Genomic DNA, 115,343 nt, shown 5'->3' on the forward strand with positions numbered 1-115,343 from the left:
TTAGCGATTTTTACGTGGATAATATGGCGTTCATTTTCTCTCAGCGCTTTAATTGTCCCTTCCATCTCAGCTTTCATTAAATTTGAAAGACTAAAAGTTGAGAGTTTTGAAAGGTTATTACTGCTTAAAACTGAGTGAAGAGGGAAGTCGTGAGCAAACTTTTCAACTTCAACGATGATAAAAGCTTTATCGTTTGGCCCTTCCATGAAAAGTTGAACTTGTGAATGCTGGTCAGTCGCCCCGTATCCTACGATAGGAGTGAAACCAACATTAATCATTTCGCCTTTTCTATTTTTCTTTTTCCCTAAACTCTCTGCCCACAATTGTGTAAACCAGAAAGAAAGTGATCTAAGTTTTGATGAATAAGGCATAAACACAGTTTGTGAAATCCCTTTTTTCTCTTTTAAGTGATAAAGAAATTCAGCGGCAGCAAGAAGTTCATTTGTACTTCCATCAGTTGATAGAAGATCTGCCTGAGCGTCTTTAGCTCCTTTAATGAATAGATCTAAATCCATTCCAGCAAATAGAGCAGGTAAGAATCCAACAGGTGTAAGTGCCGTAAAACGTCCACCAACATCACTTGGTACTTCAAGAGTCGTGATATCCCATTCGCGGGCAAGAGTTAGTAATTCACTCTTAACCGGATCAGTAGCGAAGACGAAGTAGTTTTTATATTCAGAAGGGCGCACACCGCGAGCTTCAAGAAGTTGAGTGATGATAGCAAGAGCTGCCAGAGTTTCAGCAGTTCCACCTGACTTTGATACGAAATAAAATAAACAGTCTTTTAATTCAACGTTCTTTAAGAAATTCATTTGCGAGTGGATTTCTTCAGGATCGATGTTGTTTATGAAGATAAACTTCGTATCGTTTTTTTGAAGAGCACTCACCATCATTTCCGGGCCAAGGCTCGATCCACCGATACCAACGTGAACAAAAACTTTTCTATCAGAAAACTTTTGGTACACAGTCTTCGTTGTTGTTTCTAGTTCTGTACGATTGAACGTGTAGAAGAACTGCGTGCGAGCGTTGTTGATGATCCCTTTAAAGATATCAATCTTAGTTGCAGCAAGGTCATTCGAAACATTTGGACGCTCTGGAAAAAACTTAAACGATAAAGACATATAAATTCCTAGTGTGTTTGGTATTCTTTCTTTAATTGACGAGCGATAACCACTCGTTGAACTTGATTCGTTCCTTCTACAATTTGCAGAACTTTTGCATCTCTCATGAAGCGCTCAAGAGGGTATTCGCGAGTGTAACCCACGCCTCCTAAAATCTGAACAGCATCAGTTGTCACTTTCATTGCTGTATCAGTCGCTTTTAATTTTGCAAACGAAGCGATCTTTTGATTTGGTTTTCCAGAATCATAAAGTCTTGCGGCCTCTTGAACTAGTAGTCTTGAAGCTTCAATTTCACAGGCCATATCGGCCATCATGAATTGCAGACCCTGGAATTCAAAAATAGCATGATTGAATTGGTGACGAGTAAGAGAGTACTTCACTGATTCATCCAGTGCTCTTTGAGATAACCCAACAGCAACTGCACCAATTGTGATTCTTCCTTTATCTAAAGCGGCCATCGCTACTTTAAATCCTTGTCCTTCACCGATTAAAATATTTTCTTCCGGAACAAAGCAGTTCTCGAAAATCACTTCGCGAGTAGGGCTTGCTCTCCATCCCATTTTCTTTTCTTTTTTACCGAATGATAAACCAGGAGTTCCATCTCTTACGATGAATGCTGTGATCCCTTTAGATCCTGCTTCTCCCGTGCGTGCCATAACGATATATGTTTTTGCGATACCACCAGAAGTGATCCACATTTTTGTACCGTTAAGAATGTATCCACCTTCAGTTTTTTTAGCAGTCGTTTTTAAAGCGCCAGCGTCTGATCCTGCACTTGATTCACTTAAACAGAAAGCTCCGATCTCTTGGCCTGCTGTTAAAGCGGGAAGGAAAGTTGTTTTTTGTTTTTCTGTACCGAAGTCATTAATGATTGCTTGAACCATTGTCGAAACTGAAACGGTAACTGAGTAAGACACAGAGTATTTTGCAATCTCTTCAAGAGCGACTGCGCAGTCTTGGTATGATAATCCTGCTCCACCGTAGGTTTCTGGAATAGTCATTCCACAGAATCCCAGGTTTCCAAGATCAGTGAAAATGTCCATGCGGAACTCTTCAACTTCATCATCGTGCTCCATATGAGGCTCGATCTTAGCAAGACAGAATTTTTCTAATTGTGATTTAAGTTCGACTTGTAATTCATTCATGGTTTTGAACCTTGATTAATTTGTTGAAGAAAAAGGCCGATGAAAAAACACCGGCCATTAAATATTTCTAATGCTTCATATCTTTTAATAAGTGTTTCGCGATGATCGTAATCATGATCTCGTTAGTCCCAGCACCAATTTCGTTAAGCTTGTTATCTCTCATCATACGCTCAAGAGGGAACTCGCGAGAGTATCCGTATCCACCGTGAACTTGAATAGCGTCCAGTGCAATTTTCGTCGTCATTTTTGGAATAGCAAGTTTAACCATGGCTGCTTGAGCAGGTCCTCTGTCGCCTTCGTCATATGCTTTTGCGATTTGGTATAAAAAAGCTCTCATCATTTCAGTTTCAGTCGCCATCTCAGCAATCATTTTTTGGATTAACTGGAAGCTTCCGATATTTTTTCCGAATTGCTTTCTTTCCATTGAGTACTTAATACATTGATCAACACACGCTTGAGCGATCCCAAGTGAGATACCAGCGATAGTGATGCGTTCGATATCAAGGTTTTTCATCATGTGGTAAATAGACTCTCCCTCTTTACCAACAAGAGCAGACGCGGGAACTTTAGCGTTATCAAAAACTAGTTCACCTGTAGGACTTGATCTCATACCCATTTTGTGAATTGGTTTACCAGCGTGGAAGCCTGGAGTTCCTTTTTCAACGATGAATGTAGAAAGATTTTTTCTATCTTCACCTGTGCGCGTGTAAACGTAAGCTACGTCCGCATAGTGAGCGTTCGTGATCCACATTTTTGTTCCGTTGATGATGTAACCATCACCGTCTTTTTTTGCTTTTGTCTGAATACCAACAGCGTCTGAACCATATTCAGGTTCACTCATTCCCATACAACCAATCCATTCACCTGTAATAAGTTTTGGAAGGTATTTTTCTTTTTGTTCTTCTGAAGCATTATTTTGAATGTTGTTTACACATAAAATTGCGTGAGCAAGATACGAAAGAGTTGATCCAGCACAAGCTTTACCAAATTCTTCCATTACAATTGTCGCTGCTACTGCTCCAAGTCCGGCACCGCCGTACTTAGGATCTGCAGTGATTCCTAATAAACCAAGCTCTCCCATTTTTTTGAAAGCGTTGATATTGAAAGTTTCATCGTGATCATGTTTTTCTGCGAAAGGGGCTAGCTCTTTCTGAGCAAAATCTCTACATACCTTCTGGAGTTCTTTTTCTTCAGCACTGAAAAACCACATTGCACAACCACCTTTTTGTTGAGTATAATTTTAAAAATATAAGTGAAGAGATTTATAACAAATTTCTCTGAACACTGTAAGACATGAGGTGTTAGTAGTGAGTCTCACGACCCCAGTTCCACGCGACCAAGATACAGTTTTTCCCGGAGAAAATTGGTTTTTCTATTGGAAGACCTCTGCCTCTTTGTGGAAAACAAAATTACAGGAGTTTCCTGGAACAAAAATTATTATTCCTCTCAACTGGTCTTTTCACAGCGAAACAGGTGATCAATTTGATTTTGATAACCACAGACCTGAGACAAATCTAAAAAAGTTAGTTGAAATCGCGACTGAAGTCGGGAAAAACGTCGTATTTTTCCTTCCTCTCACTCCCGCACCATTTCTTCCTAATGGAGGATTGCCACACTTACTCGCGAGAAGTGTTGCGTTAAATAATGAGCAAATGGCCTACGGGATCATTGACGCTGACGACCATCTGGTCAAAATTTATTCTTTTTTTGATCCAAGAGTTTTCGAAGCATTCGATCGTTTCGTAAAAAAACTTGGACAATATTTTTCAGTAAATAAAATTAGTGCAGATGTTTGGGGTATTCGCTCAGGATATTTCAAAGACGGACAGTATAGAAGTTTTATTGAAGACACTTCAAAAACCTTCGAATCAGCTTTTTCTCGTTTTTTACAGACGAAAAAATCTCCTGACGAAGTGATTTCTCCTATTGAAGAACGTCAGTATGCTTTTGAATTTAACAAAACAATTCAAAATCTTTATGAAACAAATGCCCGTGAATCTATCAGAGACAACTTTGAAGGGACACTCGATGTCGCGTTTTTAGGAGCGGGGACAGAGAACTTTTTAAAACGTCTTTATGGAACAATTTCGACGGCCGATTACTCAGCTGAGCTTTATGAATCTCTAGCTAAAGATATTATTCCTTCATCAGTTCTTCTTTCTCACCGCCTGAAAAAAGGTGTGTTGACGAGAGAGTTAAATGACCTGGTAGCGAATTCTTATCTGCCATCACGATTAGCAAGCACAGCTTACGAGCACGAAGATATTTCAACTTTCCAACCACTATCATTCTTCAAAGTTTTTGAAAGAATTGATGGAGTGAGCTCACTTTTCCAAAACTGGTCAGACTTAAATCTGTGGCAGTATTTAAAAGCGAATTTTGGATGGAGTTACAAAGTTATTCACAGTGATACGTTAAAGCTTCACGAAAATAAAACTCCTTATCAGGAAAACATCCTGCTATTTCATGGCCATGATGTTGACCGCACGATTTTTAATTTCATTTTAAAAACGTTTATGAACGGAGGCCGTGTAATTTTAAACCGCTCAGGTTTATCAGATGAATTTAACCAACGATTTGAAACATTCTTTTTAGAGAATAATTTAAACGTTGAAAAAGTTCATTTCCAGACTCAAATTCAAAACATCGCTCTTGGTGAAGGACGCCTGGTTCTGATCGAAGGTGAGGGATTTAAAGACCTTTCAAAACAAGAGTACTTCGACTTTTGGAAAACTTTAGTTGAAACTTTCTCTCTGATTCACGTGCCAATTCAAAACGTGGACGGGCTTGATTTCTATTGGAGAACAAGACCATCTTCGACGAATGAATTGAAGTTTGAAGAGGTGAGACGTTTGAGTCTTTACAACCCGACAAGCTACCGCAAAAAAATTAAAATGAATCTTACGAAGAACTTTGTCGTTTACAAAGTTTTAGATGAGATCAACGTTATCGTTCAAACATATCCTAACGAAATTGAAATTGAACTTTCTCCGGAAGGATCAGTCATTGTCGATTTTGGAGTTTTCTCATGAAAGAAATAGAGTACATCGTAGGCGTTTATAACTTCTATAATCCATTTCCAGAAGACGGGCAGGAGTCTTATTACTATCTGCTTTATTTATTGGATGAAAAAGGGATATTAGAGCGCGAAGCGGCCTTGATTATCTTTAATGAACGTTTCACTTCTGAAGAATTAGTGGGATTCAAGACTCCGCATAATACTATCGGGCCTTTTATTTCATTGGAAAAAGTAAACCAGTATGCGTTTGCTCTTTGTGAAGAATTGAATGCGGCTAAGATCAGTTTATTATCGGTTCAAGAGTACAATGCTCTTTTGGAAACGAGCCAACTGGCCTCTGATTTTCATCGCGATCTCTTGGAAAAGGGGAATGTAATGGAAAATATCGAAAGAAAACAAAAAGGCTTTTTAAGTCGATTCTTTAGCTAAATTAAGCAAAAAAAAACCGGCGATTGCCGGTTTTTTTTGGTTCGTTCTACAAAGTTTGAATTTCTTCATCAATGTCCGGAGCAATTTCTTGTTCGTGCGGCACAGAGATGTTGTTAATTAAATCAATTTCAGTTTCTTTCGGAGCTTGAACTGTCTTCTCAACAGCTTTTGCAATGTTGTCTCTCTTAGTCGCTGAAAGCGTCTGAATCGCTTCATCTACTTGAGTTTCATCATTTGCAGTTAACGTTTGTGTATCTGTAATTGTCTGCTGAGTAGGGATGGCAGCTTCTTTAGGAGCAATCGCTTCTTCAACTAAAACTTCCTCAACGATTCCTTCTCTCGAAGCAGCACCGCGGGCCAGTTCGCGGGCCACGATTTCTTTTTTCGGTTGAGCAGCTTTTGGCTGAACGTAGTTGGCCATTCCTCCATTCGTATAATACAGAGTGAATCCAGCGTAAATCACGTTAGGGTTTTTAATTAACGGCTTGTTGTTTTCCCAAATTGTTTTCCATTTTTTAGGAGTCGCGTACACAGCGTTTGAAATTGTTCCCAGAGTTTCACCAGTCTTAATCATGTATGGTGTTCCAGCTGGATTCCAAACAAATGGAGAAGCAGGAGCGCGGTACTTAAGTTCTGTATTTGCTTTAAGAGAAGAGTTGTTTGTTAGTTTATCCGAGTTCATGTTTTTGATGTCTTTCCACTTAGAAATATCACCGTAAAGCTTGAACGCGATTTGCATAAGAGTTTCACCTCTTTGCACTTTATAAGATTTAATTTGTCCTGCCTCAGAGTAAGTAGCAGGTTCAACTTCAGTTTTAATTTCAGGAAGAGCTTCTTCAACTAAAACCGGAGCTTCTTGAGAGTGATCATTCGTGCTTGGATCAACTGCAATTTGTGATTCTTTAATTTGAGTGTCATTCGGCCCTGACGGAGAGAACTCATCTTGAAGAGATTTTAATTCAGAATCATCAACTGTTGTAATGTTACTTGGGCTATCTGTCGCAGCTGGACTACTTGTTTCATCCATTGTTTTAGAAAATAAATCATCAGTTGAATCTGCTTCGTGAGATGAAGTTTCTGCAACTGCAGCATCTTTTGAATCTGTAGGTTGTTCAGGAGTTTTAAATCTTTCAATTAGTCCACATGATGAAAGGACTAAAGACAGAAATACAACTTTGAGCATTGTTTTATTTTTCAAGCGAGACTCTCCCTGGATACATACCTATTAAATAAACTATAACATGATTTATTTTACGGGATTTACTGATCTTATGAGAGTGCTGGAAAATGTTGCCCAATTTTTAGAGGAGTTTAAAGTGAAACAGCGAGAGATTCTGTATCATTTTGATCTGGCATTTCTTCAATCGGAGTTTCATCTTCTTTTGAACGAAGATATTCAACCTCTACCGCCAGAGGTTTGTGGTCTGAGCCTTTATAAATAGAGTCGACACGTGCTTTTTTGATTTTTATATCGCTCGTGTAAAGAAAGTGATCGAGAAAGTTACCATTAAAAGTGATGCGATTATCAGGAACGAAACCAGCTTCCTTCAATTTTAATTTCCTAGCGTATTCGTCAAGAATAGCAATGCGGTCTTCATTCCATGTATTAAAATCTCCCGCAAAAACTAATGGGCTAGGGATATTTTTAATTTCCTGATAGATTCGCTCCATCTCTTTTCTAAAACCGGCCGTCGATACGAAATTGATTCCATGAATATTTACGACAGTTAGTTTTTTCTTTGAAAAGCGGATTGGGTAGCTTGTTACTAAAGTCATTTTAGGTGACTTTAAAATCGGCTCGCGGGTGTCAGTTCTGATGAACTGAGTGAACTCAGCATCAACTGTACTAATGTTCGCTACACCTGTGCGGATTTTTTCTTTGCCATAAAAAAATGATGTGGCCGTTTCAATCTTAAAAGAAAATAGAAATTTAAAAACATCTTTCATGTTTTTATCCAGGTAAATTTCCTGGTTCATAATGATGTCTCGGCCTAAAGAGAGGGCCAGGAATTCAGGTTTAAATGTCTCATCTTCGCCTTTGTGGAGATTCCAAACAAGGAAACTCCAGTTCTTTGGAGGTAACTGCTTTTTGCTCGCTTTCCCAAGAGGCACAAGCACTTCACTATCATTCGGGACAGGTGAGGCAAGCTGTTCTATGCCCTCAACATTTAGACTTTGGTCTTCCAACTCGAATGACTGGGCATGCAAAGGCACAGAAGTCAGAGTTAACAGCGCGGTAAGTGCTAAGAATGATAGATTTAATGTTTTCATAAACAAAGCGTATAGCTCGGTTTTTGTTTTGTAAAAAGGTAATTGTAAAAATTACTTTCTATCGCCAAAAGGGCCGAACTTTGATATAAGCCCCTTACTATGAGTATTAATTTAAAACTAGAAAAGCCTTCTTTATACGCCCTTTCGTTAAACGAATTGCGTGACTACTTATCATCACAAGGTCTGGCCAAATTTGCGGCCGATCAAGTGTATCAGTGGATGTATAAAATCCAGGAAAGAGATCTTTCTAAGTGGACTAATATCTCTAAAAAAATCCGTGAAGATTTCGAAGCTAACTTTGATTTAAGTCTTCCAACAGTTATCTGGAATGGTCTTTCAAAAGACGGAACGAGAAAGTTCTTAGTAAAGATGCGCGATGGCCAGACAGTTGAGACGGTAGCGATCCCGGCAAAGGATCGTCTGACTCTTTGTATTTCATCTCAGGTTGGATGTGCGATTGGATGTACGTTCTGTCACACGGGAACAATGGGATTAAAAAGAAACTTATTAGCTGACGAAATCGTAGGCCAGTTTATGGCTATTTCTCACTGGCTAAAAGACAATACAACTGACAGTGAAAGACTATCGAACATCGTCTATATGGGGCAAGGGGAACCACTTCATAACTACGATAACGTTAGATCAGCGACAATCATTTTCATGGAAGATAAAGGTCTTGGACTTTCTCAAAGAAAGATCACTTTATCGACTTCAGGACTAGTTCCTCAGATTGAAAAAATGTGGGATTTCCCACCGGTGAATATTGCCATTTCTCTGCACGCTGCTCACAACGATATCAGAACTGAGCTTATGCCGATTAACAAGGCCTATGACCTTGAGAGACTTTTCAATGCAATTAAAAAAGTTCCATTGAAAGCTTATAGAAGAATCACGTATGAATATATTTTGATTGCCGATCTTAACGATCGTCAGGAAGATATCGACGGACTTACTGATCTTTTAGAAAAGAGTAAATCGAAAATTAATATCATTCCATACAATGATTTTCCGGACTCGAAGTTTAAACGCCCGAGCAACTCGAAAATCATCTGGTTCCAGGAGTCACTCCTTAAGCGTGGTTTTGTCTGTACGACAAGAACAACAAAAGGTGGCGACATCCTGGCAGCATGCGGTCAGCTAAAAAGTGAATATGAAAAACTGAATCTCTGGGACATCGATAAATCGAAGGCCTTCGAGATGCAGTTTTCAAAACAATAATTAGTTTCTGCTGTTTTCGTTTGTTCGATACATCCAAGGTTTTGGCCCTTCAACGGCTTCATCCTTAACTTCCGGCGCAGGTTCTTCGAATTTCTTCTTATCCTTTGCCTTAATAGATGACGGCTCACGATCAGACTCTTCTTCCGAAGCGATCTGACGAGTCGTTTCGATTCCAGTTTCCACCTTATAGTGATCACCAAAATCTGCAGTCTTCATCTCTTTTGAAGGTGCTGCGTACTTCTTAAAACCAACTTCTGGGTTTTTGTATTCTGTTGCCACGGCAAGAGAACAAATTCCTAGAGTCAGAAGAGAAAGCGTAACAATTTTTTTCTTCATACATACTCCCTTGACCCAGCTTATCGGATCTTTCTGTTCATCGGATGAATCGTGACAAAACTTGAGCTCAATTGTCGGGCTTTTGGAAAGTTTGTTTACGTGGGCCTTTGTTTTTGAGAGTATAGAGGTGAATAATTTAATGGGTTTGATCAAAAAATGGAGTTTTTGTGACGTCTTCTAAAAATACTAAGGCCTTGTTCGGCATATTTGCGATGGTTTTCGTTTTCTTCGTCATTCTAGTCGTTTTCGCATACTTCACTATGAATGCTTTCAATGAAACTTCATTGGTTCAAAAAAAATCTAATAAAGCACACATCGGAGTTATTACCGTTGAAGGTGTAATTATGGATTCTAAAGACACAATTGAAATGCTTCAAAATGCAGAAGAAGACAAACAACTTCAGGCCATCATTTTAAGAATTGATTCTCCCGGTGGAGCTGTTGGCCCTACTCAGGAAATTTACGAAGAAATTCAACGTATCGATAAAAAGAAACCAATCTATGCTTCATTCGGATCGATTGCAGCGAGTGGTGGATACTATATTGGTGCAGCAACAAGAAAAATTTGGGCAAACCCTGGAACACTGACTGGATCGATCGGGGTTATCATGGAGTTTATGGATTTATCTAAACTCTACGAGTTCGCTAAGGTTTCTCCTCAAACAGTTAAAGCAGGTAGATACAAAGATGCAGGAAATCCTGCCCGCGCGCTAACTCCTGAAGAAAAAGATATGATGGATAAGTTGATTGCTGGTGTTCATAAACAATTTATCGGTGACATCATGAAGAGACGTGCCGGAAAAATTAAAGGTGACATCACTGAGCTTGCTCAAGGACAAATCTTTTCTGGAGAGTCAGCAATGGAAGCAGGTCTGGTTGATTCAATGGGAAGCCTTTGGACAGCAGGAAGAGCAATTCACACTGACTTAAAAATCAAAGATGAATTTGCACTGAAGTTTATTGATAAGAAAAAGAAAATGGGATTCTTGGATCTAATGGGGTCTTTAGAAGAAAGTGTTAGCAAATTAAATTTTAATTCACTGGCGGAAATGGCAAATACTAAGCCTCGCTTGATGTTTAAATAATTGAGAGATTAATGGAATCAGTTCTCCCTTGGATGCAGGAACATTTACTAGCAGTTGTCGCGATCTTAATTACGATCGTGCTTGTGTATCATTATCTGATTGAAAAAGAGACTGGTGCCAAATTATCGAAGCGCTACAGAAATTCTATTTTTGAAGCACAGTCGAAAATTTTCCTGAATGCGACTCAGTACCTGATTTCCGGAAATAAAGATTTAGCGATTAAAGAATTCCTAAGTGCAGTGGATATTAACCGTGAAACGATTGAAACTTACTTTGCATTAGGTGGGCTATTTAGAAGTAACGGTGAAATTGAAAAGGCCATCAGTATCCACAGATCACTGATAGCTAGAGAAAGCATTTCTGAATCACATCGTCTGCGCGCTCTAAAAGAGCTGGCAGTGGATTTTGATAAAGGTGGATTCGTTGATAAAGCGATTGAAACTTACCGCGACGTTTTAAAAATCAACCGCGATCAAACTGAAGTTATCCAGGCCCTATGTCGAATTTACGAAGATACAGAAGACTGGGATCAAGCTTATAACTGTCGCATCATGCTTTCAAAAGTTGGGCAGCAGAATCAAGCAGAAACGATTTCACACATCCTGGTTCAAAAAGCAAAACAACACTTTGAAAAAGGCGACTTTAAAAAGTGCGAAGAAGATTTAGAAGATGCATTTAGATTTGCTCCTTCTGTATCAGCTAAAATTTTAAGACTGAAATTGTTTTTAGTTAGTGGTGATTTAGAGCAAGGAAAATTCCTTTTGCTTGAGATCTTAAAAGAGCATCCAATGTATGCGTCTTTTATTTTCGTATCGATCGCTGAAGACTTTAAAACAAACAATGAAGAACTAAAGAAGAGTTACCAGGCCCGTCTTGAAGTGCTAAGAAAATACTTCCTGGAAATGGATGACAAAGATCTTATCTCTTCAGCTTCAGTTGTTCTTTCCAAAGTGCGTCTGTTAAAAGAGCAGGGAATGAGTGGCGAGGCTTTCGATATTTTAAAAGGCTGGATGGATAACAATAAAAATTCATCTGAAGTCATGAAAGTTGAATACATTAAATTATTAATTGAATTACAAAAGAAAGATGAAGCGCTGGAGCAGACAAAAGGTCTTCTTCAAAACCTTCATCAGACACTGGCAAAACACTATTGCCGCCAATGCGGATATAACTCGGATAGTTTATTCTGGCGTTGTCCACAATGTCATGAATGGGAGACCATTCAGTTTAGATGGAAGGTATAATGTCTAAAATAATTTTAAGCATGATGCTTATTTTTAGTTTTAATCTTTTTGCTCAAACCACACCTCCTGCCACGACGGCAGCGAGCAGTACAGCGATGAAAAAAACGCTGGTCAGTGTGAAATACTTCAACCAGATGATGGGGAACGTTCACCAGAATGCTTCTCGTTTTTCACAAGTAATGACGACGATTAGTTGCAATCATCCCGTTAAGGTGTTGAAAGAGACTTCTGCAGACGGAAAAGAATTTCTTCTTTACGGCGACAATAACTGGAACTTTGTGACGGTCGGGCCTTATGACGGCTTTATCATGTCGGCCTATTTATCAGACAAAAAAAATGAATGTTTCGAAGAAGAGTACTCAAAATTTTTTGATGGACTTGAACTCGATATCACTGACCTTTACTACTGGGCAAGGCTGTACGACCAATACACGCAAGGTAAGTCGAAGGTGAACCAATGAAAAAATTAGTTTATTCAACATTGATGGCACTGACTTTATCAACTGGCCTTGTGGCGCAAGAGCATAAAGCAGAAGTAAAAGCAGAAACACCTGCTGCTGATGGGAAAGAGTTGATTGATTTCTCATCAATTAAAGACCTGATTAAAAAAGATGGCCTTGAAGGTGAGTTACAGAAGAAACAAACAGAAAAAAGAGTTCTTTTAGATAAAAAGAAACTCCTGGATATGAAACGCTATAATGTTCCGCCTGCTGATGTATTCTGGAATATGTTTTCAGAGTTATGGCTGGTGAAGAATGCTACGACATTAAAGTGGGACTTTCATAAGCCTGACTTTGATATTGAAAAAGCATTTATCAGTTTATTAGAAGCACAGGGAATTTACGAAAAGAAGATCAAGATCTTGCTTCTGGATACACCCGATGTGATTCACGCTGCTCTACCAAGTAATGATAAAGAATATATCTTTATTTTATCCCTGCCTTTTATCAGAACGCTGGATTTATCAAAAGTAGAAATCTCATTGATTCTCTTTGAAGACTTCCTTCGTGCGAGAAAAGGGTATTTCAAAAATTACGTAACTTCTAAAGAGCTTGAAACCTATATGGGATCAAACTTTGCTGGAAAACCTTTTGATAAAAAATTAATCGCTGATCATTTAAAGAAGTATTCAAATGTTTTACTGGTGAAAGGGTTTAGTTTTCAAGAGCAGTTTGAAGTGACTACAGAGATGGATACACTTCTAAAGAATGATATGAAGATGTGGAACACTTATCTGACTCTTCTTGATAAAATAGATAACTTAACGAAGACCAATGCGCTTTATAAGAAGTACAATCAGATTTATCCGTCGCCAGAGCTACAGATGAACTGGTTAAAACCTAAGCCAACTCGCTTTTAATGAAAGCTAACATCATCGGTTACTACAATACAGTCCGCGATTTTCTCCAGTCTAATCTGGGAAAGCAGATGATTTTGTATTTTGCCTTTTATGTCATTCTTTGGGGTTTTCACCTTATTCTTATTTCCCTGATCTCTTTTTTCCATCTCCTGCTTGAGCACAACATCAGAACCATTGGTGACTGGATTAGCGATAGAGGGTGGGGACTTATTATTATCTCCAAAGTGGCCGTATTCTACTTAGCGACACTGTTTGTGAATCTTAAAACTAAAAAGATCTTTTCTTTAAAGAGCTATTTTCGAAATAGTATTCAGGCCCCGAGAATTGAAGTTATCGTAACGTTATTATTTTTAGTGATCGCTTTACTTGGATTAGGTGAAATAAAGTTCAACAGAACGATGATTGTTGAAATTGACCGCTTACTGCTTTCAATTATCGGCTCATTCGTCTTTTTTGCTGTCGATTATGTTCTCTTAGTTATCCTGGATGTGTTTTATCCCGTGCGTGAAGATAGTCTGCGTTTAAAGCGTATGATCTTACTTCCACTTTTCTTTTATTTTTTTACTGCTGCTACTTTTGTTTATGAGCAGACGATTACACTTAAGTTATACGCCTTTTTCGTTCTGCTTGTTTATTCAGGAGAGTGGAGAAGAAAAAATTGGACTCTACCTGCGGTATTCTTGATAGCTTTTATTGTGCCAGCATTCTCATTATTAGGTTTAGACCCAGTGTGGGGAGAGATTTATTCTCCAATGGCAGCGTCGAAAAAAATTAGTACGGCCTCAGTTTTCATTTTAGTCTTTTTTGCCATCGGATATCTGCAATACACTCTGAGAAAGAAACCAGAGTATATCTATCGGGATTGATTTCACTTAAAATTTCATCAAAAGTTGTCTATGATAAGTAGGCATAAAAAAAATTGTCAATATTTCATCAGGAGTAACTGTGGAAGGCGCAAAATTAGATATTCTCAACATCATTTGGCATTCAGGATTTGTAGTTAAATTTGTCTTAGGACTTTTAATTGCTTCGTCTGTTTACTCTTGGGCCATCATCTTAAAGAAGAAAAAACTTTTTGCTGAAGTTGAAGAAAATAATAAGAAATTCTTTGAAGTTTACTCAACAACTGAAAACCTAAAAGAAATAATGCTTAAAGCAGAGATGATGCCTTTTTCTCCATACAAAGCTTTATACACAAATGGGTATAAAGAATTAGTGAAGATGAAAGAAGCTTATACTGGTCAACACCAAAAGAGCGGCCTTGCTTTCCACTTTCAAAATTTTGGAATGGGAGTTTTAGAGCGCGGTCTTAAAAAAGGTGCAAACGAAACTAATGATGAGCTAAGTAAACTACTTCCTACTTTAGCTTCAATCGGATCTGTTTCTCCATTCGTAGGATTATTCGGAACAGTTTGGGGGATCATTGATGCCTTCTCTGGTCTTGCTGGCGGTGGTGGATCAATCGACGCTGTTGCTCCTGGTATTGCTGAAGCACTTGTTGCAACTGCAGTAGGTCTGGCAGCTGCTATTCCTGCGGTTTGGTTTTATAACCATTTCAACTCTGTGAACGATAAAATGAATTCTGAGATGGAAAGTTTTGGACAGGACTTTATTAACGTTGTGGAAAGATCAATCGTTGAATAGTCGGTCCACAAAGTACTAAGTTTTTTTAAGGAATTATTTTATGGGATTCAGTACAGGTAAGAAAAAAGGCGCTATTTCCGACATCAACGTCACACCACTTGTCGACGTCATGTTAGTTCTCCTGGTTATCTTCATGGTAACGGCCCCTATGATGTTAAACGGAATCAAGCTTGATCTTCCAAAGACCAAAGAAGTAAATCCAATTAACTTAAATGCCACTCAGGTGATCCTATCTCTATCTAAGTCTGAAGATTACTATCTTGGAAAAGATAAGATGTTAATCGGTGAGCTTATTCCAGAAATCCAAAAACAATTTAAAGAAAATAAAACAGACACTGTGTTCTTACGTGCTGACTTTGGTTTAGCTTACGGAAAAGTAGCAAAGCTAATGTCATTTCTAAAACGCGGTGGAATTACCAAGATTGCTTTAGTCACAGTGACAGAAGATAAAAAATAATGAGAGTTTTTGAAATACCAAAATTCAATCATCCTGTTTTCAACTTCTATCTTAGACGTTCGGGATACATTCACGTTGCTTTAGTGGCCTGTACACTAATCAGCGGTAAGGTGGCCTTCGATCTTCAAAGAGAAGAGCGTGAAAAGAACCTGGAGCTGATTCATGCTTCTGTTCGTGTTGATATGGTGGCAATGCCGACTCAAACCCTGAATGAATTAAAAAATCTTTCAAGCGGAGTAGAGGAAGCACAAAAAGAAGAAAAAACTGAGATTGTTAAAGAAGCTGAAAAAGTTGTAACAAAAGAAGAACCTAAAGAAGAACCGAAAGTCGTGGATAAAACTCCTGACGATACGGAAGCTTTCCAGGAAGCTCAGGCCGCTAAAAAACGTCAGAACTTCTTAAGTAAATTAAAAACAATTGGTAATAAGAAAGTCGAATCTACTGGAACCCAAAAGGCTGATAAAGGTCTGTATGGTGAGAAAGAGTCGGCATTAAAGAACTTAGTTCTTTCAGGAAATAAGTTGAGTAAAGGTTCTGCTATGTACGGTGATGGATCGGCAGCAGAACTAACGGCCTACCAGGCCTATAAATCACGCCTTCCGGATTTCGTACGCCCACACTGGAAACTTCCAAGTTTCCTGGCCGATAGAAATTTAAAATGTAGGGTTCGTGTATGGCTTAATAAAAATGGTGACGTCACTCGCACATCTATTTATCAGTCGAGTGGTGAGCCAGAATTTGATGAAAGAGCTATTGAGGCCGTTAAGGCCGCTGCTCCATTCCCAGCTGTTTCGGATTCTTTCGGAACGGGTGCTATGAACGGTGATATTGTATTAGGTTTTCCTTTATAGAGGTTTATATGAAAAGTTTAATGTTGATGTTTGCTTTATTTTTTCAATTCTCAGTCTTCGCTCAAGACGACACTCTTTCTGTGATTGCCGTTGGTGAGGCCACAATTGAAAAAGATAAAATGGTTATCCAGGACGCTTACACAAGTGGTGGATTATCAGCTGCTCAAAAAAATGCGGCATCAGAATTAGTAAAACTTTTAAGAAATGACTTCTCTTTCTACCAAAAGAAATTCTTCCTGGTTGAAGCAGCTCCTAACAATACAACTTTCCGCCAGACAACAAACTATGATTACTGGAACCAAAAAGGTGTGCGCTTCTTAGGGACAGCTACAGTTGATAAAGCTGCTGGCGATAACATGAAGGTGACAGTTGTTTTCGAAGATATCAAAACTAAAAAACAAATTTATAACAACTCTGCGACGACTTCTATCTCAGGAATCAGACGCATCGGTCACGAGATGGCCAATGGAGTTTATAAGCAGGTCGTAGGGAAGAACTCAATCTTCACTTCTAAAATTGTTTTCGTTTCAGACAGAAACACTAGAGGAAGAAGAACGGTAAAAGAAATCTACATGATGGATTTCGACGGTAAAAACGTAAGTCAAATCACAAGCCACGGCGGGATTGTTATGTCGCCATCAATGTCTGCTGATGGAAGATACTTAGTTTACTCACTGATCACAAATGCCAAAGGAAAGAGAAACAACGATCTTTATTTGATGGACATGAGAACTAAGAGCGCTTCAATCTTATCTAATAAGGAAGGGGTGAACTCAGGTGCCGTCTTCTTAACAGGTGGAAAGAAAATCGCCCTTACGTTAACAGTTTCAGGAAATGCTGAAATTTATGAAATGGATATCGACTCTAAAGAGCTAAGAAAAATCACTAACCACTTCGCAGCTGACGTTGACCCTTCAATCAGTGCTGATGGAACATTAATGACGTTTCTTTCTGATAGACCTGGCAAAGCGATGATCTACACGATGGACCCACGTGGGACCGAATCTAATGTAAAGAGAATCAGCTTTGTTGGTCAGTTCAATGCCACTCCACGATTTTCACCAGACGGGAAAGAGATCGTCTTTTCTTCATGGCTGGATAACTCTTTTGACCTCTTTAGAATTTCGGCCGATGGCCAGGGATTGTCTCGCTTAACGAAGGATTTTGGATCTAATGAAGACCCAACGTACTCCAACGATGGGGAGTTTATCGCCTTTACTAGCCAGCGAGTTTTATCACGTGTGAAGATCGACCAAAATATCTACATAATGGACCGTGACGGCGGGATTTTAGGGGCCATTACCTCAGGATTCGGAAATTGTATAAGTCCTAGATGGTATAACTTCTAGAAATCACATGGAATAGGTAATATTTTTAGACACCCGAGTGTTTTAGTCTTGTAAAAAATTCAGACGCAGTGTATTATTTACTGAGTAACGCAACGAAGTAATTAACACTTAATTGTCCAGGAGTTTTACAATGACTAACTCAATGATCAATAACAAGGCAAACCTAGAAACTCTATCTTCAACTCTATTTTTAAGCCTTGATGAATCACACTTCTTCTCATCAATTGGTGCATTCTTCAAAGCTCATATGAACGTACATACAGTACAAGTTTTCAAAATTCACGATAACGGATCATCGGTACTTATGTCAGAAAATGGGCGCGTTGCTTTAAACGGTCTTTCTCTTGAGAAAGGAATCGGAGCTCCAGGGTATATCGCAAGAACAAAAAGAGGATACTTTTCAAATACAGTAGAAAGAGACCCGGTTTTCACAAGAGAAGCAGGATTAGGAATTAAGGCAGAAATCTGTCTTCCAATCTCAGCAGACGGTGTTGTTATCGGATCAATTCACTGTCAAATGCTAGATAACTCTCGTGAGTTCTCTAGAGAAGACATGACTTTTGGAATGGCGATTTTAGCTGACCTTAAAGCTCCAATCCAAAACATGAAAATGTACCTTGCAGCTAAAAACTTAAACGAAACATTGTTAAGAACAATTGAACTAAAAGAAAAAGAACTTCAAGAGTCACGCTCTGGAGTAAAGATTCAAGACTCATTTAAGATTCTTGAAAAAGAGATCATCGGTAGATCTCAAGCTATGAAAGACCTTCTTGCTCTAGTTGACCGTATCGCTGATAAAGAGATCAACTCTTTCATCATGGGTGAAGCAGCAACTGGTAAAGAAATGATCGCTCGTCGTATTCACTGCAGATCACACCGTCGTGATAGAGCATTCGTAACAATCGACTGTTCTACAATGAACGAAGCTGCTCTTGACCGTGAAATGTTCGGAACTGAATCGCAAATGGGAATGCTAGAAGTTGCAAACTTCGGATCACTTTTCATCAACTCTGTTGAGAAAATGACTCCAGCGATCCAAAACAAACTTATGCATTTTGTAACAAACAAAATGGGAATTAAAGCAGAAGGAAACGGATTCTTTAAGTCAGACGTAAGACTAATCTCTGCTTCAACAAAAGATCTTATGGATCTGGTACGTGAAGGAAAATTCAGAGAAGAACTATACTTCGCACTAAGTACTGTAGTTCTTAAAGCACCAGCTTTAAGAGATAGAAAAGAAGACATCGAAGTTATGGCGAACTTCTTCCTTAACCAGAACAAGTCAAAAGAACTTCAAAAGTCTTTCTCTCAAGGAGCTATCAAGGCCCTTACAGAGTTCAACTGGTCAGGAAACGTACGTGAACTTCAAAACGTAGTAGAAAGAGCATTTATTCTGGCAGAAGGGACAATTATTGAAAAACTTCACCTGGACCAAAACATCCAGAACGCTGAAGAGATCAAAGTTGTAGTAGCTCCAGTAGCAGTAAAAGCAGCAGATTTCCAACACGTAACGCTAGAAGAATTAGAAAAAGGTCACATCATGGGAACACTTGAGAACCTAGGTGGAAACAAGACTAAGACTGCTAAAGTTCTTGGAATTACAGTTAAGACTCTATACAACAAACTTCACTCTTACGGAGTAGAGTTTGATAAGGAAGCTTAAGCACTTAATTGGTTGTAATTGCAGTACTAAAAAAGTAATATTGGAAATGTCGGAGGATACTATATGTCTACACTAAATACAGAAACAGAAGCAGTTGTTGAAGGCCCAAAAACGCCTAGAAACTTTAGAACTGCAATTGATATTGAGAACTTTTATCGCTTCGTAAATGATAACGATCTAAGAAGAGAAGCGAAGATCATGCTTGAGTTGATTCAACAAAAAGTAATGATCACTGTTAAGAAGAAGAAAAAAGAAACGAAAGCTCTTAACAAAAAGAACCTACACTAATTAATTAATCGAAGGCCTGCACATTGATGTGCGGGCCTTTTTTTTTCTAGAAGAGAAGTTGAAACATGGAAGTCCCAACTCAAGCAAGCCCACCAGCTCAAAAAAATCACGTCATTTATGACCCTATCTATGGATTTATTAAACTCAATCCAATTGAATGGGAAATCATCTCTTCACCTTTTTATCAGCGTCTAAGATGGATCAAGCAACTTGGTTTTTCTTGTTACGTTTTTCCAGGTGCAGAGCACTCGCGTTTTCATCACTCGATTGGAGTTATGTTTAACGCTCATAAAATTTTAGAGTCTGTCGGGCGTGCGGTTTCTGAAAAAGAATTAATGGATGCTTCGTGCTTAACTTCTGAGGCCATCTTTCACAAGAGCTTACGTTTAGGCGCTCTTATGCATGACCTTGGAACATTCATGTTCTCTCACACGACTGAAGGTGCTTATATCGAGTATGGTGAGACGACGAATGCAAAGAACGGAAAAAAACTTCCGGACGATCATGAGAATCTTGGTTCATACATTATTAAAAATACCGACTACCCAGGTGGGATTACTTATATTTTAAAAAAATATGGAATTTCTCCTCAGAAGATTTCAGATCTTGTTAAAGGGGTAGATGAGTCGATTCTAGCGAATCAGATTCTGCACTCTGAAGTTGATTGTGACCGTATGGACTATCTGCTTCGTGATGCCCATTACACAGGTTTAAGTTACGGTTCATACGACCGCGACTATCTTCTTCATCACTTCCAAATTAAACGTGTTGATAACCACGATATTTTAACGATCAGACATAATGCTCTTTACTGTGTTGAAGATTTTTTGACGTCGAGATTTTCATGGTACTCGCAAGTTGTGCGCTCTCCTCGTGGGGCCAAGTATGATTCAATCGCTGAGAGAATCTGTGCTTACATGCTGGAGAAAGGCTGGCTTTATAAATACAGCGAACTCCTGGATATGATCGCAAAAGATCCGATGGGATTCTACAGTTTCAATGATGCTTATTTCATGACTGCCATTCACACGCATTTCCAAAACGGTGACTTTGATAAAAACCCGAAGATGAAAGATATGGCGAAAGTTATTCTTTTAGGAACGGGCGGAAAAGCGATTCGTTGTGAAGAATTTAAATCGCGTCTGCTTTCTCAGGATGATCCTGGGGCCGTAGAAAAGTATTATAAAAAGGCCCATGCTAAAGCTGCTGAGATCAAAGAATTCTTAGAAAAGAAAGGTGGACCGGCAGACTGGGTTATCACTGATATTCCGAAAAAATCAATTATGTTTGTTAAGTCGCCTAAAAACGTCGCGAAGAATTCTTCGGCCCAATTATCAAACGTACTCCTGGATCGTGACCCGGTTAAGATTTCAATGGAAAATGGGGAGATTAAACTCCTGGCAGAAGTCGAAAATTCGCTTATTTCCAAGCTTTTTAACAGTAACAACTTCATTCCCAATGTTTATTGCTCTAGTTCGGCCTATGAATTATTGCTTTCGGCAGGGATGATTGATGGGTCGTACAGCTAGTCGTATAAATAATATCCGACCAGTTTGGGCGACTTTGCAATTTTCTATCTAAAAATCCAAATATAAGATAAAATTAAAGCAGGGAACCTAGTATGGGTTTCCTCTGAGAATCAGGACGATTCTTGGGGTTAGACTTGGAGTATGGTCGATATGCTTAATCAATCTAAAAACCTGAACCAAAAAAATATGAAAGCTCCACAAGGACAGAAAGGTCCAATTTTTTATTGTGAAGATGTCTCGGTTCAATTCGATGAAATTCTCGCACTTAAAAATGTTCAATTAACAATTGAGCGTGGTGAAATTATTTTTCTTACTGGGGCGAGCGGAGCAGGGAAGACGACACTTCTAAAAGTGCTTTCAGGATTACAAAATCCTACTTCAGGAAAAGTTATTAGACCTGATTTTTTCTCAGGGAAAAAGAATCTTTTTATTTCAAATGTTTTTCAAGACCTTCGCCTTATGGGTAAATATACTTGTGAAGAGAATTTGCAATTTGCTTACGACTCGTCAATATACGCTTCAAAAGCAGAATTCAACCAGGATATGAACGAGCTTTCTCGGATCCTGGGAATCAAGGACCGTCTTCATTTAAAAATTAATGATGCCAACGGTGGTCTGAAACAAAAAGTAGCTATCATCAGAGCGCTACTAACTCGTCCCGACGTTTTAATTGCAGATGAGCCAACAAGCTCACTGGATATCGATAATACAAGAAGACTATTCGACGTTCTAAATCTTTACAACGTAAAGAGAGGATTGACGGTTGTCTGGGCAACTCACAATAAGGATCTTATTAAGAGTTTCACAGGACGAATCATCCACTTGGACAACGGACGCTTAGTGTATTCGGGGAATGCATGTTTTATCTAATACAGTTTTTTAAAATTCTATTTAAGTCACCTGTTCGTGGTTTCTTCTTATTTTTCTTCTCGATTGCTTTAGTGTTTTCGATTGGCCAGAAAAATTATTTAGAAGAGCAATTCACGAAAATGATTCCTGAGAACAAAGCAGGGGATTACTTTTACGCGCTTGTTGCTTCAAGTGAGTCCTACCAAAATGTCGCAAGACAGATGAGTCAGCTACCTGGTGTGTATAAAGTTGAGATTTTATCTGAAACTCAAATTAAAGAAGAAGTGAAAAACGTTTTAGGTTCAATGCAAGTTGATGTAACGGACTCAAGCCTGGATTTAAACTATGCTGGTTTAAAAGTTATTTACACAAAAGAATTAAAGCCTCGTGCTCAAGAGCTGGTTCGCGATTATCTTACTCACTTAGTGGGAGAAGGGAATATCACTCTTGGTGCGATCAAAACTAATGATCAGATTACAGATAAACGTGCTCAGTTTATCGCTGTGATTAAGACATGGGGATATTCATTATATCTATTCATCGTCTTTATTTTCTGGGTGATCTCACTTTTATCTGTAAGAGTGAAAATCGCTGAAGCTTCATATCTTCTGGAAAATTACCAAAGAAAGAGAAAAGTTGGATTGAAGATGGCCTTAAACGGTCTGACTCTTATTTTTATCCTATCAGTTGCAGTGACATTCGTTTTAGGGATGCCGCAATTTATAAATTTATTAGTTGCCCTGGGGATTTTTGTAGTTGGAATTTTTCTGCACGCAAAAAGCTACTATTGGGAGAGCCACTAATCATGACCTTCAAAAGAATGATTATCATTCCTCTATTCATTCTTACAAGTGCTGTTGCTGCGCAATCTGCTGTTGAAGTTCCTAATGCCAGAGCTGAGAGCGATGATAAAATCAACGTTTTCCAGATGAAGCGCAAGCTCCAGGATCAAACTAAAGACATTCAAAGACTCACAAAAGAAGTGGCCAATGTTGAAGTGACTTTGGGGATGAATAATAAAAAGTATCTTCAACTTGCTGAAGAACGTGCAAAAATCGAAGAGAGATTAGCTTCTGCCAGAAGAAATGCGGACTTTGACAGCGAAACATTAAAGAAGAGTTACGCTCAGACAAAATCTCTTTTAATGGGTGTGCTTTTAAATAAATTAGAAAATACGGAAAGATCATCGGACATGCTTGCCAGAAAGATCATGATTGAGGGACTTCAAAAGAAACTCGTTGATTTAAACGGGATGATGAGCTCCAACAAAGACCTTCAGGGAAATGTTGATTCTCTCTACGCTAAACTTCAAGAATCGATGGATACAGAAAAAGAACTTTTATCTGTTATGGGTGAGCTTGAAGAAAGAAAGAGAACTCTAAGAGAATCATTAAATTCTCAAACGAAGAGTTCTGAAGACGCTAGAATCCGCCTTGATGAAGAAAAAAATAAATTAGCAATGAATCAGAAATCAGTTCAACGTGAGAAGGCCCGTGAAAAGCTTGCTCCTGTGCAGATTACTGAAGAAATAAAGATTCCGTCACAGCCACTTTCTGAAGACCAGTTCCGAGCTCCTATTGCGAGTTACCAGAACATGGAATACCAGAAAAAAGGTGTGACTTATAATTTCCATGGAAAAAATGAAATCCGCGCTCCTAGAGGCGGAAAAGTTGTTTATACGGGAGCTCTCGCTAATTACGGTAACGTATTAATGATTGATCACGGAAATGATACGAGAACGGTTCTACTGGGGCAGTTTGATTATGCTGTTAAAAACGGCGACGCAGTCAAAGAATTCCAGGTGGTGGGTCACACTAATCCAAGATCAAACAATGGTCTGGGTGAAGGAAGAATCTATTTTGAAGTTAGAAAAAATAATTTAGCGCAAAATACATATTTGCTACTAGACAAGAAGTCGAGAGCGGCGTCGTCTAATTAAGCAAATCTATCCTAAGGAAGGAGTAGAATATGAAGAGAGTACTTGTAGGTCTCTTGCTTGGTACGTTGTCTGTTTCAGCTGTGGTTATTGCAGCTGCCCCGCAAACGCCGGCCCAAACTGAAGAAGCACAAAAAAAATCACGTTATGAAAAACTAGAATTATTCAATAAGGTTCTCTATCTTATCGAATCACAATATTACCGTGAAGTGAGCACTGATAAACTTATCGAAGGTGCCATTAATGGAATGATGAACACACTGGATCCCCATTCAGCTTACCTTGATAGTGAAGTCTTCTCGAAAATGCAGGAAGAAACATCTGGAGAGTTTGGCGGTCTTGGGATTGAAGTCACTCAAAAAGACGGTGTTCTCGTGATCATCACTCCGATTGAAGATTCTCCAGCTTTCAAAGCAGGGATCAAAGCGGGTGATAAAGTTGTAGAAATCAACCATGAATCAATGGTGGGATCAACTCTTCAGCAAGCAATCGATAAACTTCGTGGAAAAATGAAATCAAAGATCATTCTTGGAGTTGTAAGAGAAGGAGTTGATGGAATTAAGAACTTCGAACTAACTCGCGAAATCGTTTATCTTAAACCAGTTAAGTATGAACTACTAAAAGATGGTTTTGCTTATGTTCGTTTAACTCAGTTCCAGAAAAAATCTGCTGAGTACATTATTGATGCTCTTAAAAAAATGAGAGAGTCTTCAAAGAAGACTGGTCTAAAAGGAGTGATCTTGGATTTAAGATCAAATCCAGGTGGACTACTTGATGAAGCAGTAGATGTTTCTTCAATCTTCTTAAAAGATGGAATCGTTGTTTCAACTGAAGGCCGCGATCCAAAAAATAAAGAAATTCGTTATGTGAAAAAGACAGGATATAAAGAACTAGATATTCCTCTAGTAGTACTAATCAACGGCTCATCAGCTTCAGCAAGTGAGATTGTTTCTGGTGCTCTACAAGACTCAAAACGCGCGATCATCATGGGGACTCAGTCATTCGGAAAAGGCTCTGTTCAGTCAGTTGCTAAAATCGATGATACGTCTGGAGTGAAGTTAACAATCGCTCAGTACATGACTCCGGCAAACAGAAAGATCCAGGCCGTAGGAATCATTCCTGATGTCACAATCGGGGAAGCTGAAGGCGAGTGGTACGATAACAATAAAAAAGAGTCGAGCTTCATTAGAGAAAAAGACTTAAAGAATCACTTAACTGCCACAATTGAAACAGCTGAAGAAAAGAAAGCTCGTGAAGAGTCTGAGTTAAAAGAGCGCATTGAGCGCACAGAAAGATTCAGAGCGACGAGAGAAAAGAAAAGAGTTGCCGGAAAAAATCCTGTAAAAGAAAAAGTTGCTGTGGTAGAAGAAGATGACGATGGTGCGACAAAGATTGCTCCAGGTGAAGACTGGCAGGTGACTCAGGCGATTAATTACTTAAAGAACATCGGCCTGATCAAGAATTTAAAGTTCTAAGGATTTAACAAGATACTATGAAGACCGTTTTATTACTTATTTCATTATCATCGAGCAGCGTATACGCTCAAATTGCTAAACCGAACGTATGCGCTGAAGATGTCCGTAAATTATGTTCTGAAAAACTCACACAGGAAGAAGTCGCAAGTTGTGTGAGAATCAATAAAGAAAAATTAACAGGTGAGTGCCGAAAGCTTATTTTTGGAGCTGAAGACAATGCCCGCGCTTTCCACAATAACTGTAAAGGTGATGTGAAGAAGCTTTGTACAAAGGCCATGACTGGTCAGGCCGCTTTATTTGAGTGCCTTTTAGCTAACAGAAAAAATCTTAGTTTAAATTGTAAGAATTCAGTGGATAAAGTCGTTAATCCATAAGTCTTAAAAGTTCACTGTGCAAGGTCGCATTAAACTTACGACTTTGGGTTATGTAGACGTGATCAATATAATACTCATCTTCAAGAAATTCGTTATCAACGCCATCAACTTTACTTCCGTGAATTTCCATTACATTGGCCAGCGTTTTATTCTTAGACGTCTGATAAAAGTTAAATGACTTGCCAATATTTTCTTTATTTTTAATTTGAAAAACTGATTCAGTAGACATGATTTTATTTTTGATGAATGTATGTGCTTTCGGTACTGGGTCCAGAGTGATGAGTGAATCAATAAAAAGATTGGATTTTCCAGTGAAGAAATTTGTAAAGTTGATAGCATCAACTCCTCCATTGCTATATCCAGAAACTAATGTTTTTGGCATTCTCAAATCAGGATAAGCTTCATTGACAGCTTTTAAGTCTTTTTGGATTTGAGTGTAACAGGCCTTTGCATTATCTATACCTGTATACCCATCTGTCCCACTTCCACTATAATAATAGAATTCAATATCTCTCTTCCAGCTATATACCTTTTCAGCTTTTCTAATACTTTTTCCATTTTCGTCATCTAGACGATAGTTGGCGGCATTATCATTGAGATAATCTCTGGCCCATTCAAGAACATTTATACCTGTAGGAACTAAACCTGACGGTTCATTACCAATAACGTTGACTGCATTCAGTTTATTTTTTGCCTTTTCTGGTACATAGTTTCCATAGCCATCAAAATAAAAATAAACGACTTTCGGAAGATTGATTTTAATATTCTGGCCTTTACATAAATTTTCATAGAGAGCAGTCTTCCAGCTTAAATCAAGGCAACCAAAAAGATACTTCTTGTTGTCCCCACTGGATTGAATCATTTCTTTATTAACTCGGTCGTAAACCATATCGACCCAGCCGTACTTTTTAACTTTCTCAATTCTTTTTTGATCAGCGACATAATCCTTACAGAAGTCCTGATTTGTGGACTGTGCATAGCTCTGGAAGGCCATAATCGATAAAGCTGTAAAAATGAAAGTTTTCATATGCAACATGAAGCAATATAAAGGCCAGCTTCCAATACCTGAAATTAACTAATTTCCCTCTAAAAAAGGGGTTTTAAATGCGTTTAAACTTTAGACACATGCTTAAAAACTGGCGATAATCATTCCCAATGAGCTTAGAAGTTAAAAATGTCACCCAAATCGTGGGACAAATCAAAAATTTACTGGAATCAGAATTCACCAATGTTTCAATTGAAGGGGAGATTAGTAACCTGTCTCTTTCATCAGCAGGCCACTGGTATTTTACTCTTTCAGATAAAGACTCATCTTTAAGTGCTGCCCTTTTTAAAATGGACGCTCTTAGAAACCCTTTAATGAAAACCATTAAAGATGGATCGAAAGTTATCGTCGTCGGAGACATTAGTGTTTATCCAAAACGCGGAACTTTCCAGGTCATCGTTAAAAGAATCGTTCCAGTTGGTGTGGGTGATTTAAAAGAGCAGTTTGAAAAATTAAAAAGAAAACTAGCGAGCGAAGGTCTTTTTGATATTGATAGAAAAAAGCCAATTCCCGCTATGCCTAAACGTGTAGCGATCATTACAGCTCAAAGAGGGGCCGCTCTTCAGGATTTCATTAATATTTATAAGCGCCGTTCAATTTGGATGGACCTGCTTGTGATCCCTGCCGTTGTTCAAGGGGCAGATGCTCCAAGATCAATCAGATCAGCACTTCACAATGTTATTAAATACTCTCTAGAAGCTGAACCAGCACAGAAGATTGACCTGATCGTTATCGCCCGTGGTGGTGGAAGTTTAGAAGATCTATGGGCCTTCAATGATGAAGGACTTGCTTACGATATTTTCAACTGTCCAATTCCTACTATCAGCGCCATTGGACATGAAGTGGATTTTTCTATCTCAGACTTTGTGGCCGACCTGCGTGCAGAAACTCCTTCAGCAGCAGCTGAGCTGGTGACGAGTTCTCAAACGATGATTAAAGAGAAGATGGTGACGCTTAAAGGTCGTTTAAAGAATGTTATGACGATCAGGATGAGCCGTTTTGAGAATAGATTAAAAAATGCCCACCCTCATACTATTTTAAATATTATTTTAAAGAACCTGGCATCACTTCAGAGAAGACTTTCTCGTTGTGACATTCAAAGACGATTGCATGAATTAACTAACATTCACCAGTTTTACTTAGAGCTCGATGAAAACCTTTTACGCATGCAACAGATCATAAAAGAGAAAATCAAAGACTGGCGCCATCAGATTGAAAAGTCTCATGACGTTTTAAAAGCACTTAATCCAAAAAATGTACTGGAGAGAGGCTATGGGTATCTGGAAACAGATAAGGGCCATGTTGTAGGCTCTACTGCCGATTTCGATAAACTTCCTAAGTCGGCTTCACTTAACATCCATTTTCATGATGGTAAGAGAAAAGTAAAATCAGATGAAGTCTAAGTCAAAAACCAAAATTCAATTCGTGGTTGATCCTAACTTAATTGCAAAGGATCAATCTGAGCTTTTGGTCCGCGTCCTTCAAGAAGAAAAAATTAAATTCTCAAGCAATGCTCAAGATATCGATGATTTTACACCGGTACTTTTTTTCATGGAAAAAAGGAACCTTCGAAAAGTCAGCCGTTTCAAAAATAAGATGATTGTTCTTCCTTCTCTTGAAAGTGGAGACAACCTTGCTTCTTCGGCCATTAACTTTAGTTCATACGAAGAGATTGCTCATTTTATTGATAAGTTCTTCTGGGCAGAAAAACATCTGCAGATTCAAGAGCGCTTAAAAGAAAGTGAAAGATTTTATGAAGTCATTAAAAGCTATCTGGAAGAGTTAAGTCTTAAGGCCAATGAAGTAGAGTCAAAAAAAGTTTTTGAATCATTATTAGAGTTAGAGATGCTTCTTTTGCAAGAAGAGTCAGCTGATAACTGGAATACTCATTTTAAAAGTTTTTTAAAAAAGAACTCTGAGATCCAAAACGTCATGTTACTTAAGTCTGAGAATTTATCAGATGACGATTATCCGGTAGATGAAAACGTTTTAATTTTTAAGCTTCCATTGGAAGATTATTATTTATATCTAAAGTTTAAAAATTTTGACGTGAAAAAAGACGCTGAGTTTGTCGATTTACTTCTGACTACTTGCCTGCGCACCCTTCAAATTCTTGATCAGAAGCTAGTTAAGAGTGACGGTGAAATTGATTTCTGGAAAAAGATCTTTTCTAAAATCCCGTACCCAATGTCGATTATTTCAAGTCTGGGAGATTTGTTAATCTACAATGAATCTTTTGCTAAAATTGGAATTCTTCCAAAAGAATGTCTGCGTTTTAAAGATCATGATAGCGCTGAGATTTATCAGAACTATTACAAAATCAGACGAATAGATTTTCCTATCAATCTGATCCAGGTTTCTTATTTCGTTTTTTATACTTCCGAAAAAGATCAAATCCAAAAAACAGGAGAGAAGGTTTCGAAGAAATCTTCAGGTGTAGATGACCTGGGAATTATTTCAAGCTCAATCGCTCACGAGTTAAATAACCCTCTTGCAGGTATCTTGGCGGCACTATCACTTTTATCATTGGAAGATGACTGGTCTCCAGATGCTCTTTCAGATTTAGAAGATATGAAAAGTGGAGCAAAAAGATGTAAGGAACTGGTTGAGATTTTCTTAGGATTCTCCAAGTTTTCTCCGACGGCCAACTCTCGAGTTTCAATTAAGGGCTCACTTGATCAGGCCATTAATCTTCTGCGCTTTAGAATGATTGAATCGAATTTAAGATTAGAGATGAAGTATTCACCGACTTTGGAGAATTTTTCTCATCAGATTAATGCTTCCATTATGTCGATGATTCTCTACCTTCTTTGTAGTGAATTGATGACGGCCTTTGCTCACCATCGTCTTGTGACAATGAGCCAGCATGGGGTTTTATCAGGAGAAGTTTTAGAATTTTCAAATCAGATCATTTTAAAGCTTGATGATGAATTCGAATATGAAGATAAGATCGCTCAATCAAAACTGATTCAACACTTACTTATCTTCGAAAAACTCGAAATCAATTTCTTGAAACAAGAAATCCGCTTAATTTATCGTTCTTAATTAAAGATATAAATGAGGGAAGTCGTAGGCATTTGGATTTTCTGCCATAAACGTCTCGATAGGATCTTTTAAATCCGGATTCGCAATCTTAGCTGCCTGACGATCAATCATCAGGAAGTCTCTCTTGGTCTTTAAGTACTGAACCAGAAAATTGTTAATCATTGGGTTAAGGTGATCTTTTTTCATCTTCCCTTGGCCCATACGAGCACTTTTAGAGTTGATGTATTGAACCAGCTTATTTTGGTGAGTAGGGTAGCGAAATACCAGCTCAAGCTTCTGGTGAAGTGACTTTAAAGGGAAGATTACATACTGCTCAGGAATCAAGTGATTTAAAACGATGAAGTCCGAAGGCATTTCATCCATATTGTGATGGTCGATGAGCGTTTCATCCATTCCATTGAACTCACATAACTTTTTAATCGTTTCAATTTCAAGAGGAGCACTGATCTTTGAGAAGTACGAAGACATCTCAATCAGACCTTGAAAATAAGGGCCAACCAGTTTCAGTGTTAAAATCTCATAAGGGATCGATCTGATTTTTTCAGCGATATACTTCATTTCTTCGGCCGTTCCATGAGAAGGCATTGAAAAAAGCACCACTCCTTCAAGACCTTTTAGAGTGACTAAAAAAGGTGAAGTTAAAGTCGTGATCTGCTCGATAATCGCATCGAGAGGCATATCTTTTTTGAAGTTGATTCTATCTAATTCAAACTTATTTTTTGGATAATAAAGGCTGTTTACCTTTGAAATTTTCTTATGAATGAAGATTGAAAGGTACTTAAGTAGTAGTTCTGCCGACGCCATCGCATCGTCTAGCGCTCTATGGGCCTTCTGGTGTTGAAGGTCGAAGATCTTACTCATGTAGTTCAAGTTCGAACTCAGAAGGTTAGGGATCATGTATTTGGTCATCAGATACGTGCAAATGGACTTATTAGTCAGTTCCGGGCGATCCATACGTCTTAGGACGGAATTGAAGAAAGGCACGTCAAATGACGTATTATGGGCCACCAGGATGGCGTCTCCCATAAACTCTAAAATCTCATCCATAACCTCTTCAATGAGAGGGGCATCCGTCACGTCAGCGTCTTTAATGCTGGTTAATTTCTGGATAAATTCCGGGATATGCATATCAGGCTTAATCAGGAAGCTTTTCTGATCGACAATCTTTAGTTCTTTAATTTTGATTAAACCAATCTCGATAATCTTATCGTGCTGATGATTTCCGCCAGTTGTTTCAAGATCGAAAACACAGAATGTAAGGGAGTGAAGAAGGTCGTACGAGGGCGTCTTTGGGAAATTCGTTGTCATGAGTGCATCCTTATTCGAACATTCGTCCGAGTAGTTTAGACTCAAGTCTAATAAAAAAAGGCCCCTTCGTAAAGGGGCCCTTAAAGTGTCTATGAAATTTTAAAGCTAATTATCTGTTTAAGTTCTTGATGTCCATCCACGGAGGAGTCTCTTCATCTTCGAAACCAGAGAAATCAAGTTTCACTTTCGGGTGGTGGTATCCGTCTAAAATCCCAGCGTCTACATAGTAAACACCAGCTGACATGTCTTTAGTATCAATCCCATAAACGTTTCCTTTACGACCAACTGATGCCTTAATTTTCCCCATTTTTTCACCTGGAGTATAAGCAATTGGAGTAGGAACTGAGTCTAATTGGTATGTACCAACTTCAAGAATCTGGTTAAGTGGACTCTTTGGATCAACGATCATATCGTTACCGTTTCTCTTTGCTGCCCAGTACATATCAGCTTCTGAACCGCTAACTCCAAGTGAAGCTAGTACTTCAGCACGGTCAGATCTCTGACCAGCTTTCTTAGTTAAGATATACTGCCACTGCTTGTTACCGTTGTATCCTGAAAGAGATGGATCTAATAAAGCTTCTTTTGCGTAAACTTTAACGATCGGAGTCCCTGTTTCAACAAGCTGTCTGATGAATGCGATAGCTTCGTTGTTGTTTCTTGTACATCCAGAAGATCTTGGGTTTGAAACTACGTTCGTAACAAACTTCTTCGTTTTCTTGATGTATTCGTCTTTATCTTCACCCCAACCAATAGTCCCGTGAGTCCATTGTCCGTATGGGTTTGGTGCTACGAAAGCAGCGTACCAACCGAAAGCTCCTCTCATTTTTCCTTCAGCATTTCCTTCAGCATCAAGAGGCATGAATTTATTTTTAAACCACTTGTTGAATCCCGCTCCCACTTCTGGAAGTCCTGGGTATCCATCTCTGTACCATGCAGGGTAATGTCCACCAGCATCTTGATAGAACTTCGCCCATCCAGTTACGCGGTATGATCCAAGGATCGAACGACCCTTACCTTTATCTTCTTTTGGAAGGTTTACGTCTTCACCAACTACAACTTCAGTTTCCATAATCATCTTGCTTGGGCAAGAGTTATCAAGACATGCTCTTTCGTATACGCGAAGAGTTTCAGTTGCAACGTTTACTACTACGAAATATTTCCCTGTGAATTCTTTGTAATCTACTTCTTTGTTAGCAAGGAATTCGCGAACAACGTAGTACTTTTCAGACTTCGTCATTGGGTTAACAGTTTTTAGGATTTCAACTTCAACGTATTTACCGTTAACAAGTTCACCAGTCACTAAACGAACTTTTTCGTTTAAGCTTAAAAGACCTAAAGTCTTCCCAGCGTCTTCTGGAGTTGAACGAACTCTTAATCCGTTTGTAGCAACATATAGAACGTTTGCTTCAGACATCATTACTGGAGTAGTTCCTTCTGCAGTTTCTACACCTACGTCACCAGCAAGATCTAATGCCTTGTTGTTATCAGTGTTAAAGTCGTCTTGTGCGAATGCTTTAGACAGCATCATTGGTGAAATTGCCATGACTGACAAGATCATAAGTGGAGCGATGTGTTTTCTCATTATTTCCCCCGTTGTTGGTTTTGAGATGTGATTGAAAGTGACCCCCTTTTAGTCTTATCTGAGTTTTTTTCAACCCTAAAAGCTGATTGCCTGAAAAACTTACAGCCTAGAAAAAAATACACGACCCATTGTTAAACAAAAATTTAATTGGGAGAAGAGCTTCACTACTTAACTATATTTGGGGGGCCAATTATGACAAAGACAATTTTGGGTACTATTGCTACGCTTGCGCTTTTATCTGCTTCTGCAATGTCTGCAGAAAGAAACTCATCTCTAGACAGAATGATGTACACAATCAATCCAGCTGTAACAGTTTCTGGACCTGTGTATCGTGACCAATCAGACGCTGCGACTAAAAACGCATACGGAACTGAGCTTGTTCGCTTGATCTTAAAAGAAGCTAATAAACAAGCATCTCAATACCGTGAAGCTGGTGACATGAAAGCTTATTACGCAGTTCTTACTATGGCACTTACTGTTCCTATGCAAGAAGGTCTTTACATTCAATACCGTGGTGTTGATGGAGACGTATGTAACTCTGCTGCTAACAGCGGTGAGCTTGTTAAAAAAGGAAGCGAAACAAACTACAATATCTTTAACCAGTACTTCAAGACAGAAACTCCATTCTTTCCTAATTGTGAAGATCTTAAGACGAACAAGTTAACTCAAATCATCCGTGGTGGTGATGGTTCAGATCTTTCGATCATGCAAGTTAGTATCAGATGGCACTTTGATGATTTCCTAGCTCAGAAAAAATATGAAAGTGTTGAACAAACTCTTCAATACGGAATTTCTCACTTAATGAAAGGATTTAACCCAGTTTACAGAAACGTGACAGACTACGAATGTCTAATGAACGGTAAAAAAGGTGGATTATTCGGTAAAAAGAAGAAAGCTCAAAAAGAACTTAGCTACACTGACCTAATCCGTGGTGTATGGGCAGGACAATATAACTCAGGATCAATCACTAAAACTTGTCGTTTTGCTGATTCAAGCTCTCCATATAAAGGACACGATAAAGGATTCGAAAGAAATCTTAATAAGATCCTAGCTTTCAACGGTGTTTTATCAGTTGATATGGTTGGGGATTTCAAGCTTGATAGTGACGTAGCTGCAGCTTTTAAAGAAGTTGTAGGAAACGTTCAAAACGGTACAAATAATAACACAGCATTAAACGCAGTTTTATCTAAGTAAAAAATGAAAAAAGTATTATTACCCATTTTATTTGTCATAGTAGTAGCAGGAGCGTGGTGGAATTTTTCACCGCGCTCTTCGTTTACAGCTCCAGAAGTCTCTTCTGCAGCAACATCCGCAGCGCCAATGAAATCTCCTGAAGAGATCGTGGCCGCAGACTATGAGAAGATCGCTAAGAATTTAAGCGCTAAAAACACATCTGGAGATGAGTGGAAGCAAATTAATAACTACTCACTCACTCCAGAAGCTCTTGTGACAAGCACAAATGCTAAAACGTATTTCAAAACAGCACAGTCTAATGTTCCGGATATCTTTTCTTGCTTAAAGAAAGATTTCTGTGGAATGGAAACTAGGGGCGAAAACGACGCGTATTTTGATGATCAAAAAACGCCGGCCCACATTCTCTTGAACCGTAACTTAAAAATCATGAAAGAAAGTCTTAGAAAAGACGGATCACTTAAGTCTGAAGTGGACTGGGATCTAATGAAAGAACTTGCAACGTCAGGTTCAGATATGCTTTCAGTTGAAGCACTGGATATTATCCGTGAATTCGACAGTGAAAGTGTAAAAACAGATGAGTTAATTAAAGTGACTCAGAATCTTAAAGGACAAGCTAGGGCAGACGCTTTGGTTCGCCTTTCTAGAAAAAGTAATTCAACTGATAAAATTCTTCTTGCTAGTGAAGTGGAAGACATCTTTGCTAATCCTAATAACGATGCCAATACAGTTATTAGCGTATTGGAGAATTTAAGAAATATGAGCTTAGGGGCAAACGCTTCTCGCGCCTTATTCCACCTTTGCCGCTTTAAAGTGGCAGATGATCCACAAGATCGCAACTGGCTGATGATTAAAATGTTGGCCAATAAAGTAAATAACGAATTCGAAAAAATGTGTAATTAATAATATGGAGTCTCTAATGAAATTAACTTCAAAAATGGTCCTGCTTACAACGATGATAATGTCATCACTAACTTTCGCTCAGGTAGAAATTGGCGATAAGCAATTTCCTGAAGACGGAAAAGTTTATAGACCAGGACAAGACACTGGATTTGATCAGTACAAATCTAAGTCATTACTTGGAACAAAAAGAATTGTTTTAACTTTTGATGATGGCCCAGATGCAGTTCAGACTCCAAGATTATTAGACATCTTGAAGAAGTATAACGTGAAGGCAACTTTTTTCATGCTTTCAGAAAAATTCACAGATAAAAACATGCCACTTATTAAGCGTGTTGCAATGGAAGGCCATACAATCGCCAGCCATCACCATGACCATGATAACAACAACAATAAAACTGAGTCTCAATACAGAGCAGGGTTGAAAGATTCTATTCTAAAAGTGGCGAAAGTTATGGAGGAAGTGAATGCTCCTAGTAGAGAAATCTACTACCGTTTTCCTTACGGAGCTTATGGATCAGGGTCTCTTTCTTACCACCACTTCAATGTTATGAAAGAAGTGTCTCAAGAGCTTTTTGGTGACAACTGTATTAACTTCGCATTCTGGGATATCGATTCTCTAGACTGGTTGAAGCCAATGGATCAAAAAGATGTTATTGCTAACATCATTTCAAATGTTGAAGGTGGAACAGCTTATAACATGGTGAAAGGAAGATTTTCTGGGAAATCAAAGAAAGACAAGTACACAATCTCTCATCCAATGGGTGGTGGTGTAGTTTTAATGCACGATATCCACGCTCGTTCGGTTGATACAGTAGAAACCCTTCTTAAGACGCTTAAGCAAAAAGGAATCGAAGTTGTTAATTTAAGTGACGTAGAAGAGTATTCTTACAAAGGTAAAGAGTGTCGCTTACTAAATAAGTAATCAGCTTTCAAAAATATATTCAAAGTATCTAAAAACGGCCTCAATTGAGGCTGTTTTTTATTTAGCTCTTATTGTAGAATTATGGCACCTCTTTACAGGATAAAAGCTATGTTCATGGATAAGAAATTTATAAAGATGCGCGACGGAGCTGAGCTCTACACTCAAGTTAAGGAATCGGGAAGCCCGGTTTGGATTATCGCTACTCACGGAATCGGTGAGCACCTTGAAAGACATAAATACATACCAGAACTCTTTGGACACGACTTTAACATCTTTCAATATGATTTGAGAGGCCATGGAAGAAGTACGGGCAGAAAAGCTTATATCGAGGATTTTGCGCTTTATATGGAAGACCTTCGTGAGATCACGAAATTCCTGAAAGAAAAATATCGTATGGAAAGATACGTGCTTTTCGGTCACTCGATGGGGGCTTTAATTAGCTGCTCATTCATTCAAAATTACGTTGATGAAAATAATTACCCAGAAAGATTCATTGTGAATGCTCCTCCTGTTGGAGCGGCCGGATTTTTAGGAACTCTTGTTAAAATTCTTCCGACAGGATTTTTTAATATGACCAGTGAGATTCCATATTCAATTCCTTTAAAAGGATTGGTTGATTTGAATTACCTGTCTCACGATCCAAGAATCAGAGAAGAGTATGTTAATGATCCGCTTAATGCCATTAAGCTTGAATCAAAATTAATTTTAGAACTTATGAAAACGTCAAAGGCGACTTTCTCAAGACCATTGCGTTCGAAATGCCCAAGCTATGTTTCGGTAGGAAGTGGGGATCAGATTGTTGGAAGTAAGGATTTGATTGAGTACTTTACGAATGTGGATAAGTCGTTCCAGTTGAAAGTGTTTGATGGTGCTTACCATGAAATTCATCATGAGATTGAAAAATACAGAAAGCCGTACTTCGATCACTTGAAAACTATTTTTAATGAAGTTCTTTTTTCGGCAAAATAAAATATGAAGATCTATTTCGCAAAAGTTCAGGAATGGTTAGAGAAGCTTAAGTCACAACAACCTCAAGTGTGTGACTGGATTGGAATTTATTACAAAGAAAGCTATCTGGAAAATTTAGATTCTACTGACTTAGTTTTAGGACCGTTTGTTGGTGAAGAAACTGAGCACACTCGCATTTCAATTGACCGTGGTTTTTGTGGAATGGCCTTGCGTGAAGAGCGTACGGTAAATGTCGCCGATGTAACCCAAGATGCAACTCACATTGCTTGTAGTTTGAAAACGAGATCAGAGCTTGTGGTTCCGATTGCTGATATGAAAGGCAAGTATGTGGCCGAGCTGGATATTGATTGTAATAGGCTTAATGCTTTTACACCGGAGCTGGAAGAATTCTTTAAGCAGGCCGTGAAGAGCTTTCCTTTACTGGAAGAGTTCATTCCATTTCCTGTCGATTCATTTGAAACTCCTCGCTTACTTATTAGAAAAGTCACACCGAAAGATATCAATGATATTTTTGAGTACTGCAAGAATCCTACAGTGGCCCGTTATGTAACATGGGAAGCCCATCAGTCGTTAGAAGATACTCAAAAATTTATTACCTATGCACTTGAGTCTTATAACGTTGGCGCGCCGGAGCCGATGGCGATTATTTTAAAAGATGATCCGAAACAACGTGTGATTGGAACAGTAGGATTAATTCCAGCTAATCCTAAGAATCGAACTTATGAGCTTGCTTATGTGATTGCAGAAGAGCAATGGGGGAAGGGAATTGTAGCGGAAGCTGCCAAACCTTTGATCAATTTTTGTTTTAAGCATTTTGCAATGGAGAGACTTCAATGCCGTTGTGATGTCTTAAATCCGCAGAGCTCGCGAGTGATGGAAAAGCTGGGAATGCATTACGAGGGTACCCTTAAAGCGTCGATGTTCTTAAAGGGCAAACCTCGCGACATGCATATGTATTCAATTGTTAAATCAGAGTTTAGACCCTTTTTGTAATTCTTCTAAATAAGTCACGCGCTCAAGAGCGGGTGGGTGAGAGAAGTAGAATTTACTAAAAAGTGGATCTGGAGTTAATGAACTCGCATTATCCTTATACATTTTTACTAATGCCGTAATAAGCTTTGAAGCTTGGGCATTTTCGCTGGCAAACTGGTCAGCTTCATACTCATACTTTCTTGAGGTGTATGCTGAGATAGGAGTTAGTAAGAAAGTGTAAACTCCGGCCACCATTGAAAATAATGTTAAGGCCATATAGTCAGTAATCGTTTGAACACCGTGACCGTTAAAGAAAGCAGTATTATTTCGTAAGTAACCTAGAATCGCAAAACCAACGAAGCTTAAAACGATTCCTTTGATCATTCCTTTAAGAACGTGTTTTCTTTTCATGTGGCCAAGCTCGTGAGCAAGGACTGCTTCAACTTCTTCGGCATCAAGGCTGCTTAGAAGTGTATCGAAGAATACGATACGTTTATTTTTACCAAGGCCTGTGAAGTAAGCATTTCCGTGTCCGCTTCTTTTTGAAGCATCCATAACGAAGAGCCCTGAACTTTTAAATCCACAACGAGTCAGTAGGTCGATAATTTTATTTTTCACTTCACCTTCTTCAAGAGGAGAAAACTTGTTGAAGATGGGAGCGATGAAAGTTGGATAGATAAAAACAATTAATAACTGCACTGCAGTTAAGAATAAGAAAGCGTAAACCCACCAAGCAGTTCCCAGTCTTTCCATGATCCAAAGGATGGCGTAGATGATTGGAGCACCAAGCACAAGTGAAAGGGCCAAACCTTTGGCCATATCAGAAACGAAAGTTTTCCATGTGGTTTTGTTGAAACCATATTTTTCTTCAATCACGAAAGTCGTGTAAAGAGTTTGAGGCAATGACAAGATCATCTGGATTAATCCAAAAGCACCAAAGAAGATTAATCCCGTCATAATAGGAGAGGCATTAAATCCCATCGCTACATGATTGATTAACTCTAGTCCACCAGCTAGCGTTAAAACTAAAAAGACAACTAAGTCTACGAAGTGAAAGATTTGAGCGACCTTAATTTTCTCAACTGAATAGTCTGCTGCTTTTTGATGATCAGCTAATGTGATCTGGTCTTGAAACTTTGCAGGCACAGTATTTCTGTTTTTTATGATGTGATCCATATTTCTTTTATCTAAAAGACTTTCAATCAGACTTTTGACAAACAACGCGACCAAGAACAATTTTGTATAAAAACTTGCTTCCATATTTTATTTCCTCTTCTAACTATTATATGATGGTCACTATGAAAGTTCACCAAATCTTCTTTAAGAATACCCTAAGAAACTTCTGCTACTTAATTGTTTTTGATGATGGAGCGATTTACTGTATTGATCCCTTCAACGCCTCGGAAGTCCTGGACTTTTTAGGGCCAGATAAAAAACTTACCGGAATTATCAATACCCATGACCATTGCGACCACTATTCTGGCAATGATGAGCTTTTAGCGAGCTATCCGTGTCCGGTTTACGCTCACGAGAAGGCCGAGGTTCCAGGAAAGACCCATGGATTAAAAGATGGGGAAATACTCTATCAAAATGGTTCGTGGAGTTTATCAGCGGTCGATACTCCGGGGCATACGATGTCTCATATGTGTTTGATGCTTAAAAAAGATGGAAACCCTCATGCGCTCTTTACTGGTGACTGCTTTTTTAATGCCGGAGTAGGAAATTGCCATAATGGCGGCAATGTTGAGAGCATGTACAAAACGATTAGTGAGATTTTCTCTCAGTATCCTGATGAACTTCTGATCTACCCGGGCCATGAGTACTTAAAAAGGAACTTGGAGTTCACGATGAATATTGAAAGTGATAATCGTGATGCTAAAGAGTTTCTAGAAAAAATCAGCACTATCAACATGAATGAAATATTTTTTGTGAATAATATGCAGACTGAACGAAAAATTAATATGTTTTTGCGTTTAAAACAGCATACGATCAAACAAAATTTGAAACTGGATCATAGTGATGATAAAGCTGTGTTTCTAAAACTGCGTGAACTACGAAATAAATGGTAAGGATTTTCATATGAGTTTTCCCAAAGTCGGAACAAAAGCACCACTGTTCACTCTTCTTAATCAAGATGCACAGGAAATTGATTTAAAAAAGATTAAAGATAAAACCATCGTTCTCTATTTTTACCCAAAGGCCTCAACTCCAGGGTGCACAACTCAGGCGTGTGGGATCAGAGATGTAAAAAAAGAATTAGCGAAAGCTAATACTGTGGTTTACGGGATCAGCCCGGATGCTCCACCGAAACTTAAAAAATTCATTGAGAAAGAAGGTCTGAACTTTGAACTACTTTCTGACCCGGAACACTTGATTGCTGAGAAGTATGGGGTGTGGGGGCTTAAAAAATTCATGGGACGCGAGTACATGGGTGTTAAACGGATCACATTTATCATCGGATCCGATGGTAAACTCAAGCACATAATGGATGATGTCAAAACTAAGACCCACCATGACGACGTGCTTTCTCTAGTCACTGCACTTTAAGTTTGTTAAATTTAGGCTTCAATTTTAAAGGGGCCTTTATGAAAATGATTCTTTCATTAGTGTGCGTACTGTTTGCCATGAATGTTCAGGCAAAATCAGTAGAGATCATGTCTTACAACGTAGAAAATCTTTTTGATGCCAAACATGACGAAGGCAAAAACGATTGGAGCTTTTTACCAAAAGATGCTCCGGGGAAAAAAGAGGCCTGCGCTAAAGAAAAAAGTAAATACAGAAGAAATGAATGTTACGACGCTGACTGGACGGATGAGAAAGTTGAAATGAAACTTGCTCAGATCACAGACGTCATCACAAAAGAAAGAAAAGGGCTTCCTGACTTTCTTGGATTGGTTGAAGTTGAAAACGGTGAAGTGGTAGGTCGTCTTGCTAAAAAGCTTGGTTATGACAATGTCGAGATCACGACGAGCCCGGATTTTCGTGGTGTAGATGTTGCTCTTTTATACAAGACAAGTGATTCAATTAAAAAAATCTCAAGAGCAGAACATAACGTTCCTGTTGATTACCCTTCAAGAAATATTTTAGAAGTAGAGTTCAGCGTTGATGGACACCCGTTAACTATTTTTGTGAACCACTGGCCGTCGCTTGCTAATCCAGATTCATGGAGAATTAAGGCCGCTGAAGTTCTAGCGACTAGAACAAAAGAGATCCTGGCAAAAAATCCGAAGATGGCGATTTTAGCGATGGGAGATTTCAATACGATTGATTCAAACGATCCACATCCATTTAAGACTGTTTTATTCAAGGACAATTTATTCACGGATGCTGTTGTAGCATTCAAAGAAGATAAAGCTGTTAGTGATGAAGCGAAGAAGAAGCTTCCAGAAGGAAGTTATTATTTTCCACCGAAAGATCAGTGGAACTATTTAGACCATATATTTTATACAAGCGAACTTAAAGACGGAACAGCTGGGCTTAAATTAGATCTTCCGAGTTTTGAAGTTTACCTTCCATCTTTTGCTTTAAAAGAATTAAAGAGAAAGGCGGGAAGTGATGATGAAAAAAATCATGTGATTAAGATGGTGCCGAATAGATTTAATACTGAAGCGAAGTCTAGAGCAGATATGGGGTTTTCGGATCACTTTGCAGTGGTTGTAAAACTTAACTATCCAGATCCAGCACCTGCTAAGGTTGAAGCGAAGAAAGCGAAACCAGCTAAAAATAAGAAGAAAAAATAACAAAAAAAAGGCAGCGAAATTTCGCTGCCTTTTTTTTTATTTAAATGTGATTAAAGATTTCTACCTAATCCAAGTTTTGCAGAAGACTCATAATCACCCATGACTTTAGGGATTAATGATCTTAAATGCTCTCTACGTTTTTCACTATTAGGGTGAGTAGACATAAATTCAGGTGGAGCACTTCCTCCTGCTTGAGAGAAGCGGTCCCAGAAGTTAACAGCTTCGCGTGGATCGTATCCGGCCTTTGCCATCAACACTAATCCAATCTCATCTGCTTCTGTTTCGTCCCCGCGAGAAAAGGGAAGAGTGATTCCGTAAGTTACACCAGCACCAAGTGCGGCCATGGCGATAGCTTTTTTAGTTGGGTCCATTTTTGAAAAAGCAGTCAGTCCTGCTCCAGCAAGTAATCCACTTGTGATCATTTGTTGAGTCATACGTTGTCCACCATGGCGGGCAATCGCGTGACCGATTTCGTGTCCCATAACAGTCGCAAGTCCTGCTTCATTTTTAGCGTATGGAAAAATGGCCGTATAGACCGCAACTTTTCCACCTGGAAGACAGAAGGCATTGGGTTCATTACTTTGAAGAGTTTTAAATTCCCATTGAAAGTCTGGTTGGTTGGCAACGGCAGCGATTCGTTTTCCAATCTCTTCTACGAGTTTAGAATCAAGAGTACCTGTAACAACTTTTTCTTTAGTAAGGATTTCTTTGTAAGCTTCTTCACCTTGTTGGTTTTCTGTGGCAGCAGAAGTGAGAAGCAAGGCCTTATGTCCTGAAACAGGAGTCGTCGTACATGAAAGCGAAAAAATTAAGACACTAGCGAGTAACAGTTTTGTTTTCATAGTGAACCTTTTTTGTCTGCAATAGTTTCATCAACTAATATGTCGAGTTTAAATTTCTTCGCACACTCGTTTAAGATGTGCTTCATTTCTTCTCTCAATAATATATCGCCCTTCAACTCAATGTCTCGATACTGAGCGTGATGCGGATGTTCTAAAGTTGAGTAAAAGCAGATGCCATCGTTGGCCTCAAGCTGGAAATAAAAGAAGGCAGAGTCCTCTTTATTCATTCTAATGATGTAATGGAAAAGTTGAGTAGATTGTTTTGACATAGGGCCCTTTAAAACACGTTTGACATGTATCTGATCTGAATTAGAATAAAAGTTAAGTTATCGCATTCACATTTACAAGTCATGGAGGACAAAGTGAAGAGGAATTATGCCAGGAAGGCCATAAATGGTGGACTGTTATTTTGCAGCACGCTGATTTTGACCTCATGTTCGTCTCTTTGGTTGCATCGCGATCAAACTGTTGACTCCGCTTTAAATGAAGGGGCACAGTCCCAACATTCTACTGTATCGAAAGATCAATATGATGAGTTGGCGCGAAAATATAACGACCTATTAGCACAATCTAAAAATTTGAAATCAGCGGAAGTTGCACCTGTTGTGGCGGCCAATCCAAATGGGCAGTCTAAACCTCATTTAGCTGAAGAAACTCATATTGATCCTTCTGAGTTAGTGAATCGTATTGATAGCGCTATTCCAGATGCACCAAACCTTGATGGGGTAGATGCTCTGGCCACTAAATCACAAACACCGGGACCTGCTGTTCCAACAAGCATGGGTGTAAAAACTGTTAATAATTCTGATGAGATCGACGATCAAATTTCGCGTTTGCGCGAAGTTCAGGAATTAGTAAAAGTGAATAAGTTTGAGCAAGCATTAGTGATCTTAAAAGAGCTTGAAGCTTCTAAGGAAAAACAAATTGTCGTAAGAGCAAAAATGATGCTTGGAGATTTATTGTTTAACCAAGGTGAGTTCGATTTATCTTCACAAGTTTATGAAGAGATTATCAACAAGTACGCTTTCTCAGGTTTTGTTATCAAAGCACTAGGGAAGTTAGTTGTTTGCAGTGAAAAATTAAAACAACCTGAGAAGCAGGCGAAATACTATTCACTACTTCATGATTTTTTTGAAGCGAGCTAAAACTAACGTATAGGCGAGAAAGCTATGGCGATTTCTAAAAATAAATACTTCTTACTGATGCTGCTAGCGAGTCTTGCAAGTGGAAACTTAACTGCACAAGACCCAAGCACTGATCTTGAAGAAGTAAATGTCTACGATTCATTAAACTCCAATGCAGGAAGTTCGACTCCGACTGAAACATCATCCGATGTACAGATGTCGAGTTTAGAAGAGCAGGATGATTTACAATCGCTAAAAGAAGATATCGGTGACGTAGTTTTTGAAAAAGATAAACCAGTTCAATCTGCTCAAGACGATAGACCAAGTACTCTTACAACTCCCACTGTAATGGAAGGAACAGCACCTGCTGATCTGTCTCCAAAAGCGGGGACGTTGAATGCTACAAGTCCGAAAGGCCAGAATATGGTGCCCGGGAAAGATGAAAAAGCGGAAATCATTGCCGATGAGTCGATGAATTTTGATGTCGGCAGTGAAGAAAAAAAATTATTAGAGTTATCAAAATACGTTCAACATAAAATCACACCAAAAGAGTGGGATGATATGGCCATTAAGGCCAAGCTTGAAAAATATGAAGTTCAAAAAGGTGACTACCTTTGGAAAATTTCTAAAAATTTATTCGGATCAGGATTTTATTATTCAAAAATCTGGTCCCTTAATCCGCAGATTACTAACCCTCATGAAATTGAACCAGGAACTATCCTCGCTTTCGATACAGGGGATGCTGACACTTTCCCAAAAGTGACTGTGGGAGAGTTTGCTGACGATGAGATTGAAGGATCGAAGACTGGTGGAACATACACGAGTTCAGACGATAGAAACCGTCCTTCTTGGATTCAAGAAAGAAAGAAGCTTATCGATCAAGGTGTTTATTTCCAATTCGCTTCAGAAGAGACGTATGACGATTTAGAGCGTCTGGAAAAAATGCAAAGAAACAATGAGTATGAAAAATACGATCCGCCTCTTTCGGATATTATGATTCAAGAGCCAGGTGACGCTTACGATAGCGCAGGGTTTGATAAGTCAGATAAAATTACCTTCAGTTACCGCGAAGGATTTTTCTTAAACTCATTTGTTACAACAAACGTTGTGCAGGATTTAGGAGAGATTAAAGCGACACCAAAAGAAGCTGTGTTCATAAATAAACTTGATACTATTTTTGTTAACTTTGATAAGTCGACAAAAGTAAAACCAGGGGATTTATTCTCAGTTTACACTGCTGGTGGAGAAATTAAGCACGCCGTGTCTGATCGTTCAGGATTTTTATACACGACGACAGCACAAGTTAAAGCGATTAGAAAAATTGATGATGTGTGGGAGTGTTTGATTGTTGAACAGTCAGGACTTGTACAAAGAAAAGATCGTCTGACAGTTTACACGCCGAAGATTGGTAAGATCGCGAAAACTTTCTCTCGTAGAAATGTTGAAGCGGCCATCATTGGAAGTTACCGTGAATCACTAAGTGGTATGTCTTTCGGAGATGTAGTTTACATTGACCGTGGACGCGCTGACGGAGTGGAGTTAGGAAACGTTTTTGATGTGTATTCTTTTATCGATCGTGGTACACAAAGAAAAATTACTCCGAGCCCTACGTATAAGATTGGTGAATTGACAGTTATTAACATCACTGACAATTTTGCGACGGCCATCATTACGAACTCTACAACTGAAATTACTTTAGGAAGTATTGCTGTAACGAGAACGCAAGAAGACCAAGCGCGCAGTCTGCGTCTTAAGAATAAAGATAAGCTGAATGATGTTAAGAAAATCGAAGGTAAAGCTCTTGATGAGTTAGACGTAGAATTAAATCTTGATGACGTAAGCCAGGATATTTTAAACAAAGCTGACAAGATTCAATTAACTGAAGACGAGCTCGAAGAATTAGAAAGACAAGAGCGCGACAAGTCAGTGATTAAAGATTCTCAGCGCGATGTTAAAGAGTTAGATCGTTTAGAGTCAGAGATAATGGATGCCGAAGGCTCTCTCAATGAATCGAAAGTGGATGAAGACAAGTTCTTAGAACAGCAAAGTTTAGATGGATTAGAGAAAAAATCTAAGCAGCAGGATCCGAACGCGTTTGAGTCATTAAATGAAATTGAGAAGGATATTGGAAGAAAGTATCTGGATGAAGATATTAACAACAAAGAGAATCCATACGGTCTGACAGAGTTTGACCTTGAAGAAGTGGATGAGTTGTTGAATACTGATTTCAAAAAATAAATAAAAAACACTAAGGTAAAAATATGTGTGCAAAAGCAGTTGCTAAAAAAGCGGCGAAAAAAGTCGTCGTGAAAAAGACTCCGGCCAAAGCAAGTAAAGTCGTCGCTAAAAAGGCGCCAAAAGTTGCTGCCGGAAAAAAAACTGAAATTGAAGAAGATGATGTAGTTGCCGAAAAAGGCAGTTATGCTCTGGTCATCGTTGAGTCACCCTCAAAAGCAAAAACGATTAAAAAATACTTAGGTAAAGGTTATCAAGTTGTGGCCTCTAATGGTCACATTAAAGATTTACCAAAATCTAAACTTGGTGTTGATGTAAAAGACGACTTCGCACTAGACCTTGTTCCAATCACTGGAAAAAAAGATAAAATCGAACGCATCCAGGAATTGGCAAAGTCAGCAAACATTATCTACCTCGCGCCCGATATGGACCGCGAAGGAGAGGCGATCGCTTTCCATCTTGCTGAAGAAATCGGAAAAAAGAAAACTATCCACAGAGTTGTGTTCAACGCCGTTACAAAAACTGCAGTTAAGCACGCTATTGATAACCCTACTGTTTTAAATCAACCAATGTACGACTCACAAAAGACGAGACGAGTTCTCGATCGTTTAGTGGGTTATAAAATCTCACCTATTCTTTGGGACAAAGTCCAAAGAGGGATTTCAGCAGGTCGAGTTCAGTCAGTTGCTCTAAGAGTAATTGTTGATAGAGAAGACCAGATCAAAGCATTCATTTCTGAGAAATGGTTTTCAATTCAAGGTGAACTTGAAAAGAAGAACATTAACTTTGAAGTAAGATACTACGGTGAAGAAGCTGGAAAGAAGACTGAACTTGATGGAGCGGAAGGCGAGAAGCTAGCGAAGAAAGTTGTTTCAGACATCAAAGGCAAACCACTTAAAGTTATCGAAGTTAAGAAAAAAGAAAGAAGACAAAATCCAACTGCACCATTCACGACATCAAAACTTCAACAGGAAGCTGCTAACAAGCTGGGCTTTACTGCAAAAAGAACAATGATGGTTGCTCAGATGTTGTATGAAGGGGTTCAACTAAGAGATCACGGTCTTCAAGGTTTAATTACCTATATGAGAACGGACTCGGTGAGAACTGAACCGGAAGCAATGAAGTCACTTCGTGATTACGTCAGCAAAAAATACGGTAAAGACTTTTTATCATCTGATGAAATCGTTTATAAGAAAAAAGGAACAAGCAAGGTTCAGGATGCCCATGAGGCCATCCGTCCAACTAACTTAGAGTTCACACCGGACGAAGTTCGTGGAGATCTTGATCCTGACCAACAAAAACTATATGAGCTGATCTGGAACAAATTCATTTCATCTCAAATGTCTCCGGCCGTGATCGACCAGACAACTGTAACGTTTGAATCTGCAGGACACTTCTTTAAATCTAACGGGTCAATTGTAAAGTTCCCGGGTTTTAGAACTGTGTACCTTGATTCAATTGCAGAAAAACAAAGTAGAAAGAACGAAGAAGCTGAAGAAACAGACGAACCAAAAACTGGATTGCTTCCAGATATTTCTGAAGGTGAAACATTCCAACAGAAAAAATCAATTGAATCTGAAGAGCATTGGACGAGTCCGCCTCCAAGATTTAATGAAGCAAGTTTAGTAAAAGCACTTGAAGAAGATGGTATTGGACGACCTTCAACATACGCTGCGATCATTTCAAACATTCAAGACAGAAACTATGTTGAGAAGATTGAAAACAGATTTATCCCGACAGAACTCGGAACTGTTGTTTGTAAGATGTTAGTGGAGAGTTTCCCTGACGTTATGGACATCGAGTTTACAGCTCGAGTTGAAGAAATGCTGGATAAGATCGAAGAAGGCGAGATTAACTGGAAGAAAGTTCTAAGAGAATTCTGGAAAGGGTTTGAGCTTACGCTTGAAAAAGCTAAAGACGAAATGAAAAACCTTAAGAAGCAGTCGATCCCGACTGGTGTTCATTGCCGCAAATGTGCGGACGGTGAGTATCAGATTAAGTGGGGGAAGAACGGGCAGTTCCTTGCTTGTTCAAATTATCCTGACTGTAACTCGACAGAAGACTTTAAGAGAACTCTTGATGGCGTGATTCACATTGTAGAAAAAGAATTCGCAAAAGACCCTTGCCCGACTTGTGGTAAGAGAATGGCGATTAAAAAAGGTAAATACGGAAAGTTCTTAGCATGTGAGGACTATCCTCAATGTGCGACAACTCTTCCATTCACAATTGATGTTCAGTGCCCTGAGTGTAAAGTTGGGAAATTCGCAGAGAAGAAGAGCCGTTTCGGTAAACTATTCTACGGATGTTCAAACTACCCGGCGTGTACGAATGCAATGTGGACGAAGCCGTTCGCATTTGACTGTCCTGGATGTGGATACCCGGTAATGGGTGAGAAGTTCACGAAGAAGAACGGGAAGCAGTTAGAGTGTCCTAAGTGTCGTCACAGAGTGGATATGGCCGATACGCCATTCCATGTAAATGAAGATACTGGTGAGATTGCAGAAGACGCAGTTTAAAAAATCAAAACAAAAAAAGGCCGGTGGAATTAGGGTTCCACCGGCCTTTTTTTTGGTCATTAACTAGAATTTATAAATCAAAGTACCCATTGTTCTTCTTTCAGTTCCTTTCGTATCAAAGTCACCATTTACAGATCCTGTTCTCACATCAATCTCGCGTGAAAGCTGGATACTAAGGTTCTTCGTAATGCTGTATCTGATATAAATTTTGTTCGTTGAAAGTGAATCTTTAAATTTAGCTCCACTTTCTGATTCAATTCTATTTCTTTCATCAATACTGTTTGCAGTTGAGAATTGTCCTTCATATCCAACTTCAAAGTTTCCACGAGAGACAGAGATTGCACCAATCGCACTTGCTCCAGATCCCCAGTAGTATGATCTTTTTCTAACGATACTTGATTCTTTACTAAGGTCACCGTTCTGACTCGCTTTGTATGGCTCTAATGCGTATGACTTAACCATGGCGAAGTCACCGTAGACACCGAAGTCAGCGTTCAGGATAAATCCGTTCATATGAACTCTTGCGTGAGCTGTAGCTCCTAAAATATTAACTGTGCCGTAGAAGTCTTCATCAACAGAATCTTCTTTTGTTCCTCTATCTGTCCAAGTTGAACCTGAACCAATACCTAAGATGACATCGTATCCACTTAGTTGTCCTGAAGAATCTTTCTTTAAATTTTTCTGGTTATAGGCGGCCATTACTACTTGGGCCACAACTTTTAAATCCGTTACACCTTGGTTACCATTGCTTTCAACCATTAGCTTTGTCACTGCTGAATCGTAAACCATGCTTTGGTGTTTACCAGCTTTATCGTAATTATCAATATTAACGACTTCAGCTTTTAGACCAAGAACGTAATCATTATTTTTTGATCCTTCGTAAGCTTTTTGTCCATTATCAAGACCGATATAAACCGAGATGTCTGACCAGCGAGGCTTTTTACAGTCTGGTTGTGAAGCAAATTTATCACCTTTTTTCCAAGCACCGTCGATTGCGTGAGCAATACCAAGGTTCGGGTTAACAGTGTAACCAAGAGTTTTAGCTGCAATAGAATTCTTATTAAGTAGAGCACATGATAATTGGTAAGTTGCTTCACCAATTACATAACCACCAATTGGAGTTAAGATCTGATCGTTGATTGAGAAAACTTCATGGTACTCAAGAGTTTCCCAAGCCGCTGAAGAGGCAAAACCAATAAGTGCAGACTCAAGAGAATTAAATCCGTTTGCTCTTGCTGTCTGGTAGTACATAACTCCGGCATATGTGTGTCCGTAGTTAGAAGCTTTATCGTTGTCATCAAACTTGATTGCTTCACCTGTAATATATTTTCCTTTTAAACCTGAACCTAATTCATAGTCAAAATCCACTTCGTTGAATACCAGGTTTTTGTAGTAGATCGCCATCGCAGCAGAAAGCTGAACACCGATTTCAATACCTGTGCGAAGATAGTTTTTCTTTCTTGGGCTTTCTGATTCAAAAATAGAATAAGCTCTACTTGCTGAAATCGGAGAGTTTGTTGCTTTATCTTTAAAGACTTGTTTCTTTTCATCAAAGGCAATTTGATCAGACTCTATCGCACCATTAACTAGAAGGGCCGCTTTGTAAGCGTCTTCATTGTTGATGTATAAAAATAAATTCCCCATAACTTTCGCCATGGCGTCTTCTTTTTTTGCTTTACTGTCTTTAGAGTCCTGGAATGACCATCCTAAGTTTGTAAAGTCAGAATCGTATTTACGGTTCCAGTTGGTTACGTCAGTCGTAATACCTTCATCACCTCTAGAGCGTAAAATTTTAATATGGTAATCGTAAGATTTAGATAGAGCTGCAAGATCTTTATCAACAAAGCTCTCAGTGCTGAATTCACGACAAGTGACGTCCACACCTCGGTCTACGATTTGGTTAGCAAGTTTATAAACTTGAAGACAAGTTTCCTTTTTCCACTCTTTAGATTTGGTTTCTTTTAGATCACCAACTGAAATCAGAATCCTTTTTTGAGGAACTAATTTAGCATTGGCAGTAAAAGAAGCGGCCACAAGTAATAGAGCAAAAAGTGAGTATGACTTCATACGAACTCCAAAATTGAATACAATAGATGATTAGAACAAAGCAAGAATAGGGCCACAGCAGAATCTAAAAGAATCAGAAGGATGGAGGGGGGGAAGTGTCTAATGTTTAGACATATGTCTAAATTAGCAAGAGTGGCGAAGACACACTCTAAACAATATTTTTAGCTAGAGAGTAGATACCTGCCGGAAGAATTCTAGAGTCGTTACTATGACGAACTCCTAACTCACCAACCACGACATCTTTTTTAGACTTATGATCGTTCATGATATTTCTCAGGGCCTCAGATTGAACCCCGTGAGTGTGTGATGAAAGAAAGAAAAAGCTCTTTTCACGAGTCAGGATATTGTAGCAGTCAGTGATTAACTCATGAATCATCTGATCGAATTCCCAAACTTCTTTATTGGCCCCGTGTCCCCAGCTAGGAGGATCGGCCAGGATAGCATCGTACTTGAAACCTTTTCTAAGCGAGTGCTTAACAAAGTTCTTTACGTCTTCTTGAATAAATTTAATTTTTTTCGTGTCCAGCTTTGAAGCTTCAGCGTTTTCTTTTCCCCAAGTTAAAACACCTTTTGATGAATCAACGTGGAAAACTTCTGCACCCGTTTTTAAAACAGCAAGACTTGCACAACCAGTATAACCAAAAAGGTTAAGGAACTTGATCGGTCTCCCTAATTCTTTTTCCAGTGCACGTGTTTCATTTAAAAGAGTGTTCCAAACAGCTTGCTGCTCGAAGAAGACTCCACAGTGACCAAATGATGTGAACTTCAGTTTAAACTTCAATTCTTCCCATTCAATCATAAGATCTTTTGGTTCTTTATCACCACGGTGTTTCCACGTTCCACCACCATCTGATTTTCTAATACAAACCGACGTGGCCTTCTTCCATTCTTGTTCATTGAGTTTAGGTGCCCAGATCGCCTGTGGAGACGGTCTTTCAACGGTTACACCCGCGATGATTTCGAGTTTTTTACCGAAACCAGAGTCGAGTAACTGGTAGCCAGGAATGTTTTCAGAAACTAGATTTGTCATAGGCTGCACCTTATATGAATTGGGCCTTATTGTTAAATGTTTTTGAAATATTTATAGTTAATTCAGCTGTTCTGGGGGCAATACAAGGCTTGTTTAACCAATAACTAGGTGTAAAAATAGTGGGATGAATAATATTGGAAAGACGATTTCTTGTTTGGGACTGGGGCTATCGCTGCTTGGGGCCGCCTATGGCATCGATGATCTTACGAAGGCCAATGAGTTTGAGGAAAATCAGACTACTGAAATAACCGGGCATTTTAAGGAGCAGTACTATGTTTGGTATGGCCCTGGACATTCAAATGAAGCAGATATCGATTTAAAAAATAAAGTTGGCTGGGTGTATGCTGTGGACTCAAGAGTGCTTCAGATAAAAACACCTGCTAATGGAATTAATGGTTATAAGGCCTTTTATAATATTGATAAAGTTGGGATGCGAATTCTTCCTAAGCTCCCCAAGAAACCTCATCATTTAATTGTTGCAGGGGAATCGAATGTATTTGGAGTGGGAGTTCGTGATGAGGAAACACTTCCTTATCTTCTTTCACAAAGACATCCAAACTATCATGCTTACAATTTTGGACATCCTGGAGGAGGACCTCATAATACACTGGCCCGCTTTGAGAAAACAGATTGGTATTCTCAAATTGAGGAAAATGATGGACGCATGATTTATATTTTTTCTCCTGCCTGGATGCTGGAGAGAGTTGCAGTGACAAAAAATTACTTATCTTGGGAGAAGGGAAATAGTCCTTGGTATGAACTAGAAAATGGAAAGCTTGTTTATAAAGGGATTTTAAAAGATAGGCTTCAAACTAAAATTTTGAATTTCATCAGACTTATTGATTATTTTGGATGGGTAGGGGATTTACCTAAGTTTAATAGTGACCATATAAAGCTGACGGCTAAACTTATTGAAGAGACCAAGAGGCAGTACCTGAAAGTGTTTCCTAAGGGCAAATTTACGGCCGTGGTGAGCAATTATATGTTTTGGGATCCGGCATTGAGTAATGAATTAATTTCTCTGCTGAAATTGGCGCAAGTGGATGTTGTTTTAATTAATAAAGACCCCAAAAGTGATCCGAAGTTTCATTTTGCTGACTTTCATTTCAATTATGAGGGGCAGAAAATGATTGAAAGTGAGATTTCCAAGGTTATTAAGTTTTAAAACAGTTGTTAAAGGGAGTGGGAGTTTTTATACTAAAAACATCCCGTACGCACTCTTAGCTCAGCTGGATAGAGTAGCTGGCTTCGAACCAGTTGGTCGGGGGTTCGAATCCCTCAGAGTGCGCCATTGTTTACAATTGTAAACAATTCATAAAAATAGTTAATTTAGTAAGAATAAAAACGGCCATCGAGTTATATCGATGGCCGTTCAGTATATCTATGTTTTAATTCTATTAGTCGTTATCATCTATTGGATCTGTTAGAAATGTTCGTCTCAACTCTACAAAGTCTCTGTATAGATCAAGCATAGGGTCATCTTTACTTTGCCACCTTCTGCTTTCTTCAAAAAATTTATATATAGGAGAATCTTTTGGAGGCGTGTGAGTAACAGCATACGACCAATCACTGTATTTTATATCGCGTAGTCGTAGAAGCATTGTTTGAAAAACGGCCAATCCGTCCTTTGAAGCCACTTGCACGTAGTCTCCATCATCTCCTGGAAGACCTCTTGAAATCATGGGTAAAACAGATTGTACTATGTCATGAAAAATATTACTTCTTGGATCGATAGAATGGCGGCCAGACCCACCCAGTGAGACATAATACTTATTAATATTAGATGCTAATTCCATTCTTGTTGTTTCCAATTCTTCAATGCTAAACCCATTTAAGTATTTTTTCATCTCTTCAAGAGTGACCTGAGAAGGATTCTTTCTCATTTCATCTGAAATTTTTAGTGTTTTCATTAATGCTTCATCATCTTTTATGTAGACCATTCCCTCTTTGAAGAAAGAAGCTCTTTTTGCTTGATTCACTGTTAAGCGGGATTGATCAGTTAATGCCAGCTTTTTAACTTCTTTCATATACTCTGGAGAATCAATGAATCCGGTGAAATGGGCAAGGTCATGTTCAAACGCTGAGATATCATTTATCGTATGCTCATCGTTACCAACGGGAAAATAGCCTTCTTTCGCCATTGCATTCAAGGTTTCAGGTGAAATAATATTTCGCTCTATAACAGCATCATCGGGAATTTCTTTTCCGAAACTTTTCCAAAGAAGATTTCCATCAGGCTTTTTAAAAACAAATGCAGGTAAAAGGACGTCTTCTCTTTTAACGACATTCGTACTAACAAGATTATCCATGTACTTAGTGTATTGATCGATAATCGTACCTACAGTATTCTCGGTTTTTTCACCGGGCCTAATGTTAAACACTTTTTTCAACACCTCGACATGAGGCATACCTTCTTTATAAATCTTATAACCAGTATATTTATATGGAGTTGTAAGCGCTTTATTAAATTCAAGCATGATGGACTTATCTAGGTCATTCCAAGTTTTGGCAGAATAGGCGCTGATGTTTGGTGTACCTGCTACTGTAAGCAAAGAGTATATAATATCCCTGCATGTTTTTTCAGACGTGGGCTCTCTGGTAGTATCGAATGAATGATTTGTGAAGGTATCTATTTCTTTATTAATTGGTTTATGTGAGCAGCTTGCTATTAAGCAAAAAGTTACGGGAGCATAAAATAATTTCTTCACAAGATTCTCCTGAGCGAATTTTATACATTATCGGCTGTTCATAAATAAAAATTAAATTTAAAAACCGCATAGTATATCAGTGAAATTGGGCTGTTATGTGTTTGGGAAGTCTTAGAAAGAAACGGCCATCGGTTTGAAGCGATAGCCGTTTAGAATAGCTTTATTTTTGATTCATTATCATCGCTGTGAACTACTCACGAACGCAAATACCGCGAGAGTAAGATCCGAAAAAACCATACGAGTAGCCGTTATGTATGCGTGTAGACTTTGACAGTTTCACTTGTTTTGAATCAGAAGCGCAAGAGTCAGAAAATCCTCCCATAGTAGGTTGTTCGCAGTTCGGAGCATATGCACTACATACGACTTCATCTGTTGCGATACCTGGTCCAGTTGGGTTCTTTGGATCTTGAACTAAGAAATATTCACAAAGGGGTTCTTGCGAATCAAGGTTGCAGCCAATTTTCGTTAGAGCATCTGTCACATTTTTTTTGCATGCTTGAATCGATGATTTTCCTTCACATGTCAGCCTCATGCTTGTTGAAGCATGAACAGCAGCAGTGGAAAAACATAGAAAAGTAATAAAGCTTAATGATCTTAGAGTTTTCATAAAATCTCCTAATCTGTTCAGTGTCCCATTTTTATGTGGGATCACAGTACCGTCTTGTCGTTGTTAATTTTGTTTATAGTTACATATTCAAAAATAATGTGTTGATTTCGTGTAAAAAAGAGTCACACGAAAAAGTGGGGAGCTATTACTTATTTAAATATAAGCATCATGATGAAAAATTTATAGATAAGTTTGCAGTTGGAGAGGGAAGACTCTTAAGCTAGCCGGCTTCCACGTTCTTATAGTAGCTATCGATCGTGTGCTTCCAGGCCGGACGTACCAGGCATCGATTAAGATAGTTCCTAACATTATTATACGGTTGGAGCAGACTTTCATCTTGGATCACAGCGAGTACATGTGACATCAAAATGTCAGCGATGGTAAAGCTATCTGTAGCAACATACTGACGGCCTTCTAGCCAATGCTCCAGGTTCGAAAGGTGATGGTTGGCCCAACCTACCAAAAACTCTCGGTACTTTTTGCATCCATCATCTTTGGTCCAGTCAATCATTAAAATGTTCATCAGTGGTATTTCAAGAGAGTTTGTGGCGACGAAACACCAGCGTACAACTTGTGATTCGGAAGCGAAGTCACTCGGGATAAGTTTCCCTGATTTCTTCGCGAGATAAATCAATATGGCACCCGACTCAGACAGTACTACACCATCATCATCGATAACTGGGATTTGTTGGAAAGGATTGAGTTTGCGGTAGGCTTCAGTATTCAGCTCATGGGCCGGATGATCGATACCTTCAAGTTTAAATGGCATCTGCATTTCTTCAAGCGCCCAAAGAATCCGAAGATCGCGAGTGTTACCACGGGCCATCGCATTTACTTTCTTAAAACCATAGAGCTTCAGCATATTTATACCTTAATTAAGTTGAGCGATATTCTTCTGCTGATTTTAATCTTCTATAAATTTAGTTGTCAATTAAGACGTAATTTTAAATTTATTTATAAAATACACGGCCATTGCCTAGAAGCGATCTATTCTACTAAACTACAAAATTAAAAATAAAAGCAATTAGTAAAAATCCTAAAAATAAATCAAGGTATAATAAACTTACTTATTAGTAAGGACGACCATTGAAGTTAAGTATCTTGATTTTAGCAATTATGTTCACGTCTATGTCATCTTTCTCTCAAGATCAGGTTGTTGAAGAACAAAATGAATTGGCCGAAAAAGAGCATGTTGAAACATCTCAAGCAAGCCAGAACTTTGCACAAAGGTGGTGGAATGCTTCAAGAAATAAAGTCACAAGAATTTACGATGAAGGAAAGAATGATTTCTACCTAACCCTATACGCCTATCATGATAGATTTACTTATACGCCAGAGAAGTTAAAAGAACTTAATGAAGGAGCGTATGGTTTTGGATTTGGAAGATCTATCCTCAACGAAAAAGGCAATTCTGAAATGTTGTTTGCGATGACTCACCTTGATTCACATAGTGATTTGCAAGTTAATGTTGGATACGCATGGGTGAAGAATTTTAATTTTATAGGAAATTCTAAATTAGGTGTTGGATATGCTGCTGGTTTAGTCTCAAGATCAGATTTTGCAAATCGAATTCCTATTCCATTCGTTTTGCCAATGGGGACGATTGATCTTGGAAATGGAACTGTGAATTTGATTCTTATTCCAAAGCTTAATGATGGGATAAATAATGGTAACGTTTTATTTATTTTTGCAAAATTCTCTTGGGATAGAAAAAAAGAAGTAACTTTCTAGTACAAATCTTTATAAAAAATGAAGTTGTCAGCATACAGTCGCGCCATGCTACTGTCCTCGATAGATGAATTCATTTAAGTATATTTTTTGGCTATTCATTTTCTTTACGGCCAGGGCCTTTGCTCTGAATGTCGCAGTTATTGGCGCTGGAGCATCTGGATTAACTGCTGCACACTATCTTAAAGAGCAGGGACACTCCGTTACGATTTTTGAAAAGAATGACCGCGTTGGTGGCAAGGTTTATAGTTTTAAAATTGATGATACAAAGATTGAGCTTGGCGCACTTCTTGTGACTCAAGAATTTACAACAATCAATTCTCTTGTTCGAATTTATGGTCCACAAACTCAGATACTTCCTTCGAAAATATTGTTCTTAGATGAAAACAATCACTGGAGAAATTTTAAAGGATATTCTGCTGTCGGCCCTGTTCGCACTTTGATTCAATATAAAAAGCTGTTGAAAATATATAAGCGCTTTCCTGAACTTGATACTCCTCAGCTTATTTATTCTATTCATTCCGATTTGTTTCTTCCCCTGGATAAATTTGCAAAGAAATACGGTTTCGATGAAGTACTTCCACCATTTGTTATGAGTCTCAGTGCTTCTGGGTATCTCTATCCTGAAGTGATTCCTGCGTATTATGCTTTGAAGTTAATTAAAACGATCGCACCGGTAGGACTTCAGGGTTATATCGAAAATCTTAGGCCGCATAGTTCACCATATATCAAAGGACTTCGATATTTTAAAAATGGTTATTCAGAGCTCTGGGAAAATATGGCCTCGCATTTTGATGTCAAATTGAATGAGGAAGTACTTTCGATTGAAGATGGAAAATTAGTTACGACAAAAGGTTCATATCAGTTTGATAAAGTTATCATCTCAACAGATATTCCAACTGCAAGATCTATTATTATGAAACCTTCAAAGGAATTGAATGTATTTGCAGATAGTCTTACGAATCATAGGTTTCTCATTTCCGTAATTAAGACAAAAGATTTAGCAGGTAAGGCACAGCATTCTTTTTTCTTTTATCCCAATATGACCGTTTCAAGAATCAATCATATCCAATCGATGGTTAATTTCTGGAATAATGATGAGCTGTATGTGACGTATCAGAGTCTTGATGACAAGATTAGTTGGGAAGAAGCAGAAGAAGTTTTGAGTAGGGATCTCTCAATTACGTTAGGAATAAATAAAATTGAAATACTGAAGAAAGTAGAGTGGCCATACTTTCACCATATCCCGGTTGGAATATTTACGGGAGAAGTCGCTTTGGCGTTAAAAAATCTTCAAGGGCAGGATGGGATATATTTCATTGGAGAATCACTTAACTTTGAAGCAACAGAATCAGTTGCACAGAATGCGAAATGGGTTGTAGAAAAATATTTTCGAATACAAGGACGTTAAAAAATAAATGACTCATATGAGTTTTATCTTTCGCAAATTTTAAAAAGTTGACTCATACCAGTCATAATTTTAAAATACCTCTATGGGTATTAAAAAATATTTTTTCAGTTTGTTAGTTCTCATTCCTTTGTTGGGACAGGCCGCAGTTACTGAAGTTACCATTTATTCAGATGATTCTTATAGTCCTTATTCCTATTCTGACAAAAATGGAAAGGCCGTTGGTATTTACACTCAAATTATTAAAGAAGCCTTTAAATTAATGCCCGAATATAAGTTGAAAATTATTCCACTCCCGTGGAAGCGAGCGATGATATCGTTGGAAAAGAAAGAGGTCATTGCTGTTTATCCTCCTTACTATCGGCCGAGCGAGAGACCTTTTATTGGTGAGTATTCCGAACCACTCCTGACCGAAAATATTATTGTGGTGGCAAGAAAAGATCGTGAAAACTATAAACTTAAATCATGGCCCAAGGACTGGCTTGATAAAAAAATTGGAATTTTCCTAGGGACTATCGACATCGCTGGTCCTGAGTTTACAAAGGCATATCACGATAAAAAAGTATCGATTGTCGAAACTAAGGGCAATGAAGAAAATCTTTTTAAATTAGGAAGCGGTGAAATTGATGCTTATGTGAACGATCGTATTGCGATTTTCCATACGTTAAAAAATCTTAAAAGAAAAAATATGTGGCCAAAAAATTTTTCTGAAATTGAAGAAGTTGCCATCGTTTCAGCAGAGCAAGGCTACCTCGCATTTGCCAATCCCGATCCAAAATTTCCTTATCAAAAGGACTTAATTTTAAAGTTCAATAAGGCCATCGAAAAAATGAAAAAAGAGAATCGAATTAAGGCGATTGTCGATCAGTCACTGTAGTGTCCTTGTTCTAATTTTTAATTTCTATAAACTCCAGTGATTACAAATAAGTTTAATAAACGAATTGTTTTTAGTGTGGGATATTTCTGCAAATAGCCAGCAAAAATCCTGAATTATGCTATCATTAATAGGATTAAATGAATCTAAGGATGGATGAATTCTAATGCTCAAAATACTCCCACTTACCACATTAATAGCTAGCTTGTTTTCGACTGGACTCTTTGCTCAATCACTTCAGCAAGAGGCCTTGGCCCTGGCCCAAAAATACCATCTCTCAACTGATAAATTGTCGGTGTTAACCGTTAAGGTCGGAAACAAAAAAGAGACTTTAATAAATATCAATGCAGATAAAAAACTGACACTCGCTTCGTTATCAAAAATTGTCACTTCATACGCTGTTCTTAAAAACTTTCCTCCCACTTATCAATTTGTCACAAGAATAAAAACGGATGGGAAAATTGAAAATCATACTCTTCAAGGAAATCTCTATCTAGTTGGAGGAGGCGATCCTTCTTTTAGTAGCGAAGGTATGAATTATCTAGCTCAAGCATTAAAGAAAAAAGGAATAAAAAAAATCACTGGAGACATCATTGTTGATGACTCGTATTTCGATAATATTCGTTATGACGAAAGCCGTGGAAAGATACGCGCTGACTTTATCTATGATGCTCCGGTTGGAGCGATGTCTTATAACTGGAACACGATTCGTATTAGCGTCCATCCTTCTAATGTTGGAGGGGTTGCGAAAGTGGATATCTATCCTCCAAATGATTATGTCAAAGTTGTAGGTTCTGTAAAAACTATAAAAGGTAACGTAAATGGCGTACGAGCTGAAAGACGTATGACTAAAAATGGTCAGAATATTCTTTTCTTAAAAGGACACTTAGGTAGAAGTTACGGAACTCTTGTATTTGAAAAAAATATCACTCATCCAGATATATGGTCAGGAAGAAATCTTCAGTACATATTAGGTAAAGAGGGGATAGCTCATGCTGGTAAAGTACAAAACAGTTTAGCTCCTAAGACGGCAACCTTGCTTGCTGAGTTTTCTGGAAAAGATATTTTAGGCCTTTTGACAGATCTTAACAAAGACTCTAATAATCACGTGGCCGAAATGCTTACGAAGGCCATTGCCGTTAAAAATCAAAAGATAGGTTCTATCGCAGAAGGAGTAAAGATCATCAATAATGAAACGAAATTACTTCCTATGAGAATGCAGGATTATTCATTTGTGAGCCCTTCTGGATTAAGCCCAGACAATCAAATCTCTTCTGCTAATATTCTTAAAATTTTTGAAGGTATTGCAGTTAATAAAAAAACTCAAGATGTCTTTATGAAATCTCTTCCAGAGGCCGGAGTAGACGGCACTTTAAAAAAGAGAAAGATCGCTTCTACAAATGTTGAGTGGGTTAAGGCAAAAACAGGATTTATCACTGGTGCAGTCTCTCTTGGTGGTTATGCAAAGAAAAAAGATGGCACACTTGTGGCCTTTAGCTTTATTTACAATGGACCGGAGAAAGGAAGCCAGGTGACTCACTTTTATGATCAGCTGATTGCCGAAATTCTCGATAAAGATCAACCTAGTCCAATTGCTCAAAGATAAATTTAAGTCGTTGCTACTAAAAATTCTTCACCACTCGAGGGCTTCAGTCCATCGCTTCTTCCTGTGAAGTAGCGCTGAATAATATCATCTCTTGATATATGATTGGCCGTTTTGAAACCGGCCTCGCGTGCTAACTCCATTATCTCTGACGGTGCAAAGAAGCTGATAAATGGCGTTCCTGCGGCACGTGCTCGCTCATACACCATTTGGTGCAAGGCCCTTTCTTCCGCATCAATAAGCTCTAGAGTAAGAATGAATGTCATCGCAAGAATAGAGCCTGGAGCAAATTTGGCAATCTGACGTAAGGTCATCAGGTTTGCTTCTTTCGAGAGATAGGGCGATACTCCAGTTGAGGCGATAAGCGCAGGCTTCTTTACATCAAATCCACTTGCTATCAATTTTTCCGGCCATGAATCACCGGCTTCGAAATTGACGGGGACAAGATGCAAATTATCTGGGATACCAAAACCAAGTTCGGTTAAACGGCGTCGTTTCCAATCTTGTGTTTCAGGTTGATCAATTTCAAAAATTTGAAGCTTAGATGCGAGATCAGGTCGACGTTGAGCAAACGTATCAAGGCCTGCTCCAAGAATGACATATTGATTAATTCCTTGATTCATTTTTTCTATGACCAAGTCTTCGATCACGCGAGCACGACCCACGATTGATGCACGGTAACCGCTAGTGCCCTGTGGATGCATGTCTTGACGTTGTCGCCAGTCTGAATCAGGGTTTGCTAGCTGTAGTCCAATTTCGTCTTCAAGTATATGTGGTAACGAATCAACCTGAACATGCATGGCCCTCCATAGAGCGACTCTTACGGCCGAACTATCTGGTGCACTGGTTGGTTTGTTATCCATGATGAACTCCTAATCAGAAAAATTATCAAATATAAGGCTACTGCCAAAGATTAATGATGAAAAGATTCTCAATTTTGTTATTTTTTTATTGTTCACAACAGCAGCAGTAATCATCATTTCATAAACATAAGCTAGAATTGAGTAATCCTGATTGATTTAGTCAAATATGATAAATTTTAACATTTATATGTTTAGCCGATAAACAAGCATGAAAAGATCCTTGATCATTATCAACATTGTTGCTCTCTTCCTTACATCATGTGGATCTATAAGACCGCAGGCGGAGCGCATTCCTGCTGCAGACTCCACATGCCAGGAAATAATCAAAGCATTTTTTCAAGAAGAGAAAAGTGACTCACTGGAGGCAGACTTAAAGGCCTTCTTAAAAATTGATATGACTGATGAAGAGGCGAATGACTTCTTTAAAGAGTTTAGCGATTCAAAACTTTCAACTCTCGATGAAGATACACTCAGAGCAATTTTTCTTTATGGTAAAGAAGATGCCAGTGTCAGACGCGATCTGCTTAAAGAATTTCATCATCAACTATCCGGTAAGGATATCGATGAAAATGACAAAGTCTGGGAGAAGTTCGCTGCTCACAAAAGAAAGGTAGATGATAAAAAGCAAAAGATGATAGCTAAAGAAGAAAGTGCTGCCGGAAAAAAGGCCGCAAGTGAAAAAGGCCAAATCTTTGAAAAGCTTTATTATAGATGCAAAACTCAAATTCAGGGAAAACCAACACCGCTTGCATACAAGCAGGCCAAACACCTTACTTACGCTATTATGGCCGGAAGTTTTGGGTCTACAGTAATATCTTATTCGACTGTTCACAGAGATGAAGAGAAAAATAAAAAATGGTTTAACGAACTATTCTTTTCGCTTGGTATCGAATTAATGTTTAATTATATCGGTGGCCGATTTGTTCTGACTAATCCTAATTTAAATCCATGGAAAGGAAAAATGCCAATGGCATTTTTAAGTAGTACTTTAAGCGATGTCGGAGTTTCTGGAGCATATGCTTTCTTTTTTAAACCTGATAACTCTGAACTTGAAAAGAAACTAAAAGAATTAGAGAAAGATCCTAAGGCGCAGCAAAAACTGCAAGAGTTACTTAAAATCGCTGAAGAAAATAACTTATATGAAAAGCATTTAAAAAAGACTCAGGACTTGTTTAAAGATAAGAGGACTGGGAAAAGTATGAACCCAGCTGACTTTGATCATGAAGTTACAATTGAAGATATCGACATCGAAGAAAGTCGTGAGCTTTTATTGGCCGCACTGACAGAACAAGAGTACCAAGAAAATTCAGGTATGATGCAAACAGGTCACCCGGCAGTTGATAGATTTACTTTTCATCGAATTTTCAGCCTTATCAGTGTCCCCACGACTATTGGAATGACGATGTTAATGCACAATCAAATGTGTATGACAGAAGACCCTAAAAAAGGGTTCATGAAGGCCGTCGGTCTTTTTCTCGGTACATCTATGCTGATGGATACGATCTACTTTAATGGTAAAGAGGTGCTGATTAATCAGTAAGTTATTCTGTCTGTCAAAAAATTAGACATAGAGAATATTCATGATTTTTCACAAATTTCCCTATGAAATTCTATTGCTGCAATAATAAGTCTTATTCTATAAAATAGGACATTCTTAATGTTTATCCGTCTCATCGCCATGGTTGCCTGCACTTTATTAACTCTCTCTGCAGAGGCAATTGTTAATGGCAAGGATGAAGCTGGAATGCCAGCAGTGGTTATGCTTGAAGGTGGGGGCGGAGTTTGCTCAGGCTCGATCGTCGGATTAAATCCACTCACTGTGATAACTGCAAAACATTGTGCTTATTATGGCGCGATTCAATTAAAAGGCACAGCTCCGGCCAAAGTTGTCTTCGATAAATTTCCAACAAAAGTTTTTAATCCGGCCCGAGGTGATAGCCCAGGTGATATCGTTATATTGATTTATCCACAAGAGCTTTCAAAAGAATTTAATCTATCGAAAGAGGAGCTCTTCACGGTAGCGCCATTAAGTCTAAAGTTACATGATTCAGTTTCTTTTTGTGGTTATGGCTCAACAAATCTTGATGCAAAAAATATCACAGATAATAGAAAGAAGCGTTGTGGGCAAAATAATTTGATTATTGAAAGCGAGCAATACGTTTTTCAAGATAATTACAATCGTGTAGTTAACAGCAAGGACTTTACTGATTTATCACCAAGAGAACTTAGTGAATTTTTACAAACAACAACTCAATTCGTTCTTTCTCAATATGAAGTAGGGTCTCGGTTAGCTGTAGAATTAGTGAGTGATCCTAGCTTGTCAGTTCCAGCTGGTGGCGATTCTGGCGGGCCTTGGTTTGTTAAGAGTGAAGATAGCCGTCTTCATTTGATTGGAGTGCATTCTATTGTTTATCAATCACCAAAGATGTCTGCGATTGCAGCAGGATTTTCTTGGAAACTAGATCACCCTTGGGTAAAGCAACTTCTTCTTAAAGCAGCATTAGAAGGCGCAGATATAAATGGAATTGATGAGTTGAAATAAGAAGAGACCATCTGGGGTTAATAGATGGCCCGACATATATCTTTGTTCTTTTGAGTCTTAGTCTAGCGCATACTTTTTAGCAACTGATTGGATTTGGTTTTTCACAGTTGTAGTTAAGTCTAACATTAATAATACTCCTGCATTCTCACCATTAGCATCATTTCCAACTAACGAAATATTTCCGACACGATTCGTTCCAGTATAATACCTAGACGTAATGATGGCAGTTATTGGCCCTAACGTTTTGATTGGAATAAAAATTCCAAAAATTTTAGGTCCTAGATAAAAGCTTATGTTTTGGAAAGATGTATTAGAGAAAGAAACGGCCGGTAAACGTCCACCGGCAACTCCAGGCAGAGCGCGTCCTCCAGGAAGAGCTAAGGTGTCGAGTTTCAGAAGACTTGTATCTAGAATATCCTTAGCAGAAATACTAATGGCGAGTAAGGTCCCGGATGATTCGAGATCAGGAGATAATTCCATATATGAGTTTGGATATTTAGGAATGTTATAACGAAGACCACCAGCTAGTTGAACTTTAGTTAATACCATTGATATGAGCATATTATCTTGAACGAGTGATATTCCTAAATTGCTTACTCCTGGAATCTTGATATTGGATGCACTTGTACCACTACCACAGGATGTTGCTAGTAAACTAGCTCCTAAAATTGTTGAATAAATAAAAAAATTGCATCGTACTGATTTTAAAAAATGCCACATACTGTAGTTCTCCTTTAAGAATAAAAAATCTGTCCATGAGGGATGAAAAGATATTTGCACTTAGGATGCCAACGAAATAATGGGTAAAATGCTGAATTGTGATTTTACTCAGGATCTTTTAGATCCCGAATAAATGAAAAGATATTTTTTTCTGGTCAGAAAGTTATCGACATTGTCCCTGACTATTACAAGAACTTTTAAAATTTCATTATGAAATTATTTATTACTTGAGAGTCGTGAAGATGAGTTTGGTAAACGTATTTAAATATGAGAGGTAGATTGGTCTACCTCTCACAGAATTAAAAACAATTTACTGTGCTTTACCTGAAGTCAGAAGGCTTCCAGAAGTTCCTCTCGAGGATTTCAAGATCATTTCTTTTTCTTCAGCATTGTATTGATCTAAAAATTTTAAATTCTCACAAACTTCACAGTGCTTAACGATATACTCTTCAGGAATTGTTCCATAACCTTGATTTCCCCAAGTCGTTCCCCACGAGTTTCTAAAAATAAAGCGCTTTAGATCTGAATCATAACCAACAAGAGTGATAACGTGTCCAGCACACTGAGAAAGCTCAGCTTCTGTAGGCATACGATAATCACCATTTTTATCAACAGCAGAGTAGCACCACTTGATATTCATCACGACTGGCAATTTTTTCTGAAGGATGAATTCACCAATTTTTTCTCTCTCAATTGAGATCGGTTTAATTGTGTAAGGAAGAGTTTTCATGTTTGCAGGCGGAGTTCCTGTAAAACAAGTGCTGTCTGGTTGATTGGTATTTATACATTGAGGCTCATTTAACTGAAACGGACTTTTGTCTGCGTAAGTCCATTCTGTTTCAAGAGCGCTACCATACTTGTAACCATCAACGGCCAGGAAACCTGCAAGTCCATCAACATGAGCATAGAACTGTAGTGTGTTGTTGGTTAAAACGTTTTGCTTTGCTGACCAGTAATTATATTGCTCAGAAAGGTCGAGTGCCTGACCCGTTGTCTTTTTGATTAAGAATTCCATTAATGATGTAGCTGCAAAAACGCTACATGTATTTCTATCACCTTGATAGCGGATGGCCGACATATCAGAGCGCAAATCAACAGACTTTGCCCAAGATTGAGAAGTAAGCACTGTAAGGATCATTAGAAATTTAAACATACGTTTCCCCGGTTGAGTGGGGTGTTTATAGCAAGTCTAAATAAAAGTGAGTAGCTTTAAAATTGGATGAAGGGAAATGTTAGTAAGTTTTATAGTCTTTATAACTGGTGAGAGAAGTATAAGATCTCACTGGGAAAAGCATTGGGATGACTGCCAAACCCCTTGGATACACTTGTCGAATTGTAATTATACTTTCCGGCCTGAATAATTTGGGGACCTTCAACCTCTAGTTCTTCGCTTGATTTTAAGCTCGGTCTTACGATCGCAATATGGCCTGGCTTAAATTCTTCTGGGCTAATGAAAGCAGCGACCACTAATTTACCGGCATTGGCATCAATCTGGGCCTGTTGCATATCTTGGAGCTTAATCCAGCCTTCCTTTTGAGCATTCTCTGAAAGAAGCCACTTGCTTTGAGCAGAGGCAAGGAATGTTTCAGGATGTTCTGGTGGGCGAAGGACGTAAACTCCCAATGTCATACTCACACTTGCTACGAATGCCGAACAATGAGAGTAGCGATCAGGACCTTGGTAGTCAGCGGGTTTATCAGAAGCACCGGTTTGCCAGTCTACGTGAATACCGTTTTTCCAAAGGGATTCAACATTCGTTTGATCGTAGAGTTTATCTAGTTTTGAAGCTTGTTCAGTGACGGGGCCACAGCAAGGTGATGCCCAGACATTAAACGAGATAACAAAGAATAGGAAGATTGAAGCGATTTTCATAAGCTAATTAATCCTTAACATCAGCTTGGCAGTTTGCCGAAACACTTTTTAGCGTAGCTCTTAAAGCATCCTGGTAGTTGCGAGCAAGGTCGGTCGTGCAATACTCTGCCGCAACTCCGATAGCTTTCTCAAGCTCCATAATGATGTTCTTATCGCAGACGTTATTCACAATTTGTTCTTTTACACTTTCTAGAAAAGCGATGTCGTTAGTTTTAGCATAGACACAATAAGTATCAGGGTTCTCTACATTAGTAATGGCCTCTGAAGTTGCAAAGCTTTTAGTCACAATAGGCGCTAGTTTATTTTCACGTAGCGTTTTATTGATCCATTCAAGATAGGGTTGTAAGTAAGCTGCAATTGAATATGAACTACAATCTATGTCACCACCTTTTGTACTAACCATAGAATTAAAAACGCCTATCTGTATTCTTTCTCCATTTATATTCACCACCATTGGTCCGCCGGAATCACCAGAGCACATTCCACCAGTCAGCTGTTCTGCAAAAATAAAATGATTTTCAGTGTTGTACGGACTGTCAGTCGCTGTCAGAAGCTTTCCATTAAGTTTATTAGTAGGAGAGCCATTGGTGTAACTGTCTCGCGTGATATCTTTAAAATAGTCAGTTAGATCAATACTTGAATTCTCTGTATAAAGGCTATATCCGTAAGCTTCAAGTGGAAACGATTCATAGTTTGAAGGCAACGGACCATCATATAAAGCAATCGGTTTATAAGTCGAATCAACTGGTCTCTCAAGCTCAAGAAGGGCCACATCACCGGCCTCATTAATATCATTGCCAAATTTCCATTTTGGATGCCTGAAAATATGACGAACTTTAATCTCCTTAGTGACGCTCGAGTTTGCCTGCGCAGTGACTACAGAAACAGGTTCCGACTTATTAAAACAATGGGCAGCAGTGAGTACTATGTTTGGAGCAATAAGACTTCCACTGCAATAACTACTATTAGAGCGGAGTAAGACAGCAAATTTTGCAGCAGGGTCATGGGCCTTGATGGCCGTTCCATTAATAAGATTTGCTGAAACGATTTTTGAATCTTGTTGTAGGGAAGAAGAATCACAACTTTGGATAAGAGGTAGTAAAGCAAAGATTGCCAATCCTAAATAGCGCATTAGTATCTCCAGAAATTGTTTATCTCATCTTAGAGAGTAATGAGGCAAACAGGAGAGAATTCTATGGTTTTAGGTAAGAATTACACACTACTACTCGAATCTTTTGGCCAAGGCGACGTGAGCGATTTCTTCTTCGGCAATATCTGAAAAGATTTTGGCAGTCTCTGGATCATTAACTTTCAAGAACTCAGCAAATTTTAAACCAGCAATACGACCTCTTTCTTCAGAGTCTGAGATATAAAGAGCAAAGTCTCTGGCCGTCTCGCATTTTGAAAATGATTGGTAGAGACCAAGACTCACCGGCATTTCTGCAACATCTTGCTTGAGTTCAACAAGTCTATTTAAAAGCCAGCCTTCATGTTTTGCTTCTTCTTCAGCAATTCGCTTCCATGTTTCAACTAACTCAGCAGGAACTTCATCAGCAAAGATTCTGGCAGCTTCTAAGAAAGCATAATAGGCCTGTCTTTCAGCAAAAGCGGCAATCCTAATACGATCGACAAGACCTTCAAAGGTATTCATAGGCCTGGTCTTAATAGGCGTGCCTATATTGAAAGGAGACCAGTCAAAATTGTCTGCAGATAAAAACTTGCTCATATGATTCGTTTTATCATTTTGTATAAGCAAAGTGGATTAAATAAATCATTTAATATGAATAAAATAGCGCCGTATAAGCGATGTCTGTGAGTCAAAAAATTGAATGAATTGACTCTCAAATATTAGTGTTTAGACTTTAAGAATGAAAAAAATAATCTTACTTTTTGTCTCGCTTATAAGTCTTAACTCTTTTGCGATGAGACCACCGGAATTTCCTAGTTTTATCCCGACTGATTCAGACTTAATTGAAAAGTCGAGTGACTTGGAAAATATCGATGAAATTCTCAATCAGGCAGAAGATAGTGCTTCGGTTGTAGGAAGAAAAATTCTTGAGACATCGAGACTGATGATTTCTAATCAGGAAATTGTTCTAGGAAGTTGCTGGGATTATATTGATGCTGTTTATGAGCGAGCTGGGTATTCATCAAATCAAAGAGCGACAGTTTTTAAAAGTAAACTTGAAGGCCCTTATGTTCAGGAAAGTCGTATCGAAGGAGGAGATTGGTTGTACTTTATCAATCACTCGTATGGTGATGTTGAACACAGTGGAGTTTTTGTGGCGTGGACTAATCTAGCGAAGAAAGAAGCTTTGATTATTAGTTATGCTGGCGGGAATCAAGCGAAGCCTGCAAGATATAAGACGTATGATTTGAGTAGTGTGTATAATATTATTCGACCGAAATAAGAGGACTATTTCATTTTCTCAGGCATTGTCAGCTTCATATACTTAAAGAGCTCCTGATCATTTTCTGACTGTCTTGTCGAAAACTCAGCAAGTACTTTTTGATAATCGGCCTTATCGCGATTCTGACTTAGTTTAAATTTCCCATCAATCTTCTTCACTTTAAATTTTAACCATACAATAGCATTAAACAGCTTCTGGTGAAAATCTTCTGGAAGTTCATACTTCCAGTCTGTCTGATTTTTAGTTTCAAAATTTGCTACCAAATTTTTCATCAGACGTTTTTGTTCATATAAGTCTTCTACGACTTCAGTTTCACAGTTTAAATGAACAGCAGTGTAGTTCCATGTTGGAACATTTAGTTTATTTTCATAATAAACTGGAGAGATATAAGCATGAGGGCCATTAAAGATTAATAGACAGTCGCTTGCTTGTTTTAAATTCTTCCATTGAGGATTATTTTTAGCTACGTGAGTCCATAAAGTGATTTCATCAGCATGCTCAATTAAGAAAGGATAGTGATTGGCATTGATCTCATTGTTGGCATTAGTGACGAGAGTTCCGAAAGAGTACTCTTCAATGAAAGAACTCATCAACTTTAAGTCTGTTGCTTCAAAATGGGCAGGTAGGTACATACTAAAAAATTAGCATGGTGATTATTTGGAGTCTAATTAAATTCTACAGGATGTTTAATAACAAAAGTCGTAAAGAAGTCGTTGCTTAAATCATAATATAAATCGCCGCCATGATCTTTCATGATGGTGTGCGAAATCGATAATCCAAGACCCGTACCTTTTTCTTTTTCCTTAGTCGTAAAAAAAGGATGAAAGATTTTCTCAGCGATAACTTGTGGAATTTTCTCACCACCATTTGAAATATGAACATAGAAAAATTCATGATCTTGTTTGAAGTTAATAGCAATCCATTTTTCACGCTCTTCTGTTTCTTTTGCAAGCGCGTCCGAAGCATTCTTTAAAAGATTAATTAACACCTGAGATATTTGAATCGAACGGCAACGAATCTGTAGAGGTGGAACCTCTTCAAGCTTTAACGTAATCCCTAGGTTCTCCAAATGTTCAGAGCAAAACTGGGTTGTTTCATCCAGGATGTCTTGAATATAAACGCTCTCCTTAGGAATGCGGTCTGATTGAGTCGCAAAATGCTTAAGGCCTTTAACAATTTTAGAAATTCTCTCTACTGAACGATAGATTTTTTGTGAGTATTTAATAACTTGCTCAACATCAAGTTTATCACTTGTGCCAAGACGACTTAGGACTTGGACACTGGCAGAAATAATTGTTAACGGGTTATTGATTTCGTGAGCAATTCCCGTAGACATTTCCCCGAGAACCGCAAGTCTCGATGTATGAATCAGCTTAACTGTTTGATCCATAATAATATTTTTATTATCAATTAATTCCTGATTCTTTCTTTCGAGTTCAATTTGATAAGTGAAAAGCTGGATAAGATCTTTTCTGTAAGAGCTAAACTGCTTTAACTGATAAAAGTAGTACATCAGGTAAAGGACGATGAGAGGAAGAAAGTTTAAATGCTCTGGAGAAAAATAATAATAAAGAATGATCCCAACTTGAGGAAGGAGAAGGACACTTTGAAATGGAATAAATAAAATCGCAAAAAAAGAAAGAGAGACGATCGAAGCACCGATAAGTCCTGCGAGCAAAGTAGTGACGACAATAAAATGAGGTCCACTTAATTTTAATTCGAAGGAAGCTAGTCCTAAAACAATGCCCAATCCAACGGCATTCAAAGTGATAAGAATAACAGCAGAGACCCATTCTTTTTGAGTCAGTGATCCTTTATGCAGAATATTTCTATAGAGGAAAAATCTCAGGATGCTTACAACACATAAAAAAACTGACGCGATTTTTATATAAAACAAATACTCCTGACATCCATAGCCATAAAAAAATGAAAAGAGTGCGAAGCCAAGAAAGGCGTAAGTCGCGGGTTGTCCTTTTTTGACAACTTCAAGGCGAAGCAGGTTATTTAAGAGAAGATCTCTGTGAAGCATCTCAAAAGCATACATGGAACTTTCTTATCGACCAAGTAAGTTGTGGGCCGAAAACCTCAAGTTTACCTTGTTTTTTTGATTGGTGATTTTAAGAAATCGCAACATTGTTTAGCTAAGTAGATTTAAACACAAGATTAAAAAATAAAAGAGCTTGTTTTGTTATTGATTTTAATAAAAACTAAAGGTTACTACTATCGAAAGTTTAGTATGATGCCCTGACCGTCATCGTGTTTGAGTTTTTAGGGATCAAATTGAAATCATTCTTATTGCTACCTTTTATTTTTATTTCAGCAAATATTTATGCAGCCCCCCTAAAGATCGCCTTTGGGGAAATTAGACCTCCTTATATTTTTGAGGACAGCAATAAAAATTTAACTGGGATTGAGTTTGATATTATCAGAGAGGCCTTGTTACTTGGCGGGCATACTATTAGTTATAACAGATTACCTAACAATCGTTTGCAACTGGCCATTAGTAAAATGAATTATGATGTGGCCGTAGGGATGTTAGGACAGTTTCCATTATTGTACTCTAGTGAATACATGGAAGTTAAAAACTACGCAGTCGCTAAAGTCAGTAAAGGAGTTAAGTTAACTAGCATTAGTGATTTAAATAAATACTCAGTTGGAGCATGGCCTACGGCATGGATGAATTCTGGAGAAGAGTATAAAAAAATGTTCGCTCCAGATGCGAAAGGAAATTTTGCAGCAAACTACTCGGAGCCATTAAATAGTGAGACTCGAAGTAAAATGTTCTGGCGTGACCGCTTTGATGTTGTGATTACTAACAAAGTGACTTTTCAATTTTATAAAAAATCATTAGCGAGTTCTTTCAATACAAGTGCAGATGTCATTTATTATGATCTGTTTAAAGAGAATCTTAAATTCAGAGTGGTCTTTAAGGATGAGAAAGTTCGCGATTCATTTGAAAGCGGATTAAGACAATTGAAAAGAAATAAAAGATATCTAAGAATTTTTCAATATTATATTCAGTAAGGTAAAAAGAAATGAAGAGTGGACTTATTCTATTTTGTCTTTTGGTTAATACATATGCTACTGCCAAACCTATCCCTAAATTGCAGGTAGGAGGAAGTTATTATCAGAGAATCGTTCAGGTTAAGGATGTTATCGCTGATGTTCTTCCTCCTCCGGTCTATATCGTCGAATCTTATCTGATGTCATTCTTAATTCTCAATCAAGCAGAAAAAGCAATGAGTGATAAAAAAATCGATGCCAACGAAATGCAATCGATTGATCATCTCATTGAACAGCTGCGAGAGCTTAAAGAGGGAATCAGTGAAAATGCCGAAGTAGAAGGTTATTTTAGTAGAGTTAAAATTTGGAATGCTGACCTTGATGATTCTGACGAAACATTAAAAAAGCTTAAAGAGTTAATGACTAAAACTAATGTCGCATCAGTGACAGAGTTTTATAAAATTTTTGAGACAAGATTTATTCCTGCGATCAAACAAGGGGATATTGCTCTGGCCGAAAAATATCAAACAGAGTTGCATGAGATCTTTAGCCGTCATTGCAAGATTGTAGATGAGATTGTAGGAATTGCGAAGAAGAGAATTGCAGAACTAGAGCTTCAGGCGAATAAGGAGGGAGTAGATGCTAAGGTAAAAGGTCCTCTCTATAATAATATTATGTTAATGAAAGATCTGATTGCAGATACGCTTCCACCGCCTAGTTTTATTATTGAACCTTATTTATTGGCCTGGGAGATGATTTATGAAACAGGCAGAAGTGGAGCGAAAGGGACCAACTTAAAAACAATGCTAGAAAAATCATCCAGATTAAAAGAAGCTTATCTGGCCCGACATGATTACTGGGTTAAGAATTTAAAAATAAAAATATTAAGACAAGCAATGGTTGAAGACTCTTATTCTCCAGCGGAAAATTTTTACAAAATATATGAAAAAGATTTTATTCCAGCACTGGAAAAAAGTGATGTTGCTTTGGCCAAGAAAATTATGAATGAAAGACTGACCCCTTTGTATGAAAAGCATCGTCAGGTTGTTGATAAATTGGTTCTAGCTGCTGACAAACAGGGCATTGAGATTGAAAGTGAAATGGCCCTGCAGTTAGCAAAAAATCGTTAAATAAGAAAAAGGCCTTAGTTCTTCTAAATACTTAGCTCTGTCTAAAGAGTAGACAGGCCCGTAATATTTTCAAAATCCCTGCATAGATTATCCTCTTTTGAGATAATCCAGGGATGAATATTAAAGCACTAACCCTATTTACAGTACTGTTATCAACTTCAGCGCAAGCATTTATTCCAATGGAAGACCGAGAGGCCTTACAGGTTGAAGGAATGTCGCTAACGCCTTTTTGGGCCACAGAATACATTGGTGCAGATTTAGTTAAAGAAGATATGGCCCTTCGATCAGATGTGAAGAGAGTGCCATTTTCTATTTATGATATCGGGTTTGAAAAAGAGTTTATCAATAATCCATTAAATATTAATGTCGATATTGCCAAGAACAGATCAAGAAAAGTCACTGCTCACCATGGGACAAATGTCGCCAATATTATCAATGGCGAGGGGCTTCAGTCTGTTTCAACTATTATTGATTATGTTCAATTGAAAAACGTAGCACCTGCTATTTATTTTTCAAGCGCTGTTAAAGAACTCATGTCATTAGAAAATAAACCCATGGTTATTTCTAACTCTGTTGGGTGGTCAGGAGCAAAGCTCGTCGCTGATCTGGCCCAAAAAGTAGATCAAGAAAGAATTGTTTGGGTTTTAGCTGCCGGTAACGAATACCCGGAAGCAATGGATCCCATTGAAAACGAAGCTGCAGTTGTATTGGTTGGATCTTATTCTCCCTTTGGTCAACAAACAGTTTACTCACAAGAATCAAGCAAGCTCGCAATCCTTGCACCGGCAGATGAATATATGGCCGCGACTGATGGTAAAGGTGTGAAAGGAACATTCGGAGCAACGAGTGGGGCCACGCCATTAGTTTCAGCGACTATTGCGAATGCAAAATCGATTATGCCAAGTCTTAATCGTGAGCAGTCTGTGACTTTGATTAAAAAAACAGCAATTAGATCTTTAAGTTTTTATTATAGAGAAAATAAGACAGCACTTTTAAATTCATACAAATTCTTTAATGCTGTAAGCGAAATTAAAGAAACTTGCGGTGATGACCTTGCTTGTATCGATAAAGAGATTAATAACTTTCAAGATTTGAAACATAAAAAGTTTCATAAAAATACTATCGCTAAAGAATACTGCTCGGGTGCGAGTTCGGTTATGACTACCAAAGCATTAAATAACTTGAGAAGAGATTTTTTACAATCTCCCGAAGATACAAAGCTAGCTGACTTGCTTTCATGCGTGTATAAAAAAGCAGGTTATGATCTTAATGCTGATTACTATGAAAATATTAAATTAACATACACAAACCCACGTGCTCTTCAAGAAAAGATTAAAGTGAGAGCGAATCAGGCCATTCTTAATGATTATCAAAATAGTTCGGCGTTGAGAGATGTAGAACTACTTGATGAGAAGTTTTCAAATTTATTATTAGAAATTTCAAGTTCAGATGCAGGGATTGGTAGAGCTTGGGCCAAAATTTTCCAGGAAAGAGTAGAGCAGACTTCTAGAGTTAACTTAAAAGCGCTTTAGCCTGTTTAATATCAACAATATCTTTCTCAGGAATTTCCAGGAAGTAATTCAATTGCCATTTTTGAGTCTTCTGAGCTTGTTTGCTTTCTGTTTTATCCCATGATGGATAAACCCTTATGGCACGTTTCCCTTCAGTAGTTTTAGTTGAAACAATTCCATGCTCACACAAGACTGCTTTGGGGAATATGAAGAGTCCCAGGCGTTTTCCTTTTCTCGTGCTTATAATAAAAAAATCTATTTTGTCTGAAAGATCAAAAGGTGCAATTGGCCCGGCCTTGCTTCTCTTCCACAACGTCACAAATTGTCCTATTTTAGTAGGAGTCGTTTTAGCGATTCGAAATTTAATTGCAAGGTTATTGAGTTTGAATTCGTGAGCGCCATATTCACTGCTCTCAGCTTCTGAAACAGGAAGGGAGCATGTATATGAACATTTGTCATAAACGAGTTCCTTGGACAGAAGAAGGTCTTCAGGAAGAGAGTCAATAGAGGTCCAGAAAGATTGATTCATAGCTTGGAATTCTAGCTTGGATAATGTGATAAACAAAGACTGCATTTTTAGTTTTTTATCAATAGACTATTGAAACATATGAATGAATTGAGATGGGTCACAAGGTGATGTTGCTGGTGGAGTAGGCTTCGAAACATCTAATAGGATTTTATTAAGTAGATTCGTAGAAAAAATTCTGTAGTTTTCAGCAGGCGCACCAACCATACTTTCTTTAGTCATAATAAGATTTGTAAATTTTGTCGGCCATGCTGATATTGATTGTTCCGGTAAATACTTAGGCAAAACGACATCTTCAAGATTTAAGTCAGGTCTTAGGGCCTTTAGTTCTTTCATATATTGCGTAAAGACTCTTTCATACATCTCTAATTTGACTTCAGCAGCGCTGCCTTCAAGTGGAATATATAAATGCTTCTTACGAATATAATCGGCGACAAAAGGGTCAATATTAGCTTCATCCAGGCGATTTTCAGCAATCAATTTTCGGATTTGCGATGAAGAAGTGTCATCAATAGGATCTATGACATCAACATGACTATTATCTGGAATATTAACCGGAGAGTCACCTCTTGGGATAACGACCCATCTTCTATTGCGTGCGCGGACAATATCTGCTGGCATTGTATCGAATGAGTCCTGGCCACTGAACTGAAGCGTTTGAATCCCTGGGCCTTCATCAACTGCAGCGATAACGTCTTCTTTGTTTTCTTGAAGGATAGGCATGATTTTTACTTTAGAGAAGTTTTTACCAAGCATTCCTGCAATCATGGCCTCTCTTTCCAGGTAAGACGTTTTGAAGTCTTTGGTACCTGAAATATTAACGTAAATATTGAGCTGGTTGACATGATATTTTTCAATCGCCAGCATCATGATTTTTTTATGAGAATTAGTTGGTGGATCGAAGGTTCCGGTGTAGATCCCGATGAGTTCCTTAGAAATAGTTTGAGTCGTTGATGAAGAGTCATCAGAAGGGATGCGGTGAATATCGAATTGAGAACAACTCGTTGCCGTCAGCGCAATTAAAAATAAGAATGCAGATAGCTTCATCATAGGTAAACTCTTGCATTCTTATCGGACGATTTGGGCCTTTTCTTTAAAAGGCCCAAATTTGGCATCCTAACCTTATGAGGTCACGATTATTCCCTCAATAAACCTAATTTTTATAAACAGAATCTTCACATGCTCCGTTAGGATCATTATAGATGGCCTTCGTAATTTGTTCTCTCAAGTCGGCCGCGGCCATATTCCATAGAGCTTCTATTTCTTCATTCTCATGCTTATAACCATTTGCAGTTAAATCAGATAAAATTTTTATTATTCTAGTTGTTACAAATTTTCCATCTCTTGAATAAAAATCAGAAGTCGAAACATTGAGATATTTATAATTGATTTGTAAGTATTCATTGTAATCACAATTATTCCCATTGTGATCGCACGTGGTCTCATATGATTTCATTTCGTAATGAACATTTGCGACTGCATTTTTAAAATCAATAATTTTAGGAAAGCTTAAGCAATCAGGGCGCTCGATTTCAGTAAGGCCTCCAGCGATCGACTGCGTTGAAGTAAAAGTTAAAGTTAAAAGAATTAAGAATAAAAAACGCTTCGCGTGGTGCATATTTCCCCCAGAAAATTTGTAATGATAAACGTTGGTCTCCCTAATGCAATCTGATGACCAATTTGGATTTCTTAAAATCTCCAGACTTAATTTGAGAGAGAGTGGTGCATATAAAACCTCAGCGCCACCGTGGCACTGTTGCATTTTTTTTAATCTCAAAATATGTCAGAGAATGTGAGACATTTCATTTTATTGCCAATAGACTAGTTACGATTAACACGTCGAAAACTTTCAAGAAGGAGAGACCAGTGAATAGAATTTTTATCTTATCGGCCATTTTACTAATTACGAGTTGTTCAACGAGCAGAGGATTTAACCGCGAAGCTTTGAGAGATCAGCTTAATAGCAAGTCTGCCCCGACCAATACAGATATTAAGCAAAAAATCGATAAAAAAGCGCAGTTACCAAAACCATTCAAAGTAGGAATTTATTTTCAAGAGCCAGTTCTAATAGGCGAAGAGAAGTTATGGAACTGGGCAGATACAGATAAGCAAAAAATCTTAAGTACTGTAGAGAAATTTAAAAAGAATGGCGAAATTTCAAAAGTTTTTATGATCAGTCCAGCTGTGTCTTCGGGGACAGATTTAAGATCTCTAAGAGCAACAGCAGCTCAACAGGGAGCAGATGCTTTAATTATTGTGAGCGCAGTTAATGATGTTGATCAGTACACGACTCAATGGGCATGGACTTACGTGGCCCTATTTCCGGCACTTTTTGTTCCAGCTTCAGTCTCTGATATTCTTTTTATCAGCAGAGCAGTGATGTGGGATGTTCGTAATGAATTTTTATACCTGACAGCTGAGTCTGAGGTTTTAATCAATAGAAAGTACCCTGCTGTTTTTCGTCAGGATAAAAAACAAACTGAGGATGCTAAGAATGATTCCTTGAATGGTCTTAAGACCGAACTGGAAAAAAGACTCACAAATTTAAGCAATAGTAGATAAATTCCAAGTTTTCGAAGTGCTGACTCTCAAAGTCAGCACTTTGATCCATGAAAAAATTACAAATTCCAAAATATTTTTCTATTTATGGTAAAAAAACCTCCACTACAAAGACAGGAGTAACCATGAAGTCATTTTTAGCATTAACACTTATTCTAGGATCTCAGTTAGTACAAGCTGCACCAATGGACGATCAAATCAGATCGCTTGCAAGACGTGTAACTAATAATTCACAAATGGCAGAACGCCTTACTCAAGATGAAAAAATTCAAGTTCTAAAAGCACTTAATAATGCTGACGTGATTTTAGCGAGAGTTGGAACTGATTACGGTAACAATGGGCCAGGACCAGGACCAGGACGTGATCCATGGCCATCTCAACCAGGACCATCATATCCTCCGTACCCACCATATCCATCAACAGTAAGCTGTGAAAGAGAACCAACAAGTGTTTTCCAGGCCGCTTTCGTAAAGGTTAAAAACTTTGCATACTCTGGAAATGGATTAAATTATGACGGTGTATCGGCAACTAACTTTGCTCAAGAGTGGGCACGTAAGTATCCATGTGCTTACGCTGATCAATACGTAAAAAACGGAACTCGTATCAGAACTTTTGCTTATTCTGGGAATGGGCTTAACTATACAGGTACAGATGCGACAGCATTCACGGTGGCCAACATTGATAAATTTTGTTCTAACTACAATTTAGAGCAAGAGTTCAGCGCGGCCTATACTTTTGCTTACTCTGGAACTGGATTAAATATGAACGGTACTGATGCTAGAAATTATGCATTAAACAGAGTTCAGTCTAACGCTTTTACTTGTAGAAATTACTAATTATCATTTCAGCAGGTGAGGGAAATCCTTTGCCTGCTGGAATTCTTTAAATCTAAATAGACTTATAATTACCGCCATCCCATAATATTGAAAGGTTTTGCCTTTAATATTTGGGTGTAGTTATGAAACTTCTTTTAACGTTACTTTGCTTATCTATTATTCCACAAACTCTTCTGGCCGCGTCTACCGTAGTGAATCCTTTTGATATGGATTTTTACGTGATGGAGAATCGCTTTAGCGTTCATCCACAAATCATATTAAATTGTCGTTATGAAAAAATCGTTTTTGGGGATTCTTCAGAATATATTACTGAATCTAAAACGTTTGACCTCGCTGTTGAAAAAAATAAAGCAGGCGAAAATGTTTATTACAAAATTAGACTGAAAGATAGAAAGCAGTTGGAAATGAATGGGTCTTTTAAGCCAACTAAAGAATGTATGAGTGAGCTGAGAATTCAGTTCATTGATAATAACTATACTATCGGATGGGCGGGACAAATGAAGCGCCCACTTTCTTTTACTATAAGATCAAATAATCGTTTCGTAGAAGGGGATTCAAAACCAGATTTTAGTGAAGTGATGTCTCTGGTAGATTTTAAAAATCTAGATTTTCTCTATAAGAGTGTTCCAGGTTTACAAGTGAATATCTGGATGACAGCAGATGGTACTAAACTTCCACTGTCTCCTATATCAGCAGCGATCAACCCTGAAACTAATATGCCTTACAGGTTAGAGTAATTCTTAACCTTCATAACAAGAATTGATCATACACATTTGCAATCCTTGCATGCGGCAGTTTTGCAAAGTATTTGTCATCGCCTCAAATTCAGTTTCACCTCTGCCATGAACAGGAAAAGTGATAGGTCCTGATGGGCCACCAGTGTTGAGTGTTCCATAACCTGTACAGAACCATTGTTCAGCGGCGATAATTGGTGTGGATAAAAGAAGAAGGAAAAAAAGAGCTATTATGTTTTTCATCGTAATTCTCCTGTTAAATAAAAAAATATCATAAAAAGAAGAAAGCGACATTATTACCCTTTTACTAGGTCAGAGTTGCGTTAAGTACTACTCTTTGCACTCAGGGAAGTTTGGCAGCCGTATTGCAATCTATACGTCGTGTTCTTTATTAATCACTTTTAATGGATCTTTTAATGAAATTTTTAATTCTTGTTTTAACTCTGTCTTTTTCTCTTCCTACATTTGCTCAATCTTCTAATGAAGCCGTAGAGCTTAAACCTTTTGTTAATGACTACTGCTCGAAGTGGCCCGAGGGAGGAAAAGAAGATCCATCTCAATGGGCAGACTGTTGTTTTACACATGATATGCACTATTGGATTGGTGGAACTGAAGATGAAAAAAAATCTTCTGATAAAGGGCTTAAAGAGTGTGTGAAACTCTCAGGGGCTTCGTTATCTAGTTTTATTATGTACATTGGAGTTCGCATCGGTGGAAAGCCGGGTGATACAGATTACGCCTGGGGATTTGGATATAATTCAACTCGTGGATACGAAAAAGTTCCAGTTGAAGAATTACAGAAGGCCAAAACAATTTTAGAAGAATCTGAATACAGTCAACGAGAAGATACTAAGGTCTTAGTTGAAAAATTTATCAATGAAGTATTAACAGTTAAAATTTCGAATGCCTTAGAGCAAGAACAAAAAAATTAATGGGCCATCACTTCAACAGAGTTGGGATCACTCGCAACTTTGTTCACAATATTTTTACTTCCCCAAACTAAAATAAGTACTGCAATCACTGAAGTCCCGACAAAAATCCCTGCTACAGGGAAAAGTTGTTGGGCCTTTAAGACTCCTACACAGACCGAAACCAGAGCTCCTGCTGCCATTTGCAAGAAGCCTAACATCGCAGCAGCACTTCCTGCTTTTGAACCAAATGGCGCCATCGCAAGTGAAGCAGAGTTAGGATTTGAAAGTCCAATACAGCATAGAAAGACAAACATCGTTCCCACTACACTGTAGAGATTATACCAATCAAAGTATGAGCAGATTAAGAAGATGAAACTTGCAACTGTTAATGCTAGTAGTGAAGAAAGAAGAATACTTTCGTTTGAGAATTTTTTAATGAGTAGAACATTGACCTGACTCATACCAATTAATCCCATAGCGATGAAAGCAAAGATCCAACCATAAGTTTGTTCACTTACTCCGAAAATTTCCATGAAGATGGTAGGAGAGGCAGCAAGGTAAACAAAGAGTCCGGAAAAACCAATAGCTCCAGAAATTGCATAAGTGTAAAATTGAGGCTCACGAAGGATTGAAAGATAGTTTCTTATAATCGGCATCGGGTGAAGAACGTGAGATGTATCCGCTTTATGACTTTCGGGTAATTTAAAAAAGACTACGGTTAAAATAATAATGGCGATCGCTGCGAGTACAACAAACACCGAGGCCCAGCCTGAATGCACGGCCAGGTAACCACCAATCGTTGGAGCAAGAAGTGGTGAAACTCCTAAAATTAAAATAAGCATTGAGAAAACTTTTGCACTTTCTTTTGGTTCAAATAAATCTCTGACCATGGCAAATGATCCAACACTGGCAGCACAACCACCAACGGCCTGAAGAAATCTAAAAGCAATCAGTGAATTAATAGAGTTTGAAAGGGCACATGCAATTGAGGCCAGGATGTAAATGATAAGACCAAAATAAAGTGGTTTTTTACGTCCAAAACGATCCATCACCGGGCCGTAAAATAACTGACCTGAGGCCAGACCAATAAAGTAACTTGAAAGAGTGAGTGAAACTTCTGCAACGTTGGTATTAAACGCATGGGCCATCTGAGGGAAGGCCGATAAGTACATATCAATTGAAAAGGGTGAAAGGGCGGTTAAAGAGCCCAGAATCAATATAAGTGTCGCGTGACTTTTTTTATTCTGCTGCAAAGGGATTCTCCATCGAAAAGAGTCCCATTTTAGTTCATTCTAGGTGAGCTTTCAATGACTGTTAGTTTTTCCTAGGTGCCTAAATAACCTTTACATAAATACTGGGATTGTTATTCTATCTGCATATTGCTATATAGGGTTATAAATGAAAAACGATGAAAACTTTAAAGAATTAGGCTTAACTGATGAATTGCTTCTCGCGGTAGAGAAGTCAGGTTTTACGGAACCAACACGCATTCAGGAAATCACATTGCCGCTTATCCTTGAAGGAAGAGATCTTCTCATTGAAGCTCAAACCGGATCGGGAAAAACTGCATGTTTTGCCTGGCCTCTATTGCAAAAAATCAGTGCTGAAAAAACTAGTGAAAGTAAAACGATTCAGGCATTAATTTTGACTCCGACAAGAGAGCTTGCTCTTCAAGTCTCAGGTGCTTTTTATCGCTTTGGAGAGTTCTTAGAAAATAAAGTATCAGTGTTAACAGTTATCGGTGGCGAAAGCATTGATCAACAAACCAGAGCTCTGGCAGATGGAGTGGATGTTGTCGTGGCAACTCCTGGACGTCTATTAGATTTAATCGGACAGAAAGTTTTAAGTCTAAGCGATATTAAATTTTTAGTTTTAGATGAAGCCGATAAAATTTTGGATCTTGGGTTTGCAGCTGAATTAGATTTAGTTTTGCAGGAAATTTCAGGTAAGAGACAAAATTTATTTTTCTCTGCAACTTATCCGGAAAAAGTTCTGGAGATCGTTAAGAGAATTTCAGCAGCACCAGAGCATATCAAAATTGAAGATGACACTCCGACAGTTGAAAATATTTTTCAAAGAGTGATTGAAGTTAATAAAGAAAATCGTGGAATGTTACTTCGCCATTTAATCGTTATGGAAAAATGGAAGAATGCTTTGATTTTCGTTTCAAGTAAAACGGCCGCGGGAAATCTGTCAGAGAAATTGAAAAAAGTAGGAGTGAGAGCTGGCGCCATTCATGGTGATCTTTCTCAACCTGAAAGAAATAAAGCATTGTCAGACTTTAAAGATAAGAAAATTGATTTCCTAGTGGCAACAGATGTTGCAGCAAGAGGAATTGATATTAATAAGCTGACGTTAGTTATTAACTTTGATCTTCCAAGATCTCCTGCTGACTATATCCACCGCATCGGAAGAACCGGACGCGCTGGAGAAAAAGGACTGGCCGTGACTTTTATTAGTCATGAAGACCAGGAGCATTTCAAATTAATTGAAAAGCGCGCACAGATTAGACTTGAGCGTGAAATGATTAATGGATTTGAGCTTACCGGAGAGGCACCTGTGGTCATCAAAGGACAGGCACCGGTAAAAGGTAAGAGAAAAAGTAAAAAGGATAAAGCACGCGAGTTAGCTCAGAAGAGTTAATGCTGTTTAAGAAGATCTCTTAACCATAATTTTTCAATCGTACTGTACGCGGCCACCATCGGTAGGATTGCAATCATTCCAGGAACTCCTGCAATCGTTCCAGCAAAAATTAATGACAACAAAACAACCAAAGGCGAAAGCTTCATTCTATTTCCGTAGATGTAGGGAGTGAGTACGTAACTTTCAAATAAATGATAGGCCGTTAAAATGGCAAAAATAAGAAGGGCAGCTTCTGCTCCTGCTGCAAGACCCATAATCGAAGAAGTAAAAGCGATGAGAATAAATCCAATACCTGGAAGAATATCAAAGAAAGCTGCAAGTACGGCAAGAGTCAGGGCCGCGGGAATATGTAAGAGAGTTGCCGAAACAAAAACAACAAGGGCCGCAAGGGTTGATGTTGTGACTTGTCCAAATACGTAGGCCGTCATGATAGGCTCTATATCACGCACCGTTTGGTCCATTCTTTCCTGAACTCTTTCATTAAAGTGTGAGCGAAACCAGCGATATGAACGATTGCCATCTAGAAACATGTATAACGAAACAATAAAAAATATCCCCATGCTAAGAAGTCCGCCGAAGGTTTGTTTCCCTATGACAGGCAACAAGCTTTCCGCATTTTTTATCAGGTCTGGAGAATTTTGAAGAAGTTCATTGACGTTTTTTACTAAAGAACTAGCAAATGGCATGGTCAGGATTTTGGACTTAATTTCAGGGAAGTGAAGGGAGAGGTCCATCAGCTGGCCTACGAGTGTCGGAATAATTAAAAATAAAATGGAAAACAAAATTCCAAAGTAGAAAAGTATAATAAGAGGAGTGGCGATCTTTTTGAGCATTCCTTTTTTGATTAAGAATTTTTTCACAGTGGATAATGTCATGGCGACAATCATGGCAATAAAAAATAGCAACAGTTGATATCTCAATTCTATTACTAAGAATGTTACGGTGGCAAAAATTAAGATAGCAGCGAATGTTCGAAAAGGTATTTCGATCTTCATATATAAACATTATCTGAACAGGTGAAGGAAGACAAAATGAGAATGGGTAGAGAAGCACTTCTCTCAATTAAATCGCCATGGTGCACATGGCCTTGGAACTTTTAAAAAATCATGAGGAATGAAACAAAGAGTATTGTAAATACTTTCAAATAAAAGTAGCGTTCTATAAAATAACACTCAGGTAATTATATGACGCTCTCAAGAATTGGACTTAGTTTATTTCTCGCAACGATGATGGCCACTCCTTCTTTTGCTAAAACGCAGGAATGTTTAGGAGATACGGTTGTTGCCTCTTTCATTTGCACGACGCCATTTGCTCCAGATATCAGATTTTATATGAATGAGTTTCAAACCTGTGAAAATGGCCAGATCATCGAGCTTAACCGCAGTATGTCGGGAATGAATGTTGTTTCAAATGAGGACATAGATGAAATTCACACGATTGATGCTGAGAATATTTCTGTGACTTATGCAGAAAAAAGAACACTGATTGATCCTGTAAATAGAGTTGATTATCTTTCATTTTTAATGCCGACGAGTATGGTGATGATGGATGGCGATTCAGTGATTGAAATGAAAGTGACAGATGTCATTGAACCTGATTATGAAGGAAGCGATCAGACCCACTTTATTGGGTCATATAAAATGATGAACAAAGATCACCCTTCAGAAGAAGGTAAATTAATTTGTTTCGTTTACCGCTAAAACCTTACCACCACTTCTCAAAGTGAATTCTCTCTTTTGGGATACCAAAATCCTGCAGCTCTTTAGTTAATCCATCAATAAGTGGTCTTGGCCCACAAATGAAAAAATGAGAATTAAAATTGCATTCATGTTTTTTTAGAAACTCCAGATTGATTCTGCCAGTTTCACCATTCCATTGATCGGTAGGAGTTTTAGTCACGGTGAAAATCGTGAAAGGAGCAAGTTCTTCTTTGAAGAGGATGTCTTCATCAGAAGATACAGAATAAAAAACTTTAATAGGATTTTTCTTTTTATCTACACTTCGAATCATTGAAAGCAGGGGAGTGATTCCAATACCACCGGCAATTAAAGTAAGAGAGACATTCATCAGTTCAGGAGTCAGAAAAAATTTTCCCTGGCCTTCTGTGATCATGACTTCATCGCCAAGCCTAGCTTCATTGTGAAGATATTTTGTCACAGGATGAGTCGTGGACTCTCTGACGGCGAGATCAATAAAACCCTGGTCATTGATTGAAGAAGTAATGGTGTAACCACCGATACCGATATCATTGGGGCCATAGAGGTCAATCCACTGCCCTGGTCTGAACATGTAAGAGCGCTCACCAAAATTTAATCGAAACGTTTTTATTTTTTTAGTCGCCTGCTCAATGGACGTGATTTTAGCAGGGAAAATATCAGGGGATGTTGCCAAGTGCCACTCTTTGGATAGTGAATTATTAATAGTCATAATTTCACCTGCAATAAGAGTGGTGTAAAGAAAATTTTAACTCAAGATCTTATCTCTTATGTCTTTATGGTTGAATTTCCAGATAACGCTATCAATGAAAAAATGATGAATATTAATGAAGACTGCAAAACTGATCATGAAGAACCAGGTATTAAAGTGACTGATTGAATTTAGTTCTGTGTCCAGGAAATGGGGGATGGTTTCAAAGGCCAGAATTCCGGCAACGACTAAAGCGATCATCTTAAGTGAGATAAAAAAGTTTTCTTTATTCGATTTTTCACCACGGGCCACTTCGAGTCTGTAAGCAAAGGGCAGGTACTGAAGAGAATGAAAAAATGGAATTGTTAAAAAGTAAAACTCATTTTGCCTAATCGGAGGAAACCACCAGATATGAAAGGCCACATATCCAACGAGTACATTGAGCGGGGGAAGCTTTTTGGTTTTCTGATAATTCTTATAAAAGACAAAATATAAAACCAGTGCAGAGGTAATCAAAACTGTGTATTTAAAAAATGCAATAAAGAGAACCGAAAAACCAATGGCATTTAATGGAATATTAAAGAAGTATCCAGTTGAGGTCGTGGCATCAGCAGCAGGAATACTGACAAAGAAAAAATTAAAGAAGGCGATACTGAAGAGACTTATTTTAATGAGCTGCTTTTGTCTTAAAGAGAAATTGTAAGCAGAATAATTGCCATAAACCATCATGCATCCAAAAATTTGTTTGGCGTAATGCCAGCCAACAGTGATGTACATAATGCGGACTGAAAATGCGAGTAACTCGGTTCCTAGGTTTGCCTGCTCACCAATTTGAAAGGCCAGACCAGTTTTCAGCAATAAAGAGTTCAAGTAAATGATCGCGGAGTTATTTGATATAATTTCATTAAAGTAGAAATAGCTCATCATATATAAGAATAGGAGTGCAAGGGGAACGGCGATAAGTGGAAGCCAACTTTGCAAAATAAATTTTGCTCCTCTTGTATAAGCAAAACGATAAGAAATAAGAAAATGAGGGTAGTTGCAGATAAATGATAGCCACGAAAAAAGTGTGCCTACTTGAACAAAGCGAGTCGAGATCAATTCAGAATTGGCCTTCATTGGATCAAAGATTATAAAAAGAAACCAGATGAGAATACTTAATCCACCTAAGAACCAAAAGTCTTTGACCTGGTTTGAAGTGAGTGAATGGGGTCTGTTTGTTGAAGCTATTTCCATGTGCCATCATGTCATGCAATTGTGGAGCAATGATGGAAAACGCATTTTAAATTTAACCGTGCGATTTGCTAGTCTATTAAAAGACTTTATACATGACAGTGGCTATGAATCTCACTTCATTTTGTCTGGTGACAGTGGGAGAATGGTAAACTTCTTTTCCGTAAAATTTAACTCCGGTGCTTAGGGCAAAGGTCCATTTTTTTACGAAGTGATTAATCTCAAACATTGTCCCATAATTGATTGTCGGTGAGCCTTTATAAAACTTCCATGTTGGACTCACTTCTTCTGGCTTCACTCCAAAATAATATTCCACGTAAGCTCTGTTCCAGTATTGGATAAAAAGTTGAGGTGCAAATTTCCAAGAGAGGCGATAGAAAAATTCAGGGGCAAGATTAAGTTTTAAGCTGTAACCTTTGTTTTTTAGAAAATCGTTATAGTAGGTGAATTCTACATAATTATATTTAATAATTGATCCTATGAAGACGCCTTGCTCTCTGTCATATAAACCTTGAGCTCTATAAGGCTCTCCTTCAAGTAATCCCATTCCAAGAATACTAAAGTTACCACTATTATAAAGCAGAGATCCAAGACCATTTTTATTAATAAAAAATGGGCCGTATCTAAAAAAGAAGGCGGGAATAGGTTCAACGACAGGATTGTTTTTTTGGTATTTGTCTAAATTGTTTAATCGAATATTGGTATGAATATTAACGGCCGGACCAATGTTGAGCTCATAGGCCGACATCTGACCTCTTAATTGCCAGGGATAGAGATAAAGATCTTCTTCTGATGAGCCGTTACCACTGTAAACAATAATTTTATCAACCACCGGAGATTTTAAAATTGTATTGTACTCCACCTTTATATGATCAAGATTATAAGTTTTATTATTAAAGTGAAGGACGCGGACCAGACTACATCCAGGAGATTGTTCTTCTTTTTTAAAGAAAAATTCATAATAAATGTTTTGCGCTCCTTTTAGTGAGAGGCTAATTCTTTCCGGCGAAATTTCTTTCTTATCAATTTCCAAATTAAGTTTCTTTTGAAAGAAGCTTAACTTATCCAGCAGAAAATTTATTTTTTTGGCCTGCTCGAAACTTGGGTAAGTGATATCAGTTACTTTTTTGAAAGAGCATTGTTCTTGAAGGTCAACGGTGTAGTCAAAGCTTGAACCATCACCTAATGGAATGGCCAATAGAGTCAACGATTCTGCCTTGGCAGGATTGGCGACCAGAAAAAGGATGAATAAAATAAAAGGTATGGCTTTTAGCATCTCCATTGACTATGCAATAAGAAGACCGACAGAATGTTTTTACCGATGATGTCCGAAAGTGGCCATCAATGGGATTTATTAGGGGTTATACTGATCAAGAAAAAAGGATCTTAACTTTGAGTTTGCTATGAAAAAAGAAGATATTTACTACAAAGCAATGCTCGCACGAGATCATCGATTCGATGGAAAGTTTTTTGTAGGAGTAAAAACCACGGGGATTTACTGTCGCCCAATTTGCCCTGCACGTCCAAAAAGGGAGAATGTCGAATTTTTCAATAACAGGCTGGAGGCAGAAAAAGCAGGCTACCGTCCTTGTTTACGCTGCCATCCTGAGAGTGCACCAATGTCCCCCGTGTGGATTGGGACATCAGCGATTGTTAAAAGAGCAATCAAGATCCTTCATAACCAAGAGACTCTCGATTTTGATGAAGATAAATTTGCGGCCATGTTTGGAGTTTCGGCCCGACATCTTCGCAGACTGTTCATTGAAGAGATTGGAAAAACACCAAAACAACTTGCAAGTGAAAATAGATTGAATCTTGCAAGACAACTTATTGTGGAGACGGCCCTTCCCATAACTGAAATTGCTTTTGCCTCTGGTTTTGGTTCAGTCAGAAGATTCAATGCTTCCTTCAAAGAAAGATTTAAAAGAAACCCCTCCGAAATTAGAAGAAATAAAATTACGGATGAAAATGGAATAAAGATTTCCCTTCCATACCGTCCACCATTTAATTTTGAAGCTTTAATGTACTCATATAATTTACATCGAATTGGAAAGCTGGAATGGTTTGAAAATAATCGTATGCATAGAGTGGTTGAGCATAATGGGAAAGTGGGGCAGGTCATTATCAGCAACGATCCAGAGAAGTCAAAACTCATTGTTGAAATAGATTTTCCTGACACATCTTATATTCATTCAATTGTTTCCAGAGTGAGAAATCTTTTTGATCTTGATTCTGATCCTGTGATCATCGCCAACAGCTTAGAGATGGATGCTAAAGTAAAAAAAGTTTTAAAGAAACATCCGGGAATTCGTATTCCCTCGGGATGGGACCCATTTGAAATAGGGATGGCCACAATTCTTGGACAGTTAGTAAGTATAGAACAAGGACGCAATTTAGTCGATCAGTTGATTGAGGCCGCAGGTACTCCATCTGGCCTTGTCATTGATGGTGAAAATATAAAATTATTTCCGACTCCAGAGGCCATTTTAAAATGTGATCTACAAAATGTAAGGACAACATTAATTAGAAAAAATACCTTAATAGAATTTTCCAAAGCAGTTATTGAAGGAAGAGTCTCTCTTGAGCCGACTCAGGAAGTTGAAGGATTTATAAAAAGTGTGATGGCCCTTAAAGGGATTGGCAGATGGACTGCCGATTACATGGCGCTGAAAGTTTTAAGAAGTACCGATGCCTTTCCCTCTACGGATTTAATTCTGGCACGTGTCCTTGAATTGCATCCGAGTGAAGTGATAGAGAAGATGAGCCCATGGCGAGGTTATGCGGCCGCTCTTTTTTGGCGTGAGTACTCAGTTCCACTTAAGAAAATTAATTCTAAGAAGTCTTAGTCAGTGTCGCTAATGTAATTTCTGAAGCAATTCCAAAACGGTTTGCAGGGCCCCAGTAACCTGTTCCTGGATTTACATAAAGCCACATTTCTCCGTGACGATTGAGTCCACGATAAAATTTGTGAGCAAGGGGAATGAGTAAACTAAAAGGAAAAAATTGTCCGGCATGAGTATGACCGGAAAACTGTAAGTGAAAACCCTGTTCTTCTGCTAGTGAATAGGGATCAGGTCTATGAGCTAATAAAATATTAAAGTCTGTTTTGATTTGGGTGAAACGTGCCTTTTTTAAATCGGGACGAAAGCTCTCGCCAAGTTGACCTGCCATGGGATCGGGAATACCGGCCAATAGAATCTTTGATCCATTGATTTCAATAATTTTATTTTCATTTTCTAAAATCGTTAAACCAACATTTCTAAGCTCACTAAAAAGAGTTTTCATCCCCCAATAGTATTCGTGATTTCCTGTTACGTAGAAAACTCCATGACGAGATTTTAAATCAGACAATGGTTGTAAGTGTTGTTTGATTGATTCAGTATGAGCATCAACTAAATCACCAGTGATCACAATAATATCTGGATCAAGTTCATTCGTTTTTTCTACAACTCTTCTTACATAACGACTTTGAATGGTCGGGCCGATATGCAAATCGCTGATCTGGGCAATTCTTATATATTCAAGAGAGGGGTGTAAATCGGGGATAGGAATATTCACTTTAACAATTTTAGGTCCACGCACGACTGAAATAAAGCCAAAGACCGTCATACATAAGGCCAACAAGAAAATTCCAAAATGAGCGTTGCTCGTAAGGAAGCTTACACCATGATTAAAAAAGGCATACCCCACTGCGACGATATCAATAGGAATCGCAATCATTATATACGTTCCCCAAAAACCCATGAAGGTTGAGCCTACCCAACTTAAAATCATAAACCATGGCGTTTTAAACACTTCTGGCCTTGATCTATTGATAAAAATTGAACTCACCATTGATGCAAAAAAAACAAAGGAGATCAAAATCATCGTGTATTGATGAAGAGGATTTATTTGAATTGCTTTAAAACATGTATAAGCAAAAAAGAAACTTAGGACGAGGATTAGTCTAATCATAATGTCTTTGATCATACGATCTCCTTATATAGATGCAAATCAAAAATATAAGGATGACTCGAAATACAAAAATGTTAATAACCCAATAATGCCCCTTACAGTTTGGAATAATTCCATAACACACATAGAAGAAGCACAAAATGCGTCGCTTTTAGCGTGATATTTTTGGCACGTTAACTGCTTCAAGTATGTGTTCCAAATTTTCTAACAAAAAAAAAGAAGAGCTAAAATTTCAAAAAAAACATTCTACAAAAGTAGAACTTTAAAAACATGGAGGCATTTATGAACCGCAAACACAGAAACCAAAGCATGCAATCTCAACAACCAAGAGGGACTCGTGCAGGACAACAATTCAACCAAAATTATGGATCGAACCAAAGTTATGGTTCAAGTCATTCTGATCAAGACCAAGATTATGAAGGAATGCAAACGGGACCACGCTCGAGAAATTTCTCAGGAAATTCTTCTTGGTCAGCTGATGATTCAGCTTTAGATAACACAAGATCATCTTCTCAATCATACCGTGATACAGATTACGATCTGGATGGTTCAACTTACGGGGGCCAAGGCCGCTCACCAAGAGGAATGGATAGAAATTTTGGTGGAAGACTTGGAGCTTCTGAGTATGGATCATCATATGGATCTACCTATGGTGAATATGAAACTAACGATAGAAACAGACAACCATCAAGATATTCACCTTTAGATGAAGACAGATACTCTGGATCAGACAGAGGATCAAGATTCGCTTCAGATAGAAATATGGATAGATCAGGATCTTCATCTGAAAGATTTGGATATCCATCAAACATGAATGCTTGGTCAGGAGCTGACCGCTCTTATAATTCGGGAAGAACTCCTGGAAGAATGGGGCAAGGAACATTTGGAACACAAGATATGGATTCAACAAATCTACATTCATATGGAGCAGCTGGAACATCTGCTTTCGGAACATTTGGTGACGGCGTTGCTGATCGTTCAGATTGGGGATCAACACACTCTAACTTAAGAAACTTCCATGGGAAAGGTCCTAAAGGATATAAACGTTCTGACGATCGTATTAAAGAAGACGTTTGTGAAACGCTTGCACGCGATCCTAGAATCGATGCAAGTGAAATCGAAGTGAAAGTTGATAATGCAATGGTCACTTTATCAGGAACAGTTGATAGCAGAGAAGTAAAACGTGCAGCTGAAATGATTATTGAAAATCTTTCAGGTGTTGATGACGTTAAAAACGATCTCAAGGTAAAACGCTCTGAAGAAGCAGGATATGACATGCAAGCTTCTTCTGGGACAAGCAGATTAAACTCTGGAGCTTCTAGCTCTCAGACTTCAAAATCAACTTCTACTAAAGGCACAAGTCACATTTAGGTATGATGACATGGGCCCTCTGAGAAATCAGAGGGCCTTTTTTTTATTTATAATACATTCCACAATTATCAGGATTTTATCAAGGAAGAGTTGACCGAATCTTAACGGGACAACTTGTGCATTTTCTCGCACTCTCTACTTAATGATTTTAACAGATCTTCATATTCACTCAACATACAGTGATGGACATTTAACCATCCCTGAGCTTGTTGACTTCTATGGCAAAAAGAATTTTAAAATCATTGCTATAACAGATCATCTTTGTGAAGAAGGAACATTTTTAGGAAAGGCCTCCAACTTTCTGGAAAAAACTCTGACCAAAGATTCATTTCCATTCTATTTAAAGCTGATTGAACGAGAGGCGGCAAGAGCAATGGAAGAATATGGAATGCTGGTTATTCCAGGAGTGGAGTTTACTAAAAACTCCTTATACTTCAAAAGATCAGCACACATCTTAGCTTTAGGAATTAAAGAATATGTGTCAGCAGATAAAAATATTCATGAACTCCTTAGTGAAATAAAAAAGCAGGGCGCGCTTTCAATTGCTGCTCACCCGGTTTCTACCAGGATGGTGGAGCATCAAACTTATCATTTGTGGGATAATCGCGAAGAGTTAACAGATAAGATTGATGCATGGGAAGTGGCGAGCGGCCCGCATTTCTTTGAGGAAGTTTTTGATAGTGGTTTAAGACTTATCGCTAATTCAGATTTTCACCACCCGAAACAAATTAATTCGTGGAAGACAAAAATCGATTGCGAACTAAATTTTGAATCGATGTGTACAGCAATCAAAGAGCAACGAATTGAGTTTATTCAATACTCCGAATTCAATTCGAAATCCGTCGGACTTCAGCAATTAGTAACAAACGAAGGTGTTCATTACTAATTGCTGGAGTTTTTTATTAAACAGCTTTTACGAATTGTACATCGATAGAAATGCTGACTTCATCACCAACTAATAAACCACCAGCTTCAAGGGCCGCGTTCCAAGTTAATCCAAAATCTTTACGGCTAATCTTTGTTGTGGCCGAAGCTCCAATCTTAGCATTCCCCCACGGGTCTTTTAATTCTTCACTCGGTCCTTCTACATCCAATGTCACCGCATTTGTCACACCGTGAATTGTCAGGCTGCCGATGATTCTTAAATCACCTCCATTTTTTTCAATGCGAGTCGATTTAAAAGTAAGTGTTGGGTATTTCTCGACATCAAAAAAGTCCGCACTTTTTAAGTGGGTGTCTCTTTGTGCTTCGCGAGTATTAATGCTTGCCACATCAATAGTAACATCGACAGTTGAGTTAGATGGATTTGCTGCATCGTAAATAAATGTTCCGCTTAATTTTTCAAATCCACCATGAACTTTGGCGATCATCATATGTTTAATTGAAAAGTTTGCTGAAGAGTGTGAAGGGTCGATTTGGTAAGTGTTACTCATATAGTTCTCCTAAGTATTTTTGTATTCAAGTCAGTCTTGATCCTTATGACTACTTTACGGCCGATTGCTATATTTTATTAGATAGGAATAACTGGAATTATAATTCAGCCTAATGTATAATCATTTTCATGGATTTCAACGAAGTAGCTATATTTATCAAAGTTGTTCAAGAAGGAAGTTTCTCTAAGGCGGCCGCTGGCCTTGGAATGCCTAATTCTACAGTCAGTGCCAAGATTTCTTCATTGGAGAAAAGACTCGGTGTCACACTGATTCAAAGAACGACAAGAAAACTCAATATCACTCCAGCTGGTACAGCTTATTTCAAAAGATGCATGCTGGGACTAGAGGAGATTAAAGCGGCCGAAGCTGAGATCGCCAATCTTCAAGGTGAGCCTCAAGGGTTACTGCGAATTACTGCACCGACTGAATTAGGAAGTACTGTGCTTCCTCAATTAGTTTCAGAGTACACAAAAAAATATCCTAAAGTGCGCATTGAAATTTTACTGACAGATAGAAGAGTCGATCTTTTAAGTGAGAACATTGATCTTGCGATTCGTGCAGGAGAGATGAAAGACTCAACATTAATTGCCAGAAGAGTTGGTGCCATTTATTTTGCCCCCTTTGCTTCGCCAAAATATTTAAAAGCAAAAGGTAACCCAACACATCCAAGAGAATTAAAACAACACAGCTGCTTGCAATTCACTCCACTAGGAGTTGATGAATGGAAGATGACGAGTTCTAAAGGTTCTCTCAATGTTCCTTTGTCTGCTCGCGTTTTAATAAATGATATGGCAGCATTAAAAAAGATGGCCGTGATGGGAGATGGTATTGTTTTTCTTCCTACCTATTATTGTTATACAGAAGTAAGTAATAAGCAGCTTATACGCATTCTTCCCGAGTGGAGATCGAATTTAGCTCCTGTGCACTTTGTGTATCCCGCGCAGAGATTTGTAACGCCAAAGCTTAGTGCATTTATGGCAATGGCAAGTGATGCAATCAAAAAAAGCTTCGAAGATTTTGAAATTTAAAAAACACTATTCAATCAATAGTTGAACGTTTTACACTAAGAAGTTCCTGAAATTTAGCACTTTAATATTCACAACTAGGAGTACTCAATGAAGCGCAATGTTATATTGATCAGCTTATTATGTCTGGCAATGTTCGGATGTAACAAAAAATCTGACGAAATTAAAATAGGAGTTTACGGACCATTCTCTGGTGGATCAGCACCAATGGGTGTTTCAATGAGAAATGGAGCGAGAATCGCAGTAGAAGAAATCAATGCTGCTGGTGGAGTGCTTGGAAAAAAAATCGCTTTGATCGATCGTGATGATGAAGCAAAGAATGAGCGTGGTGGACAAATCATGCAAGAGCTTCTTGATAAAGAAGGTGTCGTAGCAGTTCTGGGACCAGCTAACACTGGTGTAGCAAACGCATCTACTCAATACACAAACCAAAAGAAAATTCCTCAAATCATCAACATCGCTGCTGGTGCAAAGGTTAATGAATTCTTCGCAACAAATCCTGAAAACTATATTTTCAGAATTGCTGCTAACGATGACATCCAATCAAAAGTTATTGTTGGTCAGGCATTAAAAAGAGGAGCTAAAAAACCAGCTCTACTTTGTGATGACACTAACTACGGACAAAATGGCCGTGAAAAAATGGAAGCTGTTCTAGCTGCTGCTGGTGTAAAACCAGTTTACGTTGGAAAATTTAAACTGAAAGATTCAGACATGACGGCTCAACTTCAAGAAGCAAAAGCTGCTGGAGCTGACGTTATTCTAGCTTACGGAATCGGACCTGAGTTAGCTGCAGTATCAAACTCAATGGATCGTATTTCTTGGAAAGTTCCAATGATTGGTTCATGGACATTATCAATGTCAAACTACACAACTAACGCTGGGAAAAATGGTAACGGAACAATGATGCCACAAACTTTCATTGAATCAGTTGCAACTTCTCCAAAGCAACAAGCTTTCCTAAAAGCTTACAATGATAAATTCAAAGAATCTCCAATCTCTTCAGCTGTATCAGCTGCTCAAGGTTACGATTCAGTTTATCTTCTTAAACTTGCAATGGAGCAAGCAGGGTCAACTGAAGGTGTGAAAATTAAAAACGCTCTTGAAAACCTGACTGCAACTTATGAAGGTTTGACTGGAACTTATACAAAACCATTCTCATCGACAGATCACGAAGCAATCAAAGAAGCTAACGTAATGCTTGGTATGGTTCAAGACGGAAAAATTATTTCATCGGAAAAATAAAAAATGACTGAAGTTCTACAACTTATTATTTCAGGTGCAATTCAGGGTATGATCTATGCCCTGATTGCATTTGGTTACAATTTAACTTTTTCTACTTCAAAAACCATTAACTTCTCTCTCGGGCAAATTGTTATGCTCGGGGGAGTGACTGGTTATATCTTGTATATAGATATGCAAAGTGGGCACTTATCGGGACTACCTTTCATTGTTCCTTTATTAGGTGTTCTTGTTGTAGGAACTCTTGCCGGCGCTCTTGTTCACAAGACTGCTGTTGAACCTTCTTTAAAATTTAAATCAGAGTACACATGGATTCTTGCCACTCTTGCAGTGGGGATCATCGTTAAAAACGGTGTTGAACAGCTTTGGTCTACTGGAGATTATAAAATGTTATCACCACTAGGTGATGACGTTATAAGATTTGGTGGAATTGGAGTGTACGCACAAGAGATTTTGATTGTCATCGTCTCTCTCGGCATTGTTGTTGGTGTAGAGATGTTTAAAAGAAAAACGATCTACGGAAAAGCGATTCAGGCCGTCAGTGAAGATAAAGCGACAGCAAGTTTAATGGGGATTCCTGAAAAATTTGTTATCACAGTTTCTTTTATGATGAGTGCTGCGATTGCTGCTATTGCTGGATTGTTAGTTGCTCCTCTTACTTTTGTTTCCGCTACCATGGGAACAGTACTAGGGATCAAAGCTTATTCGGTGTCTATCATCGGAGGCCTTGAATCAGGTTTTGGTCCACTGGTGGGCGGACTGATTTTAGGAATTTCTGAGACATTAACAGCAAGATATATTTCAACCGGATATAAAGAGATGCCAGGATTTATTTTCCTGATCATCGTTATTCTTTTTAAACCAAACGGACTGTTTGGGAAAAAGATTATTAAAAAGGTCTAGGACAAAGGAAACACATTGAAAAAAGCAGAACTCACAGGAACGCAAAGAACGATCAAAATTCTTCAGCTCCTTCTTATATTAGTACCATTCACTTTGCCTTTATGGGCCTCAAGTGAATATTACGTTCATAGTATTTTAGGCCGTATTTTTATTTATACTATTCTTGTTGTATCTCTCGATTTGGTTGTTGGATACATTGGAGATATCTCTATTGGTCACGCCGGGCTTTTTGCAGTCGGTGCATACACAATGGGGATTTTGAATTCAACAGCAGCAGCTAACGCTGGCTCAACAATGCACATCTTTTTAGAATGGCCTTTTTTGCCATCCTTAATCGTCGCCGTCATTGTCACAGGATTTTTTGGATTCCTTCTTGGATTTCCCTCACTCAGAACCAGCGGCCCATACCTTGCCGTAACAACTATTGCTTATGGACTTATCATTTATACTTTTATTAATGAGCAAGAAGGTCTGACGAATGGAACGAAGGGGATTCAGATGGCCCCATTAAATTTCTTTGGCATTGGATTCAACGACAATAAGTTTATCTGGATCGTGTATCCATTTTTACTTTTAGTTATGTATTTTAAAAGCAACCTTTCAAAAAGTTTTTGGGGACGCGCTTTTGAGGCCATTAAATTTAGTAATATCGCAGCGGAGAGTTCTGGGATTTCAAAAGTTCGTTTTAAACTAACAGCTTTTATCATGTCGGCCTGTATCGCTGGTCTTGCCGGAGCATTGTTCACTCATCTTGATAGCTACATTGCACCTAACACATTCAGCATGGACTTCTCAGTTCTTGCCTTAATGGCGCTTATCTTTGGTGGAGTAAGATCAACTTTTGGTAACATCATCGGGATGGCCTTAGTTGTAATTCTTCCGGATTTATTCACATGGTTTAAAGATTACCGCTTAATGGTTTTTGGGATTCTTCTTTTATTAACACTGTTTTTCCTTCCCAATGGATTAGCAGGATTATTTAGAAAGCATTTTCCAAAACTTTTTGAAAAGCCAAAACCAATCTTCACAGCAAGTGACAGATCGAAAATTGAATTCAAAATGGAAGAGTGTAAAGATGGGCACACTCCACTTGACCTCGACCAAGTAGAAATGCGCTTTGGTGGTCTGGTTGCCGTTAATAAGTTAAGTCTTAAAGTCCTTCCAGGAACAATCCATGGACTAATGGGGCCAAACGGTTCCGGTAAATCGACAACAGTAAACGTGATCACTGGTCTTTATAATCAAACGACGGGTGTTGTGAATGCATTTGGAAAATCAATTGGAAAACTTAAGCCTCATGAAAGAGCGCAAATGGGAATCGCCAGAACTTTCCAAAATCTTCAACTCTTCGGTGATTTGACTGTCCTGGAAAATGTTCAGGTTGGTTTACATAAACATTATAAGTCTTCTTTCTTTGCTGTGCTTTTGGGACTTCCATCAGTTGGCAGAGAAGAAAAAGAAAAACAAATTGAAGCTTATCGTTTATTAGAATTTGTTGGTCTGGAAACATTAGCAAATGAGCAGGCAAAAAATCTTGCTTACGGACAATCAAGAAGACTTGAAATTGCCCGTGCGATGGCATTAAAACCAAAACTAATTTTATTAGATGAGCCAGCAGCAGGTCTGACAACTCTTGAGATCAATGAGTTTAATCAGATCATTTTAAAAATTAAATCTGCCGGAATTGCCGTTCTTCTGATTGAACATCACATGGATATGATGATGAAGATTTCAGACGAGATTACAGTACTGGATTTCGGGAAAAAGATTGCAGAAGGTAAACCTCGCGATGTTCAGGCAAACCCTGAAGTTGTAAAAGCTTATCTTGGTGCTGAAGGAGCAATCAATGCTTAAAGTTAATGACGTCGCTGTAAGTTACGGTGGTATTAAAGCGGTTAGAGGGATTTCAATTGAACTTAAGCCTGGAGAGCTAGTCGCTCTGATCGGGTCTAATGGTGCAGGAAAAACATCTCTTCTGAAAGCAATTTCAGGTCAGATTGAAATTGACCAAGGCTCTATCTTTATTGATGGAAAAGATATGAAAGGTATCAGCGCTCACAATCGTGTGAAGCTGGGACTTGCTCATTGTCCAGAAGCGAGAAAGATTTTTGGAAATCAAAGTGTCATGGACAACCTTTTATTAGGAGCATTCCTGCGCTTTAAAACTGAAAAGAGGGCCGCAATCAATGAAACTATTGAAGAAGTTTTTACTATTTTTCCAAAGCTAAAAGATCGTCAGAATCAACAAGCAGGAACGATGTCAGGTGGTGAGCAGCAAATGCTTGCAATCGGACGTGCACTCATGCTGAAACCAAAGATTCTTATTCTTGATGAGCCATCAATGGGGCTTGCTCCGGTTATTATCGATGAAGTTTTCAATGTTGTTGCAAAAATTAGAGATACAAGAACATGCTCGATTCTTTTAGTAGAGCAGCTTGCTTACAGAGCACTTCAGCTTGCTGATAGAGCTTATGTATTAGAACAAGGTGTAGTTCGTATTGAAGGGACAGGAAAGGAACTACAAAATAGTCCTGAAGTCCGTAGTGCTTACTTAGGTGGGCATTAATTTTTTATTTTTTTAATTAAAATCTGCTCAATAAAAATGTTAATGAGTTCTTTCTCTTTTTCATTTTTATTGAGCTCTGATTGTTCAAGCAGGTGATAGGCCTTTTTTGCTTCATCAGAGTCTATTTCGAAATAATCCCTATCTTTCGTCCATCCATATCCCCAGGCATAAGCAGCATTTCCGGGTTTTCCTCCCATGCGCACACCTAGGTACATTAAAAAACCATTAAGTGAATCACTGGCATTTTTCACACACCTTTCTAGTTCTTTATCGGAAGCGATGCGCTCATCTTTTGTTCCACCAATCCAGTAGTGCATGTCGTGAGTAAAACAACAGTCGGCCCATTGTTTCGGATCGGTAAATTTCCCGTCAGGCCACTCAGAGCAATAATCAGTGGTAAATGGTCTAAGGAACAATCCTTTATCTACCAATTCGTCTTTACGATTTGGATTAGGACTTAAAAGAGCACAGGAAACAAAAGTCATCATGAAGATTAGAAGAATTATTTTTTTCATGGATTTATTAAATATCAACCGCGTTTATTATTTTTATTTTAGGAGCAGGATTTTGTCCTTCTTTTAACATTCTGGTCGTTAGCGTTTCTATTTTAGTGGCGATGGTTTTTTCAATCTTTTCTGGAAGAATCGGCGAAAGCATATCCAAAAGAGAAATAGCAAATTTTTCACCGGTTCTTTTTTCAGCACGTTCACCTATCAGGAGTCCAGGTCTTAAAAGAATAAGACGGTTGAGTTGCATATCCATCAATGCATGTTCAGTTTCACCTTTGATTTGATTATAAAACACAGCAGATTTGGGATTGGCCATGTTAGCAGAAACCACAGTGAGAGATTGAGCTTTGTGATACTCGGCCACTTTTCCGAAGTTTACGACAGCATCGTAATCTACTTTTTTAAAATTCTCTTTGCTACCAGCAGTTTTTATTGTTGTGCCTAAAGCGCAAAAATAAATATCACCTTTCATCTCATCTTTATGATCCATAAGATTGGCAAAGTCGGGAACGATCACTTCTTTGAGTTTGGGATTATTAAGGCCAAGAGATTTTCTGGTAACCGAAATCACCTGAGTTGTGGCCTTGTCTTGTAAAAGCTTAGAGAGCAACAGGGATCCTACGAGCCCTGTTGAACCTGTTATAACGGCAATCAAGATTAAAGTGCTTCAGCGATAGCTGTTCCGTAGTAAGTAATAACGACTGTACAGAATTTTCCAGTAGGTCCAGCAAATGTATTGTAAATAGCTGGGCGTTTGCTTCTTTCATCAACAGTGATTTGAACAAATGTTGAAGGCCCTTCAGAACCTGTTACAGTTCCGCAAAGTTCAGCAACTTTTCTTTCTTTGTTAACATACGTGTATGAATCGATTTTAACATCTGCAGCGAATGCAGTTGAGCTTAACAGAGCAAGAGCAAGTACCATCATTAGTTTGCGCATAAAAAACCTCCAAGATTATTTTTTATTCGTTGAGTCTCACTAAGGATAGTACCAAACAAATAGACTTGAAACTTTTTTGTCATTAAAATCTCTTTCATTACATATCAGGAGAGGAATTGTATGGCATTTGTCGGTAAGGCACATTTACTGCGCGTAAGAGATGGGCATGAGGCCAAAGTTTCGAACATGGAGCTTTTCTTCGACCTGATTTATGTCTTTGCTGTCACACAAATTTCACACTTACTTTTGGGCAATTTAACGGAATTGAATGCGTTACAGTCTTTGGTTCTATGGTTTGGAGTATGGCTCGCATGGCAATACACTTGTTGGCTAACCAATTGGTTTGATCCGGATAAAGTTTCAATGCGCTTGATGCTCTTTACAATTATGTTCATCGCACTTTTAGGCGCAGTTGCTCTTCCACATGCATTTAGTAATCAGAATCAAGCATGGGTCTTGGGGATAACATTTGCTTCGCTTCATTTTATAAGAAATGTTTTTGTTCTCCTTAATCTGGGAGCTAAGCATCCTTTGACTCCCAATTATAGAAGAATGTTTGTATGGGGCACACTCACTGCAACTTTTTGGGTCTTAGGAGCGATGAATCTTGATGTGATGATGCGTTTATTGTTTTGGGCACTCGCCGTGAGTTGTGATTACTTTTCTCCGATGATTGGTTTTCCTGTGCCATTTTTAGGAAGATCAAATACCAAAGAGTGGACAGTCGAAGGCGGGCATATGGCCGAACGCTGCCAGCTGTTTGTAATCGTCGCCCTTGGTGAAACACTTCTAATTTCCGGAGCGACTTTAAGTGGTGCTCATCATGTTGATACGCCAATGTTAATTGCTTTTTTTGTTTCATTTATTAGCAGTGTCGCGATGTGGTGGATTTATTTTGATACCAGCAGTAAAGATGGCTCACATGCCATCACAAGATCTGATGATCCGGGCAGAATCGCTTCTTACTTTGGTTATGTACACGTTATTTTAATTGCAGGAGTTATTGTTTCGGCAGTGGCATCTGAATTATACCTGGCCCATCCTCCGCAAAAGATGGATCTTACTCTCGTGGTTGTCTTAATCAGCGGCCCGGCGATTTATTTAATTGGAAATATTTTTTATAAAAGAATTATTTATAACCACTATCCCTTATCGCATTTAGTAGGGTTAGCACTTCTGGCGCTTCTTATCCCGATTTCTTTTCTGACTGATCTATTGATGGTTGGAATTTTAACGATGCTGGTTTTGGTTATGGTGGCGGTGTGGAGTAGTTTAAAAAGAAAGACACTCGCACCAGAGGGCGCTAAACATCATGCCTCTTCCTGAAAATAATAACAGCAGCTCCTCCTAAGTTCTTATAGTAGGGAACGTACTTGCATAAAGTATGATCAACTTTTTCAAGGAAGCTCGCCTTCGTATTCTTGCGGCTTCTGACGAACTTATCCAGCCTTGATAAAATCAGGCTTCTTTCTACTGTTATATCCGGAAAGAAATTTTCAATGAGCTCTAGGTCAACTTTGTTAAGTTTACGTTCATCTTCTGTAATATGTTTTTCAAATGAAGGTTTATTGGGAATAAACATTTTTACCAGAGTGGTGTTTCTTAAATTATCCAGGATGGGAACTTCAATTGGCTCTCTGAAAATAGCAAGAGCTCCTTTTTTTAAGACTCTTCTGACTTCTTTAATAGATTTTACAATATCGACATGATGAAGAATATCTATACCGGCCACCACTTCAAAGCTTTCATCTGCAAAGGGAAGTTCTTCAGCAACACTGACAATAAAATGTCCTTCGACGTTATTTTCTTTAAAGAGTGTTTTACAAGACTCAATATTATTCTCACAAATATCAAAGCCCGTTACTTTAAAACCTGCTCGTGAAAAGCGTAAAGCGTTGTCACCTGGGCCACAACCAAAGTCCAGTAGGTTCACTTCTGTTTTCATTTTTGAAGTCAGTTCACGATAACTAATGATGGGTACTTCATAGGTACGCCAGTAGCTATTCCATGGTCTTCGTTCAGTCCCATGAATCACTCCATCAATAGGAGAGAAATCGATGTTTCCCGAAATCTTATTTTGTTCAAAATATTTTTCATAATATTCTTTTTCACGATGTTGCCGTTGAGTAAACTTTACGTTTGGTAAATGGGGCATGTCGTACTCCTCTGGATTACTCTATTTATAAAATTAAGATTTATAAATTCTCTAGAAGATACGTTGTTGTTGAGTGAAATTTAAAGTGGAGATTATATTAAGATGCTAAAAAGAATAATGATTCTGTGAAAGTAATGAATACAAATTAGCGAGCAGGTAATGTTAGATCAATGTAGAAACGTAGTTAGATAAAAAAACATGCCTTCGATATGAACCGAAGGCATGCAAATTATTTTATTTCCAAGTCGATGGATACTTATAACCTTTAAATTTATTTTTAGCATAGGCCTGAAACTCTTTTGAGTTAAGTGCTTCAATAACAGCTTTTGCAAAATCACTTTGAGCGTCTTTCGATCTCACAACGGCCCAATTAATATAAGCATTACTTTTTTCAGGAGCAAGTTTACTTGTAAGAGACATTCCTGAACTTACAACATAGTTACCATTAATGATGGCGTAGTCTACATCCTGAAGAGAACGTGGGATTTGAGCGGCCTCAAGTTGAACAATTTTTAAGTTCTTTGGATTCTTTACGATGTCCAAAGGAGACACTTTAAATGGATCGATCTTTTTCGGAAGACTAATCCAGTTTAAATCAGCAAGTAAAAGTAGAGCGCGCGCAAGGTTCGTTGGATCATTCGGCATTGCTACCGTACTTCCATCTTTAACTGCTGCCAGTGATTTAAGTTTACCGGCATAAATTCCAAGCGGTGCCGTTGGAACTTCAGCGATTGGTCTTAGGTCTAAACCTTTTTCTCTGGCAAACTGCTCAAGGTAAGGTCTGTGTTGGAAGATATTTAAATCCAGAGACCCTTCTGCAAGAGCGATATTCGGTTGAACGTAATCAGTGAATTCAACAATGCGAATCTTGTAACCCTTTTTTTCAAGTAGAGGCTTTAGACTCTCACGAGAAAGATCGGCAAAATCACCAACTGTTGCACCGATCACTTTCTCAGCTGTCGCTGACATCGCAGGTGTAATTGAAAGCAAACTCATTAGAGATAAAACTAAAAACTTTTTCATAATTCTCCTAACGTTTATCTAAGCGGCGTGAAATAGTATTGCCTAACATTTGAATGATCTGAACAAAAAGCACCAGACCTATAACTGTGACGATCATAATATCTTTTTGAAAGCGGTAGTAACCATAACGAATAGCAAGGTCACCAACACCACCTCCACCGATAATTCCGGCAGCAGCTGAGTAAGAAAGGTAGCTGATACTAAGAGTAGTAAAACCCAGGATTAGGCCTGCGCGGGCCTCTCTTAGTAAAACACTAAAAACAATTTTAGGAAGAGTGGCACCCATTGATTGTGCAGCTTCGATTGTCCCTCTAGGAACATCTAAAAGCGCCAATTCAACTAAGCGTGCAAAGTAAGCAGTTCCGGCAATTGAAAGTGGAACAGTGGCAGCGATAGGGCCGATAGTCGTACCAACGACGATTCTGGCAAAAGGTCCTGCAGCAATCATTAAAATAACAAAAGGAAACGAGCGGATAATATTAACTAATCCACCAACGAGAAAATGCAGGAACGAGTTTTTAAGTAAACGCTCTTGCCCCCAAAGGTAGAGATAAATTCCAATCAGACCACCAAGCAAAGTCGAAGTGGTTAGACCAATTCCCAGCATAGTGAGCGTTTCAAGAATCGCTTTTTGTAAATCAGGCAGAAGGTAAGTAAGGTTTCCGTTTCCCATTACAACTCCCTCACTAAAGCTTGACCGTATTCAGTCGTCGGATTTAATTCTCCGTTATGAACATCAAGTGTCTCGTGAATCTTTCCATCTTTAAAAATAGAAACGCGGTTACAAATTTTTCTTACCACTTTCATTTCATGAGTCGCGATAATAATAGTCAGGTTAAGTTTTTTATTCAGGTCAAGTAAGCAGTCGATGATTTCACCTTTTGTCAGTGGATCAAGGGCACTTGTAGGCTCATCTGCTAAAAGAAGCTTAGGGTGATTGGCAATTGCACGGGCAATGGCCACGCGCTGTTTTTGTCCACCTGAAAGGTTGGCAGGATAAGCATCTTTTTTATTTGAAAGCTGAACTAACTCAAGACACTCAATGACACGCTTTTTAATATCGGCCTTATTCCAGCCGGCAATCTCCAGGGGAAGAGCGACATTATCAGCGACGGTCTTGTTGGCCAGTAAGTTAAAATGCTGGAAGATCATTCCCATTTTTTGACGAACCAGGCGCATTTCACTTTTATTTTTCAATACGAGATCATCGCCTTGAAAATAAATATGGCCGCTGTCGGGAACTTCTAAAAAGTTAATGGTCCTAAGAGCAGTTGATTTACCGGCACCAGATAACCCGATCAAACCATAAACTTCACCTTCTTGAACTTTGAAGCTGATGTTTTGCAATGCCAGGGTTTCAGCATTTTTTGCATAATAAGTTTTAGAAATAGATTCAACAACAATCATAATTTATTCTTTTAAAAGATTTTTTGCCAGTCCCTTAACAATCAGCTGAGCTGAAGAAAGGTTGGTTGCTAACGGAACATCGTGAACATCACAAATGCGAAGAAGCGAATAGATATCCGGTTCATGAGGGTGCATTCCCAATGGATCACGCATAAAAATCACCGCGTGACATTTTTCAGTTGCTACTAGTGCTGTAATTTGAGCGTCACCACCAACCGGCCCTGATAAGTAGCGCTTAACTTTTAAACCAGTTTGAGCGACTAGTTTTCCTGTTGTCGAAGTGGCCACAAGTTCGAACTTTTTAAAAAATTCGATATTATCTTTTACGAAGCTGATCATCTCAGCTTTTTTTCCATCGTGAGCAATAAGAGCAATTGTTTTCTTTTTTGGAAGTGCCATGGGAGTATACCTATGAAAGAGTCGCGTTGATGGTATTATATCCGGCCTCATTCATCATGACAATGATTGGCCCTTAAATTGAAGGATTAAGTCTCACTATGGTTATTAAATTTTTCCTTCTTTTTTTCTTAATGTTCCCGGTTGCAAATTCGGCGAACTGGCCTAAGCCGTCTGCGGAGAATTGTGATTTTTACACTAAATTAGAAAGTGAGCTTCACTGCAAGGATGAAGGAGTGGACTATCTGTCTAATTATGCCCCATTTTATTGTGAAGCATTTAGTACTAAAAGCAAGGTTTGGAAAACTCCGATGAAAGAGTGGGCACAAAAGACAGGACTTTGTTTGCAAGAGATGCTTTACGAACACCGAAGTAATCCAGACTTTAATTGTAAAAATCTTGAGTCCATTGCCTTTAAAACTCACACGGCCTGTTATAATGGGGCCGATTTATGTCAGCTTAAACTTAAAGATATAGCGGAAGTTTTAAAGGTGATTAAGTTCAAAGACTTTCTTGTCGAATTTCGTTACTCCCATCAGGAAATGATTCGCTTGGGAAGAACCTGTATTGGAAAGTGGATTTCAGAATAATTGTCACAAATTGAGTGCTTTCAACGTATAATTAATTTATCCCATCATGAAACTTTGGAGTTATGAAAATGAAAATTTTAGTATTAATGATTGCTTTAGTCTCAACAACTCTTTTTGCTAAAGATGCACCTAATGAATACAAGATGACTGTTACAGAAAAAGGTTTCGAGCCAAGTTCTTTAAAAGTAAAAGCAGGGAAGCCTGTCATTTTAAAAATCACTCGTAAAACAAATGCAACATGTGCTCGTGAGATCACGGTGCCTTCACAAAAATTGAGAGTGGATTTACCTCTTGATAAGGAAGTGACTGTGAAGCTTGCCTCTCTTCAAAAAGGAGAAGTTAAATTTGGTTGCGCAATGGATTTAATGATTGGTGGAGTGATGTTCGCCGAATAAAAGTCTCATCCGAGCAATTAGGTAACCTTTTTGCTCGGATTAAATTCTCTCTTCTGACTTCCAAAAAGGCTTACCTGGCCGGCAATAAATTGTCTTTATGTAAAATTATGTTTAAGGAGAGATCTTCTTGCTTGATCACGGGAATGTTTTATCAGGGGCCGAGATCATGGAAATGGCAGAAGGTCATAGTAAGATTTATCAAAATGCAGAACTGGTTAACGTCTTAAAAAAGATCGACCGCGAGTCTTATATTTCATTTCGCCTTGATCATCTTTTTGGAATTTCCATCAAGGACGTAAAAGAAATCATCAATTATACTGATGACGATTATTGATACTAGAAATCTTTATCAAATGACAGGGGCCGGAACAACAGAGAGAACCAGCGATACAAAAGTTTTAATTTTCGAAAAAGAAGGTGAACGTTTTGGATTAGTGGTCGATGCACTGGAAAGTATTTTAACCATTGATCAGGATAAAAAATTTAAAGTGCCTACACTTGTCACTCAGAAAGTTCAAAGCCAGTTTCAAAATGATATTAAAGAAATCATCTCTGTTGCTGTCGGAGAAAAAGAAAGTGCACTGATTATTTTAAACATCGAATCAGTTTCAGAGAGAATCAGGTCAGCTAAGGCCGCTTAGATTGATTTACACATAAATACATTATTGGTATGAAGCTCTCATGCCTAAGATTAGTTATTCGCTGGCGATTGCCTTTGCGATTCACATTCTCATTCTCGCTGGATCAACTTTTTTAATTGATAAGGCACCCTTGCCATTTTTAATTGACCCAAAAAGTTTGATTAATGTTCAGTTGGGAGATGGAAATGGACGTCAGGGAAGAAAGACTCATTTTATTCCAACTCAATTTCATTCGGGTAAAAGTTCTGAGGCCCAAACGGGAGCAGCGGCGAATGAAAATGCAGTTTCAGAAATGAAAGCTGCGTCAGAGAACGGGAGTGGGACGGGAGTTGGGTCAGGATCTGGAAATGGCAGTTCTAGTTATGATTTCAATGCCTCTGCTGTAAGTTACAAAGACCCAACTTATCCACGACTTGCCATTAAGCGTGAGTTGCAGGGAAGTGTTAAGGTGAGAGTGAGTGTCTCTCCTGAAGGAAGGCCTTCTAACATTGAGATTTTAAAAAGCAGCGGACATGATCTGCTTGATAGAGCGGCCATCGATGCCATTTCTGATTGGAAATTTCTTCCAAGGTCAGCTCCATATTTCGTCGAAAAAAATATCACCTTCCAACTTAAAAATTAATTATTATTTTCACCGCGTCGTACAGTGAGAATGACTTTTTCTAACAGTCAGAACTTAATAGAATTTTTATTAGACAAAAGGTCTCGCTATAGAGATATTGGCCCCATCAAAAATCCAAGGGAGGCCACCAATGTTTAAAGTTCTTTTCATTGCGACTTTACTACTATCAAACGTATCAGTTCACTCTCAGGAAGTTGATCAATCTTTAGTTATTGCAAGTGTGAAAGTCACACGTATTAAACCTCAACCTCTTATTGAAATGCCTGCGATTCCAGGAAACCCAATTGATGAAGTGGCGATGTACATTGATAGTTTAATTGCGATCGGTAAAAAAATCTGGCCTATCATTGATGCTGGAAGACCAGTTATCAATACAACAGGTATCGCTCCATCAATAAGTGTTCTGCCTTTTATCGAAGGGACAGATCCAAAAACTGCATACTATGAAATGGCCAACTGGTCAGACCCGAAGATTGCAAGTTACCACGTGTCTTATAAAAACGGTTTTGGAAAAGAAGTTGTTGGTTTTGACTACACAGTTTATTTCCAACACAGCGGGGACTTAAACGGTAAAGGTAAATACATTACGAATTTAAAAGTTCAGGCCACTCAAGTTTATGCGGCCTGGGGATTTAACTTCGATGCTAAATCTGAATTAACTGGTATTGCGAACACTGGATCTAAAGATCAACCAGTTGCTTCTGCGACTATTGAAATCTCTTACAAAGTAAGAGGGCTGGTTAATGAAATGAGAAACGCTCAGACCGTTTATGTAAAAGGTAATGGCGACATCAGATCGTTAACGAAGTAATTGAATTTTTTTATCTAAGGCGGGATTATTCCCGCCTTTTTTATTGTAGGGATCATGAAGAATTTTGCTGGCAAGAAGATACTTATCACCGGGGCTGCTTCAGGAATTGGAAAATTAATGGCCGAAAAACTTGCAAGTCGAATGGCCACGGTGATTATCGTGGACATTAACCTGGAAGCCGCCACAGCTTTAGCAAACAATATCAAAAATACAGGCGGAAGAGCGCACGCTGTCTACGCTGATCTTAGTAAAATTGATTCCATCAAAAAATGCAGAAACGAAGTTCGTGATTTAGGAATCAACATTGATATCTTAATCAACAACGCCGGAGTGGTGTTTGGTGGTGAGTTTGAAAAACAGCCATTAGAAAAACATTTACTCACTTATAAAATCAATGTTGATGGAATGGTCGCGATGACTCATTTATTCTTTGATGATCTAAGGAAAAGCAAAGACTCAAATATCGTTAATATCGCCAGTGCATCCGGGTATATTGGTCTTCCATATGGAACCTCATACGCTTCTTCGAAATGGGCAGTGATCGGTTTCTCGGAGTCTCTTAGACTAGAACTCATTGAACGTGACATTACTAATATGCACGTAACGACAGTTTGTCCTAGTTATATCAATACAGGAATGTTCTCCGGCGTAAAAGCTCCACTATTTCTGCCATGGTTAAAACCGGAAACCATCGTTGAAAAAATAATTCACGGGATTGAGAAAGACTGTGCATTTATCAGAGAACCTTTCATGGTAAAATGGGTAGACCTGTTTAAAGGACTACTACCACTAAGATTATTTACAGCTATTAATAAATTCCTGGGCGTCTCAACAAGTATGACGAACTGGAAAGGGAGATTATAGACAATGAACTTAAAAGAAATTTTAAACTCACTAACGGATTTGAAAGCAGAGTACATTTCACTTCGTGAAGTAAAAAGCAGATCGCTTTCAATGAACGTAAGAAATGAAGTCTTCGAAGGACTAAGTACTTCAGAAGATCATGGGCTCATGATTGAAGTGATGATGAATGGCCAGTTCGCTTACGGCGCGACTAATTCATTCGAACCAAGTGAAGTTAAAAAATGTGCAGAAAAAGCAAAAGCAGCAGCTATCGAAGCAAGCCGCTTTAGCCTTTCAAAATTCTCTCTTGATGAGAGACCAATGACTGTGGGTGAATATAAGAGTCCAGGAGAAATCGGAATCGATGGATTCAATCCCAAAGAGGCCACTGAGCTTCTAATGAATTTATCAACAGCAATGAAAGTGCACGATCACGTCATCAGCAGAGTCGCTCAAATGGCCTTGACTGAAATGGATACACATTTTGTTGCAAGTAACGGTTCTGATATTAAACAAAGCATTCACCGCTCAGGAATTTCAATCAGCGCAGTAGCATCAAGCGAGCTTGGAAATCAAAGAAGAAGTTATGGTGACGACCAAAGTACACAGTTTGGTTTAGAAAAATTTAACAGCGCTAAACTTATTGCACAGGCAACTCGTATTGCTAATGAGGCAATGGAATTGTTAAATGCTGAAGAATGCCCAACAGAAACAATGGATCTATTATTAGCTCCAGATCAACTTTACTTACAGATCCACGAAAGTATCGGCCACCCTTTAGAGCTTGACCGTATTTTAGGTGACGAAAGAAATTACGCTGGATGGAGTTTCGTTAAACCTCAGGATTTTGGAAATCTAAAATATGGATCTCCATTAATGAACGTAACATTCGATCCAACTGTTGTTGGGCAATTCGCAAGTTACTTCGCTGACGATATCGGAAATAAAGCGACAAAAGAATTCTTGATTAAAGACGGAGTTCTTTTAAGAGGACTAGGAAGTCTTGAATCACAAAAAAGATTAAACCTTCCAGGTGTTGCTAGTCAGAGAGCAACGTCGTGGAATAGAGCTCCTATCGATCGTATGGCCAACGTAAATCTTGAACCGGGATCGTCGACATTAGAAGACATGATCAAGTCAGTGAAGCGTGGAATTTTCATGCAAACAAACAGATCATGGTCAATTGATGACTACAGAAATAAATTCCAGTTTGGTTGTGAGTACGGACGTCTGATCGAAGATGGAAAACTAACTAAGCTTGTAAAAAATCCAAATTACCGTGGAGTCACAGCTCCATTCTGGAATCAGTTAAAAATGGTTGGAGATAAATCAACTTTCGAAGTTGGTGGTCTTGGTAACTGCGGAAAAGGGGAGCCAAACCAGGTTATCTTCGTAGGACATGCAAGTCCGGTATGTCTATTCTCAAACATTGAAGTATTCGGAGGGGGGAAATAATGAAAGCACTAGAATCCTCATATTTAGAAATTTTCGCTAAAAAAGTATTCGCTGAACTAGCTTCAGACGAACAACTAACACTAAACTTCTCTGCTGAAGAAACTCTTTTTTCAAGACTTTCAAAAGCAAAAGTTCGTCAGGTGACAAACCTTAACCAGGCCTTCATTGATTTTAACTTCATTAAAGGAAATAAAGTTCTAAGTTTCAATATGCCATTTATGGCCAATGAACTGGACTTCACATTAGCACTTAAAAAACTTAATCAGTCGCGCGAGTGGATTGCAGTTCTTCCTGAAGATCCATATTTAGTTCGCCCGAAATTCTATGGTGTAACAAAAGATGAAAATCTAAGCACACTTCCAAAAAATGAAGAGATGATGTCTCAGGTTTTAGATATCGCTGGTAATGTTGACCTTGCAGGAGTTTTCTCATGCGGTGACGTGGTCCGTGCGACAATCAACTCTGAAGGACAATTCCACTGGTTTAAGACGAGAAACTTCTATCTTGATTACTCACTTTATAACGACAAACAAAAAGCAGTAAAATCGTTATACGCTGGTAGCGAGTGGAACTCTGATGAATTAAGAAGAAACATCAAAGATGCTGAGTACAAACTTTCTCTGATGAATATCGAATCTAAAAAAGTCCCTCGTGGTGAGTACAGAGTTTATCTGGCACCTTCTGCTGTTAGTGAACTTTTAGGAACACTTTCTTGGGGAGGAGTTTCAATGGCCGCCCACAAACAAGGGAATGGGTCATTAAAAGATCTTTGGGAAAAGAAAAAAGTCATGTCTCCGAAGTTTTCATTAAAAGAAGATTTCTCTCTGGGATTATCACCACGTTTTAACGACGCCGGTGAAGTGGCCCCTGCTGAACTTGATTTAATCAAAGGCGGCGAGTACATAAATTTCTTAGTTTCAACAAGAACAGCAAACGAATACAAAGTTGAATCAAACTTTGCAACAGACTGGGAGTCGATGAGATCTCCAGTTATTGCTACAGGTGATTTAGACCGCAAAGACATCTACAAAGCAATCGGAACGGGTCTTTATATTTCTGATCTTCACTACCTGAACTGGTCAGATAGAGAGACCGCTCGTATCACTGGTATGACTAGATACGCGTGTTTCTGGGTTGAAAATGGAGAGATCGTAGCTCCGATTGAAGACCTTCGTTTTGATGAAAGTTATTATTCGATTTTCGGAGACGCTCTAGAGCAAGTGACAAACTTTGCAGAAACAAGTCCTGCTACAGGATCTTATTTCCAAAGAGATGTTGGTGGTTCAAAAGCTCCGGGACTTCTGCTTTCTCAGTTTAAGTTTACGTTATAAAGGGCGCAGTTGAAGAATAGTGTTTTAACAAACTATTTAAAGATCTACCGCTTTATCGCGAGTAATCGACTAGCAAAGAAGGATCTTCCTGAAAGGTACATGCACGCTCATTTGGTGTCGGTTCTTTCTACAGGTCTTTTAATGTGGGCCTATGCTTTTGTAGCTTGTGAGACGATGACTTCACCGATTCCAGGAATTGTAGGGATTGCAGCGAGCACTGTGCATTTGTTGTCGCCACTTCTGTATAGAAGAAGTAACAACTACTTTTTATTTTCCAATATCTTTATTGCAACTGGATTGATTCATCAGTCCACTTTTGCTTTTTACACAGGTGGATTCGACAGCAATATTTTAATCTGGCTGGGAATTCTTCCAATGATTTCCGGAGTTATTGCTGGACGCAAAGGCGCACTTCTTTGGGCCTTCATTACGGCCAGCACCGTGCTTGGTTTTTTAATGTTAAAGTTAAGCGGGTTTCATTTTCCGTTTGCTATTAGTGAGTCCGGGCAAGTGGTCTCTCAGGGACTCATTCTTTTTGGATGGATTTTCCTCTCAACTGTCATTATCTGGGTACACGTTTTATTAGTTGAACAAAATTCAACTAAACTTGAAGACTCGCGCCAGAGAACTCAAAACTTGATCAACGTTTTAAGCCACGACATCTCAACACCTCTGACTGTTATCTCAGTTAAGTTAAATCATTTAATTAAAACTCCACTTAGTGAATTGCAATTGAACTCGGTGGCCAGAGCTTACAAGGCGACAGAGAGAGTAATTCAGATTACCGAGAGTATTAAAGAGCTGCGCTTAACTGAGCTTGGTAAAAAAGAAATCACTTATGGTGAAATTGATTTAAGAGAAATGATTTTAGAATTAAAAGAAATATTTGCAGATAGACTCGACCAAAAGAACATCCGTTTTAACTGGTCAGTTTCAAGCGAAGTGTACTCGTTTATTTCCAGCAGAAGTTTGATCTTGAATCAGATCCTGGGAAATCTTTTATCAAACGCCATTAAATTCTCAACGGCAGGAAGTGAGATCAGGCTGCGCATTTCAAAGCTTGATCATGGAATTCAATTTCTACTGGAAGATAGTGGACTTGGGATTCCAAAAGATATGCGCGAGAATATTTTTGAAGCGAACCTTTCAAGATCTTGTATCGGAACAAATGGTGAAGTAGGGACAGGCTTTGGTCTTCCAATTGTTAAAGGCTGCGTGGACAGGCTTAATGGGAAGATTACTTTCGAAACTAAAACTTCTCATGAAGGCCCGCCAGGCACGCGATTTAAACTCTTTTTTCCAACCTAAATTCTAAAACATTGTATTAGTGTTTGCCGTTCCTTTTGTGGGAACTTCTTGAATCACATCCCAGTGCTCAACAATTTTATCGTTTTCAACTCTAAAGATATCCACGATTGCTCTTCCAGGATCTTTATCATTTTCTTTTGAATTAAGGTGAAGAGCAACCAAGTCCCCATCGGCGATCGCGCGCTTAATTAAAGCACGTGAAGCAGGATTCTTTTTAAAATGACCTTCAAAGTATGTATAAAAGGCCTCTGCTCCATTGGGAACAAAGGGATTGTGCTGAATGTATTTGTCGCCAATAAATTTTTTGGCAGCTTCAGTCGGCCTGTGCTGATTGAAGGCCATTTCATAAAAATCGACAACGAGCTTTTTATTTTTTTCCTGTTGAGTAGCTGCAATGACATTAGTAGAGAGCGCTAGAAACAGCGCTAGTGATGTTAGGCCCTTCATAAAAATTTCTCCTGATAAGTGTCGTGGGTTATTGTCCAAGTGCACTTGGTGCAGTTGTTTTACCCATGAAGCCTACCAGAATAATTAACGTCAAGACATACGGCAGAGTCGCAAGAAGCTGCGAAGATACCTGAAGGTTTTCAAACCCACCGATAAAGACTACTAATGCTTGAGAGAGGCCAAAGAATAGACACGCAAACAGTGTTCCTACCGGATTCCATTTTCCAAAGATCATCGCAGCAAGAGCAATGAAGCCTTGTCCTGAAATAAGTGTTGGACGGAAGTTAGATACGATGGCGATAGATAAGCTACCACCTCCGACACCAGCTAAAAATCCTGAAGAAAGGACACCAATATAACGGTATAAAGAAACATTGATCCCTGCGGCCACAGAAGCTTTAGGATGCTCACCGGCACTGATGAGTCTTAACCCTAATCTTGTCTTGTTAAAGATGAACCAGATTAAAATCGTCATAGCAAAAGCGATATACACGGTTGCGTATTGATTAAAGAAGGCCGGTATCTTTTTTTCTAAATCAAGTGGAGGAGTCATGCTCGCTCCTTCAAAAAAGATTCTGCAAAAGAAAATGGCTAAACCACTTCCTAAGAAGTTAATCGCCATACCAGAAACAACCTGATTGGCCTTAAATTTAATTGAAGCAATTGCGTGAAGAAGAGCAAGCAGAAGGCCTGCGATCCCACCAGCAAGTAAACCAAGCCAAGGGTTCTGCATTGTAATAGCAACCCATGAGGCGGCGAACGCACCAAAAGTCATCATCCCTTCAAGACCAATATTAATCACTCCAGACTTCTCAGACATTACACCACCAAGAGCAGTGAAGATCAGCGGAGTCGAGTACATAAGTGTTGTTGCAAAAAGAAAAATCATTTCATTCATGGATTTTTGATCCTTTTTTTCGTCACAAAATTAAAGATCGATGGAATGGCGATAAAGAAAATAATCGCGCCAATCATGATCCCGATAACTTCAGAGGGAGCTTCAAGTGTTGATTGAATTTTTTGTCCCGAGTATTTTAAGGCCCCAAGGAAAAAACCTGAGAATAAAACTCCAAATGGATTGTTTGATCCAATTAAAGCAACGGCAATCCCGTCAAACCCGTAACCTTCGTGAGCAGCAAGCACTGCAACGTTATTAGACACACCCATCACGTGAGTGGCACCTGCAAGTCCTGAAAGAGCACCCGAGATCATCATCGCCTGAGTCACTTTCATTTTTGTACTGATACCAGCGTATTCACTCGCCGCTGGGCTAAAGCCTACTGACTTTAGTTTATAACCAAATGTCGTCTTGTTTAAAATAATCCACACGACAACCACAGCAATCAGCGCCAGGAAGATTCCCGCGTTCACCGGTGGTCTCATAAAAGAAGACCAGAATTCATGCTTAGATAGCCATTCTAGCCCTGCGTCTGAAACTTTCCACTTATCTAAAATACCAATCGATGTTGATTCATTGATAAACTCAGTCGTCTCCATATCAGGACGTCTGAAACCTTCAATAAAGACTGCGTAGTTTGAAAAATAAAGTGCAATCCAATTAAGCATGATCGTCGATAAAACTTCATGCACACCAAAACGTGCCTTTAGAAATCCACTAAGCCCTCCGTAAAGAGAAGCGGCCATAGTCGCGAGCATCATCACCAGTGGAATTTGAATCCATGGATTGAAGTTGAAATGAAAACCAAGGAAACTTGCGGCCAGTGCACCGATAATAAACTGCCCTTCAGCTCCAATATTAAAAAGCCCTGTACGGAAAGCAAAAGCAACCGATAGACCAGTTAAGATTAACGGAGTCGAACGAACGATAATATAAGAAATGTAATTAGGTTGAGAGAAGGCCCCATCCCACATGACTTTGTAAGCTTCGATAGGAGAGATATGAGAAAGTTTTAAAACGATCCCGCCAATTAATAATCCCATCAGGATTGAAAGAATGCTGATTAAAAATTTTTTCATGCAGGTTTTCCTCCCGCCATGTAAAGACCGATGTCTTCTTT

At 38.5% G+C, this 115,343-nt stretch carries 117 protein-coding genes and 1 tRNA gene (2 of these 118 only partly in view); 70 read left to right on the forward strand and 48 right to left on the reverse strand.

Annotated features, from left to right (window positions below):
* The 3 genes from SHI21_RS05105 to SHI21_RS05115 form a co-directional block, all read right to left on the reverse strand.
* Positions 1-1,121: the 5' portion of a hypothetical protein gene (locus tag SHI21_RS05105; RefSeq protein ID WP_323575146.1), read on the reverse strand. 148 nt of this gene lie to the left of the window's left edge; the window shows 1,121 of its 1,269 coding nt (coding positions 1-1,121); the start codon lies at positions 1,119-1,121; the stop codon falls past the left edge of the window.
* 8 nt (positions 1,122-1,129) lie between these two features.
* The gene (locus SHI21_RS05110) at positions 1,130-2,266 is read right to left on the reverse strand and encodes an acyl-CoA dehydrogenase family protein (RefSeq protein ID WP_323575148.1); all 1,137 of its coding nucleotides are present in this window, start codon (positions 2,264-2,266) and stop codon (positions 1,130-1,132) included.
* A 67-nt stretch (positions 2,267-2,333) separates the two neighbouring features.
* The gene (locus SHI21_RS05115; protein WP_323575149.1) at positions 2,334-3,476 is read right to left on the reverse strand and encodes an acyl-CoA dehydrogenase family protein; all 1,143 of its coding nucleotides are present in this window, start codon (positions 3,474-3,476) and stop codon (positions 2,334-2,336) included.
* 97 nt (positions 3,477-3,573) lie between these two features.
* Between SHI21_RS05115 and SHI21_RS05120 the strand changes: the two genes are divergently transcribed.
* Both SHI21_RS05120 and SHI21_RS05125 read left to right on the forward strand, forming a co-directional pair.
* Entirely contained in the window at positions 3,574-5,298 is a 1,725-nt protein-coding gene (locus SHI21_RS05120) for a hypothetical protein (protein ID WP_323575151.1), read from the forward strand.
* The gene (locus SHI21_RS05125; protein ID WP_323575153.1) at positions 5,295-5,714 is read left to right on the forward strand and encodes a hypothetical protein; all 420 of its coding nucleotides are present in this window, start codon (positions 5,295-5,297) and stop codon (positions 5,712-5,714) included. The genes SHI21_RS05120 and SHI21_RS05125 overlap by 4 nt, the downstream gene beginning before the upstream one ends.
* Positions 5,715-5,760: 46 nt before the next feature.
* On the opposite strand, the gene SHI21_RS05130 is transcribed toward SHI21_RS05125, so the two are convergent.
* Both SHI21_RS05130 and SHI21_RS05135 read right to left on the reverse strand, forming a co-directional pair.
* Positions 5,761-6,912, reverse strand: coding sequence for a LysM peptidoglycan-binding domain-containing protein (locus SHI21_RS05130; RefSeq protein ID WP_323575155.1), 1,152 nt, complete (start codon positions 6,910-6,912; stop codon positions 5,761-5,763).
* A 113-nt stretch (positions 6,913-7,025) separates the two neighbouring features.
* On the reverse strand, positions 7,026-7,985 hold the full coding sequence (locus SHI21_RS05135) for an endonuclease/exonuclease/phosphatase family protein (protein WP_323575157.1): 960 nt from the start codon (positions 7,983-7,985) through the stop codon (positions 7,026-7,028).
* Between the two features lie 99 nt (positions 7,986-8,084).
* Between SHI21_RS05135 and rlmN the strand changes: the two genes are divergently transcribed.
* Complete coding sequence (gene rlmN / locus SHI21_RS05140; protein ID WP_323575159.1) at positions 8,085-9,203, forward strand: 23S rRNA (adenine(2503)-C(2))-methyltransferase RlmN; 1,119 nt, start codon at positions 8,085-8,087, stop codon at positions 9,201-9,203.
* On the opposite strand, the gene SHI21_RS05145 is transcribed toward rlmN, so the two are convergent.
* A complete protein-coding gene (locus SHI21_RS05145) occupies positions 9,204-9,539 on the reverse strand; it encodes a hypothetical protein (protein ID WP_323575161.1) in 336 nt (111 codons plus the stop codon).
* 167 nt (positions 9,540-9,706) lie between these two features.
* Between SHI21_RS05145 and sppA the strand changes: the two genes are divergently transcribed.
* The 17 genes from sppA to SHI21_RS05230 all read left to right on the forward strand — a co-directional run bounded on the left by sppA (position 9,707) and on the right by SHI21_RS05230 (position 25,643).
* Positions 9,707-10,624, forward strand: coding sequence for a signal peptide peptidase SppA (sppA, locus tag SHI21_RS05150; RefSeq protein WP_323575163.1), 918 nt, complete (start codon positions 9,707-9,709; stop codon positions 10,622-10,624).
* 11 nt (positions 10,625-10,635) lie between these two features.
* Positions 10,636-11,868 carry a hypothetical protein gene (locus SHI21_RS05155; RefSeq protein WP_323575165.1) on the forward strand — a complete coding sequence of 411 codons (1,233 nt, stop codon included), beginning with the start codon at positions 10,636-10,638 and terminating at the stop codon, positions 11,866-11,868.
* Positions 11,868-12,329, forward strand: a complete 462-nt coding sequence (locus tag SHI21_RS05160) for an SH3 domain-containing protein (RefSeq protein WP_323575167.1) — start codon at positions 11,868-11,870, stop codon at positions 12,327-12,329. The genes SHI21_RS05155 and SHI21_RS05160 overlap by 1 nt, the downstream gene beginning before the upstream one ends.
* The gene (locus SHI21_RS05165; protein WP_323575169.1) at positions 12,326-13,228 is read left to right on the forward strand and encodes a hypothetical protein; all 903 of its coding nucleotides are present in this window, start codon (positions 12,326-12,328) and stop codon (positions 13,226-13,228) included. Before SHI21_RS05160 ends, SHI21_RS05165 begins: the two co-directional genes overlap by 4 nt.
* Complete coding sequence (locus SHI21_RS05170; RefSeq protein ID WP_323575171.1) at positions 13,228-14,094, forward strand: hypothetical protein; 867 nt, start codon at positions 13,228-13,230, stop codon at positions 14,092-14,094. Before SHI21_RS05165 ends, SHI21_RS05170 begins: the two co-directional genes overlap by 1 nt.
* Before the next feature lie 79 nt (positions 14,095-14,173).
* Positions 14,174-14,872: a MotA/TolQ/ExbB proton channel family protein gene (locus SHI21_RS05175; protein WP_323575173.1), complete on the forward strand. Its 699-nt coding sequence runs from the start codon at positions 14,174-14,176 to the stop codon at positions 14,870-14,872.
* A gap of 40 nt (positions 14,873-14,912) precedes the next feature.
* Positions 14,913-15,329: a biopolymer transporter ExbD gene (locus SHI21_RS05180; protein WP_323575176.1), complete on the forward strand. Its 417-nt coding sequence runs from the start codon at positions 14,913-14,915 to the stop codon at positions 15,327-15,329.
* Positions 15,329-16,180, forward strand: coding sequence for a cell envelope integrity protein TolA (locus SHI21_RS05185; protein ID WP_323575178.1), 852 nt, complete (start codon positions 15,329-15,331; stop codon positions 16,178-16,180). Before SHI21_RS05180 ends, SHI21_RS05185 begins: the two co-directional genes overlap by 1 nt.
* Positions 16,181-16,188: 8 nt before the next feature.
* On the forward strand, positions 16,189-17,529 hold the full coding sequence (locus SHI21_RS05190; protein ID WP_323575180.1) for a hypothetical protein: 1,341 nt from the start codon (positions 16,189-16,191) through the stop codon (positions 17,527-17,529).
* Between the two features lie 130 nt (positions 17,530-17,659).
* Positions 17,660-19,192: a sigma-54-dependent Fis family transcriptional regulator gene (locus tag SHI21_RS05195; protein WP_323575182.1), complete on the forward strand. Its 1,533-nt coding sequence runs from the start codon at positions 17,660-17,662 to the stop codon at positions 19,190-19,192.
* Positions 19,193-19,255: 63 nt separating this feature from the next.
* A complete protein-coding gene (locus SHI21_RS05200; RefSeq protein WP_323575184.1) occupies positions 19,256-19,480 on the forward strand; it encodes a hypothetical protein in 225 nt (74 codons plus the stop codon).
* Positions 19,481-19,545: 65 nt separating this feature from the next.
* Entirely contained in the window at positions 19,546-21,009 is a 1,464-nt protein-coding gene (locus SHI21_RS05205; protein ID WP_323575186.1) for an HD domain-containing protein, read from the forward strand.
* 141 nt (positions 21,010-21,150) lie between these two features.
* On the forward strand, positions 21,151-21,879 hold the full coding sequence (locus SHI21_RS05210) for a cell division ATP-binding protein FtsE (protein ID WP_323575187.1): 729 nt from the start codon (positions 21,151-21,153) through the stop codon (positions 21,877-21,879).
* Complete coding sequence (locus SHI21_RS05215) at positions 21,867-22,661, forward strand: hypothetical protein (RefSeq protein ID WP_323575189.1); 795 nt, start codon at positions 21,867-21,869, stop codon at positions 22,659-22,661. Before SHI21_RS05210 ends, SHI21_RS05215 begins: the two co-directional genes overlap by 13 nt.
* A gap of 2 nt (positions 22,662-22,663) precedes the next feature.
* Positions 22,664-23,797 (forward strand): murein hydrolase activator EnvC family protein, encoded by a 1,134-nt coding sequence (locus tag SHI21_RS05220; protein ID WP_323575191.1) that lies wholly within the window; start codon positions 22,664-22,666, stop codon positions 23,795-23,797.
* Positions 23,798-23,826: 29 nt separating this feature from the next.
* Positions 23,827-25,269: a S41 family peptidase gene (locus SHI21_RS05225; protein WP_323575193.1), complete on the forward strand. Its 1,443-nt coding sequence runs from the start codon at positions 23,827-23,829 to the stop codon at positions 25,267-25,269.
* Positions 25,270-25,286: 17 nt separating this feature from the next.
* Entirely contained in the window at positions 25,287-25,643 is a 357-nt protein-coding gene (locus tag SHI21_RS05230; protein WP_323575195.1) for a hypothetical protein, read from the forward strand.
* Here SHI21_RS05230 and SHI21_RS05235 read toward each other — a convergent pair.
* Entirely contained in the window at positions 25,633-26,670 is a 1,038-nt protein-coding gene (locus SHI21_RS05235) for a hypothetical protein (RefSeq protein ID WP_323575196.1), read from the reverse strand. The two genes, SHI21_RS05230 and SHI21_RS05235, sit on opposite strands and share 11 nt — an antisense overlap.
* A 128-nt stretch (positions 26,671-26,798) precedes the next feature.
* On the opposite strand from SHI21_RS05235, the gene xseA reads away from it, so the two are divergent.
* Positions 26,799-28,091 carry an exodeoxyribonuclease VII large subunit gene (xseA, locus tag SHI21_RS05240; protein ID WP_323575198.1) on the forward strand — a complete coding sequence of 431 codons (1,293 nt, stop codon included), beginning with the start codon at positions 26,799-26,801 and terminating at the stop codon, positions 28,089-28,091.
* Positions 28,081-29,733, forward strand: coding sequence for a histidine kinase dimerization/phospho-acceptor domain-containing protein (locus SHI21_RS05245; RefSeq protein WP_323575200.1), 1,653 nt, complete (start codon positions 28,081-28,083; stop codon positions 29,731-29,733). Before xseA ends, SHI21_RS05245 begins: the two co-directional genes overlap by 11 nt.
* Here SHI21_RS05245 and SHI21_RS05250 read toward each other — a convergent pair whose 3' ends face one another.
* A complete protein-coding gene (locus tag SHI21_RS05250; RefSeq protein WP_323575202.1) occupies positions 29,734-31,041 on the reverse strand; it encodes a 3'-5' exonuclease in 1,308 nt (435 codons plus the stop codon).
* A 109-nt stretch (positions 31,042-31,150) separates the two neighbouring features.
* The gene (locus SHI21_RS05255) at positions 31,151-32,623 is read right to left on the reverse strand and encodes a L,D-transpeptidase (RefSeq protein ID WP_323575204.1); all 1,473 of its coding nucleotides are present in this window, start codon (positions 32,621-32,623) and stop codon (positions 31,151-31,153) included.
* 192 nt (positions 32,624-32,815) lie between these two features.
* Between SHI21_RS05255 and SHI21_RS05260 the strand changes: the two genes are divergently transcribed.
* From SHI21_RS05260 to SHI21_RS05280, 5 genes are all read left to right on the forward strand, one after another.
* Positions 32,816-33,817 carry a hypothetical protein gene (locus SHI21_RS05260; protein ID WP_323575205.1) on the forward strand — a complete coding sequence of 334 codons (1,002 nt, stop codon included), beginning with the start codon at positions 32,816-32,818 and terminating at the stop codon, positions 33,815-33,817.
* Positions 33,818-33,820: 3 nt separating this feature from the next.
* A complete protein-coding gene (locus tag SHI21_RS05265) occupies positions 33,821-34,717 on the forward strand; it encodes a hypothetical protein (RefSeq protein WP_323575206.1) in 897 nt (298 codons plus the stop codon).
* A 16-nt stretch (positions 34,718-34,733) separates the two neighbouring features.
* Positions 34,734-35,639 carry a polysaccharide deacetylase family protein gene (locus tag SHI21_RS05270; RefSeq protein WP_323575207.1) on the forward strand — a complete coding sequence of 302 codons (906 nt, stop codon included), beginning with the start codon at positions 34,734-34,736 and terminating at the stop codon, positions 35,637-35,639.
* A gap of 114 nt (positions 35,640-35,753) precedes the next feature.
* The gene (locus SHI21_RS05275; protein WP_323575208.1) at positions 35,754-36,608 is read left to right on the forward strand and encodes an alpha/beta fold hydrolase; all 855 of its coding nucleotides are present in this window, start codon (positions 35,754-35,756) and stop codon (positions 36,606-36,608) included.
* A gap of 3 nt (positions 36,609-36,611) precedes the next feature.
* A complete protein-coding gene (locus SHI21_RS05280; protein ID WP_323575209.1) occupies positions 36,612-37,601 on the forward strand; it encodes a GNAT family N-acetyltransferase in 990 nt (329 codons plus the stop codon).
* Here SHI21_RS05280 and SHI21_RS05285 read toward each other — a convergent pair.
* Entirely contained in the window at positions 37,578-38,756 is a 1,179-nt protein-coding gene (locus SHI21_RS05285; RefSeq protein ID WP_323575210.1) for a M48 family metallopeptidase, read from the reverse strand. The genes SHI21_RS05280 and SHI21_RS05285 overlap by 24 nt on opposite strands.
* A 122-nt stretch (positions 38,757-38,878) precedes the next feature.
* Here SHI21_RS05285 and SHI21_RS05290 point away from each other — a divergent pair, with 122 nt between their 5' ends.
* The 3 genes from SHI21_RS05290 to SHI21_RS05300 are packed head-to-tail and all read left to right on the forward strand — an operon-like array spanning position 38,879 to position 41,320.
* The gene (locus tag SHI21_RS05290; RefSeq protein WP_323575211.1) at positions 38,879-39,649 is read left to right on the forward strand and encodes a hydroxyacylglutathione hydrolase; all 771 of its coding nucleotides are present in this window, start codon (positions 38,879-38,881) and stop codon (positions 39,647-39,649) included.
* A gap of 10 nt (positions 39,650-39,659) precedes the next feature.
* On the forward strand, positions 39,660-40,127 hold the full coding sequence (gene bcp / locus SHI21_RS05295; RefSeq protein ID WP_323575213.1) for a thioredoxin-dependent thiol peroxidase: 468 nt from the start codon (positions 39,660-39,662) through the stop codon (positions 40,125-40,127).
* A 38-nt stretch (positions 40,128-40,165) separates the two neighbouring features.
* Positions 40,166-41,320 carry an endonuclease/exonuclease/phosphatase family protein gene (locus tag SHI21_RS05300; protein ID WP_323575214.1) on the forward strand — a complete coding sequence of 385 codons (1,155 nt, stop codon included), beginning with the start codon at positions 40,166-40,168 and terminating at the stop codon, positions 41,318-41,320.
* 50 nt (positions 41,321-41,370) lie between these two features.
* On the opposite strand, the gene SHI21_RS05305 is transcribed toward SHI21_RS05300, so the two are convergent.
* Together SHI21_RS05305 and SHI21_RS05310 are read right to left on the reverse strand one after the other, a co-directional pair.
* The gene (locus tag SHI21_RS05305) at positions 41,371-42,162 is read right to left on the reverse strand and encodes a M48 family metallopeptidase (protein ID WP_323575215.1); all 792 of its coding nucleotides are present in this window, start codon (positions 42,160-42,162) and stop codon (positions 41,371-41,373) included.
* Positions 42,159-42,431: a hypothetical protein gene (locus tag SHI21_RS05310; RefSeq protein WP_323575216.1), complete on the reverse strand. Its 273-nt coding sequence runs from the start codon at positions 42,429-42,431 to the stop codon at positions 42,159-42,161. Before SHI21_RS05310 ends, SHI21_RS05305 begins: the two co-directional genes overlap by 4 nt.
* Before the next feature lie 93 nt (positions 42,432-42,524).
* Here SHI21_RS05310 and SHI21_RS05315 point away from each other — a divergent pair, with 93 nt between their 5' ends.
* Genes SHI21_RS05315 through topA form a run of 3 tightly spaced genes read left to right on the forward strand, consistent with a single transcriptional unit; the run spans position 42,525 to position 48,037 of the window.
* The gene (locus tag SHI21_RS05315) at positions 42,525-43,307 is read left to right on the forward strand and encodes a tetratricopeptide repeat protein (protein WP_323575217.1); all 783 of its coding nucleotides are present in this window, start codon (positions 42,525-42,527) and stop codon (positions 43,305-43,307) included.
* A gap of 24 nt (positions 43,308-43,331) precedes the next feature.
* A complete protein-coding gene (locus SHI21_RS05320; RefSeq protein WP_323575218.1) occupies positions 43,332-45,524 on the forward strand; it encodes a LysM peptidoglycan-binding domain-containing protein in 2,193 nt (730 codons plus the stop codon).
* Between the two features lie 23 nt (positions 45,525-45,547).
* Positions 45,548-48,037, forward strand: coding sequence for a type I DNA topoisomerase (topA, locus tag SHI21_RS05325; RefSeq protein ID WP_323575220.1), 2,490 nt, complete (start codon positions 45,548-45,550; stop codon positions 48,035-48,037).
* A 63-nt stretch (positions 48,038-48,100) separates the two neighbouring features.
* Here the strand turns inward: topA and SHI21_RS05330 are convergent, their stop codons facing one another.
* Together SHI21_RS05330 and SHI21_RS05335 are read right to left on the reverse strand one after the other, a co-directional pair.
* Positions 48,101-50,104: a DUF3943 domain-containing protein gene (locus SHI21_RS05330; RefSeq protein WP_323575221.1), complete on the reverse strand. Its 2,004-nt coding sequence runs from the start codon at positions 50,102-50,104 to the stop codon at positions 48,101-48,103.
* A gap of 148 nt (positions 50,105-50,252) precedes the next feature.
* Positions 50,253-51,134, reverse strand: a complete 882-nt coding sequence (locus SHI21_RS05335) for a class I SAM-dependent methyltransferase (RefSeq protein WP_323575223.1) — start codon at positions 51,132-51,134, stop codon at positions 50,253-50,255.
* A gap of 124 nt (positions 51,135-51,258) precedes the next feature.
* On the opposite strand from SHI21_RS05335, the gene SHI21_RS05340 reads away from it, so the two are divergent.
* Positions 51,259-52,299 carry a hypothetical protein gene (locus tag SHI21_RS05340; RefSeq protein ID WP_323575224.1) on the forward strand — a complete coding sequence of 347 codons (1,041 nt, stop codon included), beginning with the start codon at positions 51,259-51,261 and terminating at the stop codon, positions 52,297-52,299.
* A gap of 49 nt (positions 52,300-52,348) precedes the next feature.
* A tRNA-Arg gene (locus SHI21_RS05345) sits at positions 52,349-52,425 on the forward strand.
* Between the two features lie 106 nt (positions 52,426-52,531).
* On the opposite strand, the gene SHI21_RS05350 is transcribed toward SHI21_RS05345, so the two are convergent.
* The 3 genes from SHI21_RS05350 to SHI21_RS05360 all read right to left on the reverse strand — a co-directional run bounded on the left by SHI21_RS05350 (position 52,532) and on the right by SHI21_RS05360 (position 55,311).
* Positions 52,532-53,842 carry a hypothetical protein gene (locus SHI21_RS05350; RefSeq protein WP_323575225.1) on the reverse strand — a complete coding sequence of 437 codons (1,311 nt, stop codon included), beginning with the start codon at positions 53,840-53,842 and terminating at the stop codon, positions 52,532-52,534.
* Positions 53,843-54,032: 190 nt separating this feature from the next.
* The gene (locus tag SHI21_RS05355) at positions 54,033-54,449 is read right to left on the reverse strand and encodes a hypothetical protein (protein ID WP_323575226.1); all 417 of its coding nucleotides are present in this window, start codon (positions 54,447-54,449) and stop codon (positions 54,033-54,035) included.
* 220 nt (positions 54,450-54,669) lie between these two features.
* Entirely contained in the window at positions 54,670-55,311 is a 642-nt protein-coding gene (locus SHI21_RS05360) for a glutathione S-transferase family protein (protein ID WP_323575227.1), read from the reverse strand.
* Positions 55,312-55,535: 224 nt separating this feature from the next.
* On the opposite strand from SHI21_RS05360, the gene SHI21_RS05365 reads away from it, so the two are divergent.
* From SHI21_RS05365 to dacB, 4 genes are all read left to right on the forward strand, one after another.
* The gene (locus tag SHI21_RS05365; protein ID WP_323575228.1) at positions 55,536-56,180 is read left to right on the forward strand and encodes a hypothetical protein; all 645 of its coding nucleotides are present in this window, start codon (positions 55,536-55,538) and stop codon (positions 56,178-56,180) included.
* Between the two features lie 64 nt (positions 56,181-56,244).
* A complete protein-coding gene (locus tag SHI21_RS05370; RefSeq protein WP_323575229.1) occupies positions 56,245-57,588 on the forward strand; it encodes an FAD-dependent oxidoreductase in 1,344 nt (447 codons plus the stop codon).
* Positions 57,589-57,670: 82 nt separating this feature from the next.
* Positions 57,671-58,462: a substrate-binding periplasmic protein gene (locus SHI21_RS05375; protein ID WP_323575230.1), complete on the forward strand. Its 792-nt coding sequence runs from the start codon at positions 57,671-57,673 to the stop codon at positions 58,460-58,462.
* 163 nt (positions 58,463-58,625) lie between these two features.
* Positions 58,626-60,065, forward strand: coding sequence for a D-alanyl-D-alanine carboxypeptidase/D-alanyl-D-alanine endopeptidase (gene dacB, locus SHI21_RS05380; RefSeq protein ID WP_323575231.1), 1,440 nt, complete (start codon positions 58,626-58,628; stop codon positions 60,063-60,065).
* 2 nt (positions 60,066-60,067) lie between these two features.
* Here dacB and SHI21_RS05385 read toward each other — a convergent pair whose 3' ends face one another.
* A complete protein-coding gene (locus tag SHI21_RS05385) occupies positions 60,068-60,925 on the reverse strand; it encodes a class I SAM-dependent methyltransferase (protein ID WP_323575232.1) in 858 nt (285 codons plus the stop codon).
* A 208-nt stretch (positions 60,926-61,133) separates the two neighbouring features.
* On the opposite strand from SHI21_RS05385, the gene SHI21_RS05390 reads away from it, so the two are divergent.
* Positions 61,134-62,465, forward strand: a complete 1,332-nt coding sequence (locus tag SHI21_RS05390; RefSeq protein WP_323575233.1) for a hypothetical protein — start codon at positions 61,134-61,136, stop codon at positions 62,463-62,465.
* A 117-nt stretch (positions 62,466-62,582) separates the two neighbouring features.
* Positions 62,583-63,467, forward strand: a complete 885-nt coding sequence (locus SHI21_RS05395) for a trypsin-like serine protease (protein ID WP_323575234.1) — start codon at positions 62,583-62,585, stop codon at positions 63,465-63,467.
* A gap of 57 nt (positions 63,468-63,524) precedes the next feature.
* Here SHI21_RS05395 and SHI21_RS05400 read toward each other — a convergent pair whose 3' ends face one another.
* The 5 genes from SHI21_RS05400 to SHI21_RS05420 all read right to left on the reverse strand — a co-directional run bounded on the left by SHI21_RS05400 (position 63,525) and on the right by SHI21_RS05420 (position 67,785).
* Positions 63,525-64,016 (reverse strand): hypothetical protein, encoded by a 492-nt coding sequence (locus tag SHI21_RS05400; protein WP_323575236.1) that lies wholly within the window; start codon positions 64,014-64,016, stop codon positions 63,525-63,527.
* A 481-nt stretch (positions 64,017-64,497) separates the two neighbouring features.
* On the reverse strand, positions 64,498-65,340 hold the full coding sequence (locus tag SHI21_RS05405) for a C1 family peptidase (protein ID WP_323575237.1): 843 nt from the start codon (positions 65,338-65,340) through the stop codon (positions 64,498-64,500).
* Positions 65,341-65,438: 98 nt separating this feature from the next.
* A complete protein-coding gene (locus SHI21_RS05410; protein ID WP_323575239.1) occupies positions 65,439-66,059 on the reverse strand; it encodes a hypothetical protein in 621 nt (206 codons plus the stop codon).
* A 7-nt stretch (positions 66,060-66,066) separates the two neighbouring features.
* Positions 66,067-67,191, reverse strand: coding sequence for a S1 family peptidase (locus SHI21_RS05415; protein WP_323575240.1), 1,125 nt, complete (start codon positions 67,189-67,191; stop codon positions 66,067-66,069).
* Positions 67,192-67,281: 90 nt separating this feature from the next.
* On the reverse strand, positions 67,282-67,785 hold the full coding sequence (locus SHI21_RS05420) for a DUF455 family protein (RefSeq protein ID WP_323575241.1): 504 nt from the start codon (positions 67,783-67,785) through the stop codon (positions 67,282-67,284).
* Between the two features lie 142 nt (positions 67,786-67,927).
* On the opposite strand from SHI21_RS05420, the gene SHI21_RS05425 reads away from it, so the two are divergent.
* Positions 67,928-68,470, forward strand: coding sequence for a hypothetical protein (locus tag SHI21_RS05425; RefSeq protein WP_323575242.1), 543 nt, complete (start codon positions 67,928-67,930; stop codon positions 68,468-68,470).
* Positions 68,471-68,475: 5 nt separating this feature from the next.
* Here SHI21_RS05425 and SHI21_RS05430 read toward each other — a convergent pair whose 3' ends face one another.
* Positions 68,476-69,102, reverse strand: a complete 627-nt coding sequence (locus tag SHI21_RS05430; RefSeq protein ID WP_323575243.1) for an FMN-binding negative transcriptional regulator — start codon at positions 69,100-69,102, stop codon at positions 68,476-68,478.
* Positions 69,103-69,134: 32 nt separating this feature from the next.
* Positions 69,135-70,514: a sensor histidine kinase gene (locus SHI21_RS05435; protein ID WP_323575244.1), complete on the reverse strand. Its 1,380-nt coding sequence runs from the start codon at positions 70,512-70,514 to the stop codon at positions 69,135-69,137.
* A gap of 236 nt (positions 70,515-70,750) precedes the next feature.
* On the opposite strand from SHI21_RS05435, the gene SHI21_RS05440 reads away from it, so the two are divergent.
* The 3 genes from SHI21_RS05440 to SHI21_RS05450 all read left to right on the forward strand — a co-directional run bounded on the left by SHI21_RS05440 (position 70,751) and on the right by SHI21_RS05450 (position 74,135).
* Positions 70,751-71,494: a substrate-binding periplasmic protein gene (locus SHI21_RS05440; RefSeq protein ID WP_323575245.1), complete on the forward strand. Its 744-nt coding sequence runs from the start codon at positions 70,751-70,753 to the stop codon at positions 71,492-71,494.
* Between the two features lie 11 nt (positions 71,495-71,505).
* Complete coding sequence (locus tag SHI21_RS05445) at positions 71,506-72,603, forward strand: hypothetical protein (protein WP_323575246.1); 1,098 nt, start codon at positions 71,506-71,508, stop codon at positions 72,601-72,603.
* Between the two features lie 113 nt (positions 72,604-72,716).
* Complete coding sequence (locus SHI21_RS05450; protein WP_323575247.1) at positions 72,717-74,135, forward strand: S8 family serine peptidase; 1,419 nt, start codon at positions 72,717-72,719, stop codon at positions 74,133-74,135.
* Here the strand turns inward: SHI21_RS05450 and SHI21_RS05455 are convergent.
* The 3 genes from SHI21_RS05455 to SHI21_RS05465 form a co-directional block, all read right to left on the reverse strand.
* A complete protein-coding gene (locus tag SHI21_RS05455) occupies positions 74,116-74,643 on the reverse strand; it encodes a MepB family protein (RefSeq protein ID WP_323575248.1) in 528 nt (175 codons plus the stop codon). The genes SHI21_RS05450 and SHI21_RS05455 overlap by 20 nt on opposite strands.
* A 66-nt stretch (positions 74,644-74,709) precedes the next feature.
* Positions 74,710-75,690, reverse strand: a complete 981-nt coding sequence (locus SHI21_RS05460; RefSeq protein ID WP_323575249.1) for a nucleotidyl transferase family protein — start codon at positions 75,688-75,690, stop codon at positions 74,710-74,712.
* Positions 75,691-75,793: 103 nt separating this feature from the next.
* On the reverse strand, positions 75,794-76,258 hold the full coding sequence (locus SHI21_RS05465; RefSeq protein WP_323575250.1) for a hypothetical protein: 465 nt from the start codon (positions 76,256-76,258) through the stop codon (positions 75,794-75,796).
* 248 nt (positions 76,259-76,506) lie between these two features.
* Here SHI21_RS05465 and SHI21_RS05470 point away from each other — a divergent pair, with 248 nt between their 5' ends.
* The 3 genes from SHI21_RS05470 (at position 76,507) to SHI21_RS05480 (ending at position 78,772) form a co-directional block, all read left to right on the forward strand.
* The gene (locus SHI21_RS05470) at positions 76,507-77,202 is read left to right on the forward strand and encodes a hypothetical protein (RefSeq protein WP_323575251.1); all 696 of its coding nucleotides are present in this window, start codon (positions 76,507-76,509) and stop codon (positions 77,200-77,202) included.
* Positions 77,203-77,324: 122 nt separating this feature from the next.
* Positions 77,325-78,035, forward strand: coding sequence for a hypothetical protein (locus SHI21_RS05475; protein WP_323575252.1), 711 nt, complete (start codon positions 77,325-77,327; stop codon positions 78,033-78,035).
* Positions 78,036-78,157: 122 nt separating this feature from the next.
* Entirely contained in the window at positions 78,158-78,772 is a 615-nt protein-coding gene (locus tag SHI21_RS05480) for a hypothetical protein (protein WP_323575254.1), read from the forward strand.
* A 3-nt stretch (positions 78,773-78,775) separates the two neighbouring features.
* On the opposite strand, the gene SHI21_RS05485 is transcribed toward SHI21_RS05480, so the two are convergent.
* The gene (locus SHI21_RS05485; RefSeq protein WP_323575255.1) at positions 78,776-79,012 is read right to left on the reverse strand and encodes a hypothetical protein; all 237 of its coding nucleotides are present in this window, start codon (positions 79,010-79,012) and stop codon (positions 78,776-78,778) included.
* A gap of 173 nt (positions 79,013-79,185) precedes the next feature.
* Here SHI21_RS05485 and SHI21_RS05490 point away from each other — a divergent pair, with 173 nt between their 5' ends.
* Positions 79,186-79,701, forward strand: a complete 516-nt coding sequence (locus tag SHI21_RS05490) for a hypothetical protein (RefSeq protein ID WP_323575256.1) — start codon at positions 79,186-79,188, stop codon at positions 79,699-79,701.
* On the opposite strand, the gene SHI21_RS05495 is transcribed toward SHI21_RS05490, so the two are convergent.
* Positions 79,698-80,933, reverse strand: a complete 1,236-nt coding sequence (locus SHI21_RS05495) for a multidrug effflux MFS transporter (RefSeq protein ID WP_323575257.1) — start codon at positions 80,931-80,933, stop codon at positions 79,698-79,700. The two genes, SHI21_RS05490 and SHI21_RS05495, sit on opposite strands and share 4 nt — an antisense overlap.
* 145 nt (positions 80,934-81,078) lie before the next feature.
* Here SHI21_RS05495 and SHI21_RS05500 point away from each other — a divergent pair, with 145 nt between their 5' ends.
* The gene (locus SHI21_RS05500) at positions 81,079-82,323 is read left to right on the forward strand and encodes a DEAD/DEAH box helicase (RefSeq protein ID WP_323575258.1); all 1,245 of its coding nucleotides are present in this window, start codon (positions 81,079-81,081) and stop codon (positions 82,321-82,323) included.
* Here the strand turns inward: SHI21_RS05500 and SHI21_RS05505 are convergent.
* Positions 82,320-83,318, reverse strand: a complete 999-nt coding sequence (locus tag SHI21_RS05505) for an AI-2E family transporter (protein WP_323575259.1) — start codon at positions 83,316-83,318, stop codon at positions 82,320-82,322. The two genes, SHI21_RS05500 and SHI21_RS05505, sit on opposite strands and share 4 nt — an antisense overlap.
* Before the next feature lie 189 nt (positions 83,319-83,507).
* On the opposite strand from SHI21_RS05505, the gene SHI21_RS05510 reads away from it, so the two are divergent.
* Positions 83,508-84,023, forward strand: a complete 516-nt coding sequence (locus tag SHI21_RS05510) for a hypothetical protein (RefSeq protein WP_323575260.1) — start codon at positions 83,508-83,510, stop codon at positions 84,021-84,023.
* A 4-nt stretch (positions 84,024-84,027) separates the two neighbouring features.
* Here the strand turns inward: SHI21_RS05510 and SHI21_RS05515 are convergent, their stop codons facing one another.
* The 3 genes from SHI21_RS05515 to SHI21_RS05525 form a co-directional block, all read right to left on the reverse strand.
* On the reverse strand, positions 84,028-84,750 hold the full coding sequence (locus tag SHI21_RS05515; RefSeq protein WP_323575261.1) for an FAD-dependent oxidoreductase: 723 nt from the start codon (positions 84,748-84,750) through the stop codon (positions 84,028-84,030).
* A 36-nt stretch (positions 84,751-84,786) separates the two neighbouring features.
* Positions 84,787-85,965: a hypothetical protein gene (locus tag SHI21_RS05520; RefSeq protein ID WP_323575262.1), complete on the reverse strand. Its 1,179-nt coding sequence runs from the start codon at positions 85,963-85,965 to the stop codon at positions 84,787-84,789.
* Positions 85,966-86,041: 76 nt separating this feature from the next.
* Positions 86,042-87,238 carry a MipA/OmpV family protein gene (locus tag SHI21_RS05525; RefSeq protein ID WP_323575263.1) on the reverse strand — a complete coding sequence of 399 codons (1,197 nt, stop codon included), beginning with the start codon at positions 87,236-87,238 and terminating at the stop codon, positions 86,042-86,044.
* A gap of 127 nt (positions 87,239-87,365) precedes the next feature.
* On the opposite strand from SHI21_RS05525, the gene SHI21_RS05530 reads away from it, so the two are divergent.
* A complete protein-coding gene (locus SHI21_RS05530; RefSeq protein ID WP_323575264.1) occupies positions 87,366-88,808 on the forward strand; it encodes an Ada metal-binding domain-containing protein in 1,443 nt (480 codons plus the stop codon).
* Here SHI21_RS05530 and SHI21_RS05535 read toward each other — a convergent pair.
* Entirely contained in the window at positions 88,795-89,931 is a 1,137-nt protein-coding gene (locus SHI21_RS05535) for a metallophosphoesterase (protein ID WP_323575265.1), read from the reverse strand. The genes SHI21_RS05530 and SHI21_RS05535 overlap by 14 nt on opposite strands.
* A 267-nt stretch (positions 89,932-90,198) precedes the next feature.
* Between SHI21_RS05535 and SHI21_RS05540 the strand changes: the two genes are divergently transcribed.
* Both SHI21_RS05540 and SHI21_RS05545 read left to right on the forward strand, forming a co-directional pair.
* Positions 90,199-91,287 (forward strand): BON domain-containing protein, encoded by a 1,089-nt coding sequence (locus SHI21_RS05540; protein WP_323575266.1) that lies wholly within the window; start codon positions 90,199-90,201, stop codon positions 91,285-91,287.
* Between the two features lie 142 nt (positions 91,288-91,429).
* On the forward strand, positions 91,430-92,173 hold the full coding sequence (locus SHI21_RS05545) for a PHP domain-containing protein (protein WP_323575267.1): 744 nt from the start codon (positions 91,430-91,432) through the stop codon (positions 92,171-92,173).
* A gap of 16 nt (positions 92,174-92,189) precedes the next feature.
* Here SHI21_RS05545 and SHI21_RS05550 read toward each other — a convergent pair whose 3' ends face one another.
* Entirely contained in the window at positions 92,190-92,720 is a 531-nt protein-coding gene (locus SHI21_RS05550) for a YceI family protein (RefSeq protein WP_323575268.1), read from the reverse strand.
* A gap of 128 nt (positions 92,721-92,848) precedes the next feature.
* Between SHI21_RS05550 and SHI21_RS05555 the strand changes: the two genes are divergently transcribed.
* The 5 genes from SHI21_RS05555 to SHI21_RS05575 all read left to right on the forward strand — a co-directional run bounded on the left by SHI21_RS05555 (position 92,849) and on the right by SHI21_RS05575 (position 98,453).
* Entirely contained in the window at positions 92,849-93,748 is a 900-nt protein-coding gene (locus SHI21_RS05555; protein ID WP_323575269.1) for a LysR family transcriptional regulator, read from the forward strand.
* Between the two features lie 87 nt (positions 93,749-93,835).
* Positions 93,836-94,987, forward strand: a complete 1,152-nt coding sequence (locus tag SHI21_RS05560; protein ID WP_323575270.1) for an ABC transporter substrate-binding protein — start codon at positions 93,836-93,838, stop codon at positions 94,985-94,987.
* A gap of 3 nt (positions 94,988-94,990) precedes the next feature.
* Positions 94,991-95,887, forward strand: a complete 897-nt coding sequence (locus SHI21_RS05565) for a branched-chain amino acid ABC transporter permease (RefSeq protein ID WP_323575271.1) — start codon at positions 94,991-94,993, stop codon at positions 95,885-95,887.
* A gap of 15 nt (positions 95,888-95,902) precedes the next feature.
* Positions 95,903-97,741: a branched-chain amino acid ABC transporter ATP-binding protein/permease gene (locus SHI21_RS05570; protein WP_323575272.1), complete on the forward strand. Its 1,839-nt coding sequence runs from the start codon at positions 95,903-95,905 to the stop codon at positions 97,739-97,741.
* On the forward strand, positions 97,734-98,453 hold the full coding sequence (locus SHI21_RS05575; protein ID WP_323575273.1) for an ABC transporter ATP-binding protein: 720 nt from the start codon (positions 97,734-97,736) through the stop codon (positions 98,451-98,453). The genes SHI21_RS05570 and SHI21_RS05575 overlap by 8 nt, the downstream gene beginning before the upstream one ends.
* On the opposite strand, the gene SHI21_RS05580 is transcribed toward SHI21_RS05575, so the two are convergent.
* Genes SHI21_RS05580 through SHI21_RS05590 form a run of 3 tightly spaced genes read right to left on the reverse strand, consistent with a single transcriptional unit; the run spans position 98,450 to position 99,901 of the window.
* Entirely contained in the window at positions 98,450-98,968 is a 519-nt protein-coding gene (locus tag SHI21_RS05580; RefSeq protein WP_323575274.1) for a hypothetical protein, read from the reverse strand. The two genes, SHI21_RS05575 and SHI21_RS05580, sit on opposite strands and share 4 nt — an antisense overlap.
* Before the next feature lie 7 nt (positions 98,969-98,975).
* Positions 98,976-99,617: an NAD-dependent epimerase/dehydratase family protein gene (locus SHI21_RS05585; protein ID WP_323575275.1), complete on the reverse strand. Its 642-nt coding sequence runs from the start codon at positions 99,615-99,617 to the stop codon at positions 98,976-98,978.
* A gap of 2 nt (positions 99,618-99,619) precedes the next feature.
* A complete protein-coding gene (locus SHI21_RS05590) occupies positions 99,620-99,901 on the reverse strand; it encodes a hypothetical protein (protein WP_323575276.1) in 282 nt (93 codons plus the stop codon).
* 120 nt (positions 99,902-100,021) lie between these two features.
* Between SHI21_RS05590 and SHI21_RS05595 the strand changes: the two genes are divergently transcribed.
* A complete protein-coding gene (locus SHI21_RS05595; RefSeq protein WP_323575278.1) occupies positions 100,022-101,227 on the forward strand; it encodes a low temperature requirement protein A in 1,206 nt (401 codons plus the stop codon).
* On the opposite strand, the gene SHI21_RS05600 is transcribed toward SHI21_RS05595, so the two are convergent.
* From SHI21_RS05600 to mgsA, 5 genes are all read right to left on the reverse strand, one after another.
* Positions 101,205-102,056: a class I SAM-dependent methyltransferase gene (locus tag SHI21_RS05600; protein ID WP_323575279.1), complete on the reverse strand. Its 852-nt coding sequence runs from the start codon at positions 102,054-102,056 to the stop codon at positions 101,205-101,207. The two genes, SHI21_RS05595 and SHI21_RS05600, sit on opposite strands and share 23 nt — an antisense overlap.
* A 234-nt stretch (positions 102,057-102,290) precedes the next feature.
* Positions 102,291-103,079, reverse strand: coding sequence for a MetQ/NlpA family ABC transporter substrate-binding protein (locus SHI21_RS05605; RefSeq protein WP_323575280.1), 789 nt, complete (start codon positions 103,077-103,079; stop codon positions 102,291-102,293).
* Between the two features lie 7 nt (positions 103,080-103,086).
* Positions 103,087-103,752, reverse strand: a complete 666-nt coding sequence (locus SHI21_RS05610) for a methionine ABC transporter permease (RefSeq protein WP_323575282.1) — start codon at positions 103,750-103,752, stop codon at positions 103,087-103,089.
* A complete protein-coding gene (locus tag SHI21_RS05615) occupies positions 103,752-104,486 on the reverse strand; it encodes a methionine ABC transporter ATP-binding protein (protein WP_323575284.1) in 735 nt (244 codons plus the stop codon). Before SHI21_RS05615 ends, SHI21_RS05610 begins: the two co-directional genes overlap by 1 nt.
* Positions 104,487-104,489: 3 nt before the next feature.
* Positions 104,490-104,885, reverse strand: a complete 396-nt coding sequence (mgsA, locus tag SHI21_RS05620) for a methylglyoxal synthase (protein ID WP_323575285.1) — start codon at positions 104,883-104,885, stop codon at positions 104,490-104,492.
* Positions 104,886-104,983: 98 nt separating this feature from the next.
* Between mgsA and SHI21_RS05625 the strand changes: the two genes are divergently transcribed.
* From SHI21_RS05625 to SHI21_RS05670, 10 genes are all read left to right on the forward strand, one after another.
* On the forward strand, positions 104,984-105,472 hold the full coding sequence (locus SHI21_RS05625; protein ID WP_323575286.1) for a hypothetical protein: 489 nt from the start codon (positions 104,984-104,986) through the stop codon (positions 105,470-105,472).
* 68 nt (positions 105,473-105,540) lie between these two features.
* Positions 105,541-105,867 carry a cupredoxin domain-containing protein gene (locus SHI21_RS05630; RefSeq protein WP_323575288.1) on the forward strand — a complete coding sequence of 109 codons (327 nt, stop codon included), beginning with the start codon at positions 105,541-105,543 and terminating at the stop codon, positions 105,865-105,867.
* 127 nt (positions 105,868-105,994) lie between these two features.
* Positions 105,995-106,201 (forward strand): hypothetical protein, encoded by a 207-nt coding sequence (locus SHI21_RS05635; RefSeq protein WP_323575289.1) that lies wholly within the window; start codon positions 105,995-105,997, stop codon positions 106,199-106,201.
* The gene (locus SHI21_RS05640) at positions 106,188-106,508 is read left to right on the forward strand and encodes a chemotaxis protein CheW (protein WP_323575290.1); all 321 of its coding nucleotides are present in this window, start codon (positions 106,188-106,190) and stop codon (positions 106,506-106,508) included. Before SHI21_RS05635 ends, SHI21_RS05640 begins: the two co-directional genes overlap by 14 nt.
* Before the next feature lie 40 nt (positions 106,509-106,548).
* Positions 106,549-107,130: an energy transducer TonB gene (locus tag SHI21_RS05645; protein WP_323575291.1), complete on the forward strand. Its 582-nt coding sequence runs from the start codon at positions 106,549-106,551 to the stop codon at positions 107,128-107,130.
* Between the two features lie 130 nt (positions 107,131-107,260).
* A complete protein-coding gene (locus tag SHI21_RS05650; RefSeq protein WP_323575293.1) occupies positions 107,261-107,941 on the forward strand; it encodes a hypothetical protein in 681 nt (226 codons plus the stop codon).
* Between the two features lie 54 nt (positions 107,942-107,995).
* Positions 107,996-108,805: an SDR family NAD(P)-dependent oxidoreductase gene (locus SHI21_RS05655; protein ID WP_323575294.1), complete on the forward strand. Its 810-nt coding sequence runs from the start codon at positions 107,996-107,998 to the stop codon at positions 108,803-108,805.
* Between the two features lie 3 nt (positions 108,806-108,808).
* A complete protein-coding gene (locus SHI21_RS05660) occupies positions 108,809-110,239 on the forward strand; it encodes a TldD/PmbA family protein (RefSeq protein WP_323575295.1) in 1,431 nt (476 codons plus the stop codon).
* Positions 110,239-111,570, forward strand: coding sequence for a TldD/PmbA family protein (locus tag SHI21_RS05665; RefSeq protein WP_323575296.1), 1,332 nt, complete (start codon positions 110,239-110,241; stop codon positions 111,568-111,570). The genes SHI21_RS05660 and SHI21_RS05665 overlap by 1 nt, the downstream gene beginning before the upstream one ends.
* A gap of 9 nt (positions 111,571-111,579) precedes the next feature.
* A complete protein-coding gene (locus SHI21_RS05670; protein ID WP_323575297.1) occupies positions 111,580-112,878 on the forward strand; it encodes a sensor histidine kinase in 1,299 nt (432 codons plus the stop codon).
* Positions 112,879-112,881: 3 nt separating this feature from the next.
* Here SHI21_RS05670 and SHI21_RS05675 read toward each other — a convergent pair whose 3' ends face one another.
* The 4 genes in view from SHI21_RS05675 to SHI21_RS05690 are tightly spaced (at most 28 nt apart) and all read right to left on the reverse strand, a layout consistent with a single transcriptional unit that may run on beyond the window.
* On the reverse strand, positions 112,882-113,325 hold the full coding sequence (locus SHI21_RS05675; protein ID WP_323575298.1) for a nuclear transport factor 2 family protein: 444 nt from the start codon (positions 113,323-113,325) through the stop codon (positions 112,882-112,884).
* Positions 113,326-113,353: 28 nt separating this feature from the next.
* The gene (locus SHI21_RS05680; RefSeq protein ID WP_323575299.1) at positions 113,354-114,223 is read right to left on the reverse strand and encodes an ABC transporter permease; all 870 of its coding nucleotides are present in this window, start codon (positions 114,221-114,223) and stop codon (positions 113,354-113,356) included.
* Positions 114,220-115,302 (reverse strand): ABC transporter permease, encoded by a 1,083-nt coding sequence (locus tag SHI21_RS05685; RefSeq protein WP_323575300.1) that lies wholly within the window; start codon positions 115,300-115,302, stop codon positions 114,220-114,222. Before SHI21_RS05685 ends, SHI21_RS05680 begins: the two co-directional genes overlap by 4 nt.
* Positions 115,299-115,343, reverse strand: the end of a protein-coding gene (locus SHI21_RS05690) for an ABC transporter ATP-binding protein (protein WP_323575301.1). It continues 1,488 nt past the right edge of the window; 45 of the gene's 1,533 nt are visible here — the last part of the coding sequence; the start codon falls outside the window, past its right edge — the gene reads right to left on this strand; the stop codon is at positions 115,299-115,301. Before SHI21_RS05690 ends, SHI21_RS05685 begins: the two co-directional genes overlap by 4 nt.

It is taken from the genome of Bacteriovorax sp. PP10, from assembly GCF_035013165.1.
Taxonomy (GTDB): Bacteria; Bdellovibrionota; Bacteriovoracia; order Bacteriovoracales; family Bacteriovoracaceae; genus Bacteriovorax; species Bacteriovorax antarcticus.

Coding starts and splice junctions, on each gene's coding strand:
- SHI21_RS05650 (WP_323575293.1), top strand. CDS start 107,261: ATGTTTAAAGTTCTTTTCATTGCGACTTTACTACTATCAAACGTATCA.
- SHI21_RS05165 (WP_323575169.1), top strand. CDS start 12,326: ATGAAAAAATTAGTTTATTCAACATTGATGGCACTGACTTTATCAACT.
- topA (WP_323575220.1), top strand. CDS start 45,548: ATGTGTGCAAAAGCAGTTGCTAAAAAAGCGGCGAAAAAAGTCGTCGTG.
- SHI21_RS05535 (WP_323575265.1), bottom strand. CDS start 89,931: ATGATCAAAGACATTATGATTAGACTAATCCTCGTCCTAAGTTTCTTT.
- SHI21_RS05160 (WP_323575167.1), top strand. CDS start 11,868: ATGTCTAAAATAATTTTAAGCATGATGCTTATTTTTAGTTTTAATCTT.
- SHI21_RS05255 (WP_323575204.1), bottom strand. CDS start 32,623: ATGAGAAAACACATCGCTCCACTTATGATCTTGTCAGTCATGGCAATT.
- SHI21_RS05430 (WP_323575243.1), bottom strand. CDS start 69,102: ATGTACCTACCTGCCCATTTTGAAGCAACAGACTTAAAGTTGATGAGT.
- rlmN (WP_323575159.1), top strand. CDS start 8,085: ATGAGTATTAATTTAAAACTAGAAAAGCCTTCTTTATACGCCCTTTCG.
- SHI21_RS05545 (WP_323575267.1), top strand. CDS start 91,430: ATGATTTTAACAGATCTTCATATTCACTCAACATACAGTGATGGACAT.
- SHI21_RS05235 (WP_323575196.1), bottom strand. CDS start 26,670: ATGAAAACTTTCATTTTTACAGCTTTATCGATTATGGCCTTCCAGAGC.
- SHI21_RS05615 (WP_323575284.1), bottom strand. CDS start 104,486: ATGATTGTTGTTGAATCTATTTCTAAAACTTATTATGCAAAAAATGCT.
- SHI21_RS05405 (WP_323575237.1), bottom strand. CDS start 65,340: ATGTTTAAATTTCTAATGATCCTTACAGTGCTTACTTCTCAATCTTGG.
- SHI21_RS05330 (WP_323575221.1), bottom strand. CDS start 50,104: ATGAAGTCATACTCACTTTTTGCTCTATTACTTGTGGCCGCTTCTTTT.
- SHI21_RS05480 (WP_323575254.1), top strand. CDS start 78,158: ATGAAACTTCTTTTAACGTTACTTTGCTTATCTATTATTCCACAAACT.
- SHI21_RS05600 (WP_323575279.1), bottom strand. CDS start 102,056: ATGCCCCATTTACCAAACGTAAAGTTTACTCAACGGCAACATCGTGAA.
- bcp (WP_323575213.1), top strand. CDS start 39,660: ATGAGTTTTCCCAAAGTCGGAACAAAAGCACCACTGTTCACTCTTCTT.
- SHI21_RS05645 (WP_323575291.1), top strand. CDS start 106,549: ATGCCTAAGATTAGTTATTCGCTGGCGATTGCCTTTGCGATTCACATT.
- SHI21_RS05220 (WP_323575191.1), top strand. CDS start 22,664: ATGACCTTCAAAAGAATGATTATCATTCCTCTATTCATTCTTACAAGT.
- SHI21_RS05180 (WP_323575176.1), top strand. CDS start 14,913: ATGGGATTCAGTACAGGTAAGAAAAAAGGCGCTATTTCCGACATCAAC.
- SHI21_RS05110 (WP_323575148.1), bottom strand. CDS start 2,266: ATGAATGAATTACAAGTCGAACTTAAATCACAATTAGAAAAATTCTGT.
- SHI21_RS05275 (WP_323575208.1), top strand. CDS start 35,754: ATGGATAAGAAATTTATAAAGATGCGCGACGGAGCTGAGCTCTACACT.
- SHI21_RS05675 (WP_323575298.1), bottom strand. CDS start 113,325: ATGAAGGGCCTAACATCACTAGCGCTGTTTCTAGCGCTCTCTACTAAT.
- SHI21_RS05665 (WP_323575296.1), top strand. CDS start 110,239: ATGAAAGCACTAGAATCCTCATATTTAGAAATTTTCGCTAAAAAAGTA.
- SHI21_RS05465 (WP_323575250.1), bottom strand. CDS start 76,258: ATGCACCACGCGAAGCGTTTTTTATTCTTAATTCTTTTAACTTTAACT.
- SHI21_RS05115 (WP_323575149.1), bottom strand. CDS start 3,476: ATGTGGTTTTTCAGTGCTGAAGAAAAAGAACTCCAGAAGGTATGTAGA.
- SHI21_RS05185 (WP_323575178.1), top strand. CDS start 15,329: ATGAGAGTTTTTGAAATACCAAAATTCAATCATCCTGTTTTCAACTTC.
- SHI21_RS05135 (WP_323575157.1), bottom strand. CDS start 7,985: ATGAAAACATTAAATCTATCATTCTTAGCACTTACCGCGCTGTTAACT.
- SHI21_RS05395 (WP_323575234.1), top strand. CDS start 62,583: ATGTTTATCCGTCTCATCGCCATGGTTGCCTGCACTTTATTAACTCTC.
- SHI21_RS05640 (WP_323575290.1), top strand. CDS start 106,188: ATGACGATTATTGATACTAGAAATCTTTATCAAATGACAGGGGCCGGA.
- SHI21_RS05445 (WP_323575246.1), top strand. CDS start 71,506: ATGAAGAGTGGACTTATTCTATTTTGTCTTTTGGTTAATACATATGCT.
- SHI21_RS05435 (WP_323575244.1), bottom strand. CDS start 70,514: ATGTATGCTTTTGAGATGCTTCACAGAGATCTTCTCTTAAATAACCTG.
- SHI21_RS05605 (WP_323575280.1), bottom strand. CDS start 103,079: ATGAAAAAGTTTTTAGTTTTATCTCTAATGAGTTTGCTTTCAATTACA.
- SHI21_RS05210 (WP_323575187.1), top strand. CDS start 21,151: ATGGTCGATATGCTTAATCAATCTAAAAACCTGAACCAAAAAAATATG.
- SHI21_RS05215 (WP_323575189.1), top strand. CDS start 21,867: ATGTTTTATCTAATACAGTTTTTTAAAATTCTATTTAAGTCACCTGTT.
- mgsA (WP_323575285.1), bottom strand. CDS start 104,885: ATGGCACTTCCAAAAAAGAAAACAATTGCTCTTATTGCTCACGATGGA.
- SHI21_RS05595 (WP_323575278.1), top strand. CDS start 100,022: ATGGCATTTGTCGGTAAGGCACATTTACTGCGCGTAAGAGATGGGCAT.
- SHI21_RS05290 (WP_323575211.1), top strand. CDS start 38,879: ATGAAAGTTCACCAAATCTTCTTTAAGAATACCCTAAGAAACTTCTGC.
- SHI21_RS05565 (WP_323575271.1), top strand. CDS start 94,991: ATGACTGAAGTTCTACAACTTATTATTTCAGGTGCAATTCAGGGTATG.
- SHI21_RS05155 (WP_323575165.1), top strand. CDS start 10,636: ATGGAATCAGTTCTCCCTTGGATGCAGGAACATTTACTAGCAGTTGTC.
- SHI21_RS05555 (WP_323575269.1), top strand. CDS start 92,849: ATGGATTTCAACGAAGTAGCTATATTTATCAAAGTTGTTCAAGAAGGA.
- SHI21_RS05625 (WP_323575286.1), top strand. CDS start 104,984: ATGGTTATTAAATTTTTCCTTCTTTTTTTCTTAATGTTCCCGGTTGCA.
- SHI21_RS05230 (WP_323575195.1), top strand. CDS start 25,287: ATGAAGACCGTTTTATTACTTATTTCATTATCATCGAGCAGCGTATAC.
- SHI21_RS05190 (WP_323575180.1), top strand. CDS start 16,189: ATGAAAAGTTTAATGTTGATGTTTGCTTTATTTTTTCAATTCTCAGTC.
- SHI21_RS05335 (WP_323575223.1), bottom strand. CDS start 51,134: ATGACAAATCTAGTTTCTGAAAACATTCCTGGCTACCAGTTACTCGAC.
- xseA (WP_323575198.1), top strand. CDS start 26,799: ATGAGCTTAGAAGTTAAAAATGTCACCCAAATCGTGGGACAAATCAAA.
- SHI21_RS05685 (WP_323575300.1), bottom strand. CDS start 115,302: ATGAAAAAATTTTTAATCAGCATTCTTTCAATCCTGATGGGATTATTA.
- SHI21_RS05655 (WP_323575294.1), top strand. CDS start 107,996: ATGAAGAATTTTGCTGGCAAGAAGATACTTATCACCGGGGCTGCTTCA.
- SHI21_RS05400 (WP_323575236.1), bottom strand. CDS start 64,016: ATGGTATTAACTAAAGTTCAACTAGCTGGTGGTCTTCGTTATAACATT.
- SHI21_RS05125 (WP_323575153.1), top strand. CDS start 5,295: ATGAAAGAAATAGAGTACATCGTAGGCGTTTATAACTTCTATAATCCA.
- SHI21_RS05680 (WP_323575299.1), bottom strand. CDS start 114,223: ATGAATGAAATGATTTTTCTTTTTGCAACAACACTTATGTACTCGACT.
- SHI21_RS05145 (WP_323575161.1), bottom strand. CDS start 9,539: ATGAAGAAAAAAATTGTTACGCTTTCTCTTCTGACTCTAGGAATTTGT.
- SHI21_RS05610 (WP_323575282.1), bottom strand. CDS start 103,752: ATGGGAAACGGAAACCTTACTTACCTTCTGCCTGATTTACAAAAAGCG.
- SHI21_RS05170 (WP_323575171.1), top strand. CDS start 13,228: ATGAAAGCTAACATCATCGGTTACTACAATACAGTCCGCGATTTTCTC.
- SHI21_RS05530 (WP_323575264.1), top strand. CDS start 87,366: ATGAAAAAAGAAGATATTTACTACAAAGCAATGCTCGCACGAGATCAT.
- SHI21_RS05270 (WP_323575207.1), top strand. CDS start 34,734: ATGAAATTAACTTCAAAAATGGTCCTGCTTACAACGATGATAATGTCA.
- SHI21_RS05205 (WP_323575186.1), top strand. CDS start 19,546: ATGGAAGTCCCAACTCAAGCAAGCCCACCAGCTCAAAAAAATCACGTC.
- SHI21_RS05525 (WP_323575263.1), bottom strand. CDS start 87,238: ATGCTAAAAGCCATACCTTTTATTTTATTCATCCTTTTTCTGGTCGCC.
- SHI21_RS05310 (WP_323575216.1), bottom strand. CDS start 42,431: ATGTCAAAACAATCTACTCAACTTTTCCATTACATCATTAGAATGAAT.
- SHI21_RS05245 (WP_323575200.1), top strand. CDS start 28,081: ATGAAGTCTAAGTCAAAAACCAAAATTCAATTCGTGGTTGATCCTAAC.
- SHI21_RS05410 (WP_323575239.1), bottom strand. CDS start 66,059: ATGAAAATCGCTTCAATCTTCCTATTCTTTGTTATCTCGTTTAATGTC.
- SHI21_RS05415 (WP_323575240.1), bottom strand. CDS start 67,191: ATGCGCTATTTAGGATTGGCAATCTTTGCTTTACTACCTCTTATCCAA.
- SHI21_RS05425 (WP_323575242.1), top strand. CDS start 67,928: ATGAAAAAAATAATCTTACTTTTTGTCTCGCTTATAAGTCTTAACTCT.
- SHI21_RS05195 (WP_323575182.1), top strand. CDS start 17,660: ATGACTAACTCAATGATCAATAACAAGGCAAACCTAGAAACTCTATCT.
- SHI21_RS05320 (WP_323575218.1), top strand. CDS start 43,332: ATGGCGATTTCTAAAAATAAATACTTCTTACTGATGCTGCTAGCGAGT.
- SHI21_RS05340 (WP_323575224.1), top strand. CDS start 51,259: ATGAATAATATTGGAAAGACGATTTCTTGTTTGGGACTGGGGCTATCG.
- SHI21_RS05660 (WP_323575295.1), top strand. CDS start 108,809: ATGAACTTAAAAGAAATTTTAAACTCACTAACGGATTTGAAAGCAGAG.
- SHI21_RS05630 (WP_323575288.1), top strand. CDS start 105,541: ATGAAAATTTTAGTATTAATGATTGCTTTAGTCTCAACAACTCTTTTT.
- SHI21_RS05300 (WP_323575214.1), top strand. CDS start 40,166: ATGAAAATGATTCTTTCATTAGTGTGCGTACTGTTTGCCATGAATGTT.
- SHI21_RS05305 (WP_323575215.1), bottom strand. CDS start 42,162: ATGAAAACAAAACTGTTACTCGCTAGTGTCTTAATTTTTTCGCTTTCA.
- SHI21_RS05375 (WP_323575230.1), top strand. CDS start 57,671: ATGGGTATTAAAAAATATTTTTTCAGTTTGTTAGTTCTCATTCCTTTG.
- SHI21_RS05260 (WP_323575205.1), top strand. CDS start 32,816: ATGACAAAGACAATTTTGGGTACTATTGCTACGCTTGCGCTTTTATCT.
- SHI21_RS05580 (WP_323575274.1), bottom strand. CDS start 98,968: ATGAAAAAAATAATTCTTCTAATCTTCATGATGACTTTTGTTTCCTGT.
- SHI21_RS05385 (WP_323575232.1), bottom strand. CDS start 60,925: ATGGATAACAAACCAACCAGTGCACCAGATAGTTCGGCCGTAAGAGTC.
- SHI21_RS05590 (WP_323575276.1), bottom strand. CDS start 99,901: ATGCGCAAACTAATGATGGTACTTGCTCTTGCTCTGTTAAGCTCAACT.
- SHI21_RS05200 (WP_323575184.1), top strand. CDS start 19,256: ATGTCTACACTAAATACAGAAACAGAAGCAGTTGTTGAAGGCCCAAAA.
- SHI21_RS05360 (WP_323575227.1), bottom strand. CDS start 55,311: ATGCTGAAGCTCTATGGTTTTAAGAAAGTAAATGCGATGGCCCGTGGT.
- SHI21_RS05420 (WP_323575241.1), bottom strand. CDS start 67,785: ATGAGCAAGTTTTTATCTGCAGACAATTTTGACTGGTCTCCTTTCAAT.
- SHI21_RS05560 (WP_323575270.1), top strand. CDS start 93,836: ATGAAGCGCAATGTTATATTGATCAGCTTATTATGTCTGGCAATGTTC.
- SHI21_RS05540 (WP_323575266.1), top strand. CDS start 90,199: ATGAACCGCAAACACAGAAACCAAAGCATGCAATCTCAACAACCAAGA.
- SHI21_RS05550 (WP_323575268.1), bottom strand. CDS start 92,720: ATGAGTAACACTTACCAAATCGACCCTTCACACTCTTCAGCAAACTTT.
- SHI21_RS05575 (WP_323575273.1), top strand. CDS start 97,734: ATGCTTAAAGTTAATGACGTCGCTGTAAGTTACGGTGGTATTAAAGCG.
- SHI21_RS05490 (WP_323575256.1), top strand. CDS start 79,186: ATGAAATTTTTAATTCTTGTTTTAACTCTGTCTTTTTCTCTTCCTACA.
- SHI21_RS05455 (WP_323575248.1), bottom strand. CDS start 74,643: ATGAATCAATCTTTCTGGACCTCTATTGACTCTCTTCCTGAAGACCTT.
- SHI21_RS05485 (WP_323575255.1), bottom strand. CDS start 79,012: ATGAAAAACATAATAGCTCTTTTTTTCCTTCTTCTTTTATCCACACCA.
- SHI21_RS05265 (WP_323575206.1), top strand. CDS start 33,821: ATGAAAAAAGTATTATTACCCATTTTATTTGTCATAGTAGTAGCAGGA.
- SHI21_RS05355 (WP_323575226.1), bottom strand. CDS start 54,449: ATGAAAACTCTAAGATCATTAAGCTTTATTACTTTTCTATGTTTTTCC.
- SHI21_RS05505 (WP_323575259.1), bottom strand. CDS start 83,318: ATGAAGATCGAAATACCTTTTCGAACATTCGCTGCTATCTTAATTTTT.
- SHI21_RS05515 (WP_323575261.1), bottom strand. CDS start 84,750: ATGACTATTAATAATTCACTATCCAAAGAGTGGCACTTGGCAACATCC.
- dacB (WP_323575231.1), top strand. CDS start 58,626: ATGCTCAAAATACTCCCACTTACCACATTAATAGCTAGCTTGTTTTCG.
- SHI21_RS05450 (WP_323575247.1), top strand. CDS start 72,717: ATGAATATTAAAGCACTAACCCTATTTACAGTACTGTTATCAACTTCA.
- SHI21_RS05280 (WP_323575209.1), top strand. CDS start 36,612: ATGAAGATCTATTTCGCAAAAGTTCAGGAATGGTTAGAGAAGCTTAAG.
- SHI21_RS05285 (WP_323575210.1), bottom strand. CDS start 38,756: ATGGATCACATCATAAAAAACAGAAATACTGTGCCTGCAAAGTTTCAA.
- SHI21_RS05510 (WP_323575260.1), top strand. CDS start 83,508: ATGACGCTCTCAAGAATTGGACTTAGTTTATTTCTCGCAACGATGATG.
- SHI21_RS05225 (WP_323575193.1), top strand. CDS start 23,827: ATGAAGAGAGTACTTGTAGGTCTCTTGCTTGGTACGTTGTCTGTTTCA.
- SHI21_RS05475 (WP_323575252.1), top strand. CDS start 77,325: ATGAAGTCATTTTTAGCATTAACACTTATTCTAGGATCTCAGTTAGTA.
- SHI21_RS05460 (WP_323575249.1), bottom strand. CDS start 75,690: ATGATGAAGCTATCTGCATTCTTATTTTTAATTGCGCTGACGGCAACG.
- SHI21_RS05390 (WP_323575233.1), top strand. CDS start 61,134: ATGAAAAGATCCTTGATCATTATCAACATTGTTGCTCTCTTCCTTACA.
- SHI21_RS05370 (WP_323575229.1), top strand. CDS start 56,245: ATGAATTCATTTAAGTATATTTTTTGGCTATTCATTTTCTTTACGGCC.
- SHI21_RS05500 (WP_323575258.1), top strand. CDS start 81,079: ATGAAAAACGATGAAAACTTTAAAGAATTAGGCTTAACTGATGAATTG.
- SHI21_RS05520 (WP_323575262.1), bottom strand. CDS start 85,965: ATGGAAATAGCTTCAACAAACAGACCCCATTCACTCACTTCAAACCAG.
- SHI21_RS05250 (WP_323575202.1), bottom strand. CDS start 31,041: ATGACAACGAATTTCCCAAAGACGCCCTCGTACGACCTTCTTCACTCC.